The 115343-nt window shown below is 47.3% G+C and carries 116 protein-coding genes, 1 tRNA gene and 1 riboswitch (2 of these 118 cut by a window edge); of the genes, 44 read left to right on the plus strand and 73 right to left on the minus strand.

Annotated features, from left to right (window positions below; all coding sequences use genetic code 11):
* From ACFQS8_RS07755 to ACFQS8_RS07775, 5 genes are all read right to left on the minus strand, one after another.
* Positions 1-720, minus strand: partial view of a TAXI family TRAP transporter solute-binding subunit gene (locus ACFQS8_RS07755; protein WP_382166737.1) — the 5' portion only. 573 nt of this gene lie to the left of the window's left edge; 720 of the gene's 1293 nt are visible here — the first part of the coding sequence; it begins with the start codon at positions 718-720; the stop codon falls past the left edge of the window.
* An 815-nt stretch (positions 721-1535) separates the two neighbouring features.
* Positions 1536-2156: a peroxiredoxin family protein gene (locus tag ACFQS8_RS07760; RefSeq protein ID WP_382166738.1), complete on the minus strand. Its 621-nt coding sequence runs from the start codon at positions 2154-2156 to the stop codon at positions 1536-1538.
* A 174-nt stretch (positions 2157-2330) separates the two neighbouring features.
* Positions 2331-3434: an acyltransferase family protein gene (locus ACFQS8_RS07765; protein ID WP_382166739.1), complete on the minus strand. Its 1104-nt coding sequence runs from the start codon at positions 3432-3434 to the stop codon at positions 2331-2333.
* 156 nt (positions 3435-3590) lie between these two features.
* Entirely contained in the window at positions 3591-4553 is a 963-nt protein-coding gene (gene mdh / locus ACFQS8_RS07770; RefSeq protein ID WP_382166929.1) for a malate dehydrogenase, read from the minus strand.
* A 312-nt stretch (positions 4554-4865) separates the two neighbouring features.
* Entirely contained in the window at positions 4866-5486 is a 621-nt protein-coding gene (locus ACFQS8_RS07775) for a porin family protein (RefSeq protein WP_382166740.1), read from the minus strand.
* A gap of 409 nt (positions 5487-5895) precedes the next feature.
* Between ACFQS8_RS07775 and ACFQS8_RS07780 the strand changes: the two genes are divergently transcribed.
* Positions 5896-7548, plus strand: a complete 1653-nt coding sequence (locus ACFQS8_RS07780; RefSeq protein WP_382166741.1) for a midas domain-containing protein — start codon at positions 5896-5898, stop codon at positions 7546-7548.
* Between the two features lie 68 nt (positions 7549-7616).
* Here the strand turns inward: ACFQS8_RS07780 and zapE are convergent, their stop codons facing one another.
* The 3 genes from zapE to creD form a co-directional block, all read right to left on the minus strand.
* Complete coding sequence (zapE, locus tag ACFQS8_RS07785) at positions 7617-8744, minus strand: cell division protein ZapE (RefSeq protein ID WP_382166742.1); 1128 nt, start codon at positions 8742-8744, stop codon at positions 7617-7619.
* Between the two features lie 143 nt (positions 8745-8887).
* The gene (locus tag ACFQS8_RS07790) at positions 8888-9319 is read right to left on the minus strand and encodes a response regulator (protein WP_382166743.1); all 432 of its coding nucleotides are present in this window, start codon (positions 9317-9319) and stop codon (positions 8888-8890) included.
* 439 nt (positions 9320-9758) lie between these two features.
* A complete protein-coding gene (gene creD, locus ACFQS8_RS07795) occupies positions 9759-11186 on the minus strand; it encodes a cell envelope integrity protein CreD (protein ID WP_382166744.1) in 1428 nt (475 codons plus the stop codon).
* Between the two features lie 120 nt (positions 11187-11306).
* On the opposite strand from creD, the gene ACFQS8_RS07800 reads away from it, so the two are divergent.
* The 5 genes from ACFQS8_RS07800 (at position 11307) to ACFQS8_RS07820 (ending at position 14634) form a co-directional block, all read left to right on the plus strand.
* Positions 11307-11687, plus strand: coding sequence for an MmcQ/YjbR family DNA-binding protein (locus ACFQS8_RS07800; RefSeq protein ID WP_382166745.1), 381 nt, complete (start codon positions 11307-11309; stop codon positions 11685-11687).
* Positions 11688-11866: 179 nt separating this feature from the next.
* Positions 11867-13264: an HD-GYP domain-containing protein gene (locus ACFQS8_RS07805; protein WP_382166746.1), complete on the plus strand. Its 1398-nt coding sequence runs from the start codon at positions 11867-11869 to the stop codon at positions 13262-13264.
* Between the two features lie 119 nt (positions 13265-13383).
* Complete coding sequence (locus tag ACFQS8_RS07810) at positions 13384-13746, plus strand: ribonuclease E inhibitor RraB (RefSeq protein ID WP_382166747.1); 363 nt, start codon at positions 13384-13386, stop codon at positions 13744-13746.
* A gap of 3 nt (positions 13747-13749) precedes the next feature.
* Positions 13750-14313 (plus strand): hypothetical protein, encoded by a 564-nt coding sequence (locus tag ACFQS8_RS07815; protein WP_382166748.1) that lies wholly within the window; start codon positions 13750-13752, stop codon positions 14311-14313.
* A gap of 3 nt (positions 14314-14316) precedes the next feature.
* Positions 14317-14634: a DUF6881 domain-containing protein gene (locus ACFQS8_RS07820; protein WP_382166749.1), complete on the plus strand. Its 318-nt coding sequence runs from the start codon at positions 14317-14319 to the stop codon at positions 14632-14634.
* Between the two features lie 174 nt (positions 14635-14808).
* On the opposite strand, the gene ACFQS8_RS07825 is transcribed toward ACFQS8_RS07820, so the two are convergent.
* Entirely contained in the window at positions 14809-15036 is a 228-nt protein-coding gene (locus tag ACFQS8_RS07825; RefSeq protein WP_382166750.1) for a hypothetical protein, read from the minus strand.
* A 329-nt stretch (positions 15037-15365) separates the two neighbouring features.
* Positions 15366-15478, plus strand: a riboswitch (TPP riboswitch).
* Between the two features lie 67 nt (positions 15479-15545).
* On the opposite strand from ACFQS8_RS07825, the gene thiC reads away from it, so the two are divergent.
* From thiC to ACFQS8_RS07845, 4 genes are all read left to right on the plus strand, one after another.
* A complete protein-coding gene (gene thiC, locus ACFQS8_RS07830) occupies positions 15546-17438 on the plus strand; it encodes a phosphomethylpyrimidine synthase ThiC (protein WP_382166751.1) in 1893 nt (630 codons plus the stop codon).
* Positions 17439-17450: 12 nt separating this feature from the next.
* Positions 17451-18164 (plus strand): hypothetical protein, encoded by a 714-nt coding sequence (locus tag ACFQS8_RS07835; RefSeq protein WP_382166752.1) that lies wholly within the window; start codon positions 17451-17453, stop codon positions 18162-18164.
* 127 nt (positions 18165-18291) lie between these two features.
* Positions 18292-19047 (plus strand): hypothetical protein, encoded by a 756-nt coding sequence (locus ACFQS8_RS07840; RefSeq protein WP_382166753.1) that lies wholly within the window; start codon positions 18292-18294, stop codon positions 19045-19047.
* Between the two features lie 276 nt (positions 19048-19323).
* Positions 19324-20298, plus strand: a complete 975-nt coding sequence (locus tag ACFQS8_RS07845) for a glycosyltransferase (protein WP_382166754.1) — start codon at positions 19324-19326, stop codon at positions 20296-20298.
* 332 nt (positions 20299-20630) lie between these two features.
* Here the strand turns inward: ACFQS8_RS07845 and ACFQS8_RS07850 are convergent, their stop codons facing one another.
* On the minus strand, positions 20631-20837 hold the full coding sequence (locus tag ACFQS8_RS07850) for a hypothetical protein (protein ID WP_382166755.1): 207 nt from the start codon (positions 20835-20837) through the stop codon (positions 20631-20633).
* Positions 20838-21056: 219 nt separating this feature from the next.
* Between ACFQS8_RS07850 and ACFQS8_RS07855 the strand changes: the two genes are divergently transcribed.
* Positions 21057-21278: a SlyX family protein gene (locus ACFQS8_RS07855; protein WP_382166756.1), complete on the plus strand. Its 222-nt coding sequence runs from the start codon at positions 21057-21059 to the stop codon at positions 21276-21278.
* Positions 21279-21325: 47 nt separating this feature from the next.
* On the opposite strand, the gene ACFQS8_RS07860 is transcribed toward ACFQS8_RS07855, so the two are convergent.
* From ACFQS8_RS07860 to ACFQS8_RS07870, 3 genes are all read right to left on the minus strand, one after another.
* The gene (locus ACFQS8_RS07860) at positions 21326-21937 is read right to left on the minus strand and encodes a glutaredoxin domain-containing protein (protein ID WP_382166757.1); all 612 of its coding nucleotides are present in this window, start codon (positions 21935-21937) and stop codon (positions 21326-21328) included.
* Between the two features lie 147 nt (positions 21938-22084).
* Positions 22085-22795, minus strand: coding sequence for an arsenical resistance protein ArsH (gene arsH, locus ACFQS8_RS07865; RefSeq protein WP_382166930.1), 711 nt, complete (start codon positions 22793-22795; stop codon positions 22085-22087).
* A 50-nt stretch (positions 22796-22845) separates the two neighbouring features.
* On the minus strand, positions 22846-23442 hold the full coding sequence (locus ACFQS8_RS07870) for a LysE/ArgO family amino acid transporter (protein ID WP_382166758.1): 597 nt from the start codon (positions 23440-23442) through the stop codon (positions 22846-22848).
* Between the two features lie 87 nt (positions 23443-23529).
* Between ACFQS8_RS07870 and ACFQS8_RS07875 the strand changes: the two genes are divergently transcribed.
* A complete protein-coding gene (locus ACFQS8_RS07875) occupies positions 23530-24414 on the plus strand; it encodes an ArgP/LysG family DNA-binding transcriptional regulator (protein WP_382166759.1) in 885 nt (294 codons plus the stop codon).
* 100 nt (positions 24415-24514) lie between these two features.
* Entirely contained in the window at positions 24515-24841 is a 327-nt protein-coding gene (locus ACFQS8_RS07880) for a hypothetical protein (RefSeq protein WP_382166760.1), read from the plus strand.
* A gap of 215 nt (positions 24842-25056) precedes the next feature.
* Here ACFQS8_RS07880 and ACFQS8_RS07885 read toward each other — a convergent pair whose 3' ends face one another.
* The gene (locus ACFQS8_RS07885; protein WP_382166761.1) at positions 25057-25464 is read right to left on the minus strand and encodes a RidA family protein; all 408 of its coding nucleotides are present in this window, start codon (positions 25462-25464) and stop codon (positions 25057-25059) included.
* Between the two features lie 66 nt (positions 25465-25530).
* Between ACFQS8_RS07885 and ACFQS8_RS07890 the strand changes: the two genes are divergently transcribed.
* On the plus strand, positions 25531-26109 hold the full coding sequence (locus ACFQS8_RS07890; protein ID WP_382166762.1) for a TetR/AcrR family transcriptional regulator: 579 nt from the start codon (positions 25531-25533) through the stop codon (positions 26107-26109).
* 70 nt (positions 26110-26179) lie between these two features.
* On the plus strand, positions 26180-26884 hold the full coding sequence (locus ACFQS8_RS07895; RefSeq protein ID WP_382166763.1) for an AbiU2 domain-containing protein: 705 nt from the start codon (positions 26180-26182) through the stop codon (positions 26882-26884).
* On the opposite strand, the gene ACFQS8_RS07900 is transcribed toward ACFQS8_RS07895, so the two are convergent.
* On the minus strand, positions 26856-27659 hold the full coding sequence (locus ACFQS8_RS07900) for an SDR family NAD(P)-dependent oxidoreductase (RefSeq protein ID WP_382166764.1): 804 nt from the start codon (positions 27657-27659) through the stop codon (positions 26856-26858). The genes ACFQS8_RS07895 and ACFQS8_RS07900 overlap by 29 nt on opposite strands.
* Before the next feature lie 21 nt (positions 27660-27680).
* Positions 27681-28679, minus strand: a complete 999-nt coding sequence (locus ACFQS8_RS07905; protein WP_382166765.1) for an LLM class flavin-dependent oxidoreductase — start codon at positions 28677-28679, stop codon at positions 27681-27683.
* A 170-nt stretch (positions 28680-28849) separates the two neighbouring features.
* Here ACFQS8_RS07905 and ACFQS8_RS07910 point away from each other — a divergent pair, with 170 nt between their 5' ends.
* The 5 genes from ACFQS8_RS07910 (at position 28850) to ACFQS8_RS07930 (ending at position 32964) form a co-directional block, all read left to right on the plus strand.
* Positions 28850-29035, plus strand: a complete 186-nt coding sequence (locus ACFQS8_RS07910; RefSeq protein ID WP_382166766.1) for a DUF3008 family protein — start codon at positions 28850-28852, stop codon at positions 29033-29035.
* Positions 29036-29261: 226 nt separating this feature from the next.
* Complete coding sequence (locus tag ACFQS8_RS07915) at positions 29262-30824, plus strand: GNAT family N-acetyltransferase (protein WP_382166767.1); 1563 nt, start codon at positions 29262-29264, stop codon at positions 30822-30824.
* Between the two features lie 178 nt (positions 30825-31002).
* A complete protein-coding gene (locus tag ACFQS8_RS07920) occupies positions 31003-31242 on the plus strand; it encodes a DUF2293 domain-containing protein (RefSeq protein ID WP_382166768.1) in 240 nt (79 codons plus the stop codon).
* Between the two features lie 276 nt (positions 31243-31518).
* Positions 31519-32520: an SRPBCC family protein gene (locus ACFQS8_RS07925; RefSeq protein ID WP_382166769.1), complete on the plus strand. Its 1002-nt coding sequence runs from the start codon at positions 31519-31521 to the stop codon at positions 32518-32520.
* Positions 32521-32535: 15 nt separating this feature from the next.
* Positions 32536-32964: a thioredoxin family protein gene (locus ACFQS8_RS07930; RefSeq protein WP_382166770.1), complete on the plus strand. Its 429-nt coding sequence runs from the start codon at positions 32536-32538 to the stop codon at positions 32962-32964.
* Between the two features lie 5 nt (positions 32965-32969).
* Here ACFQS8_RS07930 and ACFQS8_RS07935 read toward each other — a convergent pair whose 3' ends face one another.
* Positions 32970-33659: a 2OG-Fe(II) oxygenase gene (locus ACFQS8_RS07935; protein WP_382166771.1), complete on the minus strand. Its 690-nt coding sequence runs from the start codon at positions 33657-33659 to the stop codon at positions 32970-32972.
* 171 nt (positions 33660-33830) lie between these two features.
* Here ACFQS8_RS07935 and ACFQS8_RS07940 point away from each other — a divergent pair, with 171 nt between their 5' ends.
* Positions 33831-34739, plus strand: coding sequence for an MBL fold metallo-hydrolase (locus ACFQS8_RS07940; RefSeq protein ID WP_382166773.1), 909 nt, complete (start codon positions 33831-33833; stop codon positions 34737-34739).
* A gap of 38 nt (positions 34740-34777) precedes the next feature.
* Here ACFQS8_RS07940 and ACFQS8_RS07945 read toward each other — a convergent pair whose 3' ends face one another.
* The 4 genes from ACFQS8_RS07945 to ACFQS8_RS07960 form a co-directional block, all read right to left on the minus strand.
* Positions 34778-34978: a putative antibiotic biosynthesis monooxygenase gene (locus tag ACFQS8_RS07945; RefSeq protein WP_382166774.1), complete on the minus strand. Its 201-nt coding sequence runs from the start codon at positions 34976-34978 to the stop codon at positions 34778-34780.
* Entirely contained in the window at positions 34968-35417 is a 450-nt protein-coding gene (locus tag ACFQS8_RS07950) for a MarR family winged helix-turn-helix transcriptional regulator (protein WP_382166775.1), read from the minus strand. Before ACFQS8_RS07950 ends, ACFQS8_RS07945 begins: the two co-directional genes overlap by 11 nt.
* Positions 35418-35421: 4 nt before the next feature.
* Entirely contained in the window at positions 35422-35724 is a 303-nt protein-coding gene (locus ACFQS8_RS07955) for a putative quinol monooxygenase (protein ID WP_382166776.1), read from the minus strand.
* A gap of 80 nt (positions 35725-35804) precedes the next feature.
* Positions 35805-36212, minus strand: a complete 408-nt coding sequence (locus tag ACFQS8_RS07960; protein ID WP_382166777.1) for a thiol-disulfide oxidoreductase DCC family protein — start codon at positions 36210-36212, stop codon at positions 35805-35807.
* A gap of 172 nt (positions 36213-36384) precedes the next feature.
* On the opposite strand from ACFQS8_RS07960, the gene ACFQS8_RS07965 reads away from it, so the two are divergent.
* Positions 36385-37533, plus strand: coding sequence for a zinc-binding dehydrogenase (locus tag ACFQS8_RS07965; protein ID WP_382166778.1), 1149 nt, complete (start codon positions 36385-36387; stop codon positions 37531-37533).
* Positions 37534-37558: 25 nt separating this feature from the next.
* On the opposite strand, the gene ACFQS8_RS07970 is transcribed toward ACFQS8_RS07965, so the two are convergent.
* Both ACFQS8_RS07970 and ACFQS8_RS07975 read right to left on the minus strand, forming a co-directional pair.
* Positions 37559-39586 (minus strand): putative bifunctional diguanylate cyclase/phosphodiesterase, encoded by a 2028-nt coding sequence (locus ACFQS8_RS07970; RefSeq protein WP_382166779.1) that lies wholly within the window; start codon positions 39584-39586, stop codon positions 37559-37561.
* A gap of 15 nt (positions 39587-39601) precedes the next feature.
* The gene (locus ACFQS8_RS07975; protein ID WP_382166780.1) at positions 39602-40834 is read right to left on the minus strand and encodes an FIST signal transduction protein; all 1233 of its coding nucleotides are present in this window, start codon (positions 40832-40834) and stop codon (positions 39602-39604) included.
* Positions 40835-41465: 631 nt separating this feature from the next.
* Here ACFQS8_RS07975 and ACFQS8_RS07980 point away from each other — a divergent pair.
* Complete coding sequence (locus tag ACFQS8_RS07980) at positions 41466-42056, plus strand: lipocalin family protein (protein WP_382166781.1); 591 nt, start codon at positions 41466-41468, stop codon at positions 42054-42056.
* Between the two features lie 75 nt (positions 42057-42131).
* Here the strand turns inward: ACFQS8_RS07980 and leuB are convergent, their stop codons facing one another.
* The 10 genes from leuB to ACFQS8_RS08030 all read right to left on the minus strand — a co-directional run bounded on the left by leuB (position 42132) and on the right by ACFQS8_RS08030 (position 56017).
* Positions 42132-43205, minus strand: coding sequence for a 3-isopropylmalate dehydrogenase (gene leuB, locus ACFQS8_RS07985; protein WP_382166782.1), 1074 nt, complete (start codon positions 43203-43205; stop codon positions 42132-42134).
* Between the two features lie 106 nt (positions 43206-43311).
* Complete coding sequence (locus tag ACFQS8_RS07990) at positions 43312-43620, minus strand: putative quinol monooxygenase (RefSeq protein WP_382166783.1); 309 nt, start codon at positions 43618-43620, stop codon at positions 43312-43314.
* A gap of 18 nt (positions 43621-43638) precedes the next feature.
* On the minus strand, positions 43639-43938 hold the full coding sequence (locus ACFQS8_RS07995) for a putative quinol monooxygenase (protein ID WP_382166784.1): 300 nt from the start codon (positions 43936-43938) through the stop codon (positions 43639-43641).
* A 3-nt stretch (positions 43939-43941) separates the two neighbouring features.
* Positions 43942-44568, minus strand: a complete 627-nt coding sequence (leuD, locus tag ACFQS8_RS08000; protein ID WP_382166785.1) for a 3-isopropylmalate dehydratase small subunit — start codon at positions 44566-44568, stop codon at positions 43942-43944.
* 42 nt (positions 44569-44610) lie between these two features.
* Positions 44611-45465, minus strand: coding sequence for a VOC family protein (locus ACFQS8_RS08005; protein WP_382166786.1), 855 nt, complete (start codon positions 45463-45465; stop codon positions 44611-44613).
* A 699-nt stretch (positions 45466-46164) separates the two neighbouring features.
* Positions 46165-47232, minus strand: a complete 1068-nt coding sequence (locus ACFQS8_RS08010) for a response regulator (protein ID WP_382166787.1) — start codon at positions 47230-47232, stop codon at positions 46165-46167.
* Between the two features lie 180 nt (positions 47233-47412).
* A complete protein-coding gene (gene pbpC, locus ACFQS8_RS08015; RefSeq protein ID WP_382166788.1) occupies positions 47413-49488 on the minus strand; it encodes a penicillin-binding protein 1C in 2076 nt (691 codons plus the stop codon).
* 30 nt (positions 49489-49518) lie between these two features.
* Positions 49519-54453 (minus strand): alpha-2-macroglobulin family protein, encoded by a 4935-nt coding sequence (locus tag ACFQS8_RS08020; RefSeq protein WP_382166789.1) that lies wholly within the window; start codon positions 54451-54453, stop codon positions 49519-49521.
* A gap of 185 nt (positions 54454-54638) precedes the next feature.
* Positions 54639-55121 carry an RNA methyltransferase gene (locus ACFQS8_RS08025; RefSeq protein ID WP_382166790.1) on the minus strand — a complete coding sequence of 161 codons (483 nt, stop codon included), beginning with the start codon at positions 55119-55121 and terminating at the stop codon, positions 54639-54641.
* Complete coding sequence (locus tag ACFQS8_RS08030; protein WP_382166791.1) at positions 55121-56017, minus strand: isoaspartyl peptidase/L-asparaginase family protein; 897 nt, start codon at positions 56015-56017, stop codon at positions 55121-55123. The genes ACFQS8_RS08025 and ACFQS8_RS08030 overlap by 1 nt, the downstream gene beginning before the upstream one ends.
* A gap of 368 nt (positions 56018-56385) precedes the next feature.
* Between ACFQS8_RS08030 and ACFQS8_RS08035 the strand changes: the two genes are divergently transcribed.
* Positions 56386-57015 carry a hypothetical protein gene (locus ACFQS8_RS08035; protein ID WP_382166792.1) on the plus strand — a complete coding sequence of 210 codons (630 nt, stop codon included), beginning with the start codon at positions 56386-56388 and terminating at the stop codon, positions 57013-57015.
* A gap of 78 nt (positions 57016-57093) precedes the next feature.
* Here ACFQS8_RS08035 and ACFQS8_RS08040 read toward each other — a convergent pair whose 3' ends face one another.
* From ACFQS8_RS08040 to ACFQS8_RS08070, 7 genes are all read right to left on the minus strand, one after another.
* On the minus strand, positions 57094-57366 hold the full coding sequence (locus ACFQS8_RS08040; protein WP_382166793.1) for a hypothetical protein: 273 nt from the start codon (positions 57364-57366) through the stop codon (positions 57094-57096).
* 153 nt (positions 57367-57519) lie between these two features.
* Positions 57520-57897, minus strand: a complete 378-nt coding sequence (locus tag ACFQS8_RS08045) for a YkvA family protein (protein ID WP_382166794.1) — start codon at positions 57895-57897, stop codon at positions 57520-57522.
* Between the two features lie 190 nt (positions 57898-58087).
* Positions 58088-58918 carry a flagellin gene (locus ACFQS8_RS08050; protein ID WP_382166795.1) on the minus strand — a complete coding sequence of 277 codons (831 nt, stop codon included), beginning with the start codon at positions 58916-58918 and terminating at the stop codon, positions 58088-58090.
* Between the two features lie 130 nt (positions 58919-59048).
* Entirely contained in the window at positions 59049-59387 is a 339-nt protein-coding gene (locus ACFQS8_RS08055; RefSeq protein ID WP_382166796.1) for a flagellar protein FlaG, read from the minus strand.
* A gap of 99 nt (positions 59388-59486) precedes the next feature.
* Positions 59487-60311, minus strand: a complete 825-nt coding sequence (locus tag ACFQS8_RS08060) for a flagellin (protein WP_382166797.1) — start codon at positions 60309-60311, stop codon at positions 59487-59489.
* Between the two features lie 611 nt (positions 60312-60922).
* Positions 60923-61747, minus strand: a complete 825-nt coding sequence (locus ACFQS8_RS08065; RefSeq protein ID WP_382166798.1) for a flagellin — start codon at positions 61745-61747, stop codon at positions 60923-60925.
* A gap of 437 nt (positions 61748-62184) precedes the next feature.
* The gene (locus tag ACFQS8_RS08070) at positions 62185-63018 is read right to left on the minus strand and encodes a flagellin (RefSeq protein WP_382166799.1); all 834 of its coding nucleotides are present in this window, start codon (positions 63016-63018) and stop codon (positions 62185-62187) included.
* Positions 63019-63366: 348 nt separating this feature from the next.
* On the opposite strand from ACFQS8_RS08070, the gene ACFQS8_RS08075 reads away from it, so the two are divergent.
* On the plus strand, positions 63367-64041 hold the full coding sequence (locus tag ACFQS8_RS08075; protein ID WP_382166800.1) for an HAD family hydrolase: 675 nt from the start codon (positions 63367-63369) through the stop codon (positions 64039-64041).
* A gap of 51 nt (positions 64042-64092) precedes the next feature.
* On the opposite strand, the gene ACFQS8_RS08080 is transcribed toward ACFQS8_RS08075, so the two are convergent.
* From ACFQS8_RS08080 to flbT, 3 genes are all read right to left on the minus strand, one after another.
* A complete protein-coding gene (locus ACFQS8_RS08080) occupies positions 64093-64767 on the minus strand; it encodes an outer membrane beta-barrel protein (protein WP_382166801.1) in 675 nt (224 codons plus the stop codon).
* A gap of 249 nt (positions 64768-65016) precedes the next feature.
* On the minus strand, positions 65017-65412 hold the full coding sequence (gene flaF, locus ACFQS8_RS08085; protein WP_382166802.1) for a flagellar biosynthesis regulator FlaF: 396 nt from the start codon (positions 65410-65412) through the stop codon (positions 65017-65019).
* Positions 65378-65800, minus strand: a complete 423-nt coding sequence (flbT, locus tag ACFQS8_RS08090; RefSeq protein WP_382166803.1) for a flagellar biosynthesis repressor FlbT — start codon at positions 65798-65800, stop codon at positions 65378-65380. The genes flaF and flbT overlap by 35 nt, the downstream gene beginning before the upstream one ends.
* Positions 65801-65998: 198 nt before the next feature.
* On the opposite strand from flbT, the gene ACFQS8_RS08095 reads away from it, so the two are divergent.
* Positions 65999-67750 (plus strand): tetratricopeptide repeat protein, encoded by a 1752-nt coding sequence (locus ACFQS8_RS08095; protein ID WP_382166804.1) that lies wholly within the window; start codon positions 65999-66001, stop codon positions 67748-67750.
* A 70-nt stretch (positions 67751-67820) separates the two neighbouring features.
* Here ACFQS8_RS08095 and ACFQS8_RS08100 read toward each other — a convergent pair whose 3' ends face one another.
* Positions 67821-68141: a 2Fe-2S iron-sulfur cluster-binding protein gene (locus ACFQS8_RS08100; protein WP_382166805.1), complete on the minus strand. Its 321-nt coding sequence runs from the start codon at positions 68139-68141 to the stop codon at positions 67821-67823.
* 284 nt (positions 68142-68425) lie between these two features.
* Here ACFQS8_RS08100 and tsaE point away from each other — a divergent pair, with 284 nt between their 5' ends.
* The 6 genes from tsaE to trxA all read left to right on the plus strand — a co-directional run bounded on the left by tsaE (position 68426) and on the right by trxA (position 77803).
* The gene (gene tsaE / locus ACFQS8_RS08105) at positions 68426-68896 is read left to right on the plus strand and encodes a tRNA (adenosine(37)-N6)-threonylcarbamoyltransferase complex ATPase subunit type 1 TsaE (RefSeq protein ID WP_382166806.1); all 471 of its coding nucleotides are present in this window, start codon (positions 68426-68428) and stop codon (positions 68894-68896) included.
* Positions 68880-69998: an aminoglycoside phosphotransferase family protein gene (locus ACFQS8_RS08110; RefSeq protein WP_382166807.1), complete on the plus strand. Its 1119-nt coding sequence runs from the start codon at positions 68880-68882 to the stop codon at positions 69996-69998. The genes tsaE and ACFQS8_RS08110 overlap by 17 nt, the downstream gene beginning before the upstream one ends.
* Before the next feature lie 3 nt (positions 69999-70001).
* Complete coding sequence (locus tag ACFQS8_RS08115; protein WP_382166809.1) at positions 70002-70718, plus strand: nucleotidyltransferase family protein; 717 nt, start codon at positions 70002-70004, stop codon at positions 70716-70718.
* A gap of 3 nt (positions 70719-70721) precedes the next feature.
* A complete protein-coding gene (addB, locus tag ACFQS8_RS08120) occupies positions 70722-73796 on the plus strand; it encodes a double-strand break repair protein AddB (RefSeq protein ID WP_382166810.1) in 3075 nt (1024 codons plus the stop codon).
* Positions 73793-77389, plus strand: coding sequence for a double-strand break repair helicase AddA (gene addA, locus ACFQS8_RS08125; RefSeq protein ID WP_382166811.1), 3597 nt, complete (start codon positions 73793-73795; stop codon positions 77387-77389). Before addB ends, addA begins: the two co-directional genes overlap by 4 nt.
* A gap of 93 nt (positions 77390-77482) precedes the next feature.
* Complete coding sequence (gene trxA / locus ACFQS8_RS08130; protein WP_382166812.1) at positions 77483-77803, plus strand: thioredoxin; 321 nt, start codon at positions 77483-77485, stop codon at positions 77801-77803.
* A 71-nt stretch (positions 77804-77874) separates the two neighbouring features.
* Here the strand turns inward: trxA and ACFQS8_RS08135 are convergent, their stop codons facing one another.
* The gene (locus tag ACFQS8_RS08135; RefSeq protein ID WP_382166813.1) at positions 77875-78426 is read right to left on the minus strand and encodes a TetR/AcrR family transcriptional regulator; all 552 of its coding nucleotides are present in this window, start codon (positions 78424-78426) and stop codon (positions 77875-77877) included.
* A gap of 111 nt (positions 78427-78537) precedes the next feature.
* On the opposite strand from ACFQS8_RS08135, the gene ACFQS8_RS08140 reads away from it, so the two are divergent.
* The gene (locus ACFQS8_RS08140) at positions 78538-79569 is read left to right on the plus strand and encodes an NAD-dependent epimerase/dehydratase family protein (RefSeq protein ID WP_382166814.1); all 1032 of its coding nucleotides are present in this window, start codon (positions 78538-78540) and stop codon (positions 79567-79569) included.
* Between the two features lie 11 nt (positions 79570-79580).
* On the opposite strand, the gene ACFQS8_RS08145 is transcribed toward ACFQS8_RS08140, so the two are convergent.
* The 10 genes from ACFQS8_RS08145 to rpsA all read right to left on the minus strand — a co-directional run bounded on the left by ACFQS8_RS08145 (position 79581) and on the right by rpsA (position 88893).
* The gene (locus ACFQS8_RS08145; protein ID WP_382166815.1) at positions 79581-80906 is read right to left on the minus strand and encodes a bifunctional folylpolyglutamate synthase/dihydrofolate synthase; all 1326 of its coding nucleotides are present in this window, start codon (positions 80904-80906) and stop codon (positions 79581-79583) included.
* A gap of 2 nt (positions 80907-80908) precedes the next feature.
* Positions 80909-81862, minus strand: coding sequence for an acetyl-CoA carboxylase, carboxyltransferase subunit beta (accD, locus tag ACFQS8_RS08150; protein ID WP_382166816.1), 954 nt, complete (start codon positions 81860-81862; stop codon positions 80909-80911).
* Positions 81863-81895: 33 nt separating this feature from the next.
* Complete coding sequence (gene trpA, locus ACFQS8_RS08155; protein WP_382166817.1) at positions 81896-82720, minus strand: tryptophan synthase subunit alpha; 825 nt, start codon at positions 82718-82720, stop codon at positions 81896-81898.
* 5 nt (positions 82721-82725) lie between these two features.
* The gene (gene cutA / locus ACFQS8_RS08160) at positions 82726-83046 is read right to left on the minus strand and encodes a divalent-cation tolerance protein CutA (RefSeq protein ID WP_382166818.1); all 321 of its coding nucleotides are present in this window, start codon (positions 83044-83046) and stop codon (positions 82726-82728) included.
* Entirely contained in the window at positions 83047-84261 is a 1215-nt protein-coding gene (gene trpB, locus ACFQS8_RS08165) for a tryptophan synthase subunit beta (RefSeq protein ID WP_382166819.1), read from the minus strand. It abuts the gene before it with no gap.
* A 127-nt stretch (positions 84262-84388) separates the two neighbouring features.
* Positions 84389-85030 (minus strand): phosphoribosylanthranilate isomerase, encoded by a 642-nt coding sequence (locus ACFQS8_RS08170; RefSeq protein WP_382166820.1) that lies wholly within the window; start codon positions 85028-85030, stop codon positions 84389-84391.
* A gap of 144 nt (positions 85031-85174) precedes the next feature.
* Positions 85175-85582 carry a large-conductance mechanosensitive channel protein MscL gene (mscL, locus tag ACFQS8_RS08175; protein WP_382166821.1) on the minus strand — a complete coding sequence of 136 codons (408 nt, stop codon included), beginning with the start codon at positions 85580-85582 and terminating at the stop codon, positions 85175-85177.
* A 132-nt stretch (positions 85583-85714) separates the two neighbouring features.
* Positions 85715-86719, minus strand: a complete 1005-nt coding sequence (locus ACFQS8_RS08180; protein WP_382166822.1) for an extracellular catalytic domain type 1 short-chain-length polyhydroxyalkanoate depolymerase — start codon at positions 86717-86719, stop codon at positions 85715-85717.
* Between the two features lie 68 nt (positions 86720-86787).
* On the minus strand, positions 86788-87087 hold the full coding sequence (ihfB, locus tag ACFQS8_RS08185; protein WP_382166824.1) for an integration host factor subunit beta: 300 nt from the start codon (positions 87085-87087) through the stop codon (positions 86788-86790).
* 105 nt (positions 87088-87192) lie between these two features.
* A complete protein-coding gene (rpsA, locus tag ACFQS8_RS08190; protein WP_382166825.1) occupies positions 87193-88893 on the minus strand; it encodes a 30S ribosomal protein S1 in 1701 nt (566 codons plus the stop codon).
* A 391-nt stretch (positions 88894-89284) separates the two neighbouring features.
* Between rpsA and ACFQS8_RS08195 the strand changes: the two genes are divergently transcribed.
* The gene (locus tag ACFQS8_RS08195) at positions 89285-89920 is read left to right on the plus strand and encodes a YajG family lipoprotein (RefSeq protein ID WP_382166826.1); all 636 of its coding nucleotides are present in this window, start codon (positions 89285-89287) and stop codon (positions 89918-89920) included.
* Positions 89921-90026: 106 nt separating this feature from the next.
* Here ACFQS8_RS08195 and cmk read toward each other — a convergent pair whose 3' ends face one another.
* Together cmk and aroA are read right to left on the minus strand one after the other, a co-directional pair.
* Positions 90027-90647, minus strand: a complete 621-nt coding sequence (gene cmk / locus ACFQS8_RS08200) for a (d)CMP kinase (protein ID WP_382166827.1) — start codon at positions 90645-90647, stop codon at positions 90027-90029.
* Between the two features lie 5 nt (positions 90648-90652).
* Positions 90653-91969: a 3-phosphoshikimate 1-carboxyvinyltransferase gene (gene aroA / locus ACFQS8_RS08205; RefSeq protein WP_382166829.1), complete on the minus strand. Its 1317-nt coding sequence runs from the start codon at positions 91967-91969 to the stop codon at positions 90653-90655.
* Positions 91970-92107: 138 nt separating this feature from the next.
* On the opposite strand from aroA, the gene ACFQS8_RS08210 reads away from it, so the two are divergent.
* Together ACFQS8_RS08210 and ACFQS8_RS08215 are read left to right on the plus strand one after the other, a co-directional pair.
* On the plus strand, positions 92108-92614 hold the full coding sequence (locus tag ACFQS8_RS08210) for an FYDLN acid domain-containing protein (RefSeq protein ID WP_382166830.1): 507 nt from the start codon (positions 92108-92110) through the stop codon (positions 92612-92614).
* Between the two features lie 190 nt (positions 92615-92804).
* Positions 92805-92880, plus strand: a tRNA-Ala gene (locus ACFQS8_RS08215).
* A 98-nt stretch (positions 92881-92978) separates the two neighbouring features.
* Here the strand turns inward: ACFQS8_RS08215 and ACFQS8_RS08220 are convergent.
* Positions 92979-93701, minus strand: a complete 723-nt coding sequence (locus tag ACFQS8_RS08220) for a ZIP family metal transporter (protein ID WP_382166831.1) — start codon at positions 93699-93701, stop codon at positions 92979-92981.
* Between the two features lie 177 nt (positions 93702-93878).
* Here ACFQS8_RS08220 and metX point away from each other — a divergent pair, with 177 nt between their 5' ends.
* Positions 93879-95048 (plus strand): homoserine O-acetyltransferase MetX, encoded by a 1170-nt coding sequence (metX, locus tag ACFQS8_RS08225; RefSeq protein ID WP_382166832.1) that lies wholly within the window; start codon positions 93879-93881, stop codon positions 95046-95048.
* Complete coding sequence (gene metW / locus ACFQS8_RS08230; RefSeq protein ID WP_382166833.1) at positions 95048-95659, plus strand: methionine biosynthesis protein MetW; 612 nt, start codon at positions 95048-95050, stop codon at positions 95657-95659. Before metX ends, metW begins: the two co-directional genes overlap by 1 nt.
* 84 nt (positions 95660-95743) lie before the next feature.
* Here metW and ACFQS8_RS08235 read toward each other — a convergent pair whose 3' ends face one another.
* Positions 95744-96088 (minus strand): P-II family nitrogen regulator, encoded by a 345-nt coding sequence (locus tag ACFQS8_RS08235; RefSeq protein WP_382166834.1) that lies wholly within the window; start codon positions 96086-96088, stop codon positions 95744-95746.
* 71 nt (positions 96089-96159) lie between these two features.
* Positions 96160-96939, minus strand: a complete 780-nt coding sequence (locus tag ACFQS8_RS08240) for a methyltransferase domain-containing protein (protein WP_382166835.1) — start codon at positions 96937-96939, stop codon at positions 96160-96162.
* Positions 96940-97016: 77 nt separating this feature from the next.
* On the opposite strand from ACFQS8_RS08240, the gene gloB reads away from it, so the two are divergent.
* Positions 97017-97802, plus strand: coding sequence for a hydroxyacylglutathione hydrolase (gene gloB, locus ACFQS8_RS08245; protein WP_382166836.1), 786 nt, complete (start codon positions 97017-97019; stop codon positions 97800-97802).
* 10 nt (positions 97803-97812) lie between these two features.
* Here the strand turns inward: gloB and ACFQS8_RS08250 are convergent, their stop codons facing one another.
* Positions 97813-98574 (minus strand): DUF4908 domain-containing protein, encoded by a 762-nt coding sequence (locus tag ACFQS8_RS08250; protein WP_382166838.1) that lies wholly within the window; start codon positions 98572-98574, stop codon positions 97813-97815.
* Between the two features lie 152 nt (positions 98575-98726).
* Positions 98727-99452, minus strand: coding sequence for an acetoacetyl-CoA reductase (gene phbB / locus ACFQS8_RS08255; protein ID WP_382166839.1), 726 nt, complete (start codon positions 99450-99452; stop codon positions 98727-98729).
* Positions 99453-99767: 315 nt separating this feature from the next.
* Here phbB and phaR point away from each other — a divergent pair, with 315 nt between their 5' ends.
* Together phaR and ACFQS8_RS08265 are read left to right on the plus strand one after the other, a co-directional pair.
* The gene (phaR, locus tag ACFQS8_RS08260) at positions 99768-100415 is read left to right on the plus strand and encodes a polyhydroxyalkanoate synthesis repressor PhaR (protein WP_382166840.1); all 648 of its coding nucleotides are present in this window, start codon (positions 99768-99770) and stop codon (positions 100413-100415) included.
* Positions 100416-100492: 77 nt separating this feature from the next.
* Positions 100493-100834 carry a hypothetical protein gene (locus ACFQS8_RS08265; RefSeq protein ID WP_382166841.1) on the plus strand — a complete coding sequence of 114 codons (342 nt, stop codon included), beginning with the start codon at positions 100493-100495 and terminating at the stop codon, positions 100832-100834.
* A gap of 43 nt (positions 100835-100877) precedes the next feature.
* On the opposite strand, the gene ACFQS8_RS08270 is transcribed toward ACFQS8_RS08265, so the two are convergent.
* The 3 genes from ACFQS8_RS08270 to ACFQS8_RS08280 all read right to left on the minus strand — a co-directional run bounded on the left by ACFQS8_RS08270 (position 100878) and on the right by ACFQS8_RS08280 (position 102683).
* Positions 100878-101261 (minus strand): hypothetical protein, encoded by a 384-nt coding sequence (locus ACFQS8_RS08270; RefSeq protein WP_382166842.1) that lies wholly within the window; start codon positions 101259-101261, stop codon positions 100878-100880.
* Between the two features lie 14 nt (positions 101262-101275).
* Positions 101276-101860 (minus strand): hypothetical protein, encoded by a 585-nt coding sequence (locus tag ACFQS8_RS08275; protein ID WP_382166844.1) that lies wholly within the window; start codon positions 101858-101860, stop codon positions 101276-101278.
* A gap of 61 nt (positions 101861-101921) precedes the next feature.
* On the minus strand, positions 101922-102683 hold the full coding sequence (locus ACFQS8_RS08280; RefSeq protein WP_382166845.1) for a glycosyltransferase family 2 protein: 762 nt from the start codon (positions 102681-102683) through the stop codon (positions 101922-101924).
* Positions 102684-102989: 306 nt separating this feature from the next.
* Here ACFQS8_RS08280 and ACFQS8_RS08285 point away from each other — a divergent pair, with 306 nt between their 5' ends.
* Positions 102990-104879: an ArnT family glycosyltransferase gene (locus tag ACFQS8_RS08285; protein ID WP_382166847.1), complete on the plus strand. Its 1890-nt coding sequence runs from the start codon at positions 102990-102992 to the stop codon at positions 104877-104879.
* Positions 104880-104924: 45 nt separating this feature from the next.
* On the opposite strand, the gene ACFQS8_RS08290 is transcribed toward ACFQS8_RS08285, so the two are convergent.
* The 5 genes from ACFQS8_RS08290 to yidD all read right to left on the minus strand — a co-directional run bounded on the left by ACFQS8_RS08290 (position 104925) and on the right by yidD (position 110235).
* Entirely contained in the window at positions 104925-105914 is a 990-nt protein-coding gene (locus tag ACFQS8_RS08290) for a glycosyltransferase family 2 protein (protein ID WP_382166848.1), read from the minus strand.
* Positions 105915-105941: 27 nt separating this feature from the next.
* On the minus strand, positions 105942-107156 hold the full coding sequence (locus ACFQS8_RS08295; protein WP_382166849.1) for an O-antigen ligase family protein: 1215 nt from the start codon (positions 107154-107156) through the stop codon (positions 105942-105944).
* Positions 107157-107258: 102 nt separating this feature from the next.
* A complete protein-coding gene (gene thrS, locus ACFQS8_RS08300; RefSeq protein ID WP_382166850.1) occupies positions 107259-109223 on the minus strand; it encodes a threonine--tRNA ligase in 1965 nt (654 codons plus the stop codon).
* A 132-nt stretch (positions 109224-109355) separates the two neighbouring features.
* Positions 109356-109724: an Mpo1-like protein gene (locus ACFQS8_RS08305; RefSeq protein WP_382166851.1), complete on the minus strand. Its 369-nt coding sequence runs from the start codon at positions 109722-109724 to the stop codon at positions 109356-109358.
* A gap of 166 nt (positions 109725-109890) precedes the next feature.
* On the minus strand, positions 109891-110235 hold the full coding sequence (gene yidD, locus ACFQS8_RS08310) for a membrane protein insertion efficiency factor YidD (protein WP_382166852.1): 345 nt from the start codon (positions 110233-110235) through the stop codon (positions 109891-109893).
* Between the two features lie 105 nt (positions 110236-110340).
* Between yidD and ACFQS8_RS08315 the strand changes: the two genes are divergently transcribed.
* Positions 110341-111129 (plus strand): alpha/beta fold hydrolase, encoded by a 789-nt coding sequence (locus ACFQS8_RS08315; protein WP_382166853.1) that lies wholly within the window; start codon positions 110341-110343, stop codon positions 111127-111129.
* 51 nt (positions 111130-111180) lie between these two features.
* The gene (locus ACFQS8_RS08320; protein ID WP_382166854.1) at positions 111181-112029 is read left to right on the plus strand and encodes a hypothetical protein; all 849 of its coding nucleotides are present in this window, start codon (positions 111181-111183) and stop codon (positions 112027-112029) included.
* A gap of 49 nt (positions 112030-112078) precedes the next feature.
* On the opposite strand, the gene ACFQS8_RS08325 is transcribed toward ACFQS8_RS08320, so the two are convergent.
* From ACFQS8_RS08325 to ACFQS8_RS08335, 3 genes are all read right to left on the minus strand, one after another.
* On the minus strand, positions 112079-113110 hold the full coding sequence (locus tag ACFQS8_RS08325; protein ID WP_382166855.1) for a hypothetical protein: 1032 nt from the start codon (positions 113108-113110) through the stop codon (positions 112079-112081).
* A 99-nt stretch (positions 113111-113209) separates the two neighbouring features.
* Positions 113210-114154 (minus strand): calcium/sodium antiporter, encoded by a 945-nt coding sequence (locus tag ACFQS8_RS08330; protein WP_382166856.1) that lies wholly within the window; start codon positions 114152-114154, stop codon positions 113210-113212.
* A 171-nt stretch (positions 114155-114325) separates the two neighbouring features.
* Positions 114326-115343, minus strand: partial view of a TIGR03862 family flavoprotein gene (locus ACFQS8_RS08335; protein ID WP_382166857.1) — the 3' portion only. The gene runs 215 nt beyond the window's last position; only the last 1018 of its 1233 coding nucleotides appear in the window; the start codon falls outside the window, past its right edge — the gene reads right to left on this strand; its stop codon occupies positions 114326-114328.

The raw sequence follows: 115343 nt of genomic DNA on the forward strand, positions 1-115343 counted from the left end.
ATCTTTTGCAGGAAGGTCGTCCTTCAAACTCAAAGCACCATCAGGCAGAACGACATCTTTTAAATAAGTATGGCGGCGCGCATACGCTAAAGAGCGCTCCACCGAAACCAATTCCACACCCGGCGTTCGCATGAGCGTTTTAATCCAGCTCGCTTCTGGACCAGCCACAAGAAATACGGCATCCACCCGCCCCTCAAGCAAAAGCTGAGCAGCATCTGACCCTCCAGCCTCAACGGCGGTATAGCTCCCCTCATCCAGACCATTATCATCCAGTATGACATCCACAAGCGCACGCGTACCGGACCCAGAGCTACCAACAGCCACCCGCATACCTGCAAGGCTTCTCAAATCAGTTATCGGAAACTCGGAACGCGCGAAAACCCACATAGGCTCAAAATAAATTGCGCCTAGCCCTAGCAAGAATTCTCTATGTTCTGGAGAGGTTACACCACTTTGAACAATCGCAATGTCAACTTCACCAGAGATCAATCGCTCTAAATTCTCAACCGACCCTAAGGATGGCATGACAACAAGCTCAACATCGACATTTGCCAATTGCTTTTTATACAATTCAGCAACAGTGGAATAAGCGCCTCCCGGCGCACCCGAGGCAATAGTCACACTCTTAGGCGGCGGCGGCTCTAGCAAGCTGAACAAGCCCCACACAAACACTACGCCAACAAGGATTGTCCACCAATAACGCTTCAGCATGGCCTGCATGGTCAATTATTTCCCGCTCTACTTACCCACTTCTAGGTCTTATCCCTTTTTCAAGCAGAAAAAGCCAGATGAAACATGATTAACATTTATCGCCTTGTTTATGCCACATCACGCACCACATGCTGAGATATGAATTTCAGACAACACCTTTAGCAGCCTAACTTATAACCAGATAAACGCTATTCATCACACGAATGGGACAAACCTAACCGAAGACATTAGGTATAAGCCCAAGATCAAAAATATAAATACTCAGGAACAGGAGTAGACCATGATTAAATTTATCGGACTGGCTTTCGCCGCATCCCTTGTTGCTGCCGGCTTTTACTTAAACCTATTGGCACCATCGTCACTATATCTTTAAGTTCTGATTAGACATTCAAACGCCAGCGTCATCTATTTCATTTTCTCTTAAAATTCAGACTTAACTGATAGATCACTAATTTGTTAGTGTACTAACAATTAACTACACCAAACCTCATGCACATACACATATTTCAATACTTTATTTATGCATTTCCGCATAACAGCACTTCTACATTATGCGAAGACAAGTAAACAAGCTTTTGCTAAACATGTTCCGTACTCAAACAAATTAAGTACAAAACAGATTAGGAAAATACCATGATTAAACTTGTTGGAATGCTTGTTGCTGCAGCTCTTATTACTGCTGGCTTCTACATGAACTTCACAGACCCATCTTCACTTTACATGTAATAGAGAAGATATACCGCATCTATACTTGATGTTATTCGATCAGACCGCATGTTTTAGAGAGCAATCTCCAAACCATGCAGCCTGACGAAAATAGACGACTATTCAGAGACTGCCTTAGACACCACGTCTACAGCCTGAAATACAACTTCCGAAGCAGGTCGATTTTTAAATCCCTCTTCCATAAGTTTCGCTTTTACAACGCCCTCATTATCAATGATATATACAGCAGGATGCGGCACACCATGCGCCTTGCTTCCCTCTTTGTACGCATCATTCAACAAGCCAAACGCCTTGATGTTTGCCGACCCAGTGTCGGAAGCAAGCGTGTAGGACAACTCGTTTTTCATCTTGAACTTCGCTAATTTTTCCGGCGCGTCGTAAGATACAGCCACGAGTGGGTATCCTTGCGTAGCTACACTTTCAGCAATGGCATCTAAATCTATCATTTGCTTCTTACAGTAGGGACACCAATCAGCCGAACGCACAAAAGCGACAACAAGCCCTTTATCTCCCTTCAAGGAGTCAAAGTCCGCTTTCTCGCCGTCGGACCCAATAACAGACAATAATCCGCCTTCGGCCATCGGTATCGTCTCACCAACTTTTACACCCACATCAAAAACAGCCGGTGCCTGCTCCGCATGATGCTCAGCAAACGCTGGCAAACTTAACGCCCCGCCTAACAATGACGTCACAGCCAATAGTGATGCTAACTTTTTCATGTGCTGGTTTCCCTTATAGAACTCAAATAACCTGCGGAGCATTGCAGAGACACCCCTCTCTTTCCAGCACAGAATACAGCCCCTCACGCAAGTGTGATTTTCCGTGTATACGCGCACAAAAAAACCGCCTCCATTCTATTGGAGACGGTTTCATTCTTTTTACAAAACTTCCAATTAAACTTTAATCGACAACTCCGCCCGCTTAGCCTTATCAATCAGCATTACACCCAATTGCATCCCAGGCAGCTCAATCCATTTATACGTGATGCGGGACAACCCATAAGTGAAAAGCAAGATCACAGGGAAAAACACGAAAAAGCGCACTTTTTCAGGAACGAAATTCGCCAAATCCACGATGTGAAACACGTCTTTAAACGTAAACATGACGAAAAAATGCACGAGATACATGCTGTAACTCAATCGCCCGATGTGAACGACAAAGGGCGCACTAAACAATGCTTTCCATTGATCACGAGCCAACAAAACCAAGCAACAAAAAGCAACACCAAACAATGTCGGTGCCATCATGTGAGACTTAGCCAATGGCCCAGCAACTGTTCCCGCTAAGAAGAAAATACCCAAACCAAGCAAAGCAACATAAAACACATGCTTAGGTGTAGGAGCGGAGGTCAATATCCAACCATCTCCCCATTTCATCATAGCCATAGCAATTAGAAAAACGGGTATCTGCGTGAACGGCCAAAAATATAGATAGGAGTTATTTTCAACATACCCCTCTAAGCCACCCGCAACAAACCAAGTCACACCCAATAATGCGACCCCAATCGCGCTCCATAGCCATGCCCACCACTTTTTAGTCGTCAATAGCATGAACAACATTGGAGCAATCAGGTAAAAGGCCATCTCCACACCGATAGACCACCCACCCGGAACAACATTATTATTCGCACTCGGCACAAATGCATGCACAAATGTTATATTGGCCAGAATTTGATACAGCTGAAATTGCTCGACATTAAATGCCGTTTTCAAACTGACGAAGACAATAATTCCCAGAAAGTATAGAGGTGCGATCCGAAATATCCGCTTCCCATACCAATCAGAAATTGGACTTGCATCCCGTCGCTGCTTTGCCAGCGTCATATATATCGCAATCGAAGAGATTACGAAAAACAGCTGAACCCCATAAACGCCATATCGCCCTGCATACTCCAACACCTCTGGTGGCTGAAAATTGAGACCGAATACAGCATGAACAAAGATTACGCCCAGAATTGCGTAAGCCCTCATACCGTCCAACCAACTCAGTCTCGCCATCACATTTATCCTATCAGAATTTTATCTCCCCCTACTCAGCAATTTAGCTGCCATTTCAACGCTTTGACTCAACTTCCACCCAAAATAAAAGCCGCCTCCGTTCAAACGGAGACGACTTTGTCATTTCAAGTTAGGCAAAAACCTAATTTGTTAGCTTTAAGCCAATGAAGGCTCCAAGTTTTTACATGCTTCGATAAGAACGTTCACAGCTGAGATAGATTTCTCCATCATTTCTTTTTCAGAAGCATCCATCGGGAATTCAACGACTTTTTCAACACCGTTAGCACCGATCACGACAGGCACACCCACATACATGTCATTCTGGCCGTATTCACCTGAAAGGTATGCTGCAGAAGGAAGTACGCGCTTTTGGTCTTTCAAATAAGACACTGCCATAGCAATCGCACTTTCAGCAGGCGCATAGTAAGCAGAACCGTTTCCAAGAAGCGCAACGATTTCACCGCCGCCTTTACGTGTACGCACAACCATTGCGTCCAAGTCTTCTTGTGACAACATGCCGTTTTCAACAAGAACGTTTAGTGGCAGACCACCAACTGTTGAATAGCGCACCATTGGCACCATGTCGTCGCCGTGACCACCCAATGTCCAAGCGCGGATGTCCTTAACTGACACACCTAGCTTTTCAGACAAGAAGTAAGCAAAACGTGCAGAGTCAAGCACACCTGCCATACCCACAACTTTGTTAGTTGGAAGACCTGAGAATTTTTGAAGCGCCCAAACCATCGCATCAAGCGGGTTCGTGATACAGATCACAAATGCGTTTGGTGCATATGTTTTAATACCTTCAGCAACTTGCTTCATCACACCCAAGTTTTTACCGATAAGGTCATCACGGCTCATGCCAGGTTTACGCGGGAAACCGGCAGTCACGATACATACATCAGCGCCTTCAATGTCTGCATATGCTTCAGTACCCGCAAGTTTAACATCGGAACCAAACACTGTTGTTGCTTCAGCCATGTCCAAAGCTTTACCTTGAGCCACACCGCCAAAGATATCAAACATTACAACGTCACCCAACTCTTCGCGCGCAGCGATGTGAGCGAGTGTTCCGCCGATCATGCCGGCGCCGATCATTGCTATTTTTTTGCGTGCCATTGGGGAATTCTCCTGTTGTGTATAAGCATCATGCATTGCTTTAGAGGCGATACCGCCAAATAGTTTACCAAGCATGATACAATCCCGATTTCTATAGATTATGACGCGACAGTTAGCGCAGCCACGCGCGAAGAGCAATCCATATTGAATCGCCGGATGGTCGCAGCACGGCCACATATCCAAAATTTCAAGCAAAATAACGCCTCAGCACACCTAATTGCGCGGCATTTTAGAAATCATACCCCCACACACAAGCGGCAGCCTCCTATTGGAAGCTGCCGCAGTGATAGTCATCATAGAGTTGATATCGATTTAGAACTTATAGCCAAGCACGACAGCACCTGCATGCGTGTCCGTGTCTTCAAGCGAGTAATAAGTATAGTCACCACGCAATTCCAAGCTCTCAGTGACGTCATATGTGATCCCAGCACCAACTGCAGGGCCAGATGCAGAATCCTCTACATTCACAGCAGCAACATCACCAATCAAAGGCACAGTCGCATCAAGATCAACATAAGCGACACCTGCACGCGCATGCACACCGAAACGATCAGTGACAGGCACCTGCATTGTACCATATGCCCCTAAAAGATAGTTCAATCCGATATCACTGGATTCAGCAATAATATCATCAAGATCTCCATCATTATTGCGGTCTATCTCAAAATTATCTTCGTCTACATTGTAGTCAAATTCGCCATCATCAATGCCTGTAGTGATGTCTGCTTCGATACCGAACATGGGTGTAATCTGCCAACCACCGCGCGCCGTGATCGCGCTCGTGCCTACACCATCGTCTATGCCATCTGGCTCCATTTCAAGATAAGAATACCCACCTTGAATATATGGTCCTGTGTCTTCAACTGCTTGTGCATTCGCAACTCCCGTCAATGTGAGTGCAGAAATAGCAGCGCCAGCGATAATCGTTTTCATGATACATTCCTTCGCAGTTAAAAGATCACCTGCGCGACCCACACAACACCGCAAGAGCATCATGTCGTCAGCAAGCTGGCTAACTACGCATGGGGAGTCTCAGAGTTCCCCCTTTTCTGGCTTTCGTGAACTATCATAATTTTTATTAATTCAGAGGCACGACACCTTGAAATTCAGTTCAAAGATATATGCGAACGCCTCCCAATAAGGGCCCAAACGCCAAAGAGCGCATTTCCCGTCACGGTTACCCAAATACATCAAACACAATCACACCATATAATTTTCACCTATAAAGGGACGAATTGAGAAGATTAACTTCCATACATGGTAAATATTGTGACTTTCCGTCACACCAATGTCGTTCCATACTGATAGTTCCGCATATGATTATAAAGCTGAGGGGCTGATCATGAATTTCGTAGGCAATTTTCTTAAAGCAGGCATCAAAGCCTTGCTGACTATAGGGTTTGTGCTGGGCATTTGGGCCCTGCTTTCTTACTACTTTCCAGAGATCCAAAATACATTATTCCAAATGTGCGATGATCTAATTCAAAAAGCGCTTCCACTCTTGGGGGAACGTCAAAATAGCATTAGCTCGCAATTGCTCACACCACTTTCTGTATTTGCAATTTTGCTCACTATTTTCAGTCGCTTTTTCTGCGTTGAATTACTGTGGGGAATTTTCGCAGGCATTGGCAGCCTCTTTAGCTCCAAAGAAGACACACGCTCCGCACGCGATCTAATGAAAGCTGGAGAAAAAGAAGCACGTATTCGCGAAAAGCAAGCCGCTAAAGAAGCAAAAATTGCGGAAGCTGAAGCCGCCAAGCAAGCCAAAATGAACGAGAAACTTGCCACCCTTCAAGCAAAAGAAGATGCGAAGGCAGCCGAAAAAGCAGCTAAAGAACAAGCCATCGCTGACAAGGCTCAAGCTAAAGCTGACGCAAAAGCGGCAAAACAGAATAAATCTAAGACACCCCAAGCCACGCACGCAGATGAAGATTTGAACATCGCCCCCATCGCTGCCGCCGCAACAGCAGCTACACTCGCTACAGCTAAAATAGCAGAGGCCATGGAAAGCGATAACGCGACAACCGATGCTGACGCGATAGATGAAGCAATTCCTGACCTTGATATAGAACCATTAGCAGACGCGCCTGACGAGAGCACATTCATTGATGCAACTCCTGAAAGAGAGCCAGAAACACATGCTTCAGATGATTTTTCACCTGAATTAGAGGTCCTAACGTCATTAGGAAATGATTTACCTGAAATTGCCGACATAGAGGAAGACGACCTTCCTCAAATAGATGACCTTGAACCAATTGAGCTATCTCAAGCAGATCATCTAGCTGATGCCCGCGATGAAGTAGCTGAGATCGTAGAAGAACCAGTATCAGATTTTGAACTGCCCGAGATAGACAATCTCATCGACGCGCAAGCTGAAGATACGCTAGAAGACACACCTATTATCGACACCTTACCAGAGGATGACCTTCCTGAATTTGAGGAGCCTCAGTCAGAGGTCGAAGACCTAACCCTACCTGATATTGAAGACCTCCCCCAAGAGGTCGACGTATTAGAACAATCCGACCTCGCACTCGACACACCTGCTGATTTTGCAGATGAAGCCGAAGATACGCTCTCACTGGATACAATTGCGGACGACTTCTCAGCTCCTCTTGAAGATGCTTCCTCACAAGCTGAAGACCTGCCAGATGTCGCTGATCTGGAAGATTTACTCGACATTGAAGACCTTCCAGCCCTAGCAGAAAACACAACAGAGCTTGAGCTTACGGATGCCGAAGCAATTGATCCTTTAGATGAGGAGCCGGAAGAAGATTCCATTTCCGAATTTGGAGATGAAGACACACTAGAAAACGCGCCTCTGACAGAAGATGAAGCGCTCGCTGATATCAAAGAACTTGAGGACCTCGACGAGATTGAGGACATAACAGCACTGCCAGACCTGCCAGATACGCCTGAAGTAGAAGATATGCTGGCCGATGATCTGTTGGAAGATCTACCAGACCTTGAAGACCTTGATCCATATAAATTGAACTAATCCTAAAAGCCCGTCATGCATGCGTATGACGGGCTTTTTAAATCATTTATTCCACGATCAATATTTAATTAGGCTGAAGCTTCAACTTCACTTCGTCCTGCCGCAAGATAATCCCTTGACCGCATCTCATGAAGACGGCTAGCCGTGCGCTCAAATTCAAACGCACCATCCCCTTCAGGGTACAAATCATCAGGCTGCGCTTCTGCACTCAGGACCAGTTTAGTGCGCGCCTCATACAAAGCATCAATGAGCGTCACAAACCGTTTTGCAGCATTGCGATTGGCAGGCGTCAGCGTCGGCACATGATCTAGCAATACAGTATGATAGCGGCGCGCAATGGATAAATAATCTCCCGCCCCCAAAGGACGGTCACATAATTCAGCAAAGCCAAACCGCGCACATCCAGCAGCATGACGCTTCACAGTTAGCTCGCGCCCCTGCACAGTCAACACCTCTGGCGCATCCCTCACGCCACGCGTTAGCCTCTGCCACGCTTTATCCATAGCAGCATCCGCTTCAGGATTTAACGGCGCATAATACACTGGTGCAGCAGTCAATCGCTCCAAGCGGTAATCTTGCACAGACTTCAACTCGATAATCTCGAGTTTTTCTTTCATCATGCCGATAAATGGCTTGAACAAGCCACGATTCACACCACCGACATATAGATCATCTGGATGCCGATTTGAGGTCGCTACAACAACCACATTCCGCATCCATAATTGCTCAAACAAACGCCCCAAAATCATCGCGTCGGCAATGTCGGTCACATGAAACTCATCAAAACAAAGTAGTTTTGCCTTATCCGCTATATGCTTAGCAGTTGGAGGAATGGGATCATCCCCAACACCGCGCACATACGCAGAATGACGTTTGCGAGACTTTTCATCCAATTTGCGCCATTGCGAAATAAAGTCGTGCGTCTCCAACATAAAGTCGTGAAAATGCGTCCGCATAGCGGGTTTAAGTGGAGAATGCGCATAGAATAAATCCATCAACATGGATTTTCCACGCCCAACCCCGCCCCAGACATAAAGCCCTTTAGGATAAACCGGCTTTGAAAACCATCCCGTTTTCACATCCGCAAGCGCACTCGCTAAAGCACCAAAGCGCCGCGCCATATCCGCTTGCGCTGGATCAGCCTTTAACTCACCCGCGTCAACTTTGTTTTTATAATCTTGATAAAGCTCAACCATGCTCAGGCCATAACGTCTTAGCGGCTATTGGTCGAGTAAGTTCCATCATAATTTCTGAACTAAAATGGCTGAACATCTCAATATCCAGCACATCAGAAATAACGATAGCGGAAGGAAAGACTCTAAACACTTTCGCGATTTAACTAAGCGACAGCGCCCTTTGCATCAGTCTCACCCATAACATCCAAAAGGAATGCATAGAATTTCTCTGGGTAACGACTAAACTCGTTCAATGCTAAATCTTCTTTTGCGATTGCTTTAGGAGAACAATTACGTCCTACCTTACACAAGAAGTCGACCATAGACTGACGCTTATCGCTCGCTGAGACCACACCAAGACGAAAATCGCCCATGCTCGCAACGCGCGTTACAGTCGTATCTTCATCAATAGAATCTGGAAGTCTCAAATCAAGCATAACAAGATCAAATCGCTCAAGACGCAATTTTCTCTCAGCTTCCATTAAAGAACCTGCCAATACGAGATCCACTGGCAATCTTTGCCGTGTTGCGGATGCTCCCGCTGCCAATAGCATCTCACATGCTTTAGGATGATCTTCTACCCATAGAACTTTCACGCTCAAGTCTCCCTTGCCCCTCGAAGCCGCTTTTATGCATTTTTGTTACAGTCTCGTAAATAGAGGCTCTGCTTAAATTTAACCATTGACACCATTACAAATAGTTAAACAAAGAAAAGGCTCAACACGAGATAGAAAGTGACATCGATTTCCAGAATCTTTTTTACATTCTGACAATTAGGGATACTATAGGGCCTCTTTTGTCAAAACAATTTATCATAAAATTTACGTGTATTTATACGCTATCAATGTCAGTTGGTTCCATTTTTTTAGTTAGAAACTCTATTATTTTTATCTAAATCCACTCCTCAACATGACGTTTACGTAAACGCATAAATAGAATAAAAAAGACCCCACAACTTTAGAGCTGTGAGGTCGTTTTATTAATCCCGCAAGTGATTCACTTGCTTAGTATCAAATTACACATTGAAATTAGTTTCTATTTGCTCTCTTCAGCAGACAGCCCATACCAATCTAAATCACGCGTTTTCCACATCGTGAATGCAATTGCTGCAAAACTCGCAATCGATCCAACAAGTAGCGCATAATCCTCCATACGCATCAGCACATAAATCAAAGCATACAAGGAGGTGAAGACGATAAAGGCATTTACACAAGCCTCACGCCCCCCAAATACGGCCCCTGCATAGAGAGACAAGGCAGCCACCGTCGCCGTCGCGGCAATGAAAAATCCAATCGTAAATCCAGCATGCTCTGACACACCCAGCAGCAATAGATAAAACACTGCCTGTGCAAGTCCCACCAATACATATTGCGCCGGATGCGCCCTCACCGCGCTTGTCGCTTCAAATAAGAAGTAAGCTAAGAACACAAGCCCCACAAACATAGGTGCATATTTCAATGCCCGCATCACAGATTGATAAGGCGATGTTTCATCAAGCAACAACATTCCCATATCTGAATTTGTAAGCGCATAGAGATTCAAATCTCCACCTGACGCCACCATGCCACGCGCAAGAAACGGCACGCTCCATTCAGCGCTAAACCCTGCATCCGTGAAGCTTCGATCCGTGGGTAAAAATCCCCCTTCAAAACTTGGTGCTGTCCAATCTCCATCAAGATTGATTTTGGTGTTCTGCGCAAAGGCTGCAAAGCCAATGCGTTGTGCACCCGTTAAATGCATATTCGCTGTCAGATCAAATTTAGAACTCTCATTCAGTAAAAGCCCCTTTAAAGGAGCCATCATATCCGCAACAGGATTGCTAATTGAGTTATCCCCTGGGCCAAGGCTCACTTTTTGACCATTGACCTCATATACAACTTCATCTTTCACGCCGCGCAAATCACTCATACCCATGTGAATGCGAGCATCTTCCCAATGAAAACGTGCACCACGAGGTTGGTTCAACATCGCTTCTTCAAGATCAAATGACGCTGTATAATCAACTTTCACATCAAAAACAGGCACACGATGCAGCCCACGTTGCAGCATTTCAGTTTTTAAGTCTGCGATAGCCGCCCCATTTTTAGCAAACACAACAAACTGTCCTTGCCGAGTGCGTTGTGTCTCCACCATCACCCCAGAATTATTTGGCGTTTTATCGGTGTATGTCTGGCTGTATGGAATAACCAATAAAGGCCCCAGCACAATTTGCTGTCCACCACGTGCTTGGCTGACTTCTGCTACAGCACGATCTGCATTCGTAGACCGCTCATGCACTAGCCCCCATACAAACATGGTTGGAATAGCCATTACCAACGCAAGCGCACATACCAGTAGCAATTTCAAACCAAATGACCGTTTGGGCATATACGCCCCCACATTCAGGCCATTCCGTCGATGTCCCCCCCCAATCCCCAAGGGCATCTGCCCCCCTAACTCGTCATCCGTTTCATTGTCCGACATAATTCCCACCTTCCGGTTTAATTAAAACGCCCTTATCCTTGTTCATGACTTTCTGTTCAGGCTAGATTGTGATGCGTAAAAGGCGATTTGGTCAAACTTTGTGGTCTAAAGGGGACATTCATGAAAAAAGCAGATTTCAATACCTTTTGCAGTTCGATCCCCAACACGACACACGTCGTACAGTGGGGCGGCGCTGATGTTTGGAAAATCGGTGGCAAAGTTTTCGCTGTGGGTGGCTGGGCAAAAGATATCGAAAATGACGACCCTGAGCATATTTGCGTCAGTATAAAAGTATCAGAAATGGCGTGGGAAGTTTTACGCGATGTTCCTGGGTGTCGCCCCGCTCCCTATCTCGCTTCACGCGGTATGAAATGGATTCAACACACCAGCGAAGAAACGCTTAGTGATGAGGAATTCAAAACCTATATAAAACAAAGTCACGACATCGTTGCCACTGGGCTGACTAAAAAATTGCAACGAGAATTAGGTCTTATCAAATAATTGCCAATTTGAAACAAGCCCTTTTCAAACAGTTAAAACCCTTTCTAACCCTACCAATTTTACTTGCCGCAAAGTTAACAAAAGTGCGCAATTCATAAACCTATTGCATACGATATCCTCAAACCTCTTTGATATACCAAGCCTCAACAAGAACTATTTCGACAGTTGAGGACCACACATTGCCGCACTTAGTTTCCCCCGCACCGCTGAGCTTACCACTCGCTGAATTACTTTCATCCTTCACTTACGCGCTGGATATGACGGATGGACAACCAGAAGGTCATTCTATTCGTTGCTGTTGGATAGGAACGCATATTGGTCAGCAGCTTGGCATGGAGGGAACAGAACTATGGGAACTATATTACACCCTGCTGTTGAAAGACCTCGGCTGCTCGTCAAACGCAGCGCGTATCTCCCAACTTTACAAAACGGACGATCACAGCTTCAAGCATGATTTTAAATTCCTAGATTCCAACATTGGTGAAGCACTTAAATTTCTCAACTCACACGCAGCTACAAATATGGATTTAGGCCAACGCCTAAAAACCATGGCGCATGTGATGAAGAACAAAACGTCCCTTTCTAAAGAACTTATCACAACACGCTGCACGCGCGGTGCTGACATTGCACGCCAAATGCACTTTTCCGATGCCGTCACAAACGGCATTCACAGCCTAGATGAGCATTGGGATGGCGGCGGCCTACCTGAGGGCTTAAAGGGCGATGAAATTCCAGTTTATTCTCAAATCGCGCTGCTCTCTCAGGTCATTGACGTATTTTTCCTCAGTAAAGGAAAACATGCGGCCCTAGATGAGATTCGCAACCGCGCTGACCGATGGTTCAACCCCAAACTTGTTGGTGCATTTGAAGCTGTCGCCCAAAATGAAAGCTTCTGGACCTCGCTTCAAAGCTATGACCTGCCTCATCGCATATTTGAGCTAGAACCCGCACAACAAAAGGTCATGGTAGACGATCAATGGATGGATGATATAGCGCTTGCATTTGGCCAAGTAGTTGACGCCAAAAGCCCCTTCACCGCAAGTCACTCCCAACGTGTTGGTGACATTTCTCACGCGCTAGGTAAACGCTTGGGTATATCAACACACCGCCTCCCTTGGTTGCGCCGCGCCGCCCTACTACATGATGTCGGCAAGCTAGGCGTATCCAACACAATTTTGGATAAACCCGGCCCGCTTGCTGATGATGAGTGGGAACGCATGCGCGATCACGCCTATAAGTCAGAGCAAATTCTGTCCCGCATAACAGTTTTTGGTGATCTGGCACGTGCTGCATCTGCACATCATGAGCGTCTAGATGGCACAGGCTATCCACGTGGCCTGAAAGGAGATGAAATCTCCCTTGAAACACGCATTATCACAATTGCCGATTTTTATGATGCTCTTACAGCTGATCGCCCCTATCGCGCTGCGCTTCCCGTAGATCAAGCTTTGAGTATCATGTATGATGAATTGCACACGACCATTGATCCTGATTGTTATGTCGCCCTCACAAACATCTTGCCAGAGCTTCCAGCTTTTGCCGAAAATCAAGATTTATCGTGCCTTATATCTGCCTGATACATTTTCTTCCAGATAATCTATCATTTGGATTGATCCCTTCACCTCAAGGCGATTGACCCTGCCTCAAAAGCCTCTAGTTTCGCCACCAAACCATTCTCTGCTTGGAAGGCGAAACCATGTTTAACTATCCCGATGATTTTGACGGCGAAATGCTAGGCATAGTGCGCGATGCGGGTTCAGAGATGGATCAGCCCATGGTTATCGACTTTGCCGTAGACGCACACCCAGAAGCCACAGCTATTAAAGTTGCGGAGGCGTGCAAAGCTGCACTCAATGCTAAAGGGTATCAAGTTGAAATCGTGCCACCAGATCCTGAAGACGACGAAGACGATCGCTGGAGCGTCTACTGTTCTATTCACATGATCCCGCAATATGATGAAATTGTACAAATTCAAAAAGACATTCAAGCCATTGTAGAGCCTGTTGGCGGCACTGCAGATGGTTGGGGCACCTATGGCAACGCACCAGAAGACGCCTAAATCATGACCATTCCAAAAATAGACCTACCACCCAATGAAACAATCATTTGGGATGCACCTATTGATAGCCAATTGATGAATGCCGCAAACAATAAAGGCCGCATGATGTATGGCGGCGCGGCCTTAGCCATGCTTCTGCTCGCGCTTTATCTCTTATTGCTATTTGCAAACGGTTTCTGGGGCGCAAATGAAAGCGTTGGCTCTGCCCGCCTCGTAGCAACTGTGATAACTGGTCCCGCAATATTAGTCGCTGTTGTGGCAATATGGGCTTTTGTTGAACGCTATCGCATGATTGGCGCGCACACCATGCCCGCACATTATGTCGTCACCAACCAACGCTCCATATCTCTAAAAACGGATGGAGACATATTTGATGATATCGCGCATGCTGACATTTCTCACACATCAATAGACGGCAGAAGCGATACGCAAGTCCTGCTTCTTGCCCGCGCCGCCCAAGAAGATGTGAAAGACGAGGACCGCAAGCCGCCTTTCCTTTTCGTCCATCTGGAAGATTTAAACGCCGTCAAAACACTCATTGATCGCCATATTCCAGAAGACGACTAACCAATGTCGGCTAAATATTTGCGCGTTATGTGGCACGACACCCTCCCCGACGAACCCATGGAGCTGTATTATGAAATACAGCCCACGCGCTGCGTCACGCGCATGATTGAGATTTTTGAAGATGGGTATCCAATCGCCGACAGCTTAAAAATCGCTGCCCGCCGCTATCCGCCACCCGCGAACCCAAACTGCCTTTGCAATGGCAGTTTCCCTGGCCCGCTGGAATACGACACTCTCTTCCAAACCTCTGAGTTTAGCTATAATGAGATCAGCAAAACTCAGTTTGATAAACTGTTTCTGCGGGCGAATATAAAAGAATAATCACCCCTTTTCATCATACGCGACGCGCGCTTTTTCCTTCGCAATGCCGAAAAAGAAAACCGGATGGACACTGCTCTTAACGCACTGAACGCAAACCATCGTTAGCACAAAATGTAATAAAAAAACGGGAACGACTTTGCCGCTCCCGTTTCAATTTACAGATTCATTCAGCCGCTAGCTTCCCGTTCCATCAGGCCCATCAGCAATATCTTTTGCCACAACACTCGCTTGATCAGCTGCTTCTGCAGCAACCACTTTCAGATCGCCTGCGGCATTGCCTGTCCAGCGATCAACGCGTGCACCTGCTTCTTCGAAAGATCCTGTTGTGAGACGCAAAAACAGCATAGTTACCGTAAACGCCACGAGCATCGCGTAAATTATACTGTTGAATAAAAGTTTCATTGTCCCATCCTTAGAAAATTCTGATTTGCAGCGGCGTTATGCGGGCGTCTCAGCATCGAATACAGAGCCAATGCCCCGCATAGGAGCGCTCTAACTGGCCAATTTTGTTTTGGCTTTTGATTTGGTGTGCTTCATCTGTCTTAGGGAAACTTTCGTAATCACCATCGCAACACTAATCGCCAACATTGCGTTGACAAAAATACCAAATAATAACGTCCTCATAACAAGTGTCCTTCGTAAACTTCTTGCCACATTAACGGCCAAGAAGAACAAGGGTTCCATGGATGAAAATTCTTCAATTGACCCAATCGGCAAATCAAGTATTCTCTTAACCATCCGAGGGGCGCGTACGGTTAAGCGCTGAGATGGGGACAACACCTCCCTAGCACCCTTTGAACCTGATCCGGTTTGTGCCGGCGTAGGAACGGATTTTGAGGCGTGCGATTATCTCCTCTCCCTTCCCCTACGTTGATGCAGACCGCTAACCATATTACTGGGTCCTGCACGTTATGAACAAACCAACATCCCAACACGAGTTTGAAACACCTAAAGTGACGACTGGCCCGCTGCCAAGCTCTCGCAAGGTCTACACACACCCTGTCGCGGACCCGAGCCTATCTGTGCCGCGCCGTGAGATTGACCTACACCCAAGCGCGAATGAGCCGCCCGTTCCAGTGTACGATACATCCGGCCCCTACTCAGACCCAGCCGTCACGATTGACGTTGAAAAAGGTCTGCCGCGTATCCGTGACGGTTGGGTACAAGCGCGCTCAAACGTAGAAGAATATGAAGGCCGCCCAATCAAGGTGGAAGACAATGGCGGCGCGACAGGTAAACACCTTGCCCGCGAATTTCCAACCAAGCACAAGCCTTTGCGCGGTGTGGGCGATGGCCCAATCACACAATATGAATTTGCAAAAGCTGGCATCATCACCAAAGAGATGATCTACATCGCCGAACGCGAAAACATGGGCCGCAAGGAAGCCGTCGCCAATGCTGCTGAAACAGTGGCACAAGGCGAAAGCTTTGGCGCAGAAATCCCAGAATTTATCACACCTGAATTTGTCCGCGATGAAGTTGCCCGTGGCCGCGCCGTTATCCCTGCCAACATCAACCACCCAGAGCTAGAGCCGCAAATCATTGGCCGCAACTTCCTCGTGAAGATCAACGCCAATATTGGTAACTCAGCCGTCACCTCTTCTGTGGAAGAAGAAGTTGAAAAAATGGTCTGGGCCACACGTTGGGGTGCTGACAATGTGATGGACCTTTCAACAGGTCGCAATATTCACAACACCCGCGAATGGATTTTGCGCAACTCTCCCGTGCCAATCGGAACAGTGCCAATCTACCAAGCTTTGGAAAAAGTAAACGGCATCGCCGAAGACCTCACATGGGAAGTTTACCGCGACACATTGATCGAGCAATGTGAGCAAGGTGTTGACTATTTCACCATCCACGCCGGTGTGCGCTTGGCTTACATCCACCTCACCGTAAACCGCGTATGTGGTATCGTGTCCCGTGGTGGTTCCATCATGGCCAAATGGATGCTGACCCACCACAAGGAAAGCTTCCTCTACACCCACTTTGAAGAAATCTGTGACATCATGCGCAAGTATGACGTGACATTCTCCTTGGGTGATGGCTTGCGTCCGGGTGCTGTGGCAGATGCCAATGACCGCGCTCAATTTGCCGAGCTTGAAACACTTGGCGAACTCACCAAAATCGCTTGGGATAAAGGCTGTCAGGTGATGATTGAAGGCCCAGGTCACGTGCCAATGCACAAGATCAAGGTCAACATGACCAAGCAGCTTAAAGAATGTGGCGAAGCGCCATTCTACACGCTTGGCCCCCTCACAACAGATATCGCGCCGGGTTATGACCACATCACGTCCGGCATCGGTGCCGCTATGATTGGATGGTACGGAACAGCCATGCTTTGTTACGTCACGCCAAAAGAACACCTTGGCTTGCCAAACCGTGATGATGTTAAAGTGGGTGTGATCACATACCGCTTGGCCGCCCATGCAGCAGACCTTGCAAAAGGCCACCCTGCTGCGCAAATCCGCGATGATGCTGTCTCCCGCGCGCGTTTTGACTTCCGCTGGGAAGATCAATTCAACCTCGCGCTAGACCCTGAAACAGCCCGTGATTTCCACGACCAGACATTGCCTAAAGACGCCCACAAAGTGGCGCACTTCTGCTCTATGTGTGGCCCGAAATTCTGTTCAATGAAAATCACGCAAGACGTGCGCGATTACGCCGACACACTCTCCGACAATGAGAAAAAAGCCCTCCAGCTCGAAGCTGAACAAGGCATGGCGCAAAAGTCTCAGGAATTCATCGAAAAAGGCGGCGAAATCTACCTCAGCGAAACAGGCGAAAAACGCGAACCGATTGATTAAAGCGAAGTCGACATGAGACCGGATAAACTTCAAAAAGCGATCTGGTCTGCAAGACTAAACGAATGGGCCGCCATGCTTAAAAAGGCATGGTGGCTTATTCTGTTATTGATCATGTTTTTGACTGTAAAAATTGTTTGGCACACCGTCCCCTTCACACTTGAAGGTCACCAACGAGGCACGATCTTATCTACGGCCGTAGACCAAACGGATTTCGGTGCAGGCGCAACTTTTGCTACGGTTAAACTGGAAAATGGCGATATAGTTTCCGCCAAACTATCGGCCCCAAACCCAACTTCACAAGATATAACCCTCTGCCAATTTAAGCGCACCTTAATCTGGGAAATGACCCATTACAAAGTTTGTGATCTAGAACAAAAAACAGACCTAATCCCCCTAAATAGAGCGAAGTCAGTTTCTGACCTCGCGTCCATAGAAGTTTGCAAAACCTACCGAACACACGATTGTGAAATAAAGGCACATCCAAAATTAGAGGACATCCCCTCTTTTTCTGCCTCACCTGACAAAGTTAGATGCATTCTAAAGTATCGCGTTCTCGAGAGCGGATACGTCAATCTACTTAACACTGAATGCAGCGATGACCGCTTCCTAAAAGGTGTGATAAAGAGCGCAGAACACCTCCGCTATGGCACAACGGACACCTGCGGCCGCACCTGCCCCGCCATTGGACAAGAATTAGAATACCCATTGGAAATCCAATTCGAATAAGCCGCACTGTGCGTGACATCTCATCTTGTCGGAATCCCAGATCAAGTCTGGGAATACGGATATTTTTGGTTGCAATCAAAACAAAAATTACGAAAGTGGTTCGAGCTTATACTGGGGGTGATAAATCATGAAAATGTGGAAATGGACGCTTATTGTTGCAACAATATTAGCCGTAGCTTTCGCCACTAAAATTATCCTCAAAGAAGCGAAACAAAAGCGCGAAGACGCAGTAACCACTAAAATTGTGCTCGCTATCAGTAGAGATTACTGTATTGCCTCCTTAATGGGATCAAACGGAATAATTCTGCCCTCAGAGCATCACGTGACTAAAGGGCGTTTTAAATCGTTTATACCTCCTAAAAACCAACCTGAAGATGAACAAGGAACCGCTTGGTCTTCAACCTCCGATACCCCCGTCCAGATAGAACATGCAGATGATGATTTTTGTAAACTTTTGATTTTTTCGCGCTATCCAGAAAAGCTAGAGCGTGACTTTCTAAAGCATTACAAAAATTTCGCTTGGGGGTTCTCTGAACAAGGTCGGTTCACACGCAATGGCAGACAAAACGCTTATGGCTGTATTTCTGTTTTCCCTGATAAGACGAAAAAAGATCGCCCCAAATCAATTGTACTCCATTGGGCCTACCCAAGAACAGAATTCTCAGAACAGATTCAATCGCTATTTAGCCGCCGCCCCTATGCCACAATGATATTATCGATTTCAAAAAGTGATATTACTTGCAAAGAGGACAAATCACTCATTGTAAAGCATATAAAGAAAGAAAAAGCCGACATGGAATTGATGGAAACTGATCCTGAATTGTACTTTGAGCAGGAACGAAAAAAACGAGAAGAATGGCTAGCAAATCAACCTAGCGAGTAACGCTTGAAGATTCCTACCTACCCCATTGCCCCTTACTACAACCAACGCTATCACCTCGGTATGACAGATATATCCCGCCTAGACGCGCTTGAAATGCGGATCGCTCATCAGGACGAGCCGATTGATTGATAAAGATCGAAAAACACTCTTGAACGCAGCGTCATACAACATCCTCGGTTTGCGGGAATGATGTATGGCGCATCGCATCTCCCCTTAAATGGCTCAATAATTGCTTACTAAACCCGCAAGAGCTGCACTATTAAGAGGGACGCATATATGGAACAGCATTATCCTAGTATTTCTGTCGTCATGGAATGGGAGAATGCAAAGCTTTCTGATGCTGATCGTTCTATCGAAATGCTCACGAAAGTCTCCACTCAATTAGCTGAGTTACAGCAATATTTCACCTCAACACCTGAGATACTTATCCTGTTTGACGCCGCCGAAATCGACAAAAATGCCTTGCAAGATTTTGTCGATGCAGCGTGGAATTCAGATGCTCATGTGAATATGCGCCTAGAAGCTGCCCCCGACCTAACCTATTACGATCAGAAGAATTTCGGGGCCAAATTAGCGACAAACCAATTGCTGATTTTCATAGACAGCGACGTCGTTCCCGAAGCAGACTGGCTCAAACAATTATTGACGGCAAAACGAAGTAGTAATGCTGCGATTGTTGGCGGACAAACATATATCGAACCTACACGCCTCTATGAAAAAGCATTTGCTCTAATATGGTTTTTCCCGCTGCGATCAAATGCAACTAAAACCTATGAATCTGAACGTTTTTTTGCAAACAATTTTGCGATTGATCGACAGACATTTTTAGATCACGCTTTTCCCGAGAATGATCTCATCCGTGGCCGCTGTTATGTCTTAGCCAAAAAAATGAACCAGCTTGGTTTAGGCGTCGAAATTTGTCCCGCCGCGCGCGTTTCTCATCCGCCTCCCAATGGCGGATTGCATTTCCTCCGCCGTGCTATTGTCGCGGGCCATGATTCAAAACTAATGGCAGATATTTTAAACGAAAACCAAGGACACGCATTGCTTCGCATGTCGGCAAGCCGCGCCAAGTGGAATTTAAGCCACGCATTTAAGAATATAAAATCTGAAAGTCACAATATCGGCTTGGGATTTGGCGGCCGACTTTTCGCATCCACCCTCGCCATAACCTATTATGGCATAGCCGCGATCGGCGAATTAATCTCATCCTTCGCCCCTAAATACCTCCGCAAAAACCTAAAAGTATAACCCCAAAAACAAAGCTCAATTGTTACATAAAAAACGTAGGGTGCATTAAGCGCTAGCGAATGCACCATTTCTAAGCACGCACATTATTGAAAATTCAGGAGCTAGATACCCTGATGTGCAAGCGCATCGGCATGACACTGTTTAGCTTCCACGTTTTATTCATTCATCTTCGCGCACGCTATTCCAGAATAACACTTGTATATAATTTCAGCACATCTTCTTTTTTTAAGACCAGACATTGTCCGCAAATTATATTCCCACAACCCAACGCATTGTATGTGCAGAGTTGTATCTAACGGTGGAGTTGCCCCTAAAATTTCATATAATTGCACCTAATCCTTTTGAAACTCTTCGGGAAAATCTCTCTCAAGAAGTGGAGGTAAATACTGTACCGCTGCGATAAGTCTTTCTGCCAAATTACCTTTGCCGCAGCATAACTGCTCCACAGCACCATTTAATCTCCAAAATGGATAGCTCATCATAAGCCTTTCAACGCGACATTCGCCTAAGGGTGCATTAAGCGCTAGCGAATGCACCATTTCACACCCCACGAGGCGGTGCATTCGCTGATGCTTAATGCACCCTACACGCGCCCCCTTAAAATTCACAATGTCAAACACCTTTACCGCCCCAGCAGGTCATCTCTCCTGCCTGTTGCGATGAAGAGCATCTTACGTTCGTTTGCCATGTGTAGGATAAATGTGTGCCAATCCCCCTTTTCCATTGCCCCGTGTCTCATCCAGCGCTAAACCCTCCCCATGACAGATATCTCAGACGCCCTTAGCCGCCTTGACGCGCTTGAAATGCGGATCGCCTATCAAGACGAGACGATTGAAGAGCTAAACACTACAGTGACTCAGCAATGGAAATTGATTGATCGGCTCAAGCGTCAGATTGAGCATTTGAATGAGCGCATAGAAGAAAGCGCAGCCTCAGGCGCAAACGCCCCTGCCGCGCACAAGCCTCCGCCGCACTACTAGCACACAACAGCTCGCCCAACGCGATAGCTGGGCCGCATTGCCTCAAATCAAGCGGCTTCGGCAGCAACCTTGTTTTGCTTTTGAGCAAGCTGGTCATACCCGCCAACATATTTGCCATCGAGCCAGATTTGCGGCGTTGTGATCGGCGTTTTGCCGCCCACATTTTGCTTAGCGCGGGTTATCATCTCATATAGCGCAGCAGGATTTTCCACCACATCATGATAAGTATACGCGATGCCCTGCTCATCTAGCAGCGCTTTAGCTTTTGTGCAGTATCCGCAGTTTTTCTTGCCAAATACGTGATTGCCCTCAATGGGAAAACGATCAACATGATCCACCATCACTGCCGCTGCCAGCGTGCCGCGATTAATCGCTTCACCTTGAGAAATCACCTTGCCATTGAGCAACACCGCAGGCGCATGACGTGCGCCCTTCAACATAGCTTCGGGCAGATATGTCAGCCAGTCTTTATACTCAACCTCAACATGCGTGCCGCTAAGTTCATCTTCCAGCGTCGTCTCGATAATGTCTTTGGTCAGCGTACATTCACCACACGGAATATTCACCTTAAACGGCCCAAACGCACCGCCCCAGCGATATACGAGCAGCTTTGAGGGCTGTTTGCTGTAGACTGCTGGCATTTTGGCAAACTTACTCATTTCAGTGCTCCATTTCGCATCGTTGGCGTATCGTGTAAATTCAATAGGCCATACATAATGCCCGCGCTCCAAAGCATCAAATCAAGCGCGATCACACCTTTGAGAGCTTGCCGTTAGGGCAATTCAACGCCCCAAATGCAAACGCTTTTACATGCCTTTTAACGTTGCCGCGTGCTGGGCTTGTTTTTCTGCTTCCGCTTTGCGTTCTGAATACCGACTGACCAGATAATCTTTATTGTCTCGTGTCAGCAGCGTGAATTTTACCAGCTCTTCCAGCACATCCACAATGCGCTCATAGAAGGAGGAATCCTTCATGCGGCCCTCTTCATCAAATTCAGTATAGGCCCGCGCCACAGACGATTGATTAGGGATAACAAGCATCCGCATCCACCGCCCCAGCACCCGCAATTGATTGACCGTATTGAAGGATTGCGATCCACCCTCCACCTGCATAACAGCCAGTGTTTTACCCTGCGTCGGGCGCACTGCCCCCATGGATAGCGGGATCCAGTCAATCTGCGTTTTCATCACGCCCGACATCGCCCCGTGGCGCTCTGGAGAGCACCACACTTGCCCCTCAGACCATTGAACAAGCTCAAGTAATTCTTGCACTTTAGGGTGGCTAGCATCCGCGCCATCATCATCGACAAGCGGCAGACCCTTGGGATTAAAAATCTTCGTTTCCGCGCCAAACCGCTCTAATAATTGCGCACTCTCTTCAATCACACGGCGACTGTAAGATTGCTCCCGCAATGCCCCGTATAGCAAAAGTATGCGCGGCTTATGCGTAGAAGGTTGCGCCACTTTCAGCTTTTCCAAGCTCGGCACATCGACAACATTTTCAACAAGATTTTTCATCACATTCCACGACTGCTTCAACATGTTAGAGGACACATAGTGCACACCCCTTAATGAAACCAGAGCTTAGCCGCAATCAACAACATTAAAACGCCCACACCAAAGTCCAAATAGCGCCATGACACGGGCTTCACAAACAAGGGTGTCAGCAATCTTGCGCCATAGCCAAATGAGAAAAAGAACACAAAGGACGACATCACAGCCCCCGTCGCAAACGCCACTTTATTGTCCGATTGCGCCGCCACAGCCCCCAGCAACATAACCGTTTCCAAATACACGTGCGGATTCAGCCATGTCAGCGCAATCGCCGTTAACACAGTTGGCAACAGCAAGGTCGGAGCTTTTTCCGCTATATCCATGCCGCCCGTACCTTTCCAGGCTGCGTGAAACTTCATTGCGCCGTATAAAACCAAAAACCCCACACCCACATAGCGCACCAAGTCTACAATCCATGGAATTTTGGCAACCAGAACACCAAAGCCAACCACACCCGCGATCAATAAAATTGCATCCGAAAACGCACACACAAGCACGACCGGCAACACATGTTCGCGGCGCATGCCTTGGCGCAGAATAAACGCATTTTGTGCACCAATCCCGATAATCAAACTCATACTCAATGAAAAACCTGTCAGCATTGCACTCATATCAAGCACCTCCTGCGAGTTTGACTAAGCCAATGCTTCTAATTAATAAAACTCATAAATATAAACTAAGATGAAAATTATTCATGCATGATCTCTCATAAAGCCGCCCGCGCAGTTGCCGCCGTTATTGAAACAGGCAGTTTTGAAATTGCTGCCGCGCAATTGGGCCTCACCCCCTCTGCTGTCTCCCACCGCGTTAAGCTATTGGAAGACCAGCTCGGCACAGTCCTTATCCGCCGCGCTTCCCCATGCACAGCCACGCATGCAGGCACAAAAGTCCACGCTTATCTTCAAACCATTGCCCTGTTAGAGCGCGACCTCACCAAAGAGCTTGGCCTCAACACCACCAATCGCGTCACCGTTCGCATTGCCGTCAACGCAGACAGTTTGGGCACATGGTTCATGACAGCGCTTGCGCAAAATAGTGATGAATTTCTCTTCGATATCATCATTGAAGACCAAGAAGTCTCCAGCGAGCTTCTCAAAACAGGTGAAGTTGTCGGCGCATTGGGCATTGCAAATCACACCGTCGCTGGCTGTGATGAAATCGCGCTTGGCAGCATGGACTATGTCGCCTGCACCAGCCCCGCATTCTTCAACCGCTATTTTGCCGATGGTCTCACCAAAGCAGCGCTTTCTTCTGCGCCAAGCCTTCGCTTTTCGCCGCATGATACATTCCAAGATAAATGGGCCGCGCAACATGTGGGCAAAGGCATTATATTGCCCATGCATAAACTTCCCAGCTTTAGCGTTTTCCTTGATGGCTGTCTTGAAGGGCTTGGTTGGGGCTTACTTCCTAAAGATGGTGTCGCCCCCTATCTCGCGGATGGCCGCCTTGTTGTTCTAAAAGAGAATGCGGAATTTTCATCTCATCTGGTCTGGCGTTGGGTACGTTCTGCTGGACATGCCCTCGCTCCGCTTAATCAGGCCATTCGCGCCTCAGCCCATAACGCATTGAATCCACCTGAATAATTTTAAAAATGCGTTTAATTTTATAAAATTATGATTTTCTGCGACGGATTCGCATCCCCGCCATCGTTAGACTTGTATCGACACCCCAAAGGAGGCTCTTATGTCTTTCAAGTCTATAAAATCTCTTGCGATAATTGGCGCACTCAGCATGGCTTTCACAGCCCCGGCCCTTGCAGATACTGCCATTAATATTGTGGTGAACACACCCGCAGTCGTAAAACTCACCCCAGCGAAAACCACACACCGTCACGTCGTATCCAAAGGGCATACACATGTTCAAAAAGTTGTCGTGGCACCGGTTAAAACTGTCGTGGTGACGAAAGCTGTTCCGCAAAAAGTGGTCAGAAAGCGCGTCGTCGTAAGAGATGCAACCCCCATCACCCACAGCCCTAAAGTACATGTGCAACACGTCGTTTACACACGATAGCACTCACAGAACTCTAGCGGATAAATGTCCCCCCACGGTCCGCTAGACGTCCCAGCGCTCGGATACTGGTCCCTCCCAACCTACCAGTATCCGAGTTGCATCCCTTTCCCAGCATTCTCAAATTGCCCCCGCGAGAATGACTGGCTTCGAGCAGCGACATGCACTTTTCCTCCCCCCCCGTGTAAGTGCATGTCGACTGTCTCTCTTCTTCATAGTCAGTCTGGTAAGCGAACGGTCATTTCCATTTCGATCTGTAGCCCCGCGCCCGCCAATGCCGACACACCCACACCCGTCAAGCTGGGCGCAGCCCCGTCAAACCATTCCACGACAATAGGGAACGCTGCATCCAAACGTTCTGGCGTTAAATCCGTCATATAGATGCGCACCATCGCCAAATCTTTTGTGCTTGCTCCAATAGCTTCCAACGCCATCATCGCATTTGCACACACCAGCCGTGTCTGCTCCTCAAGGCTATTCGGCGGCGTCTCTCCATCTGCGCGCCACGCCACTTGCCCCGATATAAACGCCAATCTTCCCGGCTCCACAGTTGTGATTTGGGAATACCCCATTTGCCCAGCATCGGGCATAGACGCAGGGTTCAAACGCTGAAGTGTTTGTGTCATCTTTTAAATTACCATATAGAGTTAAAAAGCATCGGCAGTAGTTTTCACTACAATTGTAGAGGTTTCATGTCAAGTTCAAAGCCAGATCGCCGCCTACTCATACTACAGGCAGCTGTTAAACTATTGTCAGATAAAGGAATTATAGGCCTCACCCATCGCGCAGTCGATGCACAGGCGCGCATCCCGCAAGGCTCTACCACCTATTATTACCCCAAGAAAAACGACCTCTTACGCGCCGCCGCAGAACACCTCGCACAAGAGCTTGAGAAGGACTGTGATGCTCTGCAAGTTAGCTTTGCCGATATCGTCGCCAAGCAAGGCATGACCGCCGCCATAGATCACGTCGCCAATATGCTCGTCACCACGATAGACGAGGCCCGCCACCTCTTTATTGCCCGCATAGAGCTAACCCTCGCCGCCGCCCGCGATACAGAACTGGCAGACATGGGACATCGTCTCTCAGACGCGGGCAAACGCCCTATCGCCTTTTTCGTCAATCTCATCACAAATAGCGAAAACCAGCCCGCAATTGAAACCTGCGTCAGCCTCCTAGACGGCATCGCCCTCACCTACGCCACAGGCCAAGCCAAACACCTCACCACCACCCAAATCACCAGCGTGATAAAGACGATCGTAACGGATTAGTCGGGGTGATTGGGGTACTTTCTGTCTGACCTTAATTGCCAAATTTTCTAAACTTGAATGGTCTTTAGCTATGCCCAAACACGAAGAAAAATCGTCAAAAACTTTAAATGAAGCAAAAAATTTGGTCATCGAACTTGAAAATGAACTGAAGCACGCCAGAGCAAGCTGGAGCGTGTATACTACAGGAAACGGGCTACATCGACAATCACTTCGCGAGCTAATAAATTTAAGCGATGAACGTCACACCTTCGATCACATAATACGATCATCAGCTACCATGACGGTGTTATCACTTTGTCGTTTGACCGACTTTGACAAACCAAACCGTCTAACTTTAAGCAAACTAAAATCATTAATTAATCCAGCACAATATATTGAAATATACGCCGAAAATGCCTCCTCTTGGCACTCTGAACATTTGGAATACGGAAAAATAGAACGAAAAGTAGTAATCGAACACATCCCTAAACTGCATTCCCAAGTTTCAAAATTTCTAAAGTCCACACAACTAAACAATATGCGTAAACTCAGAGATGAAGCATTAGCTCATAGACAAGACCTACAATCACTTCGTCCAACCTACGATGACATTGAACTAGTTTTCAAAGACGCCCATCATATAGTCAGCCTTTCGAGTCGACTAATCAATGGAAAAAGTTGGGACCCTAAAGACTATATTGAAATTGAAGAGGAAAAAGCCAACGATTTTTGGGACCGTTTCGAAGATGGCATGAAGCTTAAGTACGCTAGTGAGAATCCAAAATCCCCTCAATAGCCTCCACAATCGCGCGCATTTTTGTATCGTCTAGCCCGTCTGCTTGTGGAGGCGCAAAGCGGTGATTGTCATTGTCGTAATACTTGCCGGACATATTGCTAAATTCATCGCTTAAAGCCGCGCGCAACAATATATCAGCCCCAATGCTAAGGTCATTACCCGCGACGCCAAAGCCCTCTTTGACCATTTTACTCGCCAGCAACGACCCCGGATTTACCGCACTAAACACAACACCGCTTTCTCCATAACGGGTAGCAAACTCACGCGTCCACATCGTGATCGCCAGCTTGCTCTGCGCATAGGCCGCCATATCATCCAGCTGCCCCTTGCCTTGCAAAGCCGCAATGCTCACGGGGGCTTGCGCCGCAGATGATAAATTCACCACGCGCCCACCTTGAGGCATAACTGGCAAAAGCTTCTGCGTCAGCAAATAGGGTGCAATCGTGTTGACCATAAAACGCACATCAAACCCATCTGCTGTGCGCGTTTGAGCCGTTTTCAACACACCGGCATTGTTGATCAGCACATCCAATTGCGCAAAATCTGCTGTGATGTCTTTCGCCATCCGGCGCACATCTTCCAGCTTGGAAAGGTCCGCCACATAGCGCGAAATCTCACCGCCGCCATTCATAGTACGCAACGTCTTTTCAACTGCATCCAGCTTGTCAGAGCTACGCCCATGCAGCACCACATTATGGCCCTGCGCCACGAGCAATTTTGCCGTCTCTAAACCAATCCCGTCGGTCGCGCCCGTAATCAAAATAGTCTTGCTCATGTCGCGTCTCCTCTTGTGCGTTTATTGCCCAATTACCAGATCATTTTTCAGCTCGGCGACCAACTCCATAGACCGCAAGCGCGCGGCTGGATCATGAAAGCCCGAGGAGATGATAATCTCGTCAGGTGCCAGCTTATCGACAAAGAGCTGCAATTGCTCCGTCACCTCTTCCTTCGTACCCACAGCACTCGCCTGCAACATAGAGCTAACCTGCTGATGCACCATGTCCGGCAATTCCAAATCCTTCACAGGGCGCGGCAGCAATCCACGTTTTCCCGTCACCATTGCCGCAAATGCCTGCACAATAGATGAGAAATGATAATGCGCCTCTTCGCTGGTATCTGCTGCAAACACATTGCACGCAAACATGAAGTGCGGCTTGTCCAGATATTTGGATGGATAAAACGCCTTGCGATATAAATCCGCCGCCTGAAATAATTGCTGAGGTGCAAAGTGAGATGCAAACGCATACGGCAAGCCCAGCTCCGCCGCCAATTGCGCGCCATACAAGCTCGATCCCAATATCCACACTGGCACATGCGTTCCCACACCCGGAATAGCTGTCACATCCGATGAATCCTCTGGGTCTTTATCCCCCAGATATTTCAACAACTCAGCCACATCTTGCCCAAAGCGATCGCCTGCGCTCATATTGCGGCGCATAGCGCGCGCTGTCGCCATATCCCCGCCGGGTGCACGGCCAAGCCCCAGATCAATACGTCCAGGGTGTAAAGTCTCCAGCGTGCCAAATTGTTCTGCTATCGCAAGCGGTGAATGGTTTGGCAGCATCACACCGCCCGCACCCAATCGAATAGATTTTGTTTGTGCTGCGATATGCGCAATCAGCACCGATGTCGCCGAGCTCGCCACACCTGCAATATTGTGATGCTCAGCATACCATACGCGCTCAAACCCCAGCTTTTCAGCATGTTGCGCAAGCGCCACCGAATGTTGGAAAGATTGGGCCGCATCACTGCCATCTACAATATGCGCGAGGTCCAGTATCGAAATCGGTATCATCTTCGCGCTCCACACACATAATTAAAATATAGCATTCCACCTATGTCGTGCGCCTTTGCTCAAATCCAACCCTTTGCCCGCAAAAATTTCCCAATGCCGCGTACAATAGGGAACACAAAGCACCCGCTTTGCGTTGTCTATCCACACCCTAAATTCACAGGAGATTGCCCATGCCCGCCCAATCAAAAGCTCAACAACGTGCTGCGGGTGCAGCCCTCTCAGCAAAACGCGGCGAGACGAAAGTCAGTGATCTGGAAGGCGCTTCTAAAGACATGTATGACAGCATGAGCGAGGATGAGTTAGAAGACATCGCCAGCACTTCCCATGATGATCTCCCCGAAAAAGTAGACGAATAACCGCGCCTATTATCTCGCACTCCTTGGCGCACAGTTGGGTTAAATACACGCGAAATTTGGCCAGCGCGCACAGCCCAAACCGCCCTCACATCACATTGCTAAACATAACAATAGACAAGCGCTAAAAAATCACTCAATCTAAGCGTGGATCCCAACACCATCCAGCGCTTAAAAACCCAATGGTGATCAGTGATTTCTCCCTAACACCACCATAAAAGTTTAAGTCATGAGCACGAATAATATCCAAAAAGCAAACATCTCCCTGCGCAACTTTCAGCGCAAGGACCTAGACCAAGTTCACGCCCTCAGCATAGGCATTTACGGGTCTGATTACGGCTTCTCAAAACAAATGTTAGCCGCCCACATCAATAAATTCCCTGAAGGTCAGTTCCTTGTGCTCGATGGCGAAAAAGTTATTGGTCACTGTGCCACTTTCATCGTCAATGGCGACATCGCCTTCAAAGACCACACCTATGAAGAAATCACAGGCGGCGGCTTCGCCTCTCGTCACAATCCAGAAGGTGAGTACCTTTATGGAATGGAGGTCACAGTCGATCCCGAATATCGCGGCATGCGTATTGGTCAACGCCTCTATGATGCGCGTAAGCAGCTTTGCACGCAACTTGGCTTAAAAGGCATTGTCTTTGGTGGACGTATGCCAAACTTCGCCAAGCGCAAAAAACAAGTCGGCACGCCTGAAAAATATGTTGAAATGGCGCTGGATAAGCAGATCAAAGATCATGTGATTGGCTTTCAAATCCGCAATGGGTTCAACTTCATCAAAGTGCTTCGCAATTATTCACCTCTCGATCTGGAATCGGGCGGGAATGCATGTCTCATGGTGTGGGAAAACCCGCTCTATGATGAAACCCAGCCGCGCCACAGCCTGTCTCCAAGTTTGCTAAAATCAAATGTGCGTGTGTGTTCGGTTCAATTCCAAATGCGCAAGGTCAATTCATTCGAAGAATTCATCAATCAAGTCGCCTATTTCGTCGATGTTGCATCCGACTATAGGTCTGATTTTGTCTGCTTTCCTGAATTCCTTACAATGCCGCTTATTTCCCTTAGCGAAGATCAGTCTTCCAGCAGCGAAAATATCGAATACCTCACCACATTAACTGAGCAATTCATCGAAGCGATGAGCGAAATGGCTGTGTCCTACAATATCAATATTATTGGAGGCACCCACCCTACACGTGTTGAGAATAATGAAATTCACAATATGGCCTATGTGTTCTTGCGGGATGGTGCCGTTCACACCCAACCCAAAATCCACATCACGCCATCTGAGAAATACTGGCGCAATATTCACGGCGGCAACTCCCTCACGGCCATCGAAACAGATTGCGGCACAATCGGTGTGAATGTCTGTTACGATTCTGAATTTCCAGAGCTTGCACGTAATCTAACAGACCAAGGCATCAACATCCTATTCGTCCCATTCTGTACAGATGACCGACAAGGCTATAATCGCGTGCGCTATTGTTCCGCTGCGCGTGCAATTGAAAACCAGATATATGTCGTCATGGCGGGTACTGTGGGCAATCTGCCAAACATCACCAATATGGATATCAATTACGCTGAGTCGTGTATCCTCACGCCATGTGATTTCCCATTCGCACGTGATGGTATCGCCGCCACGTCCGCCCCAAACACAGAAATGGTTGTGATGTCGGATCTCAATATCGAAACTCTCGTCGCATCCCGCAAATCAGGGACAGTGCAAAACCTACGCGACCGCCGCCTCGACCTTTATCAGGTCAAATGGAAAAACAAATCCGCCGAATAAAACACACGCGCTAAGCGGAGCAATAAAGGCTCCGCTTACATGCCCCTAGCGCAATCGACTGCACACACTTGGCCCTGCGCTATTCCCTCACACGGGAAACCACTCTACAAGCTCCCACTTCCTTATCTCAACACAACGAAACTCAATGACCCACTCACCCAAAAATCTATTGCGGCATATGTCGAAGTTTTTTCCAAAATGTCCCGTTGAGTATCGCGACGCAATTGTAGAAATGGCCAGCAGCAAAGAATTTGACGGCATAGACATCAAAACAGCCACAGCCATGTGCGCACGCACATTTGTACGTCGCAATCTGACCGACTTTGAAGACCTCAAACAAATCGACGCCATGACGCGCACCGAAGCGCTCATCATCGTCAAATCAGAAGTCGCTGATATTATCCAAACGTGGAAATAAAATCTGCCGACTCATTTGCGCAGCCATTTTGTAAAATCTGCCCACTCATGACAGCCAAAGCATGCGCTTTCAGCTAGGTTGAACCAACATGTGCATGTCAGCCGCTAAGGTGTGACTGGACACCCCACCCGCAAATGGCAAGCACGAGGCAAGCAACCGCCTACCAGCCCCGCACATCCACACCTGCGCCCCTGCGGCAAGATAGGGGCTGGCACATAGCACATCATCATGTAGCATAGCAGGAAAGTCTATTTGTGGACTGTTGGAGGTTTAGCGATGAATGCACCCCATCCAGAAAACGATGATGTATCCCACACGCCTTGGAGCTGGGTTGCCATCCGACTTATCCTCATATTTATCCTCGCCCTCATCGCCAGCTTGGTGTTTTACCTAATAGCTGAAGCAACAAGCTCGGATGCAGGCGGCTCCATCATTGGGCTTAGCGTACTTCTAGTTCTTCCCTATAGCCTCGGCGCGATTATATATTTAGCGATGGATCCACGCGGCCAAAAACCCGAGCTGACCACCAGCATACCTATCATTCTTGTCTTTTTTGTCTTGGCGCTGGGCGCATTATTCATGAAAGAGGGTGTTATCTGTGTAGCAATGCTTGTGCCACTATGGTGGCTGTTTTCTTGGTTTGGCACCCTTACTGTAAAAGCACTCCATAATCGCTATCGCGCCCGCACAAAACTCCACTCTACAATATTGATTATATTACCCTTCTTAGTATTAGGAATAGATTCAAGTACACACGCCCCCACAACACATGAAAGCGTAGAACGCAGTATCATCATCAATGCCGCGCCCCAAGATATATGGCCACATCTCCTAAAAATGGATGATATTAGCGATCAGGAAGGCCAATGGAATATCACTCAAAGCCTCCTACAAGTGCACCGTCCACGCGCTGCAATTGTTGTCGGTGAAGGTCTAAATGCTAAGCGCTTAGCCGCGTGGGGTGATGACATCACTTTTGAAGAACACATTTCTCACTGGGATGAAAACAACGCTTTGCGCTGGAATTTCGTCTTCCCAAATGATTCCGTACACAAATATACAGACCGCCATATCTCACCCGATGGTGCCCACCTAAAAATCAAAGAAGGCGGCTATATTCTAAAGCCAATAAGTCCAACTCAAACACGTCTAACCCTCGATACCCAATATGCCATTTCCACCCCTGTAAATACCTATGGCGCTCTTTGGGGAGAGCTGATATTGGGCGATATTCAAACCAACATCCTCCACATCGTCAAAGATCGCTCAGAGCATTAAAACCCACCATTTATCATGACACAAAACCTTGAAAACATTATCATTAGCATGCCAAACGCGCCTTTTAACGAGACCGAAGATGGCGCTGCAAAATTGGAAACCGCCCGCCAAAATTCGCTAAGCCGAAATGTGCCATTGCTCATTCTTTTCGGCGCAAATTGGTGCCCAGATGCACGGTTAATGTCCGCCACGCTATCCCACACTGATATACACGCATTGCTGGGCTTAAATTTTGAAATCGTGCAAATTGATGTTGGCCGCTATGATCGTAATCAAAGCCTTCATGCCGCTCTAGGTTTTGATGTGTTGGAAGGTCTACCGACAATAATAGTCCTGTCGCCGGGCAATGAAATACTCAACAAAAACAATGTGTTTGCATGGCGCGATGCCCGCAATATCCCTACGATTGATTTTGTTCAATCAATGCTTTCTCTCGTGTCATAAAACACTCAAAGCCCATCCTCTACCACCTGCAATACAGGTGCTCCGAGTCGATCATTCACGCGGAACCATCCTGCAATAGAATATCGATCATTGCGCGCTTCGAGCACCTCATGGGGGACATCTTCAGATAGGAACAATACGAGCGACCCAGCCTCCGGCGGTATTGTCGCCAGCGGTTTAACATCATCCGTATCCGCATATATATTCAGCTCGCCACCATCTGCTTCTACCCAATCAGGGTTTAAGTAGAAAACTGTTGAAAGCACACGGTTTTTGGCACCCTTAAACGCATCGAAATGGCGGGCATAAAAACCACCCTTCTCATACACGGCATAATGCGCCTCATAGGCAAATAGCCCCATAAACAGCGCACGATTCACTTCTTGGCGCACGCCTTCCATTATGTTCAAATATTGGCTTTGCACGCTGTCTTGATGCCCCAACCAGCGGATTTTATCACGGCGCACGCTTGTATCCACAGTCAGATCACTTGCCCGACCAATGCCTGCACGCAGCAAAATATCTTCCTTGTGAAATCCCCGAACTTGCTCAAGAAGCGCACGGCTTAAATCCTTGGGCACAACATCATACGCCACCGCCCAATTTTCATCAGCAAGTTGCGCGATCCAGTTCCAAATAGGACCTTGAGTTATAAGCGTTTCTGTGGAGTTTGTGTCTAAAGTCGATTGCGTCACAACAGGGCATATCCAATCAATTGATCTTCGCTGCTATCACGTTTTCCAATTCCTAGCGATGGCTTATTTATCCAACATTTTTTTCGTAATGACATTATTGTCAGAACCTTACCTCTTGCCATTTATCAAGAGTTGAACACACTTTCTGCAAACATTTTTTGGGAGACATCCATGCGCCTATCAACACTCGCACTCGCCGCAACCTTGTTCGCGCCTTTCACAGCCCCAATCGCAATGGCTGAGGATGCGCCAACCGTTACCACAACGAATCTTGGAAATGGTATCTATGAGCTAAAAACGGATATGGCTGGAAATGTCGGTATCCTTATTGGCAATGAAGGCGTGTTTATGATCGACACCCAAATGGGGGATCTAACGCCATTGATTGACGATGCACAACGCGCTGTCTCGGGCGGGCAAGATGTTGAACTTATTCTCAACACACACCTTCATGGCGATCATGTTGGCGGCAATGCTTATTTTGCAAAGCAAGGTGCTGTTATTATGGCCCACCCCAATGTCCGCACAGCTATGATGGCACCGAAAAAATCTGCATTAACGGGCAACAAATCAAAGCCTTACCCGACACGCGCTTTGCCAACGGTCAACATTACCCCCGGCGACACCGTCACGATGAATGACCAAACAGCACACTTTTATCATGCCCCAGATGCGCACACTAATAGCGATATCTTCGTGCACTTTGAAGAAGCAAACATCATCCATGCAGGCGATCTTTTGTTTGCAAACCGCTTCCCTTTCATAGACCTTGATAATGGCGGCAGTGTGCAAGGCTATATTGACGGCATGAAAGCCATTTTAGAAGTCGCCAAGCCGGATACAAAAATCATTGCCGGCCACGGTCCCCTCTCTTCTGAAGCGACGCTGGAAGCTAGCATCAAAATGCTGACTGAAACTCACGCAATCATCAAAAACCTCGTCGACTCTGGTAAAACCCTAGAGCAAATCCAAAAGGCAAACCCACTCGCTGCCTACCATGATGATTGGAACTGGGGTTTCATCACCACGGAGCGCATGGTCTGGACCTTATACCGAGACATCACAGGCAAAACTGAATAAAGCCAACCCAAACGCTTCTTCGCAGTCTTGGGCCATTTTCAAGACTGCGGAGAAGAATGCCTTATCGCCCAAGGCACAATAATAAAGTAAATCGTCGGCACCATGATCGCAGTTAAAATCAAAGTCATGAGCGGCAATGGCAAACCAATATTAAGCCAACGAAACCCCATAAGCAAAAACGTTATCAGCGGATAAACACACATCCATATCAGTCCTAAACGCTTATATTTATAAGACATTTTCACCCTCCTGCATCATGTGATTTATCAATGCATGATAGCCAGGCAACACAGCATGCAATTTATCTTTGCCCATTTTCGTCAAGCACACATGCTTTAGCCTTTTGTCTTTTTCATCCCCCATAATCGTTATCAAACCTTGCGTTTCTAACCCTGAAAGCGTGCGCGTCATAACTGGTTTAGACACATCAATACGGGCAAGAATTTCCGTCATTGTAAGGCTGTCACGTGCAACTTCCCGATCAATCACGATCAAGATATGAAAACGCAATTGAGACAGTTCATAATCCGCAAAATACGCCTCGATTTCACGCTCTAAAAGACTAGCCCGCCGCATCAATACCAAACCCGCTTGAACAGCCTCGACATTCATCTGCTTATAGGTTTTCGCATAGGTCTCCAGCGTCGCTCTTGAGGGTAATTCCTTCAGGAAAAACATCCGCTCAACCTCCCACTTTTCTCATTTTGGAGATCACAGGCGCTTGAGCTAACCATTCTTGATAGGATGCAAAAACAGCCTTCGTGTAGTCTTGCTCGTAATGAAGAGCCAAAGCAGCTTCATCACACCACTCTTCGTACAAGAAAAAGCTCCCCGCCGCTTCTCCAATGCCTTCATGCATATGAAATTGAATACAGCCCTCTTCTTCATGGGTTGCTGGCAATATGCTTTCTAGCGCAGCCTTTGCTTGCGCATAAAACTCAGATTTTGGTGTAATTTTCGCGATTAAAAAAAGATGATCAGTCATATTAGCTCCAATTAGTTATCATGATAACTAATTGGATAACACATCAATATCAAGCCTTGACCTGCGCTGTATTTAAAAATCTATTCGATAATTTTCGCCTTCAACTCAGGAGACGGCATAGGACAAGCTTGGCGACCGAACCGATATCGATTTTGTGCGATCTGATCATATACCCAATTCATCACACCTCGCGGAAAGATATCGAGCACTTTTGCAATCTTCCAAGGCCAGCCCAATTGTGAGAAAGCAGCACTAAAAGCTTGCATTTTTATATGCGCTTTATCGCCTATAATGACGATGTTTGTTTCCATTAAATCAGGGTCTAAACCATGTTTGAGATATAGATCTCGCCCCATAGCAGAATGGGCTGTTACAAACTGGAAAACACCCGCTTTATCATGCTTTGTGATAAATTGAGCAAAGCCCGAACAAAAAACACATTTCCCATCAAATACAATAAGATATGTTTCTTCCCTATGCTCATGCATCGGCTTTTCCTAAGTCTTTGGGTCGTAAAGCAATCCCCGCATCCTATGTATAGAGAATGCTTCAAGAAGGTATCGCAAATTGATACCCCCCGCAACGAATAACTGGCAGGCGCGTTTATGCTGTGACACACATATCGCCCTTCCCCAATTAGACTAAATCGAGAGGTTCCCCATGAATACAGATACACACACTCTACCAGCGTCCTATCTGCAAATGCACTCGACAGTCACACAAGATGGCCAGCTACGTGTAGGCCTTGGCCAAATGCCAATCCCCACACCTAAAGACAACGAAGTTCTCATCCGCATCGAAGCTGCCCCTATCAACCCATCAGACCAAGCTGTTATGTTTGGCTGGGCCAGCATGCAAGAAGCAAAAACAACTGGCGAAGGTGCCAACACAGTCCTAACCGCCCCAGTATCACCCGAGGGCATGAAAGCGATGAAAGCCCGCATTGGCCAAGCTCTTCCCCTCGGCAATGAAGGCGCAGGAACAGTGGTCGCAGCGGGTTCAAGTGAATATGCGCAAAGCCTTATGGGTAAAACCGTCGCCGCACTCAGCGGCCAAATGTACGCCCAATATGTCGTCGTGGATGCTCATGCCTGTCTCCCTCTTCAAGACGGCCACACAGCAAAAGACGGTGCCTCAAGTTTTGTGAACCCACTAACCGCCCTTTCAATGGTCGAAACCATGCGCATGGAAGGTCACACAGCGCTCGTGCACACGGCTGCTGCATCCAACCTTGGTCAAATGCTCAATCGTATCTGCATTCAAGACGGCGTTGATCTGGTCAACATCGTGCGCAAGCAAGAGCAAGTTGATATTCTCAAAGACCTTGGCGCAAAATATATCGTCAATTCCAGCGATGATAATTTCATTGAAAACCTGACGGACGCCATACACGCGACAGGTGCAACAATCGCATTTGATGCCACAGGCGGCGGCACACTTGCCTCAAGCATTCTTACAGCGATGGAAGCCGCAGCAGCACGCACACCAGGCGCTTACAGCGTGTATGGCTCTATCAAACATAAGCAGGTTTATCTCTATGGCGGCTTGGACACATCCCCAACTATATTATCGCGCAGCTATGGCATGGCGTGGGGTGTGGGCGGATGGCTATTGCCCAACTTCCTTGCCAAAGCAGGTGAAGAGGTAAATACACGCCTGCGCACGCGCGTTGCAAAAGAATTGAAAACAACGTTTGCAAGCCGATACACTCAAGAGCTGACCTTGACCGAAGCGCTGCAAACATCCCATGTCAGCGATTATATAAGCAAAGCAACAGGTGAGAAATTCCTCCTCACCCCGCATAAATAAGCGATAACACGCGCGAGTTAGACCACTAGCTCGCGCGCTCTCCCCATTTAGGGTCTGATTGCTTTGATGGAGCGGATAATTGCCGGTGCCTCTTCCACGCTTTGGCACATCCCCCCATAGAAAACGCATCTGGGTGTGGTGCCAAACGATATTTCCCAGCACGACACCAGCTAGTTTGCGCAATTTCAATAAGCTCTTGAGCCAAGACTGGGCGTGAGAAATAAAACCCTTGCCCTGTTTGAATTGTTGATTGCTCTTGCAAATATCTAAGCTCGTCTGCCGTTTCAATGCCTTCAGCTACAAGCGGCAATTCCATCGCCTGCGCCATATGCTCAATAGCAGACAAAATTTTCTGATTTAGCGGCGTGTTATGAATGTCTGAAATGAAGGAGCGATCTACCTTCAATTCATCCACTTCAAGCTGTGTCATTGCAGCAATCGAAGAATACCCCGTACCAAAGTCATCAATTGAAACCTTGATCTTGCTCGCCTTTAGAAGTGGCTTCACGAGCTTCTTAAAGTGCGCAGTCGTCACCATCACATCTTCGGTAATCTCAAGCATTATCCGGCGATTACATCCAGCCGCCACAATGCGTGCAATGAAGGTCTTCATAAAGTCGATATCATTGGCTTGAGCGCCTGCGATATTTAAAGCAATCAGTGTTTTATCACCAAAAACAGGGTCGAGAATTTCAAAAGCCTCAATACATGCTTCCAACACGAAACGACTAATCTCATCTAGCAGACCTAGCTCCGTCGCCAGCTCGATAAAGCTGCCAGGCGCATGAATTTCACCATGTTCATCCTGCCACCGTACAAGCGCTTCAAAACTACAAATACGTCCAGTTTTCAAACACACCTTGGGCTGGAACATACACAAAAATTGCTTCTCACGTATCGCTTTGCGCAGACGTGTTTCCAATTCCATTTTGACGCTTTGCGCTTCTGCCATTTGATTGTTGAAATATACTGGACATGTTTTCGCCGCTTGCTTTGCGCGATACATCGCATTGTCGGCATTACGTCTCAAAGTCTCATAATCGGTGCCGTGTTCAGGGAAAAAGCTCACTCCCACTGACGCGCTTGTCTCAATATTGTGCCCGCCAATATGGTAAGTCTCGGCCACAATATGGGTGATGCGTTCAATCAATTGGCAAAAATCGTCACGATCCTTCAGGTCCTCGACCAGTAGAATAAACTCGTCTCCGCTCAAGCGCCCAACCGTATCACAATCACGCACGACTTCACCGATACGATTGGCAAATTCTTGCAGCAAAATATCGCCAATTTCATGCCCGTAATAATCATTGATGCGCTTAAACTTATTCACATCAAAAAAGGCAATTCCAAGCGGCTTATCCTTAGACCTATTCTTAAGCGCACTCTCTACCTTCTGCTGTATAAGCGCGCGGTTTGCTTTGCCGGTCAGTTCATCAAAGAACGCACGATATTCTAATTCTTGCGTCAATTCTTGTAGGCGCGTATTTTCTTCTTCGCGTAGATTGCGGTCACGAATGGAAATAGCGTGCGATGCAAGCAGCGCAAATTTCTGACCTAAATGCACATCATTACGATCAAACTCAGCCCCTTCGCGATCGCGCGTTAGCACAAGTGCGCCTTGCCCGTCTGACACTTTGATCGGGATGAACAAGGCGGGAAAAGCATCCACCTCATCTTCGGGAATATTTTTCGCGTCATCCGCAGATACGAGAACAGAATTGGACCGATAAATCTTCGTCGCAATCGTGCGTCGCTTAATATAACGTCTCCAAACACCTATATTCTGAGCATAATCAGATGGAACATGCCCGCCTTCATATGCCGTGCATATCAGCTTATCTTCCGACTGCAATAAAGCAAAAGCGTGCTTGTAATCATATACCTGACGTAGAGACTGAAACGTCACCTCAAACGGGTCCGTATTACGCCCCACAGTCAGCAATGTATCCAAGCCAGCAAGCAGCAATTTACCATGCGTTGCAGACACGCGAAGATTAGCATTCTCCGCCTGCAACTCTAATAATAAATCACGTAATTGCTCTTTACTTTGCATAGGTATGTTCCGCTCCTACGCTTCAAAGACGATCGCGGAAATCATTAGATTTCCATGACTATTTTTACCCATCATCGGGCCTTGCTCACCAAAGGTGAAACACGAAATCAACGGCGCATCGCCAATCCACTCTTGGACAACACCTGGTGCAGCAGATAAATGCTCCCCCACCGCCATGCGGCACCCACCACAAAACACCATTATAGCGCCTGCGGGTTCAGCTCCATAAAGTTGATCTTTCGCTAATTTCACAACACGGCCCGCGCGCTCAATAATCTGGTTTGGATCACCGCGCATACAATATAGCTCTGCATTCAAATCAATGCTGGCAAAAGTCGTCAAACCTCCGTCCTCGCGCACAGATTCAGGGTGGATGAGCAGATATTGATCTATTCCGTCAGAGCATCCAGCAAGCGTTGCTATAGGCGCAAGATTTGTTTCAGATAGAATAACCCCGCCCGCTTCTAGCTTGTCGCTGATCGCGCCATTCGTCCATTCATTATAAACTTCTGCGGCAGGTCGGTTATTGATTTCTAATATCGCCCGGCTGCGTGGTTCAGCACCAGCAACCCGCGTGACACGGCCCATTTGCCCTTTATTTTGCTCTTCAATACGCGTCACATAACCCACATGACCATTGGGCTCATATCCGCCCTGATAGGCAAAACCAATTGCAGTTGAAGGGAAAAACACAGCTACGACAACACCATTCTGCATTGTCATTTCATTATCAAATAGAGACCACTTGCCCGACACATCATTGTCAGCCGCGCTTCCGCCCACTATCGGACACCGCTCGCCTACAACTCGGTTTAACCCTTCCAGCACCTGATCTTCAAAGCCGGGTGCTTGATAAACCCAAACCAACTCTGGCAGTTGATCTAAACAATCTGCGCGTTCAAGCGCCTGCTTAAGTGCAGCTTCAGCCGCTGCGGCAGGATCATCTCCATACTCGGCAGCTCCAACGCCATAATCTCCAGTGTCATCCTCAATGAGATATACGCCCAAAGAGTTTGAACCTCTTACAGCCGCACTATCCATAACGCCATTGTGAGAACTTCCGCCTAAAATTGCCGCATCCCCTAACATCTCTCCCAAGGAAGAGCGGATAAGGTCTGCATCGTGCTCAAAACCATAAAACGCAAAAGCAAGTTGAGCATTTCGGCTTGATTGAGATAATTTTAGCCTGAGCTCATTCAATGCGTCTGCTGTGCTCGGGTTTTCTGAAAAAATATATTCATTTTTCATGGGGGCTATGATCCCAACCTAGTAATTTAACGTATCATATAATTGCTACCCATAGCTGTAACAAATAAAGGCTAACAATATGCCAAATCGAGTTAACCATTCGACATATTCGCTTAACTCTTTAGCAACCAAGAAATATTGTTTCGAAAAAGCCATTCACTTGTAGGATAAATATTCTTCCATCCTCTGCCCTCAAAAAACGTGCATACTCAACGTCATACAGTCTAAGGGGCGGCTCGCGACCATCACGCTAGGACTGTGTATAGAATATGATTGTACACGGAACATAATCTCATCGCGCTTGCCTTTGTGTCTATGGCAAAGCAAATCGCGTAAGGTTATCAACCAAAAATGGTCTTATTCTATGGGAGGCGCGCTTATTTGCGGCCTAGAATTTGACGACCCGCCAGTTTCGGCTGGCACTTTTTGCCAATAATAAGTGCGCTTCCTAGCCCCACTTATACCAGTAAAAATGATATTTTATCTCTAGCTCACACGCCCCTCATCTCATGTTGCGGCGCTAAAAGCACAGGCACAGCCCTATCATTGTCTCCATTAATTCGACTTTAGAATTAAAACTTTTCAGCCATTCATGCGTATATAATACAACACGAATATATGGGGTAACGATATGGCACGCCTTCCAACACTACTAACCATCAGCGCATTCATGGGTTTCGCTGCTTGTAGCAGTCAAGCAGCCTACCGCACCGACCCTGTAGACCCGCCCACAGTCGCTCAAGTTGATTTAGAACGCTATTCCGGCCTCTGGTATGAGATCGCCCGCTATCCCAATGGCTTCCAAAAGCAATGTGAAGGCGTCACCGCTGAATACTCCCTTAGAGAAGATGGTAAGGTGAATGTCACCAATACATGTCACCTTGGGGATGAACGCTCTGCCACGGCGATTGCGCGTGTTGTTCCCAATTCGGGCAACTCAAAGCTTGAAGTAAAATTTGCGCCTAAATGGGTACCCTTTGCATGGGGAGATTATTGGATACTCCACCTTGAAGACGATTACTCAGCCGCATTGGTAGGGAGTCCAGATGGCAAATATCTATGGATTCTCGCCCGTACCCCCGTCATCAATGATGCGCTCATGGACAAAATCAAACAGCGCGCAGAAGAGTTGGGCTATGCTATTGCCCCTCTAAAAATGACCACGCATATGGGAGCCAGCCCAGAAGGCCCTGCAAAATCTCTCCCGCCCTCAGAGCAATAAGTGCGCCTTATCCATGGATAAATAAAAACGCTGTCCCAAATTTGAGGCGGCGTTTTCTGTCTTAAAACAAAGTCTTTAAAGCGCGGCGATAATCGCATCACCCATTTGAGATGTACTCATGCTACCGCCAAGGTCAGCCGTGCGCGCGCCATCTTCCAGCGCCTTGCCCACAGCATTCCAAATACGATCAGCCGCATCCGCGCGATCAAGTGACCAACGCAGCGCCATTTCAGCAGACAAAATCGCTGCACAAGGGTTTGCCAATCCTTTACCCGCAATATCAGGCGCTGACCCGTGCACCGGCTCATACAATCCCGGCGTACCCGGCTCACCCAATGCGGCAGACGGCAACATACCAATTGACCCTGTTAATTGGCTGGCTTCATCGGAAAGAATGTCACCAAACAAATTATCCGCAAGAATGACGTTCACATCTTTAGGTTTCTTCACAAGCTGCATCGCCATTGCATCCGCAAGAATGTGATCCAATGGCTCATTCGCAAATTCTTCTTGGTGCAGCTTAATCACCTCTTCGCGCCACAACACACCCGATTCCATCACATTGGATTTGTCCGTAGACGTTACACCCGGATATAGCCCGCCCTTGCCTTTGCGGCCTTTGGCAATCTCAAAAGCCACACGCGCGACACGGCGCACTTCAGAGCTTGTATAGCACGCATTATCATAGCCCTTGCGTTCGCCATTGCCCAAATCATCAATGCCGCGTGGCTCACCAAAATACACACCTGAAGTCAGCTCACGCACGATCATAATGTCGAGCCCTTCGACAAACTCACGTTTCAAGCTAGAAGCATCTGCAAGTGCTGGAAAACAAAACGCCGGACGCAGATTGGCATATACATCCAGCTCTTTACGTAACTTCAAAAGTCCCATTTCTGGGCGTAAATGACGCGCAACACCTGCCCATTTAGGGCCTCCCACTGCACCCATCAAAATAGCATCTGATTGGCGCGCTTGGTTCAACACCTCATCTGTAAGCGGTAGGCCGTGCTCATCATAGGAAGCGCCCCCAAATAGCGCTTCTGAGAATTTCAAATCCGGTGCCACAACATCCAGAACACGACGTGCCTGCTCGGTAACTTCTGGTCCAATTCCATCACCAGGGAGAAGTAAAAATGTTTGTGTCATGGGGTCATGCTTTCGTTTTTTAAATCAGGGCTATTTTGTCAATTAAGGTCGCTTACTAGCCCGCGCTGCTTTGCGCAATATTTACAGGCTAAATCGCATTCAGATACTAAAAGCTCTCTTCTTCAGCTTCATACAGATTGGCGCTTCGCCCCACCACGCCCAATTTAGGCCAAGTGCTGCGCCATTCCTCCATATGCTTTATCTCAAAATGGGCCTGCAATGCCTCTCGGCTTTCCCATTTTTCTATAAAGTGGACAAGGCTTTCATCCAACAGATCGAATGCATAACTGTATAATATACAGCCCGCTTCTGCTCTGCTTTTCTCTACCATTGTCTGCATAGCGTTGCGGGCAGCTTCTCGATTTTCAATCGGCAAATTAAATGTGCCTGCGACGACGATTATCTTCTTAGTCATATTAGATCTCTGCACGCTCTATCTAGGTGTCGGCGTAATGTTTTCATAATAGCGCACATCTCGCGCTTCTACGCCCAAAGCATAAAGTTGCTTTTTAAATGCAATTGTATGCTCTGCCTGCTGGTGGGCTTGAAACGCTGCCTCATCCACAAAACGTTCTCGAATATTGAGCACGTCCCCATCGCAAATATCTTGAGAGAAGGAAAACTCAAGACACCCCGCCTCTTCATTGCACGCCTTCACGAAAGCTACGAACATTGGTCTGGAGGCTTCAAACTTTCCAGCCTTTAGGCGCAAACTTCCCTCAAGCAAAAGCATTCTCTAAGCTTTTTCCAACCAAGGCGTCACAAGTTTGCGTTTGTGCTCATAAGCTTCAATAGCGCTGTCATGGGTCATAGTTTCGCCAATCTCATCCAACCCTTTTACAAGGTTTGTTTTGCGGCCCTGATCAATATCAAAATCTATTTCTGTTCCGTCTGGCGCAGTAATTTTTTGGGTCGGCAAATCAATTGTGAAAATGTGATTGCCCCCACCAGCTTGTCCGGCAAGCTTGTCACATACATCCTGCGGCAACGCGATTGGAAGAATACCGTTTTTAAAACAGTTATTGAAAAAAATGTCCGCAAAAGACGGCGCAATCACACACCGAATCCCCTGATCCAAAATCGCCCAAGGCGCATGTTCACGTGAAGAACCACACCCAAAATTATCACCCGCTATCAAAACAGATGCATTTTCATAAGCGGGTTTATTCAAAACAAAATCAGGGTTTGGCGTACCATCTTCATTGGTTTTCATTTCGTGGAATAAACCCACTTTCAAACCTTCACGCGTCACCGTTTTCAGAAACTGTTTTGGGATAATCATATCCGTATCGACATTGGCCAATAACGCCCCGCCAGATTTTAGGGGAGCCGCTACACCGCGCAGAGTCGTAAATGGGGTCATAAATTGCCTCAACAGTTCAAAAACACTACCTTTCCAACAATCCTATTGCGTAGGCTGCTGGATAAACAAAGTAGGTGTATTGCACGTTCTATCCAGAACAGTGAAGACTAGAGACCCGTTTTTTCTGCCAGAGCGAATATCTGTCACACGGAAACCAGCTTTTTTAACGCGTTCATGCGCCGCTTTTATATCTTTTACAGACCAACTCACGCCCCAAAGAGTATCATCAGAATCATTATCAGCTTCAACACCGATGCGACTGACAACCTCAAGGGTTGCAGCCCCTACGCGAAAGAACTGGAAGTGGGAAGCAAGGTCAGGTCTCTCAAGGTCCAGACGCAGTTCAGCCCCTAAGCGGGCACCATACAGGGCAGCAGCACGATCAGCATTTGGGCTATTTATCACCACATGATCTAGCGAAGAGACACAATCATCTCCACACGCACGTGGCAAGATATCCCCGCCCTCACCATTTTCTATAATGAAATGACGCACCCCCTGCGTGCGCTGCGTATCCAGTCTTATACGTCGCCAGATTCGCTGTTTGCCGCTTTGAATATCCTCACTCTTCCCCTCAGAAATATCTGATGGAAAAAGCCCTAACCGCATATATTTGTTATGAATTTCTTCAATATCAGCGCACGAAAAAGCAATACTGGAAAGCCCTTCATTTCCCGCCTGCACCATAGCTTGAAGCTTCGCCCCGACTGGCCCCTCTCCATGCGGACCAAACAGCTCTACCGCCATATTATCCACACGAAATAAGACAGTCGCCGTACCTGCTGTATTATCTATGGCATGCCAATCAGGTTCACGCCCTAAAAGCGCGCTATAATCTGCTTTTGCTGCTTCTAAATTACCGCAAACAAACACAAGATGATCTATTCCATCAATCATACGCTACACATCATCACTTCCACTACATTCACCGACTTTGTGCAAGAAATTGCAAATAATGAAAAGGAGAAATTCGCTCAGCGCGACAATTAGCAAGGACTAGAAATGGCAACGCCGCTCCCTGGTAAACCAGAAAGCGGCGCGCCTAGCTCGAAAATTGCCAGCTGGGTTGGGGGGGACGCAGGCAAATCCGAACTAATCTGTAATCCTGACAATATCGCTCACAGGATAGGTAATCAGGATAATCTTAGAAATCTTATTTAAAGGTTACAATGCGATGCACATGAATCAAAATCATGTTAACTATCAAATCATTACCTTCGCGCCATGTCATCAGCATCGATGTACAAAAAAGCGAGACGATGAGTAAATACAGATTATTTTTTATAAATCAACTACAAAACGCATTTTTATTTACATTACGATAAATAAACATGCTGATTCCCGAAATTTTCAACTTAAACAAGTATCCAGATATTTTGACTTGCAAAGAAAATCACTTGGGAAAAGAGATATAATATCAACGTTGTACAATACAATATATCTAACGTAGAAAATATCGCCACCGCAAAAATTTTCCACACACGAACTTTGCATTAAAAATGCGTAATGAGGAAAAGTTTACCTAAGGTAAGAGTGTTTTTTAGATGCATAATCCTGCAAAAACCACAAACCTTAAAATAAAAAACCGTACCGTTTTTACAAATAAACACTCAATAATTGTTGGCGTTCTTCCGTACTCAATCGGACTTGTTTAGGCGACAACATCAACAATAAAGCTCCCAATTGCATGGAAGAAAGCGCATCAAGCCCTACACCTAGAGAAGGTTTAGCATCTGGGAACAATATATCAGAGGACGGCAATACACGACGGCTCATATGCACACGGATAACACTTGCCCCAGTCTCGTCTGCCTTCTCGCCCTGCATCCAAACCCCATCTTTGGCCACACAGCACCGCAATACGCCTTCAAGCAAATGCTGCACCCCTAGCTGCACAAGTGCATCTGAGCCAATATGGCGAAAGCCGGCTTCTTCCCAATCAACCCTTAAATTAATATCACGGGTTTGCGCAAGTCTTTGAATACGCAGCAAAGATTGCTGAATTAATGCATGAAGAGAACTGCCAGTTTGAGCCGTCAAATCATCTTGCGTGTACTGAGAAATCGCTTGTATTGTCTCGCGCATATGATCAACGAATTGGCTAGATCCAGCCTTCCCCGTCTCTCGCATCACCTCTCCCAGCGTACTCAGACCCGATTCAAGATAGGCTAGAGGCGCTCTTAGAGCTGCAAAATTTCGTTCCAGACTTACGCTTTCAATGGACTTTCCAGCCTGCCGATCAGCACTTCGCCTGTCCCCTTTGCGGCGATCCTTCCCCTTGTGGCTATACCCACCAGACTTACCCCGCGCTTTCGCATTCAGTGCAATTTGACGTATCAGCCCTTCTGAAAGGTCAGCTTTGTCTATGACCGCTTCCGCCCCCGCTTCAAACGCTTGATCCCGTAAACGAGCGGTATCTCCATTCGTCATAAATACTATTGGCGCTGAACAAAGCGCCTTAAGCTCTTTTACATCATCTTGAATGGATACAGAATCAGGCCGCCTCACATCCACCAGCAGAAGGTCTATGTGTTTATCCCCGATATCAGCTTTAAATTGGTCGACACTCGCACTCGCATTAATGGAGACATTCATCGCATTTTCAAACATGAGTTGTACGAACTCAGTATAGACCGCATCATCTTCTACCAGTTGGATAATCAACTACTATCCTCCCAACAACACGGCCATTTAAATGCTACTCCAAATGTTTGAATGATTTGGATAAAAAATTCAAAACTCAATATCCCTATTCATTCCAGTCATACGCCTTCATTTAAAGATAGGGATATTCGACAGTTACACATAGCTTTTTTCGGAGATGATTGGAATTTATGCACACTTTTATTGCGCGTGTTGTGTAATTCTAACAGTTGAAGAGCGACTTTCCCCGCGTTTATCTACCACTTCCAAAGTATAAAACCCTTCTTCTTTTGGTGTCCAAACAGTGTCCCCATAGGTATTTACAGGAATGGGGCTACCTTCCACATACCATCTTAATTGCCCTTCACCGCGCGCAGAAAGCGTAAATCCACGCCCCACTTCATCCTGCCAAATCTCGCTATTATCAGGCGGAAACAAAATTTCTGGCGGCTGGTGCTGATCTTCAAAATTAGCCAGTGTAAAAGGAGCACTCCCTGTCATTTCGGCATCACTTACCGGCATATGTTCTTGACGTCGGCGCAACGTCAAACTTGCGATATCGAATGCATCAAACAAAATTGGGAGAGCTGCTTCACGTCCCGTCGCCCCCGTGCGCGGTGCCCCATCAGCACGCCCCACCCAGACAACAATAGCTAAACCATTTGAAACACCAGCCGCCCATGCATCACGAAATCCGTAAGAAGTTCCTGTTTTAAAAGCAATTTGTGGCGCACCTTTTGTCAATGCTGATGGCATACGTCCTTGCGGTGTGGGTGCAGATTTCAAAATATTGATAACTTTTTCAGCCGCTTGCGAAGATAAAAACCGTGTTTGCGTCTCCCCTTCACGCACTTGCGTAGTCGTATCTGCTTCAATCCAGTTTAGCGGTTTAGCTACGCCGCCCCCACCAAGCGCTGCATATAATAGCGCCATATCGCGCACTGTTAGCCCCACACCACCAAGGGCGAGCGCCAAGCCAGCGTCACTATCAGCGCGTTGGGGCAATTGCGGAACAGCCCCAGCAAACCCCAAGCTAGCCGCAAAACGCGATGGCCCTATCGCCTCCAGAGTTTGCACAGCCGGCACATTCAATGAATGCTGCAGAGCCTCAGAAATAGTCACATCCCCGCGAAATGTGCGGTCAAAATTCTCTGGTTGATAGGACTTAAACCGCTTGGGAAGGTCCGAAATTTGAGTGGAAGGCGCAGCTAATCCTTCATCAAACGCCATTGCATATATAAAGGGTTTGAGCGTGGAACCGGGCGATCTATGCCTGTTTGTAAGATCTAACCACCCTCCAGCACGATTACGCTCAGCTGACCCTATAGATGCCAATACATTGCGTGTCTTAATATCAACAACGATAGCCGAAATCTGTGTTTTTTCACCAAGTTCAGAAACCGCTTCCCGCGCCATATCTTCAAGGCGTGTTTGTAAACGAATATCCAAAAACGTATGAATATCAGGCTGCAAGGCGGATGCACGACGTTGTGCCTCTTCCGAAGCCTGCCATGCAAAGCTGGGAAAATCACGTCGCTTTGGTGCCTGTGTTTGAGCAGCTTCCACTGCGCGTTCTGCGGTGATAATTCGTTTGGTGACGAGGCGCTTCAATACCCGCTCCCGCGCACGAATAGCTGCGTTGGGCCGTAAATCTGGTCGCCGCGCCTCTGGCGATTGGGGCAAAGCAATCAGCAAGGCAATCTCATCAGGCGTCAGCACATTGGGTTCACGCCCTAAATACGCCCAACTTGCCGACCGCACGCCTTCTATATTCCCCCCATAGGGAGCTAAGGTAAGATAGAGCTCTAATATCTCTCGTTTGCTCAACCGCATTTCCAATTGTAGCGCGCGGATAGCTTGTTGGATCTTGGCTGAAAAATTACGCTGCTTTGGTTCCAATAAACGTGCAGTTTGCATCGTGATAGTAGAACCACCAGACACAACGCGCCCTGCTTTCACCAAGCTCAAGCTCGCACGTGTAATGGCTTGGAAATCAACACCAATATGCCGATAGAAACGCTCATCTTCATACGCGAGCAGCGCATCTATGAACGCAGGATCTATCTTATCCAGATCAGCCTTCAGCCGCCAACGACCGTCCTTTAGCGGAAACGCCCGCAAAGGCTGCTCATTATGGTCCAACACAACTTGAGAAATCTGATACGCCTTCGCTAAAGGCGGTGGAAACGCTAAATCAGCCAAGCCAATAAGCGTGATACCTCCTAAGAGCGCACAAAACGCTCTTAGGAGGTTGGACTTTATGCGTTGCATCCACATGACTGGATTCAGCCTCAATAAGGCCCCCAATTAATTACCCGCAGATATCTGCACGCGCCCCGCATCAGAACGACCAAATATATCTGCGCGGTACATATCCTCCGCTACGACACCAGGAATTGCGAAATCCCCCGGCGTGACCGCACGCACCACATAAGCAAATAAAGCTCTCTCTCCTTCACGGACAGTCAATGATGCAAGGTAACGATCATCCCGTGCCTCAGCGACATCAGGATAACTTAAATCACCTACAAACCCGTAAGGACCAGCAGTTTCAGGCGTTAGTACCGCTTGGATTTCAAATCCGGCAGGAAGCAAGTCAGCAATAATCAATTGATGTGTATTCTTATCTTGAGGCGTCACACTCAATGCTACAATCAGTTGATCTCCTCTCTGCACATTTTCCAGAACCGCTCTGCGTCCATTCATTTTGTAAATAGATTTAGATACCGACAATCCCTGACGCGCCGCAGGTGGAGCTTTCACCGGCGAACCATGCGCAATACTCGTAACCCATAGCGGGCCATCGCCCTCATTGGTGAAGCTTGGTAAAACGCTTTCCTCATCAGGCTCTTCTGCAGCAATAAACGCATCCTCATGCGCAATATAGCTACGCTGTTTCGCCATCTCAACGACTTTCCCAAGCGCTGTTAATTTCACATTGCGAGCGCCATTGGATAAACCGTTTGCAGCCATCAGCAAGAATGCCTTTTCTTGCGTCGTGAGCCTGTCTGGGTCAGGTAATTGATCCACAACGCGATCGGTTAATTGGGCGACAAGATCGCGATCACCCGTTTCCGCAGCAAGCGCCAACACACCCGCACTATCACGACGTGATGTTTGATAATAATCGCCTTTGTTTTCATAGCCCAAGCCATCAACAGCAGCATCAAATGCCGAACTGGAACGCGCATTATCGCCAATAAAATGAAGCGCCGCACCGATTTGCGCACGCGCAAGCGGACTGTCGGTTTTCTTCAGCAATTCATCATGTAAATAGCGTAAGCGAGACGCTTCAATCTTCCCGCCACGCGCCAGAACATAAGCGGCATAGGCAGCTGAACGATTGCTTAGGCGCTCATCTGTGTCAGGATTCCAGCGCGATGTATAAACATCATAATCATAGCCAGAACTCCAACGGTTTTGTTGTGCAGCAACTTTCGCCAATGATGAATACGCTTTTTCTAACGCTGCATCTGGCACGAGATAACCCGCAGCCTTGGCGCGTGCAATGAAGTCAACAGCATAAGCGCCAACCCATGGCGTTGCGTGCCCATCGCCCATTCTCCACAACCCAATTGAGCCATCTGAACTTTGGCGATTTAAGATTGTCGAAACAGCTTCCTGAACTTTCGCTTTAATTTGCGTATCAGGTTCCAACCCAGCAATGCCAGCAAGATTACTTGCATATAACAAGGGCATAGCACGACTTACAGTCTGCTCAGTACAGCCATAAGGATATTCACTTAAGCTCTTATACAGCGCTGACGCGTCCATCGGAATGGCAGAGGCAGACACCATCAAACTGGATGAACCAGACACGAATCCATCTAGCGCACTTATGGGCGCTGTCCAGCTTTCTCCCGGTTGCAACACTACTTGCTCAATCCGGTTTACAGGCAGATACGGAGATCGCACTTGAATGCCATACTCCCGCTCAACCTGAAAATTATTAGGCCCTGTTAGCTGCATACCAATACGCGAAACACCTTCAACTGACGCTGAAATTGGAGCCGCAATATCAGCGCGTTGATTGCGATTAAGCATGGCTGTAACGTTGGCATCTTCAATTTCAATTCCTGCACCACTTGAGAGAGCAGCATCATAATTGCCCGGTGTCGCAGCGACATTGTCCATTGTGACAGTCGCAATGGCTTTGTCTCCTGGAGCTAGGAAACGCGGTAAGATAACTTCCGCAGGCACATCATCACGTACGGTGAGAGGAAGATCATGTGATCCCATCCCTGTTTCCGACCAAACCACTGCCATTAAGCGCAATTCGCCATTAAAGTCTGGCAATTGTAGATCTATCTCTGCCTTGCCGCTGCGCCCCATGCGCACAATGCCTGAATACAATGCGACGGACTTCGTCGGCACGACTGTTAAGCCTGCGCCTCCTATCTGGTCTCCCCCTGATCGCGGCTTAGCGGCTGCACCTTGGTTAGGATCAAGCAAACGCCCATAATCATCTTTTAACATCACGCCTAAACGACGTTTCGCAAAGAAGTGGTCACTTGGATCAGGCGAGTCAAATTTAGTGAGTTGCAAAATACCTTCATCAACAGCAGCAAGCGTTGCATACACAAGCTCTCCGCGTGGCCCGCCACTTGCCTCAAGTTCAACGGTGATTTTTTGACGAGGCTTCACGATTTCTGGTGTTTTAATCGCGACATCAAATGTGCGGTTATTTACATCAACTGGCGCATAGGCGACACCCACTGCTCGTCGAGGGCGTGGACGCGCGACAGGGTCACGCGGTGTAAACACGCTGACCATAATATATGCCCCCGCACCCCACTCCTCTGTGACGTTGAAATCAACCTTCAAACCCTTTTCAGGCAAGGTGATTGTGCGTGTTTCGATTATGTTGTCATTCGCGACAACAATTTCTGCTTCACCCGGATATGGCGGTAAAATGGTATAGCTTGCCTTTTTACCAATTTCGACTGGATCTAATGGTGCAGAAATGCGCACACGATCTGGCGCTTCAGCTCCTTCTTGAGGGCCACCACCCCAACCAGCCCAAAAACCATAACTGGCAGTTGCTGCTGAATTTTCCTCGGTTAGAACGAGTTCATAATCACCCCAATCTAATGGGCGTGTGACCAATTGCGCTGGTACATCCGCAGCAAGTTCTAAACTGCCTTCTTCGATCGGGACAACATTGCGTGTTCGACGCCATTTCCACGACCCCCCACCAGAACGATACCAGTCATATTCCCAATCTATACGAACAAGACGCCAATTCACATTGCCAGAAATTTGTTCGCCATTTGCTTTGACAGCGACAACTTTTAAGCGCGCAGCTTCATCCTGTGCTGCACTACCGTCAAATTCAGGTAATACACCCACATACACATCATTTGGACGATATGGCAGGCGCACATCATCTCGCACTGCGCGACCACCCGGCTCCATTGCACTTACAACAGTGCGCAACCGCAATGGTTTCGAGCTTTCAATAGTTTCACCTGCAAGATCAAGACGCAAAACGGCCTGTCCTGCACCATCAGCTGTGGCATCACTTAAATCAAACTCGCGTTGGCGAAATTGTTCGTCATGCTTTCCAAATGAGTATCCTGCAAATGCCTTAAAGGGTGACGGATCAACCTCGACGCGAGTCATGCCTTCAACAGTAAGACCAGCGCCCGGTGCGCCATAAAGAAAGCGCACATCTGTATTGATTGCGCGGACTTCATCCTTGCCGATTGGAGTATCGTTTTCTGCAGAGATTTTTAATTCAATACGTTGAGGGACAAAATCTTCAACCGAGATACGTGTTGAGCCGATGACGCCTTGGCCATCAAGCTCCATATCAATACGCCACATACCTCGTGCCGCGGCTTTTGGCAGCGCATAAGAACGGGTCATTCCCCCTGCTTCTAGCCCGCCCTCGAAACGCCAATTTGCAGCTTCAACACCATTGGGTGCATACAGACGCATAAACCCTTTACTACCGGAAACCGAGCGTGCTGTCAGATCGCGGATAAGCGCATTAATCCAGACAGTTTCACCCGGACGATATATACCGCGCTCTGTGTAAAGATAGGCATCATGACCATCTGGAGGCGAGCGTCCACTGACGGGATATTGAGATAGGTCCACTGAGGCACGATCAAGATCAAGGACAGCAAAATCACCATTTTGATCATATGCCATTACCATGCGTGGTTGCTGTGCATCTTTGCCTCGCAATAAAGCACCAGAAAATTTCACGCGGCCAAATAGGTCTGTCTTTTCTGATTTTAAGACTTCATTGCTGCGTGCCACCAGATCAAGGCGCACTTCACGTGCAATCCGCGCTGAATCAATTGAACGCGCTGTCACCTGCAAACCATCAGCACCGTGATACGCAGTCAATGCTAGGTCAGTTACGATCAACCATCGAGCTGCACGGGCTGGATTATCAACTTCCAAAGACCCTTTCGGGATTTCTTCCACTTTTATATAATAAGCGCCGGGCTCTAATTTTTTAACGGCGCTCGCCATAGAGAACACGGTTGTAGCGGCTGTATTCCCAGTACTTTCAACATCTAGCTCACCCGACCATAAATGCTCAGCCACATCATAGGGATCATCCTGACCACCCTGCCAGCTATATTCCCCGCGTCCAACATTGAAGCCTGACGTAATGCTTTTAAACACAAGAGCACGATCGGTTACGCGCGAAACATCAATTTTCAACGCGTCAACATTTACAGTTTCGATAGCCAGACCGTCCGCATCAATACGCGGCAAGATCACACCATCGCCTTTAAACCCCACATAGCTTGGACGATCACCAAAATCGATTGTGATTTTCTCATCGCGTTCTAACTGACGGTTTCGTCCCGAGCCTGGGAAACCTGCTTTCAACATAAGATCTGTTGCAGCGGCAAACCCTAAACCACCAATGCATAAACGCGAACCTTCGACGTCAAATGCGAGCGCAACATCTTTAGGCGGCTCAACATAAGCGGAATAATCTGTTTTCGAGCTTAGGGAATGAGAAAATTCAAGGCAGGCAATTGGTGCTTCGCCTTGCGTGTTTGCAGAATAGCGCACAAATTCAAATTCATTGGAACGCTCCTCTTCGGCGCGTCTGGATTTTTCACCACGAACCGCAATTTCCGGCCCATCCACTTTCGCCCGCACATCCCGAGGACTTGTTGAAGCGGGCGCATTTGTATCCCCACACGCAGCAACGACACTTATCAATGCCGTCATCAATCCGAACCGCAAACCGTTCCACACCCGATTACTCATGGTTTTCTCCATCGACCCACAATGCGTATCTTAGAGCGGGTCACGCAATATTGCCACTGCAACAAAAAGAAATTTGTTTCTAAGGCAATTGCTTAGTTGAGATAGTCACCTGAATAGCTATTCAGGCAATCAAAGCGATTTCATGGAGATGTTGGGCTTTATTCGCGGCCTTATTAAGATCACGCCTATTTCTTTGGGCCGCCCGGCATAATAGGACGCAGATCATATTTTCCCATACTGACCATGCGATCATACATAACCAATGCCCCCGCAAGAGATACATTTATACAAAACTTGGTGGGTATTTTCACAATATGATGGCATTTTTCCATCATTTGCGGGCTAAGATTTCCAAGCTCTGGCCCCAACACATAAGCAGCGGCTTTGGGATGCTTAAATTCTGGCAACTCAATCGCGTCGTCGGTCAATTCTATTCCAACAATTTGGCACCCGCGCGGCAAAGCCATATCATCAATAGAATCCCAATTATAATATGGCATATTTTCAATGGCTTTAGAGGTATCAGAACTATAGACAGAGCGTACCGGCAACGCTGCATCAATAGAATAAACGAAGCTCGCTCCAAATGCGTGCGCCGTACGCATTAGCGCACCCATATTCATCGGCTTGGAGATACGCTCCGCCCCTATTCCAAAATAGCCCTTCATTATAGTGTCGCGACCACCATTTCGCCATTGGAATGGATACTACCGCGCGCCATGGAACCAGAGATAAACGGCATAGCAATACGGCCTAAACGGTCGATGCTTATCAAACCACCCTTACCACCTAAAAAGAGTACATTTTCCAATACAGCGCGTGTCGCGACATCAAGACTGGTGCGCGCATAGCAAATGCGTGCGGACACATCAGCAGCTGCATTTGCACGCATAAAGTATTCACCCATGCCCGTACACGATACGGCAACACGTTCATCTGCCCATGTACCTGCGCCGATAATAGGACAATCTCCAACCCGACCGGGCACCTTATCAGGCGCACCGCCAGTAGATGTAGCCGCAGCGAGTAAGCCTTCCACATCCAAAGCGACAGCCCCCACTGTGCCTGTCATTTTGCGCTCGTCCTGATCAAATAAATCATAGTGGACGGGCGTATAATAATCTTCGGGATTGTCGATGCGTGCGCAATTATTCTCACCAGCAAACTGAGCAGCCCCCTGTCCAACAAGCATAATATGGGGTGTTTTAAGCATAACCTGCTCTGCAACCTCAACTGGATGCTCAAAACCTTTCAGCCCAGCTACCGAGCCAGCAAGCCGCGTCTCGCCATCCATAATGGCAGCATCAAGTTCAAATTCGCCATTTTTATTTGGTGCGGCTCCCTTTCCAGCCAGATACAAGCCTGAAGACTCAAGCGCACGCACCATTTCTTTTACTGTCTCCACAGAGCTAGCCCCTTGCTGCAGCATCTCTCCGCCGCGCTTGAGCAATTGGGCCATAAAAGCCTCAGTCTCTACATCATGCTTGGATGGACCAGTGCTTGCACCACCGTGTAGAGCCAAAGCCCAGACCGGTTTGCCATTCTGTTCGGACTCGCTACTCATACTCTCACCAAACCTTCTTCGGTTTTAAATCCCCAATCCCGAATAGATTTCTTACATTAATGTGACAAGAGCAGATTCGCACTATCCAACTTATCCACTGGAATTTTCTGCAGAAAATACGGTTTTTTCTACGATACGCTTGCCATTTATAGTTAAAAATGCGCCCAATTTCAAAGGTAAGGCGTGATTCACCAATTTTTCTTGGTGTCCTCGTTTTTAAATACCCTGCCCCACTGCATTAATTTTATGTCATGCCTAATTTCGCCACAACCATCAGCTTAAAAGGGGCTACCCAGTCTCAAAAACTAAATTGGTAGCATACTTATCGGCCCAGGTCGTTTTGCCCACTCATCTTGAAAGTCTGCAATATGAAATATCGCCTTCCCCTTCTTATCTCTACTGCGCTATTGGCTTCAGCTTGTGCGTCGACAACAACGCCCCCTCCTGCGACTCCCGCGAGTGCACCTCAAGTCACAGAGACGAAAGGTCCAGTTGCGCTCACCACATCCACTGCCGCAGCAAGAGATATTTCAGCAACCTCAAGCTGGCATGCTGTCGAGTTGCTTTGGCCAGAATCGCCTTATATGACGCTGCACGATGCAAGCGCGCCTGATAGCGATGTTTCGCCACTCTCCTTCAACTGTAATACAGATACAGGTGCCCTTTCAGGTACGCTAAATGCTCAACCTAAAGAAAACTCTGGTAAAGCCGCATCCTTCTCACTGCGCACATCAGATGGTGAAGCTTTCACCCTGCTAGGCATGTATACGCGCAGCAAATCAGAACCGACATCTAACTTTGTCTTCAAAACAGACTGGCGTGCGATGAAAGCCATTAGCAACTCAGAGCGCGTTGATATAATTAGCCCCGACGGGCAGTCACAAATTGCGCTTGTAAAAGATGTTGCACCTCATCGCGGAGATACACAGCTTCTTGCATCGACGAAAAATTTCGCTGAATCACAAGAAAAACTCTATTACTATTGTAACCCGAAATAACATTTTGGATTTTCAACCAAAGAAAAAGGCTGAGAAAATATCTCAGCCTTTTTTGTTTTCTATCAATAACTTACAAATTTAATTGGGAAGCGCAGGCACTTCATTCACCTTCAAAGCCAAATTATCCAATTGGCTAAAATACTCTTCACTGTTTTGCGTATCATCTACCAAGACATAAGCATCCGGTGTTTTGCGCAGAATAAAACGACGCCAGTTCACGCGACTGCGAAATATCCAAACTTCATCAGGATTTTCCGGCAGTGTCGCAAAGCCAGTCCACGGGTGATCTGTTGATAATCCGCGCCACATTTTTTCGATATTGTTGATTTCTGTTTCCGAAAAAAGTGTCATTGTCTCGCCTATTATAGTGTTTGCCCGTTACCGAACAACGTGTTGAGGTTCACAATATCACAAGTTTTCAGTTATTGTAACAATTCGTAACAAATTTATCGGGGCATTACCGCACAAGCAGCTAATGGATTGTTTTAAAGTCAATTTTTAAAACTAACTTTTCTTCTCTTTGTACGTGCCTAATAACAGCTGCGCCTCTCGACGGTGCTCTGACTTTATGTGACCGCTTACAATCCCCATCGCCATAGCGATGACTGTTGCGTCATCTGAGAAGCCCAATGCCAAAATGAAATCGGGGATTACATCTGTAGGCACAACAAAATATGCCAGCGCAGCAAGTAACACTCCGCGTACACGACCAGGCGTCTCTTTATCAAACGCACAATAATAGGATGCAGCTACATCCTCGGCAAAAGGTATATGACGCACAAATTTCAGTAATTTTGGCAATGCCTTACGCGCTTTTTCAGCGTTAAGCTTACGTTCTGCAATCTCGTCTTCAGTTTCCGGATCGAGGATTTCAATCTGCATTAAAGATCACTCCTTTTAGTACTTATTCTCTATAATACAGATAATAATGGCAAGCCTATGATCTTCCCTTCATAGCGCAAAACGGGGCAGAAAAAAGCCCGAGCCTAATAATAGACTCGGGCTTAAGTAGCACGATTAGGGAAGACCAGACCTCTAACCGTGGAACTGGTTGAGCATATTCAAACTCAAATTAGTTTTGAAATAGTGAAAGAACCGTCTCAGGAGATTGGTTGGCAATAGACATAGCCTGCACGCCCAACTGCTGTTTCACCTGTAGCGATGTCAGCAAGGCACTTTCCTTACCCAAATCAGCATCAACAAGAGAACCAACACCAGAGGTAATCACGTCCTGAAGGCGTGTTACGAAATTGGCGTGATTATCAATTTTCTGAGATGCACCTCCAAGGCGTGCCAAAGCACCATTCACATTTGTGATGCTGTTCTGGATTGCTGTCATCGTTGCTTGTGCATCAGCTGGCGTGCTTAAATCATGCGTCGCTGGATCGAGCGTAATATTCGCGCCACCAAATGTGAAATCTTCAGACGCAATTGTAAGCTTATTTGTACCAGATGCATCTGCCACGAAATCAAGTCCGCTCGGCAATGAATTATCAAGCAGATTTACGCCATCAAATGTAGCTGCGCTAACGATTTTCTCAAGCTGCGTGACAAGGCCATTAAAGTCTTCTTGGTATGCCGCACGTGATGTTGCGTCGATATCCTGCGTCGCTGCCAAAGCTTTCTCGCGAATCTGAATCAAAATATCAGAAACAGTCTCTCCAGCAGCCATCGCAATATCACCAATAGATTTGGATCTGTTTAGGCTTACCTGAATAATATCATAGGCCGAGTTTTCACCGCGCAATCCCTGCGCGACTGAATATATAGCAGCATTGTCCTTAGCGTTCGCGACCTTGAGGCCTGAGCTTACGCGGTCGGTCGTTGTTTCAAGGCTTTTATTCGTCGCATTCAGATTTTGCAACGCTATAAGCGACTGAGCGTTTGATACGCCGTTTACCATAATCTGTCTCCAAACGTGGTCGTTCGGGTGGTCCCGAGTTTTTTCGTTGGCTACAGAATTGAACGCTTTTCGTTAATACTTCCTTCGCATTCGCGAGAAAACACAAATATTTCTTCAAATTTTAAATAAATTAAATCGTTTTATCGAGCCACAGACCCGAAGAGCTTCCAGTCTGCTTCGCAATTTTCAGCCAATCAACATCTGGCCACTGACGAATAATATCGCCGCTTTCAGTGTCTATTAGTGTGTGAACAAAGCGCCCTGTTTCGCTATCTTTTTCGATAACTAATTTGCCGTGCTCAACACCATGTTGACGCGCAATTTCTTCTACAAATTGTTTGCGACGCGCTTCTACGGCTTGATCTGCTATTTTCTTGTCATCCTTATAAGCGTCATTGTAAATACGCTCTGGACGGCTAACATCTAATTTAGGTGATGTTGTAGTAAGTGGTGATAATTCCGTTCCCATTTCCTTTTCTCCCGCCGGTCCTGCCTTTTGCAGCCGACTATCCTATATCGCGATAGTCCTCCCCGACCCTTTCGGGTCGGGAAGAAATATCGAATTGTCCTATCGGAAGAAGGACAGAGCCAAACCAGAAGATTGGTTCGCAATAGACAGAGCCTGCACACCAAGTTGTTGCTTAGTTTGGAGGGACTGTAGTTTTGCGGATTCTTTGGCAAGGTCTGCATCAACAAGGTTACCGATACCGGCTTCCATTGCGTCAGATAGCTTTGTCACAAATGTAGAGTGAGTAGTTACAGCTTTTGAACCTGTACCCAAACGTGCCAAGGCAGCGTTCACATTGTCGATAGATGCTTCAAGTGCAGTGATAGCATCACCGGCTTTTGTCACAGTTGAGATATCTGAACCAGCTGTCAATGTGATTGTTGTTCCTGTCAAAGACAAGTCTTCAGCAGCAACAGTTAGTGTGCTAGTACCGTCAGCGTTTGCCAAAGCCGTAATGTCGTCAGCACCGTTTTTCAACAGGTTTGCACCGTTGAATTCAGCGTTATCAACAATAGTCGTGATCTGATCACGAAGCGCTTTAAAGTCTTCGTCATAAGCTGAACGTTGAGCAGTTGTCAGTGTACCATCTTTCGCACCAAGTGCTTTTTCTTTCATCTCAACCAAGAGATCAGAAACAGCTTCACCAGCTGCGATAGCAGTATCAACAGTTGAACCAGTACGGTCTAAAGACTGTTTTACAACACCATAAGAAGCAACATCAGCACGCATGCCTTGAGCAATAGCGAAGATAGCACCGTTATCTTTCGCGCTTGATACAGCCAAACCCGTGTTGATGCGGGATTGAGTTGTCTCAAGTTGACGTGTTGTGCTGTTTAGTTGTTGTAGTGCAATCATTGCACCGTGGTTTGTGTTTACGCTTGTCATTTTGACATACCTTTTTCGTACCTGATCTCAGGCGTTAATGAAAACCAGATCATTTTAATCTGGAGGCGTTTTGCCTACTGGGTATATCGCAAGTCCTGTGCCGGATTTAGGGTTAACAACTCCTCAAAGAAACTTGATTTTAAAGCGTTTTTGTAGGCGTTCGTAAACAATGTATGAATGGGCTATATGGATGTATTTTGCACTTTTTGCCTAGCGGAAAATATTGCCGGGAAAGATATGGGGCAATATGTGCCTACCTCAAAGGTGCGTTTATTAACAAGATGCAGAACAGCCACCCAAAACGTGGTTAATTATTCGTGTATACAATTGAATTAAATACGATTTTTATGATGGGGTGACTAAAAATCAGACCACACATAATGTTCAATCCGCTGCCCTGCTGCATGCCCCCTGATTACACGCTGAGGACCCCATGCCTGCCCCGCGCCATGCGTCTGCTATCACTCTGGATTGACAGTGCTGTCGTGGCGCGCGTGTTGAGGTCTTCCCGCTTCTTTCATTGAGCTAAATGTCGCGCAATTTTAGACATAAAAAAACTCCGGCGATTGCGCGCCGGAGTTTTCTTATTATTCGATTTAGTCGCCTTCGTCCTATCGGAAGAAAGACAGAGCCAAACCAGAAGACTGGTTCGCAATAGATAGAGCCTGCACACCAAGCTGTTGCTTCGTTTGTAGAGACTGTAGTTTTGCGGATTCTTTAGCAAGGTCAGCATCAACAAGGTTACCGATACCAGCTTCCATTGCGTCAGAAAGCTTCGTTACGAATGTTGAGTGCGTTGTCAAAGCTTTTGAACCTGTACCCAAACGTGCCAAGGCAGCGTTTACGTTATCGATTGAAGTTTCAAGTGCAGTGATCACGTTACCAGCTTTTGTGACAGTGTTAATGTCTGACGCTGGTGTCAAAGTGATAGTTGTACCTGTCAAAGACAAGTCTTCGTTTTGAACAGTGATCGTGCTTGAACCATCAGTGTTAGCCAAAGCTGTGATGTCTGCTGCACCGTTTTCCAACAAGTTTGCACCGTTGAATTCAGCGTTGTCTACGATTGTAGAGATCTGATCACGAAGCGCTTTAAAGTCTTCGTCATAAGCTGAACGTTGAGCAGTTGTAAGTGTACCATCTTTTGCACCAAGTGCTTTTTCTTTCATCTCAACCAAGAGATCAGAAACAGCTTCACCAGCTGCGATAGCAGTATCAACAGTTGAACCAACGCGATCCAAGGATTGCTTTACAACACCATAAGATGCCACATCTGCGCGCATGCCTTGAGCAATAGCGAAGATCGCACCGTTGTCTTTCGCGCTTGATACAGCCAAACCAGTATTAATACGTGTTTGAGTTGTCTCAAGTTGTGCGTTTGTTTTGTTTAGTTGTTGTAGGGCAATCATTGCACCTGGGTTTGTGTTTACGCTCGTCATTTTGACGTATCCTTTCAGGAATATGTACGAAGCTTTTTGCTTCCAGAAGCTTTTTGCTTCCGCCATTCTCCACGCAAAGATGATGCCAGTTGGTGATCGTTAATAAAAATCACGACGCGCCGCACTTTTGGGCCTTCAATTCTTAATTCAATTGGTAAAATTCATAGTTTACAGGAATTTAGCATAAAATTTGCCGAGTATTCTCTAGGCAATACTTTCCCATCGGCAAAACCTATACGGTTTGACCCCGCCTCATTTCTCGAGGCACAAAAAAACCGCCCTGAACCTTTTCTGGTTCATATCTGGCGGGTTCGTCATAAGACGCGCTTTTTGCGCACATGAAACAAACGGAGCAATGCCTCAAACCTAAGATCTATTGATCCTAGAAGGGAGGCGGCCCGGGCGAAGTTGATGCTTCGCCCAAGACCGAACGCCTTCTAACCTTGGAAGAGCGAATTAATGATGGCTGGAGCCTGGTTCGCAATCGACAATGCCTGCACACCCAATTGTTGCTTTGTCTGCAACGATTGAAGAGCCGCACTTTCTCTTGCCAAGTCAGCGTCAACCAAATTACCAATCCCAGTCGTCAATTGATCAGACATCTTGCCAACGAATACATTGTGTATTTCGACGGCTTTAGCTGCTGTACCCAAACGTGCCAAAGCACCATTTAGGTTTTGAATAGATGCAGAAACCGCAGCAACTGCAGTACTTGCCTGCGTTACAGTCGTAAATGACTGTGTTGCCGTGACCGTCACAATAGTACCACTAAGCGACAAGTCTTCTGCTGGCACTGTCAATGAAGATGTTCCATCCGCATTGGCAATGGCTGCAATATCCGTCACAGAACCATCGATAAGGTTTGCACCGTTAAACTCGGCATTCCCTACGATCTTTCCGATCTGGTTACGAAGCGCTGTAAAGTCTTCGTTATATGCAGCACGCTGCTCTGTAGACAGAGTTGTATCTGTTGCAGAAAGCGCCTTCTCTTTCATATCAATCAACAAATCAGAAATGGCTTCACCAGCTGAAAGGGCCACATCAGTTGTAGACTGAACGCGATCCAAACTCTGTTGGGCAACACCCAAACCTGAAACTTCCGAGCGCATACCTTGGGCAATGGCGAAAATCGCACCATTATCCTTAGCGCCGGCAACTTTCAAACCGGTATTAATCCGTGACTGAGTTTCAGCTAATGACATATTCGTCTTGTTAAGTTGTTGTAGAGCGATCATCGCTCCGTTGTTCGTGTTTACCGATAAAGAAGCCATCGGGGTAAATCCCTTTCATTCTGTAAGGAGGAAGCTATAAGCCACCGAACATTTTGTTCACACGAGTAGAAGCAATTTCCGGGCCAATAGATCAAATTTTACGCAAATTTATAACAATTTGATTTTATTGAATATTTTCAAACATTCTTTGCGTGTTGCATCTTAAATTACGGCAATATTTGCGGTAGTTGTTACCCACTAGGAAAATTCGACCCAGCAAGGTGAAAATACTGCCCAATGCGCAGAGTAAAAACGCAGCTTACCCTCACGCTTTGACAGGCTTTATGAGGTGTGATCTGCACACTTAAATTAAGAGAGATTCTTCACCCGCTCCGCAAGTGAAAGCAAATGATAGATACAATTTTATTTGATTGTGATGGCGTACTCATCGACACAGAAATGCTTGCCCTCGATATTGAGGTCAACTTTTTGGCACAAAACAACTTTTTCTACGAACGCATGGATTTCGCACGCGCATTTATTGGCATGGATGGCGTGGGCATGCGCGCTCAAATGGGGCGTGATTATCTTGCCCAGCATAACAGACCAATGCCTGAAAACCTTTTTGATGACATGTGGGCAGCACGCGATGCACATTTTGCGACCCACCTCACGCCTGTGCCGAATGCAGACTTAAGTTTGCGTGCTTGGAAAGGAAAGAAAGCGGTCGCCTCCTCTTCTAAAATCCATCACTTAAAAACAAACCTCACTCAAACTGGTTTGGCTGATCTGGTCTATCCTAATGTGTTTTCAGCCGATCAAGTCGCACGTGGCAAACCTCACCCTGATGTCTTTTTATATGCAGCCACGCAAATTGGCGCGAAACCAGAAAATTGCCTTGTTATCGAAGACAGTATTAATGGTGTAAAAGCAGCAATGGCCGCCAATATGGATGTATGGGGATTTATGGGCGGCGGCCATGTTTGGCCTGAATTAGCGACGCAACTTACCGCCATTGGTGCGAAGAGAATTATCTACTCTCATGAGGAATTAGCGCAGGCTCTCACACAGTTGCAGTCATAAAAAAACGGCAGACGTTAAGCCTGCCGTTTCTCCAAATTCGTCTATTCAAATCTAGAATTTAAACTTCAATCCTGTGCGGATAGTTGTGAAATCTAGATTGTTCTGGCTGATAATTCCGCCTTTATCGACTGGCGTATCAAACTCAACATCATTGGAGATACGCACCTCGCCAAATGTTGAGATATGCTTGCTCAAACCAAGCTCAACACCTGCACCATATACAAACGCTGTCTCTTCCAATTCCACGGATGTCACCGGAGGCGCAAAAGTATAAGATTGATTTGCATCGCCTTCATATTGCGTCACACCCACCAAACCATACACGCTGAATGTGTCAGTGACTTTTTGTCCAAGGTGAAGGTCAAGACCATAGCTATTTTTCAATTCAACTTCGCTAACCAAAACATTGTTGAGGTTTTGCGTTTCTGCATTTTCGTCAGCGTAAAATGCTTCAAACTCCAAATATGAGTTTTCCAATACATCAAGACGATATCCAGCACTTACATACACACTCGCACCTGTATCTTGGTCCGTAGTTGTCGCGCTCGGCCCATCTGCCGGCCCTGTATTTGGAAGGTTTGAACCAGTATTGCGACTTACATCTTGCGTCAAAGTCGTAGAATTAAGACCACCAGAAACATAAAAGCCGCTATCTGCGTGCGCTAAGCCAGTAAATACAGCACTAGATGCGAGAAGACAGGCAATAGTACGAATTGAATGTGTCATAGAAAACCCTCTTTTGATATACACACCGCCTCTAAGGACGTGGCGGCATAAAAGGGTATTTAGCGATCACTAGGAACTGAACTTAATGATAGAAATCGTTCACAAAAACTCGCATTTTTTTGATTAGAAATAACAATTTAGTGTGTGATTTTAAATGTGTGTATCGGAGACAATCTCAACAATACAACAAACCTCAATACCCAAAGCGCCCCAACCCGTCTCACGCTTCAAATATTGGATTGATACAGTTTAAGCAGCAGCTATAGAGCTGTCGGCAGCCGATTGCGGCAACCCTTTTGCAGCGGCCAGCCCCTGCATGATATTGCGATTAATATCTATCAAAGTTTCAATTTCATCGCGATTTCGAGACGCTTCGGACGTGTGCCGTCCCACAAAAAGCGACAAGGAAATGATGCCCGCACGCAATTCTTCAGGCAATCCATTGCCTTCTTGCGCACAATCCATCGCCATCGCATTCCAAACGCGACGATTTTTATCAAGCGCAGCAACCACTTGACCGAATGCAAATTTATCAGCTTTTTGCGCTTCCATGAGGTCACGCGTTACCTCAGCAAATAGCCGAAACTCCACATCACGTGGGTCTGCGGTTCTATTGGCTGTCTTTTGGTAGGCTTGAATTGACATTACCCAGAACTTCCTCTTCGTACGCGATCAATTTACGGCAACGCCCTAGCGCGCGGTAATAATCGCCACCCATCACATCGCGCGAAAGAGAAACGCATTCTTTCAATACATCTGCATTGGAAATGGCAGACATAAATTCAGTAATACGCAGGACAAATTCCTCATAATGCTGACCACCGGGCGCACCACCATCCAAATACATCAACATCACTGGGAAATAGATGTGTTTTGCAGGTGTATTCACGTCCTCTGGCTGCATGATATCTTTTTCACGCAGGACCGAAGCCTTATTTTGTAAGAGCATGACGCAACGACGATCACCGTTTTGGAGCACTGCGCCATTTACGACGAATTTCTCTTGCGGCTTCAACGAAAGCTTTAGTGGCATGTTCTCTGGCCTCGAATTTATGGCGTTTCTCGCCTTAGACCTCAAACACTAACCTGCGTTTATTAACGACTGATTTAGCGATTCGTAAAACTATGGTTTCCAGTTTGTTAAAACCAATCTGACAAAACCTATCTATTGCTACGCGCATAAATGCGACAGGCGCAAATTTAGTTTTAGACGCTTTAGAGGCTGATACATATGAACGAGATTGCACAGAATATCACAGCCCCCGAAGGTTCTGTGGGCGACACGATGTCATCGAAGGCGATTTCTGATGCCACCAATCTCAGCATCAACGCAGCCTCCCCCAAAATCAAAAAGCTTCGCAAGCATTGCCGCAAGTCCGCTCAACTTCTTGAACAAGAGCAATATGCGGAAGCTGCGAAAGAAGCCCTTGCGGCACTTGATATCAATGAAAAAGACTCTCTCGCCAATCACGTAGCAGCCATCGCCATGGACCGCCTTGACCGGTTCGACGTGGCGCTTCAGCTTTATAATCGCGCAATTCAAGCAGAGCCTCAAAATGCTGAAATCTACCGCAATGTCGGCCTTATGGCATGGCGCATGGGTAAATTGGATGTTGCCGAGCAATTCTTTCGTTTGGAAGGTCAAATCGCGCCTGATTCATGGCAACCTAAAAACAATTTAGGGAATGTCTTGCGTGACAAAAGCCAGCTAGATGATTCCATCGAATTATTGCGCGCTGCGCTATATCAACACCCAGAAGTTCCCGAATTATGGACAGCCATTGGCTCGACCGCAATTTATCAATTACAAACAGATGAAGCTATACAGTTTCACTCCGAAGCGGTTCGTCTTGATCCCAACAATGCTAAAGCACATCACAATTTAGGCTTCACACACCTCACCGACAAAGACCCTGCCCAAGCAATCATCCATTTTGAAGACGCGCTCAAACTGCATAAACCCAACACTTTTGATGCCGTCGCCAGCTTAAACGCACGCTCAAACGCGCTCTTATCTGTCGGACGACTTGAGGAAGGTTGGAAAGAATACGAAATCCGTCACAATCATTTCGCACCTGATTTCACGCAATTCCTAATGCCTATGCCCCTTTGGGAGAGCCAAGACATTAAGGGCAAAAAACTCATACTGGTTGGTGAACAAGGACTGGGCGATGAGGTTTTATTCTCTTCTGTCCTCAATGATATGTTGAAAATGATAGGCCCCGAAGGACAATTAGGTGTGGCTGTGGAGCGTCGCCTTGTCCCGCTCTTTAAACGTTCATTCCCACAAATAGAAGTCTTCTCCCACAGAACAGGAAAATCAGACGGTATTCAAAGGCGTGTTGTCGTTGAAAACGAAGAGATAAAAAAATACGACCTTTGGGCTCCATTAGGCGCACCACTCAAGCATTTACGCAATGATATTTCAGACTTCAAACAGCCAAATGATGGCTTCCTAGTTCCAGATCCAGACCGTGTTGCACATTGGAAAGGTGAATTGGAAAAACTTCCCGCCGGACGCAAATCAGGCATTTTGTGGAAATCTGGCGTGATGGACGTCAAACGTGGTCGTAGCTTCGCAGCATTTGAAGCATGGAAACCTATCCTCACAACGCCAGACATTACATGGATCAACCTACAATATGGCGATGCAGACGCTGATATAAAACTTGCAAAAGACAAATTCAGGATCGATATCCACACCCTGTCAGGCATAGACCTCAAACAAGACTTAGATGATATTACAGCGCTCAGCAAAGCACTTGATCTTGTTGTTGGCCCCATGAATGCTACAACCAACCTTGCGGGTGCAGTTGGCACGCCCTTCTGGCTGTTATGGCCCAAAACTGTTTGGACACAATTGGGCACAGGACAAATGCCCTGGTATCCCAACACCCGCACTTATTCACCGGATCAACTAAAGAATTGGGCCCCTGCTATCGCGCGCCTTGCATCCGATTTGGCGCAAGAAGCCAACTCCTAAATCAACGCAAATGCTACAAAAAAAGCAGCCCTGAAGGCTGCTTTTTTCAAACCAATATTCGCCGCTTAAATTAAGCTTGGCTTTCCGGCATACGCACGATGAGACCATCAAGGTCATCTTTCACAGTAATCTGGCATGATAAGCGTGAATTGCTTTCAACATTCTCAGCGAAATCAAGCATGGATTGCTCCATGTCATTTGGCTGTCCAACTTTGTCCATGAAGTTCGCATCTACATACACGTGACACGTCGCACAGGCACATGCACCACCACAATCTGCATCAATGCCCGGAATACTGTCGCGAATTGCAGCTTCCATGACAGACGCGCCGTTTTTCGCCTCAACTGAATGTTCTGTTCCGTCAAATTCTACAAATGTAATTTTAGCCATTGATGCTCATTCTCTCAATTTTCAGATGCCTAATCTATACCACTTCTCAAATGATATACCATTAAGCAGTATCGCTTTTCCTAATCTGTTTGCTAGGAAGTTGCCACTTAGGCAAGATGTAAGCAGTAGATTTCCAAATGCCAACATTTCTTTTTAAAAGCATTTTACTGCTTTCCACTGCGATTGTACCGCTCAAATAGCTTGTATCGGTGCGCGTCCTTTGTCATCAAGGTTAACTATGATTACCTGATTATTTTCTAGATATAACTTAAAGTCGCTTCTCAATGCCTGATGACGCCAACAGCAAAAAATTCTCCCTCAAAAGCGAAGCAGATACTTTTGCCCTCGCGCAATCACTTGCCCCCATCCTCCGCGTTAGCGATGTCATCGCCCTTTATGGAGATTTGGGTGCGGGAAAAACAACTTTTGCGCGCGCACTCATCCGCACCCTTTTAAGCGAAGCGCAAATGGATGTGCCCAGTCCCACTTTCACAATCGTCCAAACCTATGATGCCCCGCAATTTCCTATCTGGCATTTTGATATGTATCGCATTGAAGATGAAAGTGAGCTGGATGAACTTGGCCTAGATGAAACAATTGATGGTCTCACCCTCATTGAATGGCCATCCCGCATGGGCGAACAATTGCCCACCTACCGCCTTGATATCACCTTAGACTTAGACGCCACTGGCCGAAGCGCCACCCTGACAGGGCATGGCGAAGATTGGATAAAACGTCTTGCAAACTTCTCCTGATACAGCCCGCGAACAGCAACGCCTCGCCTTTCTTTCTGCCAATGGATTGGGAGATGCCATACGCACGCCTCTTGCCGCAGATGCATCAACGCGTCGGTATGAACGTCTTACACCGCGTGACGGCTCTGCCAATATCATGTTTATGGATGCCCCTATTTTGGCAGAAGGCGCGCCTTGCCCTGTAGATGCTGATGAAGATACACGCAATGCAATGGGGTGGAACGCACAGTCTCGCCTAGCTGCAAGCCGCGTTGAAGCCTTTGTCGCTGTCGCAGCACACCTTCAAGCAATTGGACTATCAGCGCCGCAAGTTTTAGCTTTTGATTTGCAATATGGCTTTGCCCTGCTTGAAGATATGGGCGATGCCATTTTTGCACGCGTCATTGAGCAAGGCGAAAGCGAACCTCGCCTTTATGCAGCAGCTGCAAAAGCGCTAGCAATTGTGCACCAAATTCCAGTTGCCCCTTCATTACCCGCTGGCGACACACAATGGCCAATCCTTGATTTTGACCGTCTGGCTTTAGCTGTAAACGCAGACCTATTTGTCGATTGGATGCCTCAGTACGACCCGCACACACGCGTTTCTGCATCTGACCGAAGCGCTTGGAATGATGCGCGTGATGATTTGATTGCCCAAGCACTCACCTTTCCCCGATCCCTGATCCTTCGTGACTATCATGCAGAGAATTTAATCTGGCTACCAGAACGCACCGGCGCAAAACAAGTTGGATTGTTAGACTTTCAAGACGCTGTCATGGGATGGGGTGAATGGGATTTTGCGATGCTGCTGCAAGACGCCCGACGCAATGTCACCAAAACAGCAAGCGAAGCCGCCATTATTGCTTATCTTGATGAAACAGGCGGTTCCCGTGACGTTTTCGATAAGCGGCTGGCTGTCCTTGGTGCTCTCAATGCTCTGCGCGTTGCTGGCGTATTTGCGCGCCTCGTCAAGCGAGATAACAAACCCAAATATAATGATTTCCAACCGCGTCAGCTAAAATTGCTCTCGCAAAATCTACAACATCCTGCATTATCAAAAATGCACGCTGTGTTTAAAACAATAGCGCCACACATATTGGAACTCAGTTCTGGGGGGAATTAGGCCATGACGATCAAGACTGCCATGCTGATGGCTGCCGGCAAAGGTACACGCATGCGCCCCCTCACCGATACTTGCCCCAAACCGCTCATCAAAGTGGCAGGCAAAAGTTTGATTGATCACACGCTTGATAATCTCATAGCCGCAGGCATAGAGCGTGCCGTCATTAATGTGCACTACCTCGCAGACCAAGTAGAGACGCATTTTAAAAACCGCACCGATATTGAAATTCTCATTTCAGATGAACGCAACGAACTTCTAGAAACAGGCGGCGGTGTCGTGAAGGCACGCCCCCTGCTTGGCGATGACCCTGTGCTCATTTGTAATACAGATGCTTTCTGGCTCAATGATAATGGCGCGACAATTCACAGCCTGATCAACGCCTATAATCCCGCTCAAATGGATAGCTTATTGCTGTTAGCTAAACGCGATCATTCAATGGGATATCACGGCAAGGGTGACTTTGACCTTGCTGACACGGGCGAACTGATCCGACGAGGCGATGCACCTTCTGCGCCCTATGTCTTTGCTGGCATGTATGCATTTAACCCCAAAACAATTTCCCACATGGAAACCTCCTGCTTCTCTGCCAATGTGTATTGGAATGAAAGCGCTGCGAAAAATCGCCTTTTTGGGCATGTCTTAGCCCCATTCTGGATGCATGTGGGTGATCCAGATGCTCGAGATGAAGCAGAAAAATTAATTCAAGAAGGCAAGGTATAGCACATGAATACGGGTCTAGTTGCTGCAAAAGATATCTTCACGCTTCCCACGCCGCGTATCTTCACGATTCCCCCCGCAACAAGCTTTCTTGATTCACTCGCCAGAACTCTCAGTGAAACACTGAACCTGCAAGATGATCCTGCTGCATTGGCCGATGCGGTAATATTTTGTCCAAACAAACGTTCCTCTCGCGCCATTGCGCAAGCTTTCCATGTTCTCGCAACGGAAAAATACGGGCACAAAGCCCTTATTGCACCTGAAATCCGCGTATTGGGGGATTTGGAAGATGACCACACCATCGCACCTATTGGGGTTTCTGAGTTAGAATTAGGACCGCCGCTCTCCCCGTCCAAACGACGCGGCGCACTTGCGAATCTAGTACAAAAATTCAGAGCCGAGGACCCTCTCCCACCAAGCTCAGCACTAACTGTTGCAGATCAGTTGGGTAGCTTGCTTGATCAAGCTGCAATGGGAGAAGGCGTAGACTGGAGCAAATTAGAGACCCTCGTTGACGATGCCGATCTAGCTAAACATTGGCAATTATCAGCCAAATTTCTAGAAATCGTTGGAGAATATTGGCCCGCTCACCTCGACGAAGAAGGTGCAACCGACCCCATGGCCCGCAGGGTAGCTGCAGCGCAAGCGCTGGCTAACAACTGGCACAATAAACCACCTAAACACCCCATCATCATAGCGGGGTCCACAGGGGCAACCCCCGCCACGCGCTTGCTCATGCAAGCTGCAATGAATTTGCCTCAAGGCGCGGTTGTTCTACCCGGATTAGACCCTGATGTCTCAGAAGATGCATGGTCAGCCATCGCATCCAGCCCCAGCCATCCACAACACACATTGCAACGCGCTCTTGGCAAACTTGGCGTGGATAAATCCCATGTTATCAAATGGCCCGGCGCGGTTGAAACACCCAATAATGAAGCCCGCCGCAAGCTAATAAACGAAGCCCTTGCCCCCGCCTCAACTACTAAAGACTGGACCGACCGCCTCAAAGTATTATCAGGCGCAGAAAGCCCAAAACACCTTGTGGAATCAGGACTTAAAGGCCTCACACTCATCGAAGCAGAAGATGAATCAGAAGAAGCATTAGCAGCTGCATTACTGCTTCGCGAAGCATTGGAAACAAAGGGAAAAACCGCTGCACTCGTATCACCTGATGGATCACTTGTACGCCGCGTTTCTGCCTTACTAACCCGCTGGGGCGTTGAAATAGACCCTTCCAGTGGAACGCCGTTTTTGCAAACGCCACACGGGGCATTATTCGCACTCATGTTTCAATGGCTTCGCGATGAAGGCGATCCAGTGCAAATGCTCTCCTTGCTAAAACATCCCCTTGTGCGCATTGGGTGGGATGAAGAAAATTACCAATCTGCCCTCATCGAACTAGAAGCCCACGCCGATGAATTTGGTAAAGACAGCATCATGCGCGGGCCTCGCCGCCACGATTCACTTGAAGAATTAGCCGACAAGCTTGGCATGAATAAACGCGCACAATCAGCCCAACTGATCCGCGATCTAGTCAGCGCGACCCGCCAGTGTGAAATCCGCCCCTCCACAATGCAAAAGCCAATTGATGGGAATAGTTTTGCACGTTCTATTGCGCGCCTTGCAGAACGATTAGTTACAACACCCGCAGAAACAGGCTCAACCCGCCTCTGGCGCGGAAGCGTTGGCGCAGAGGCAGCGCGTTATCTGGAAGCATTGGCCGAAATCTCTCAAGAGTTAGGCGAGGTCGCCCCCGACCTTTGGGGTGAATTTGCCGAAGCCATTGCCTCCGAACGCGCCATACCACCACGCGGCGGTGAACACCCAAGGCTTGCTATTTGGGGACCACTGGAAGCGCGCCAACAAATGCGCGACGTGATAGTCCTCGCCAGTCTGAATGAAGGCGCATGGCCTGCTGCTGCGGCTGCAGATAGTTTCCTTCCGCGCCGTTTGCGTAAAAAATTGGGTCTACCTGATCCAGAAGAGCGCTTGGGACTATCTGCGCACGACTTTGCACAACTTGCTTGTGCGCCAGATGTAAAGCTTTTGCGCTCCAAACGTGTAGACGATAAACCCGCCGTCGCATCGCGCTGGTTATGGCGCCTACGCACACTTTCAGCCGGTGGTCTTGGCTCGCCCGAAGCTGTTGATGAAGCTCTCCATCCCACACCTCAAAATGATCCGCTCGTTTGGGCCAGAGCAATGCGTAAAGCACGTACTTATGCGCCTGCTCAACCGCCCGCCCCCAAACCGCCCATTGATGCGCGCCCGACTGTTTTCTCCGTTTCGCGTGTAGCAACACTTATCCGAGACCCCTACGCTGTTTACGCATCTGACGTGCTTAAACTTAAGCCTCTCGCGCCTGTGGGTGCTGACTCTGGCCCTGCTGGACGCGGTACCGCAATTCACGCAGCCGTCGAACGCTATGAAATTGAAGGCGGTGATATCATGCGCCTAATCAATGAAGAGCTAAAGGCAGCAGGTGAAACAACCACAGCAATAGAATTGAACCGCCCGCTATGGTCTCGGGCAGCAGACGCCTATCTTGTTTGGCGAAATGAACGTGAACCCCGCGTGCGTGAGAAAAAACTGGAAATCAAAGGAAGTATCACCTTTGAAGTTTCCGGTCGCAAATACATACTTCACGCCAAGGCCGACCGTATTGACCTTTTGAAAGACAACACCTTCGCCATTATCGATTTTAAAACCGGAACACCCAAAACCAAGAAGCAATTGGAAACAGGGCTTGAACCACAATTGCCTCTGGAAGCTTTAATTGCACATGGTGGCGGTTTTGAAAAATTGCCCGCAGCAGACACATCTGAACTCATCTACGTATCCCTCGCACCAGGGGCAGCCAGCACAAAAGCAGATAATGGCAAACCCGTTAAATTGGATGAGGGACCAATGGCAGAAGCGCAAAAAGCGCGGGACGGATTTCTAAGACTCATCCATTCCTACTCTACACTTTCACAGGCGTATTACTCCAAACCCCGCGCCGAATTTACATGGGCCGTCTCAGATTATGACCGCCTTGCCCGCCGCGACGAATGGACATTGGATGCAGGAGCTGACGCATGAGCAATTCAACTTCATGGCCAGATTACGAACGCACGATTCAAGGTCAATTTGATGCTGCAACTCCAACCCATTCCGCATGGGTGTCAGCAAATGCTGGATCAGGGAAAACCAAAGTCCTGATTGACCGCGTTGCGCGGCTTTTGCTCAATGGTGTACAGCCTGATGCCATCATGTGTGTGACCTACACCAAAGCCGCTGCATCAGAGATGCAAGCCCGCCTTTTTAAGCGCCTGGGCGGTTGGTGTGTGGCCACAGATAAGGAATTGGCTAAAGAGCTAGCAGATCTTCAAAAACGCGATGTAAGAGAATACAATTCTGAAGATCTCGGTAAAGCCCGTGAACTTTTTGCCTTAGCGCTTGAGACACCCGGCGGTTTGCGCATTGAAACTATTCACGCGTTTTGTGGTCGCCTATTGCGCCGCTTTCCACTGGAAGCAAATATCGCCCCCGGATTTCAAGAATTAGACGACACCGACGCCACACGTTTGTGGGATATTGCAATGGCAAAATTAGCTGCCGATGCTGCCTACGAGAACCCAGAAAATAGTGACGAAATTAAAGCTGCCCTACAAACTGCAGCACTTGCAGCGGGTGGAAATGGCCTTGCGGGACCGCTGCGTTCATTGCTTTTCAAGCAAGCTGAAATTACCGGCTTCATCAAGCAACACGGCGGCATGGATAACGCCCTTGCAGCCTTAAAACAAGCTGTCGGCGCTGGTGATGAAAGCGTGGATAGCCTCATCACATATGCGATGGGGCCTGCTTTTCCAAAAGAAAAAATCCGCCCCTTCATCGCACCATTGTATGATGGCGCTAAAACGGACCAGACAAGCGCAGAAATTCTCGAAAAAACCGTCCTCGCCAAAACACCTCACGAGGCATTTACACACTATAAGGGCTTGTTCCTGACATCTTCAGACGTCTTCAGGAAATCCAATCCCTACACCGTAAAAATCGCAAAATCTTCACCTGAGATCGAAGATTTGTTTCAGATCAAATCCATCCCCGAGGGCGAAGAAGTTTACCGGATGCGCAATTTGCTGGAGCAAATAAACGCCCGTGAAACCTATGAGCGATCTGCCGCTTTACTTACCTTGTCCAACATCGTGTTTTCCGACTATGCCCGCCAAAAACGCCGCCGCGCCGCCATGGATTTTGACGACCTTATCGAAAGCGCCGCAGGCCTACTCACCACACGCTCAATGGCGCAATGGGTGTTGTGGAAGCTGGAGGGCGGCTTGTCTCATATATTGCTAGATGAAGCCCAAGACACCAGCCCTGATCAATGGCGATTACTACAAGCACTCACCTCAGAGTTTTTCTCTGGTGAAGGTATAGAGCACGAAACACCCCGCACCATGTTCGTCGTGGGCGATGAGAAACAATCCATCTACTCCTTCCAAGGTGCCGACCCCGAAAAATTTCTCTCAAAACGCCAAGAATTTATCACGGATAGCGCCAAAGCAAAGCAAGATAACAAAACGCCCGACATTCTGATGTCATTCCGTTCAGCGCCACAAGTGCTTGCATTCGTGGATGAAGTTTTCGACATGGGCGCATTTGATGGCGATGCACCTTTCTCGCTCAAACCGCCAGAAGATGGCAATGTGATGCGCCACCTCCCTTTCCGCAAAAATCACACTGGATGCGTTGAGTTATGGCCGTTGCAGCGCCCCAAAATTAGCGAGGAAACGACACCTTGGGATGCGCCATTGGGCCAAGACCTTGAGTCAAACCCTAAAGGCGAACTCGCAGACCGCATCGCAGAATGGGTTAAAAATATCATCGATACAAAGCAAGCAATTTTTGATGAAGGAAAAATGCGTCCCGCTCGCCCAGGCGATGTGCTTATTCTTGTGCGCGGCCGTAAAGGCGGTTTGTTTGACGCGATAATCAAATCTCTTAAAACCCACAACATCCCTGTTGCGGGTGCAGACAGGATCGAACTACTCGACTCGCTTCCTGTACAAGATTTGCTCAACCTGATCCGTTTTGTCCTTTGTCCCCAAGATGATCTCACGCTGGCTGAAATCCTAACCGGACCATTTGGCGGCCTCAATGAAGATGAACACCTTTTCCCGCTCGCTCATAACCGAAAACAAGCAAGCCTTTGGTCGCGCGTATTAGAGAGCGAGATGCCCGCCATTGAGCCTGTCCGTCAGTTTTTGGTGGAATGCTTAGAGCGCAAACATTTACAGCCCTATGAGTTCCTCACTGCCATCTTGGAAACAACCCGCGCCGATGGGCTAGATGGCTGGACTCGCATACAAACACGTCTAGGTGCTCCTGCCCGCGAACCCATGACAGCGCTTATGGACCGCGCTGCTGGATTTGATGCCAAAGGCCCATCTTCTATGCAGCTTTTCCTTGCCACGATTGAAAAATCAGGCGGCGAGGTTAAACGTGAACTCTCTGGTCCCCAAGATGAAGTGCGCGTGATGACAGTTCACGGTTCTAAGGGACTGGAAGCACCTATCGTCATCGTCCCCGACACATGCTCCGCATCGAAATCAGGTGTCGATAATAATTTACTCCTCACCAGTGAAGATGACGGCACCGAATGCCGCGCTGGCATGCCCATCTGGAGCGGTTCAGCGAAAAATGATACGCCTGTCGCCGCAAAATTGCGCCAACTCGCAGAGGCACGCGCAACACGCGAACATCGGCGCTTGCTCTATGTGGCACTGACACGCGCGCAAGACCGCCTCCTCATATGCGGTCCATGGTCTGGCGGCGCAAAGAGCAAAACAGGACACCCAGACACTTCATGGTATGCAATATGCGATAAGGCCATGCGGCGCCTTGTCGATAAAGATCTCGCGCAAATTATAGAAGCGCCCGACACAGATGAGGATGAGGATGACGGCGAAGAAAAACCATTTTTCTATCAATATGGTGCGCCTCAGAACCCAGAGATAGCACCTGTAAAGGCTGAAGACGCGCTCGATTTCATGCCCGACTGGGTCCATAAAATGGTGCCTCATGAATCCACTGGTGTTCGCTATGCAGCGCCGTCATCGCTTTTGGGAGATGACCCTCCTGTATTACCCCCCTTCGTAAAATCCAATGATGAACGCCTAAAACGTGGACGCCTCATCCACACGCTTCTGCAAACCCTGCCTGACATTCCTCAAGAAGATTGGCATAGACATGCCATGCATTTCTTGCGGCGCGATTCAGAGCTGACAGAAGATCAACGACAAGAAATGTTTGATCGGGCAACCAGCGTCCTCAATGATCCATTGTTTGATCCAATATTTGGAGCCAATGGACGAGCTGAGGCACCTATAGTAGGCGGCAATTCCAAGAAATTACCTAAAGGTCTCATGATAAACGGACGAGTTGACCGTCTCGTCATCACGCAGGACGCCGTCTTAATCGTTGATTTCAAAACCGACCGTCCAGCGCCCGCACGCGAGAAAGATGTAGGAGATGCCTATACCGCGCAGATGGCCGCATATCGCGCCGTCCTCGAATCAGCCTACCCAGATAAAAAGGTCCGGTGTGCCCTTGTATGGACGGACGGCCCTAAATTGATGGAGCTAGATCAGCAGCGCATGGATGATGCTTTAAAGGCACTCACGGTGTTGTGAGCAAACTTCAACGCGGTTTACAGAAAAGCTAGGTGTAATTTCTTTCAAAACACACTATCTCATTAGCAATGAGTTTCGAACGGAGACATGAATATGAGCGTGATTAACACGACAGACGACAAATTTGACGAAGACGTAATCCAATCAGAAGGCACAATCATTGTCGACTTCTGGGCGGAATGGTGTGGACCTTGTAAACAAGTGAGCCCTCACCTTGAGGCTTTAGCAAAAGAAAAAGAAGGCGAAATCAAGATTGTAAAAGTCAATGTTGATGAAAACCCAATGACTTCTGGCCGCTTTGGTGTGCGCGGAATGCCAACATTGATGATCTTCAAAGAAGGTAAAGTTGCAGCAACTCACCTTGGCGCAATGTCTAAAAGCCGTATTGAAGAGTGGATCGCTGAATCTGCTTAAAGCTAAATGCTTTATGCCTTTAATCAATCAAAAGCCTCGCTGGATAATCTAGCGAGGCTTTTTTATGCAGGCTAGTGTAACAATTTATGGATAATCAATTGTGCACCCCGCGCAAAAGTAGGCGGATCAAACTCTTCCAAATGAACGCCCATAATGCTTGCAAGCATGATTTTCGTTATAAACTCCGGTTCTTCATATCCCGCGTCTTCAAGAATATCTTCCACTTGTTTATGCAACCATTTTTTGAATGAATGGATATCATCGGCAGAAAGACGCCCTTCTTCACTTAGCAATTCTGCTTTGTGCGGAGAACCATGAAACACTTTATGCATAACCAGAAATTTGCAGGCCAACGCATGAAAAATACGCTCTGAAGGCGTTCCTTCACTGGGCAGGTTTTCTAGGAAAGCTGCTTTCATTTCTTCTACAATGGTGCTCACAACCGATTTAAAAACAGCATCCTTATCTGGAAAATATCCATACAGGGTTGGCTTCGCGATTCCAGCCGCTTTCGCAATCGCCTCCATAGTGGTGGCGCGATGGCCGCGCTCTAGAAAAACCTTCCGCGCTGCAATGACGATCCGATTTCGCCTTTGCACTAATATTTCTGACTCTTTTGACATTTTCATACTTTAAATCAAAACATATTGAACTATATTAGTACAATTCGTTCAGAATTAATAGTTTCCTTCCACTTCTAATCTACAAATTCAAAAAACAGGACCCTACCGCAAATGACTGAGATAGTTTTCGTCACTGGAGTATCTGGCTTCTTGGGAGGGCAAATCACTATGGATTTGCTAGATGCGGGCTATCATGTTCGGGGTAGTATTAGGAATCCCCAAAAAGAAAATTCTATACGAGAAAATTTCAAATCTCTAGGAAAAGACATATCGAGGCTAGAATTTGTTACGCTAGATCTACTCAAAGATGCTGGTTGGGACGACGCCCTCAAAAATTGCCACCATCTCATTCACGTTGCATCTCCCTTCGTAACCCAAATCCCTAAAGATAAAAATGAACTCATAGAACCGGCAGTAAACGGTACGGTGCGGGCAATAAGTGCTGCCCTGAAAGCAGATATCAAACGTATCGTGCTAACCTCCTCCACTGTAGCAATCACACAGGGACACCCTAAAACAGCCCAAGCACATTTTAGCGGCAAGGACTGGACGAATTTACAATCAGCTGACGTGATGCCCTATCCAGAGTCCAAAACACGCGCAGAAATGGCTGCATGGGACCTCATGAAAAACGCCGGCCGCAGTGAGGATCTAGTCGTTATCAATCCCGGTTTCATAACTGGGCCTCTGCACAATACCGACCCCGGCACGTCTGGCACAATTTTATTGCGTTTTCTGAAAGGCGACATGCCCGCCATTCCAAATATGTCACTTATTACCACTGATGTGCGTGACGTATCCAAAGCCCACATTGCAGCCCTCACCACGACACAATTTGCAGGCAAACGCATTCCAATCTCTTCAGGAAGCCTCACATTTAAAGAACTAGCCGATATTTTGCGAGATGCATTCCCAGCTTACGCAAAATCAATTCCCACCCGATCTGCACCAGATTTTCTTGTGCGAATACTCGCACTCTTTGATCGGGATATTAGGGGTAATTTATGTGAGCTTGGAGTCTACAAAACCATAGACAATAGCGATGCGATTTCCCTTATGGGCAGCGCACCAACACCTGTTCCAGACGCTATAACCGCAATGACTCAAAGTTTGATAGATTACGGCTTAGCACCCAAGCCCTAATAGTGGGAGTATTAGAGAACGCTCTCTTCATTCAATGCTAAAATTGCGCCCGCAAGATATAGTGAACCACACACATACACCATTTCAGGGGCCAGTTCCTTGAGGCGCTCCACCGCATCTTCAAGTGAAGAGACTGCATCAGCCTTTGCTTTGTTATTGCGCGCAATCTCAGCTAATCGTTGAGGCTCGGCACCCGATCCACCTTCTTGCCCAGCATCCGCTGGCAGAGGCATCATTACAAACCTCGACACATAAGGTGCAATCGCGGCAATAATTTTTTCTGCATCCTTGTTATTTTGCATTGCCATCAAAATAACAGGCAAAACATCATCATCGTGGTGGCGTTTAGCAATCGCATCCGCAAAAGCTTTCGCACCAGCAGGATTGTGCGCCCCATCAATTACAATTTGCGCGCCAATTGATTGCTGGAATGGACCACGCTTTAAGGACTGCATACGCGCTGGCCATACAGCCTCCCGCAACCCTGCCCCCATTGAGGTTGCATCCACGCCGCGCAAACCAAGCACACGCATAGCAGCGCAAGCGCAGGCAGCATTCAGACGTTGATGTGGGCCAGCTAAACCAAGCCACGGAGCTTTTATCTGACCCGCACTATCTTCAAAAACAAAAGCTTCACCTTCAAGCCAATCTTTCCAATCTCGCCCCGCCAGAATCACATTCGCTGCTTTATCACGTGCTGCTTCAAGTAAAGACTGAGTTGCGTCTTCCTCAGCTTGCTCACCAATAATGACTGGTGTGTCAGATCGCATAATACCAGCTTTGGTGCGGGCAATTGAGGATATGTCAGACACCCCAAACATTTTCTCATGATCCCGTCCAATACTCGTGATAATACAAGCATCTGGTCGCACCATAACGTTTGTCGAATCAAGCTCTCCACCAGCACCAGTCTCTATAATGCAAAAATCAGCCTGGATTTGGCTGAATAATAAAAATGCAGCCGCAGTAAGTGCCTCAAAATAGGTTAAATCAACGCCTGTATCTTCCACGCGTTCAAGAGCAGCTACCAATTCATCATCCGTCACAAGCCGCCCATTCAAACGAATACGCTCATTGACGCGAATGAGATGAGGTGACGTAAAGACATGCACCCCTAAATCAGATGCTTCTCCCATAGCTCGCAAAAATGCAGCTACAGACCCTTTACCATTTGTGCCAGCAATATGGATTGTCGGCGGTAATTTATTTTGTGGATCACCCAATATCGCGAGCGCCTGTTTGATCCTGTCTAGGCCAAACCGGATATCCACACGGCCGCGCGGATCTGTAAAGGCTGCCAAAGCAGCTTTTACCGTATGATCGTCGCCGCCGCTCAAGGTTATTCTGCTTCCGGCTTCGCTTTGGTTTTAGCCTTGGCTTTCGGTGCTGAAGCTTTTGGAGCTTTCTCTTTTTCTGGTGTAATTTCCGCCTCTACAGGCTTCACATCCTCTTTGCCATTCATCAGCATAGATAGAATTTTACCAAGTGTTTCAGGTAGTTCACGGCGATCAACCACCATATCTACCATGCCACGCTCACGCAAAAACTCTGAACGTTGGAAACCTTCAGGAAGTTTTTCACGGATAGTTTGCTCAATCACACGCGCACCGGCAAAAGCGATCATAGCTTCTGGCTCACCAATGTGAATATCGCCAAGCATCGCATATGACGCAGCCACACCACCTGTTGTTGGGTCGGTCAACACCACAATATACGGCAAACCCGCATCTTTAAGCTCTGAAATGGCGATCGTTGTGCGTGGCATTTGCATAAGGGATAATGCTCCCTCCTGCATGCGTGCACCACCAGATGCCGTGAATACGATCAAAGCTGAACGCGTTTTCAGTGCCTCTTCAGCAGCGGTCAGGAAAGCTTCCCCTGCTGCCATACCAAGTGATCCACCCATAAATGCAAAGTCTTGCACAAGGATAACGGCGTTCTTGCCACCTACTTTACCAGCAGCAGCAGACATACAATCTTCACGGCCTGTTTTCGCACGTGATGATTTCAAACGATCGACATACTTGCGGTCATCTTTGAACTTTAGTGGGTCTTTAACCACTTCTGGCAATTCAAGCTCTGTGTAGGAACCTTCGTCAAACATGCTTTTAAAACGCATATCTGGACCGATACGCAAATGCGCACCAGCTGGCGTTACATACAACGAATTTTCTAGGTCATCCTTGTAAACAAGGTCACCAGATTTAGGACATTTAATCCAAAGATTTTCCGGCGTATCTTTTTTACCGAAAACGTTTTTCAGGCCCGGTGGCAGATTGGTCAGCCAGCTCATCTGGACACTCCCTGTACTCTATAAATACTCATATTAAGATCGTCCCTCAGCAATAGCTTCAGCAAGGGTTTTCACAAGTGCGCCCATACGTTTAGGAGCATCTGAAGGTACGCCCGCCTCAATCGCCGCGCGTACTTCTTCCACAATAGCCGATCCAACGACAACCCCATCTGCTAGACGGGAAAATTCAGCAGCCTGCTCGGGCGTCTTCACACCAAAACCAACAGCTACAGGCAGTCCAGATGCCCCTTTGGCACGGTCAACACCTGCTTTAATATCGGTTTGAACACCCGTTCCCGCGCCCGTGATTCCGGCAACAGAAACATAATAGACGAATCCAGACGATCCATCCGCAACCACTTTCATGCGGTCTTGCGTCGTTGTCGGTGTCGCAAGACGAATCACAGCAAGCTGTAAATCACCCAATGCGGTGCGGAGTTCAGCGTCTTCCTCAGGCGGCAAATCCACAGTAATCACACCATCAACGCCAACATCTGCGGCCGCTTCCGCGAAAGCTTGATAGCCCATTTTATGAATTGGGTTTGCATACCCCATAATAATAATCGGCGTGTCTTGGTTCGTTTCACGAAAACGCTTCGCAACGCTTAGAACGTCCGCCAGCTTTGTTCCCGCTTTAAGCGAACGTTGCGCTGCTTTTTGAATTGCAGGTCCATCTGCCATTGGGTCCGTAAAAGGTGCTCCCAGCTCAATTATATCCGCACCATTTGCAGCCAGCGCCTTTACAGCTTCAAAGGATGTTTCAAGATCAGGATCACCACACATCATATACGCCACAAACGCTGCGCGGTTTTGTGTTTTTGCTTTTTCAAAAGCTGCAGAAATACGTGAAATAGGCATAAATTCTATGACTTCGTGTTTGTGGTTAGCCAATCTGCATAGCGCGCATTTGATTCAATGCAAGGCAATGCAAGTATTGCGGGAATTTCGTGCGGATGCATATCGATCACTTCTGCTTCGATTTTGCTATAATTATCTTGTGGTGCTTTTGCCCAAACGACCCATTCGTCTTCTCGAACAAGCTCATCCTCCCACATATAGACCGCCTCAACAGGTCCATCGATATTTACGCAACCAGCCAATTTCTTGACAATCAGCGTTTCACCAATAGCGGCAGCGCATCGGTCATCTGGGCAATTAATACGAATGAGAAGAATGTTTGCCATCTAATCAATATCAATCCCAAGGTGACCCGCGACGGAAAATACATCTTTATCACCGCGACCACATAGGTTCATGATGATAAGACCATCTTTTCCAAGCTCTTTGGCAACATCCCCCACCCGCGCAATCGCATGCGCTGGCTCAAGAGCTGGGATAATACCTTCTAGACGTGTACAGAGCTGGAAAGCATCAAGCGCTTCCTTGTCAGTACAAGTCAGGTACTCGGCACGACCGGTATCTTTAAGGAATGAATGCTCGGGTCCAATGCCCGGATAGTCCAACCCAGCAGAGATTGAGTGCGCATCTATAATCTGACCGTCATCATCTTGCAGAAGATATGTACGATTTCCGTGTAAAATACCCGGCTCACCACCATTCAATGCAGCGGCATGTTCACCTGTCTCAATTCCATGGCCCGATGCTTCCACACCTATCATACGCACGCTCTCATCCTCTAGGAATGGATGGAACAAGCCAATAGCATTTGACCCCCCACCAATACACGCCATTACAACATCTGGAAGACGCCCTTCGCGTTCTAGAATTTGTGCTTTGGCTTCACGCCCAATAACAGATTGAAAATCACGTACCATTTCTGGGTAAGGATGTGGACCAGCCGCCGTTCCAATAACATAGAATGTATCATGGACATTGGTTACCCAATCACGCAGCGCTTCATTCATTGCGTCTTTCAACGTCCCCGTTCCCGATGACACAGGAACAATCTCAGCACCCAACAATTTCATCCGGAAAACATTGGGTTTTTGGCGCTCAACGTCTGTTGCACCCATAAACACAGTACAGGGTAGCCCAAAACGCGCACAGATCGTCGCTGTGGCCACGCCGTGCTGTCCCGCACCCGTCTCAGCAATAATGCGTGTCTTCCCCATACGCAGAGCTAACAGCACCTGCCCAAGGCAATTGTTTACCTTGTGCGAACCCGTGTGGTTTAGCTCATCTCTCTTGAAGTAAATTTTCGCGCCATCAAAATGCTCGGTCAAACGTTCAGCATAATACATTGCTGACGGACGGCCCACATAATCCTGCATCAAACCACGATAGAGTTTCTCAAACTCAGGATCAGCTTTAGCGGCATTATATTCTTTTTCGAGGTCCAGAATAAGCGGCATAAGTGTTTCGGCAACATAACGTCCACCAAACTCACCAAAGCGCCCGCTTTCGTCTGGCCATTTATCCCAAGTATTGCGCGTGTCCATGACGAAACTTCCTTCTAAACCAATAATCTGTTGTCAGTTAGCGTGATCACAGCCAATGCGCTACGCTTAAAGCAAAATTCTTGTAAAAAACATCTGCCACTAGGTACAGCCACACATTGTGCGGCATTTATTCAAATCTAGCAGCTTTGATGAATGCTTCGACTTTCTTCTCATCTTTTACGCCGGGTTGAGCCTCAACGCCAGACGAGACGTCTACCATTTTTGCACCAGATTGAGAAATTGCAATTTGCACATTTTCAGCATCCAATCCACCCGCCAAAAACCAAGGCACAGGCGCGCGAAAGCCCTGCATTATTTCCCAGTTGAAGCGCGTTCCATTCCCGCCGGGCAATTTATCATCTGCCTTTGGTTTTGCATCAAACAACACATAATCATAGCAGCGCATTTCTTCTTGCGTAGGAAGATCACCTGTGAGCGATACGGAGTAAGCACGCATGATTTTTAGATCATGCCTCACAGCTCGGACCTGAGCCAGCATATCTGCATCCAAAGCGCCATGTACTTGAATGCCCGCAACGCTAGGCAGATCTTGCGCTATCTTTAGAAGTAATTCCACGCTTGGCTTTGCTAACACGACCCAAGAAAAAGCCTTCTTCCCGACAAAATGGGCCAGCTCCTCTATACGGGCTAACTCCAAATGGCGCGGACTTTTAGGAAAATGTACAAAGCCAACATGATCGGCACCCGCATCGATAGCGGTTTCAATCATCGCTTCTTGCTTTAGGCCACAAATTTTCACTGTATTCATAGACTTACATCACCGACAGAAAATTTTGACCAAATATATATACAGTACACAAAGAATACTACGCGTATAAAACAGAAAAGGCGACCATTCAGGCCGCCCTTTCGTAATCTACTCATGACTCTACATGAGTTAATCTATAAACGACTATTTCGCGCGAAGCAAGTCTCTGATTTCAGTAAGAAGAACCTCTTGAGCAGGCGGTGCTTCCGGCTCAGCTGGTGCTTCTTCCTCTTTTTTCTTGAGGTTGTTCATACCCTTGATCACAAAGAACACTGCCAAAGCTACGATCAAGAATGAAATAGTGTTGTTAATGAACACACCATAGCTCATTGCAACGGCTTCTGTTCCTGCTTCCGCATCGGCTGGCTTCAATATGTATTTCAAGTTAGCAAAATCAACGCCGCCCAATAGCAAACCAATTGGCGGCATGATGATGTCAGTCACAAATGACTTCACCACAGTTGCGAATGCGCCACCCATGATGAAACCAACAGCCATATCGACAAGGTTGCCCTTCATCGCAAATTCTTTAAATTCGGAAATCATGCCCATAATTTTACCCCTAAAACTATGACTCTAACGCCATTGTTCGAATCATTTGTAACCTCAAACTACACATTTGAAATTCCACCGCAACACTCCTATGCAGAGGCTTCTGAGGAAGGCGAAGCCTCTACACTTTCATTATTCCATTCTATATTGCTTGAAGAACGACCATAATTCTTCGGTCGCCTTAAAATCCTGAGATGTATTTCCCAATCGCGGCGCAGGTTTATTTCCCGGCCAAGTATGCCCACCATTTTCGATAAAATAATATTCAACGCTCGCCCCGTTGCGACAACCCGAATACTTATAGTGCGTTGTACGTGTTTGATCAGCCTTATCAACATCCGCAAGCTGGCGAACCTCAGGCTGCACTGAACACGCATACGCATTTATAAACATATCAAGCGTTTCCTGCACAGGACGGGAATTATTAGTTCGCCCCTGCTCAGGTGGGAGTTCATCTTTCTCACCGTGAATGAAAGCAATTGGCGTGACGTCTGAAGGAACACAGTCTGTGTGAGCAGTAGAGCCGACACCTGCAACAGATGCCATCGCAGTGAAAACATCCCCCGCCTCACAAACCAAACGAGACACCATCATACCACCATTCGAGAAGCCCGCTACATAAACACGTTTTGGATCAGTACCGTAATCTGCATGAACCCTATCAACAACATGCTTTAGAAAGCCGACATCATCCACACCGGTCTCCATATTCAAAGCGTTCCAATGGGTTACCGCTTTCCCCCTCCATTCAACGCTGGCCCCTTGAGGATAAACGACAACAAAATTTTCTCGATCACCTACCTCCTCCCAACGCTGGCTCTTCATCAGTGAATGATTGGTGCCGGGGCGCCCATGAAGAGACATTACGAGTGCTGATTTTTCGTTAGGAGTATAATTTGGCGGAATATGAACAATATAACTTCGCTCTAAGCCATCATAGGAAAGCTCATATTCTATATTCCCATTCTCATCATGCCCCAGGACAGCCACCCCCAATACTGCCGAATTGGCGTCATCAGAGGATACACTCCGGGATTTATGTTCATCGTTACCGGAATTGCCTGCTGCGCATCCCGCGAAGAGAAGGCCAAAAACACAAATTGAATTTCTGAATATATTTTTCGAACGATAAAGCACAATGAACCTCCAACTTTGCAGAGGCTCATTTAGGCACCTAATTGCTAATAAAGCAACATCAGGTATCGTTATCTGTCTTCTGGGTCTTCACCATTATTTAAGCGTGCACGCAATTCTTTACCCGCCTTAAAAAAGGGTACGAATTTTTGTTCCACGCTAACGGATTGACCTGTTCGTGGATTGCGTCCGGCGCGCGCATCACGCTTGCGAACCGAAAAAGCACCAAAGCCACGAAGTTCCACGCGGTCTCCTGCTTCCAGGGCCGCCGCGATGTCATCAAGAATAACATCCACAATACGTTCCACTTCACGTGGGCGTACTTCGGGACGTTCTTCGGATAGACGTAATATGAGTTCTGAACGGAGCATGACGTTATGTTGAAATGAAAAAGGCCCAAAAAGCAAGTACTTCTCGGGCCTTATCGTTAATTTTTTATCGGAATCGCGATTCCGACCACCTTTTTAGCGGGTGAACTATTCTTTTTCTTCGCTTGTGTTGAAAGCCGCGCTCAAAATATCACCAAGAGACGCACCTGATTCGGCTGAACCATATTGCTCTACAGCTTCTTTCTCTTCGCGAATCTCAAGCGCTTTCACTGACAGACCAACGCGGCGTGATGCTTTGTCGAACTGAGTGATAAGAGCGTCCATCTTGTCACCAACTTTGAAACGCTCTGGGCGTTGCTCAGCACGGTCACGAGATAGGTCAGACTTACGGATGAATGCAGTCATTTCCTGACCTTCATCACCGAAGGAAACTTCGATACCGCCAGTTGTCACTTCAGTCACAGTTACAGTCACTGTTTTGTTCTTACGAACGTCTGAAGATTCAATCGGGTCACCAGAAAGCTGCTTGATACCTAGAGAGATACGCTCTTTCTCAACATCAACATCAAGAACACGTGCTTTAACAGTGTCGCCTTTGTTGAAGTCTTGAATTGCTTCTTCACCAGAACGGTTCCAGTCGATATCGTTGATGTGAACCATACCGTCAAGCTCAGGGCCAAGACCGATAAACATACCGAACTCAGTGATACCGCGAACTTCACCCTCAACATCAGTACCAGTTGGGTGCTCTGCAATGAAAGCTTCCCATGGGTTGTTTTGAGTTTGTTTCAGACCAAGAGAGATACGACGCTTGTCGCTGTCTACATCAAGAACCATAACTTCTACTTCTTGAGAAGAAGAGATGATTTTGCCTGGGTGTAGGTTTTTCTTCGTCCAGCTCATTTCAGAAACGTGGATAAGACCTTCAACACCATCTTCAAGCTCAACGAACGCACCGTAGTCAGTGATGTTTGTCACTTTACCGTTCAATTTAGAGCCCAATGGGTATTTCGCTGCAACGCCATCCCATGGGTCTGACATCAATTGCTTCATACCAAGAGAGATACGTTGTGTGTCTGGGTTGATCTTGATGATCTGAACTTCAACTTCTTGACCAACTTCCACAACTTGGCTTGGGTGCGATACGCGCTTCCAAGACATGTCTGTGACGTGGAGAAGACCATCAATTCCGCCAAGGTCAACGAATGCACCGTAATCAGTGATGTTTTTGATCACACCACGACGCTGCTCGCCCTCACCCATGTTACCCACGATCTCAGCACGTTGCTCAGCACGTGATTCTTCGAGAACCGCACGACGAGATACAACAATGTTTCCGCGTGGGCGGTCCATTTTAAGAATAGCAAATGGCTGCTCTTGGTTCATCAAAGGACCAACATCGCGGATTGGACGGATATCAACTTGAGAACCAGGTAGGAATGCGTTTACGCCGCCAAGGTCAACGGTGAAACCACCTTTAACACGGCCAACAATTGCACCCTTGATAGTTTCTTTAGCAGCGTACTGCCCTTCAAGACGGTTCCATGCTTCTTCACGGCGTGCTTTATCACGTGAAAGAACAGCATCTCCGAGCGCGTTTTCGATGCGCTCAAGGAAAACTTCAACCAACGCACCAACTTCAGGGCGTTTTTCATCTTGGGAAAATTCACGAGCCGGAATACGGCCTTCAGTTTTCAATCCGACATCAACAACAACAAAGTCGCTATCTACAGCTGTGACAGTAGCTGGGATAACCCGGCCTTCCATCATCTGGCTGCCGGAAAAACTGTCTTCGAACATCGCGGCGAAATCGTCGGTGCTCGGGTTCATCGAGTCTAAGTCAGACATCAACACTCCAAAATATATCGTCGTTACAGGCCAGCCGGTTGCCCCGGCGGTCTCGCTACACCATGTAGCTTCAGCATTCATTCTCCAATGGAGAAGCGGGCGGTATCCCGCTCTATCGCCCGTGAGTCAAGGCTTAGCGCTAGAATTGAAGGCCAATAAAGCATTTTAATGCGAAAGCCAACTTCTTTGCATCACAACAAAATTAGTAAGTTTTGCCCAATTTCACGTCGATATTCGCAAAATTATCTTCTCTCAAGATACACACATACACCTCAAGCAACAACTATTGAAGTACACAGCCACGTTTCCATCACGTATATTCATGTTTTAAGTTGCATTTCGCAGCAACAAATGCTCAACAAAACCCTCAACACAACTCTAGGGGGACTTCATGAAGTTGAACATTATCGTAGCAGCTTTTGCACTGTTACTTGGAGGCTGCGTTACAGGAACGCGCTCCGTCGATCTTGCTATGGACAGCTACACCAATGACAAGACGGCAAGTGGAGAAATCTATATTGCCAGCATTTCAGATGAACGCACTTTCGAGCAAAAACCAAAAGAACCCTCAACGCCTTCAGTAAAGGGAACACTTGAGGACATGTCGAAAGATGACTTGTCGAAACTCATTGGTCGACAACGCAATTCTTACGGCAAAGGTATGGGAATGGTCGCACTCCCCGAGGGCGGCACAATTCAAAACGAAATGCGCAAACTATTGGTAGAAGGACTCGAAAGCCGTGGCTACACCGTCACTGATAACCCTTCTGCGCCAATACAGCTAGCAGTCAATATATCCGACTTCTGGGCATGGTTTACGCCCGGTGCTTTCGTCGTCAAATTTGAAGCTATAGTTGGAAGTGAACTGAACTTCTCCGGCAGCGTAGATCAAACCATCTCCCCCTCTGCAAGAAGCATGAACAAGGCGCAAATTGCAAGTGATGCAAATTGGAGATTGGCTTACAAACGAGCCTTCGGGATCTTCCTTGAAGACTTAGATAAGCAATTGGACGAAGCTGGCCTGTAAACACTCATATCTAAACAGATGAAGGGCAGTTGAAACGTTCCGATTTCAACTGCCCTTTTTTATTGCTTATCCCGCATACTCAAACTCGACAAACACAAAGCAAATTCTACAGCTTCTGCGCAATATGCTTTAACGCGGCCTGCATAACCAGATCAGGCGTCATGTGCGTTGTGTCTATATGCAGCGCATCCTCCGCTGCTTTCATGGGGGCCACTTCCCGCGTTTTATCTCTGATATCGCGCTCTTTCAGCTCAATCGTCATCTGTTCAATTGAAATTGGCTTACCAGCCTTTTCCAATTCAAGACATCTGCGACGCGCTCTTTCTTCAACAGTCGCATCTACCCAAAATTTAACATTCGCTTCAGGACAAACAACCGTGCCGATATCCCGACCATCAAGCACAGCCCCGCCTTTTTGGTTCGCAAAGTCACGTTGCAAATTGAACAATGCCGTGCGTACAGTCGGCAATGCCGCGACTTTTGAAGCAGCCTGTCCTGCCTGCGCTGTCCGAAGGTCTGCATCAGCATAAGCGCTTAGATCCAATTTTGCTGCAATCTCAGCACACGCAGTTTCATCATCCAATGCAACGCCAGCCAAACTTGCCGCTAGGCCAGTCGCACGATAAAGCGCGCCCGTATCCATATGCGGCAAATCGAAATGCGCCGCGAGACGTTTCGCTAATGTGCCTTTACCAGACGCAAGCGTCCCATCAATCGCAATTATCATTTGCTTTAACCCTGCTCAATATCCGCGCCCAACGCCTGCATGTGCGCAAAAAAGTCAGGATAGCTTGTCGCAACTGCAGAAATATCATCCACACTCACAGGTGCCTTCGCCGCACATCCCATCACTAAAGCAGACATTGCTATACGGTGGTCGTGACAAGCATTCACAACGCCGCCCCCCGGTACACCGCCGCGTCCACACCCTTTAACAAGGAAACCATCAGGACGTTCTTCAGCATGCACACCATTAGCTTTGAGCATGTTTACAGTCGCTGTAATCCGGTCAGATTCTTTTACACGCAACTCTTCCGCACCTGTCACTAATGTATCGCCATCTGCAAAAGCTGCCAGCACACCAAATAAGGGAAATTCATCAATCATCGCTGGCACGATCGCCATATCCGGTGATTTTGCGCTCAAGCTGGAAGGGTTAGATGTGATTCTTGTAATCACTTCCCCACCGGACTCGCCCGTCTTAGTCACTTCTAGGTCAGCACCCATCGCCTTAGCAGCATGAACGAGTCCATCACGTGTTGGATTTTCCATCACATTCAGAACTGACACACTCCCCTCCTGCACAAGCAGACCAGCAGCCCATAGGAATGTCGCAGAAGAAGGATCGCCCGGAATATCGACATTCGTCGCTACAAGCTTCTGCCCGCCTTCAAGTGAAACACGCGTACCGCCATCTTTCTCTTCTACGTCCACTGTCACGCCAAAAGCACGTAACATACGCTCAGTGTGATCACGGGTTTTGCGTGGCTCATTCACGATTGTCGTACCAGTCGCGCCAAGTCCTGCCAGCATGACACAGGATTTCACCTGTGCAGAAGCGTGTGGAGGTGTGTATTCAATAGCTGTTAAAGGCGCACCTTCTAGCGTCAAAGGTAATTTACCACCATTTGATTCGTTTTTAGCCCCCATTTCAGATAATGGGTCCAATACGCGACCCATTGGACGTGACCGCAAACTCACATCACCATCAAAAGTTGCTTTTAATTTTTGCCCCGCAACAAGTCCCATCATAAGGCGTGCGCCTGTTCCAGAATTTCCCATATCCAGAACACCTTCTGGATTTTTCAATCCTGCTGCGCCCACACCCGTAACTTTCCAGCGGCGCAGGGATAAACGCTCTACATGCGCCCCACAAGCCGCCATAGCTTTGGCAGTATCCTTAACATCTTCTCCTTCAAGAAGCCCCTCAATCACACTTGTACCTTCCGCCAATCCAGCGAACATAAGCGCTCTGTGTGAACAAGATTTGTCCCCAGGAGCACGCAAAGCGCCATCAAGGCGGGCAATTGGTTTAGAAGTAGCGCGCATAAAAGAATGCTCCTGTTGGTATTGTATTAATCACTGTCATATCAGAAAAGAATCTACTTAGATTGTCATCTAGCGCTTTACACCAGCGCATTAACATGGCAACCGCCCGCAAACAAAGATTTTTAGAGGGTTTCCAACGTGTCAAAAGCAGATCTCGGTGAAAAGCAAACCTGTCCGGAATGCGAAGCCAAATTTTATGACCTAAAAAAAAGTCCAGCCATTTGTCCAAAGTGCGGTCATACCTATGACCCGATTATAGCCGCTACTACTAGCAAACGCCGTAAGGGGAAAGAGGCAGAGGACGCAGATGATTCAGATGACGATCTAGATGACGACCTAGACGACAACAAGAAGAAAAAAGCGCGCTCACCGGATGATGATGACGACGATGATGATGATGATGACACATCAGACGTGCCAGAAATCGACGCTGAAGCTGACGACATCAACCTCACGGATGATGAAGAAGATGACACACCAGGCGGTAAGCCGCGCAAAGCTGAACCAACAGTCGAAGACGAAATCGACGATGATGATGAAGCTGGTATGTCTATCGTAGATGATGACGATGATGATATTCCAGATCTAGATGATGATGTTGATCTAGACCTTGATGACGATGTTGACGATTCAAAACTCAACTAGAATATTCATTAAATAAATTCACATTGAAGCCCGTATCTTTTAATAAGATGCGGGCTTCTTTGTAAGTGATATTTCAAATGAAAGTCATTCTTGATCCCCTTCGGGATAAAAAACACTTGATCCAGCCTGAAACGCAGTATAACAAACGCGCTTCCTACTACGAAAGTTTACTATGCTTTGCGTAGAATATGGGGCCATAGCTCAGTTGGGAGAGCGCTTGCATGGCATGCAAGAGGTCGTCGGTTCGATTCCGTCTGGCTCCACCATTTTCTTACTATCACCAGATAAATTCCCTATCTCTTGAAAAGCAAAGAGATGTTGTCAGCTTAGGAACTTTCATTCTGACATTCAGCCCCCTTAGCAATCACACAAAGCTATGCCCGATTAGCCCAACCGCAAATCCAAGCACAGCTCCGTAAGCTGGATAGTGACTATTCTCCAGTTTTAACTCTGGTGCGATATCTTGAAAAACCAAATAGAGAATACCGCCAGAGCAGAACAACATCACCACGCCCAATAGGCTACTGCTGTCCTCTATCACACGCACACCTACCCATGCGGAGACGATCCCCAGAGCTATAACAGCCGCAAAGGTAAGGTATATGTGCTTGGCCAATACACCCGATTTATTCCCCTTCAATTCGCGGTAAGCATTGAACCCTTCAGGCACATTCTGCACCATCATAATCACAGAAATGAAAACAGCCTTGCTATAGTTTTCAGTAATAATCGCACCCAAAACAATGGTTTCGGGGATATAATCCAACAACAATGCAATAAGCTGCGCGATAGGTGTCCCTTTGCGTGCCAGATAGAGATCAAGCTGCATAAAAGCAAAAGCACCCAGCAAGAAACTCAACACCGCCGCCCAAGCCGGCAACAACTCCATCCCGTCCGGCACCAACACCAACGCAACCGCCGCTACCAACGCACCTCCGCCCACAGCTAGGATTCCATGTCGAAGCTCGCTATTTATCCAGTCTCTCTTTATAAAACTGACTTGTCCCAATGCGCCGCCAAGCATGCTCGCAGCACCTGCCATCACAGCCATAAAAATGGCATCGAACAAAACATTGGGGAAAATCATTTAGACCTCCAGTATCGCAAATTCAGCAACAACTTCACACGAGTATAGGCATTGCACATCAAAGATCAGGGGTAGATCGAACAGAAAATATAGGTTTTATAGCTAAACGACTCTTTTTTTAGCCCAGCCCCATCCCTTCCTCTCGCTTTTATCAAAAATCCCACTACTTGAGTGCCTATGCAACAGTTAAAAAATATAGACGGAGCCTCTACGCTTCGCCGACGCAGGATTACTCACCCCGATAAGCCACTACAACTTGATAGTGGTGAAACACTTGCGCCCGTGGACATAGCCTTTGAAACATGGGGCACGCTATCGCCCAATAAAGATAATGTAATTGTTGTATGTCACGCACTAACGGGCGATCAGTTCCCTGCTGGCTCCAATCCAATTACAGAACGTCCCGCATGGTGGCCCCGAATGATTGGCCCCGGCCTACCCGTCGATACAAATCGGTTTTACGTTATAGCAACGAACGTGCTGGGGGGATGCATGGGCTCCACAGGCCCCGCCTCCCTTGCTCCCGATGGAGAACCATATGGATTGCGCTTCCCAACCATTACCATAGCAGACATGGTGCGCGCCCAAATCGCATTGCTAGATAATCTTGGCATCGACAAGATATTCTGCGTCATGGGTGGCTCTATGGGTGGCATGCAAGTACTCGAATGGGCCCGTCAAGCTGGAGATCGCGTACAAACAGCTATTCCAATCGCCACATCCGCGCGTCAGTCAGCGCAGAATATCGGCTTTTACGAAGTTGGACGCCAAGCAATTATGGCGGACCCTAATTGGTGTGACGGTGCCTACCTTGCCAAAGGAACCCGCCCAGATCGAGGTCTTGGCGTGGCTCGCATGGCTGCACACATCACCTATGTGTCTGAAGAAGCGTTGAAACAGAAATTCGATCGTCGCTTACAAAACAGAGACAAATTCACTTTTGGATTTGACGCCGATTTCCAAATTGAGAGCTATCTACGCTATCAAGGTGCAACATTTGTTGATCGCTTTGATGCAAATTCATACCTCTATATCACCCGCGCAATGGACTATTTTGATCTATTGGATACCGAAAACGCCCTCTCCAATATCAAAGCCCGTATATGTGTTTTCTCATTCTCTTCAGATTGGCATTACACCCCCGACGAATCCAAAGCTTTGGTGCGCGCCCTGAACGCTGCAGACATAGAAACATCTTATGTCTCACTGGAAACAACGAAGGGGCATGACGCTTTCTTGCTTGAAGAACCAGAATTTGAAGCGGCTTTAGCTGGGTTTATTTCCTCAGCAGCCGATACACACAATATTGCCAAACCTTCAAATTCTGAAAATGGTGGAGCCAATTAATGGGGATTAACACAGGGGCACCTCGATACCGGCGTGATGACCACCAAGCCATTGCCAAATACATTAATACAGGTGACCGCGTCTTGGATGTTGGTTGTGGCGATGGCCAATTGCTACAACTGCTCAGAGCAGAAAAATCTGCACGATGCCAAGGCCTTGAGTACTCTCAATCTGGGGTAAACCTTTGTGTTTCAAAGGGGTTATCAGTTGTTCAAGGTGATGCGAATGTCGATCTTGCTGTCTACCCTGATAAAGCCTTTGATTGCGCAATTTTATCAAAAACAGTTCAGGAACTTGGGAATCCAGATTTAGTTATCAAAGAACTATCTCGGATCTCAAAACGGATTGTCATTTCATTCCGCAATTATGGATATTGGAGAACGCGCCTCACCCTGCTTACAACGGGGCGCATGCCCACCCCTGGCCGGGTTTCAAGTTGGTATGAAGAAGGCGCACGGCGTCCATGTACACTCTTGGACATGACTGATCTTACTCAATCACTGGGCCTCACCATAACGGATGCTTGCAGCCTGCCTAATAATGGTTCGGAATTGGGCAACCTGAAATGGCTAAACTTATTTGCCAAAGAAGCCATATTGGTGCTCGAATAATATTACTTACTTACGTAAGCAACAGCCCCCAAAGCGCCAAGTGCAATCCGCATTTGGCGCTTCAGAGAGAGATATCAGTCTAGCTTAACCTACGAGTGCTGCCGCATCGCGCTCACCAGTACGGATACGCAGAACGCTATCAAGGTCTGATACAAAAATCTTACCATCACCGATCTTGTTCGTGTTCGCAGCGCCAGAAATAGCTTCCACAACCTTCTCAACAAGATCAGTTGATGTAGCAATTTCGATTTTCACTTTTGGCAATAAGCGAACTTCATATTCCGCACCACGGTATACTTCTGTTTTACCATGCTGACGACCATATCCACGTACTTCAGAAACAGTCACACCAGATGCACCCACCTCTGTGACCGCATCAAGAACGGCATCCAAACGACTTGGTTTAAAAACTGCAGTAATGAGTTTCATAGCGTCTCTCCTTCTTAAAAAAATAGAACTTTGGAGTATTTGCTCTCCTCAGTCCGTCTAAATTACTCAACTCAAGCAACATGCGTCTCATTTTCCTCATCGGCGTTACATTTTGAACGTAACGCCTCTGATTGAACAACACTTACAGTTGAATGTTTCCTTACATGAGAATGCTGGGCATTTGGCTGTTTGGGATCGATATACAGCTGCTTGATAGCTTCAACCATCAACACGCCGCCAAAACCCGACCAAGCAATCTCGCCAGTCTTTTCCCACGCCTCCGCTGCAGACGTCACAAATTTCCAACTTAGCGGCGGTGCGTATAGTGCACGTGTCCACGCTGTAGGTTGAAACATTGCATTCTGCAGCAAACCATCTAACTGCTTCTTCGTGTACGGACGCCCATGTCCAAATGGCGTCGCTTCAGCTTGAGACCATAATCCAGATCGGTTTGCAGCTACCATTAAGATGCGTGCCTCAGGTGCTGCAACCCGCCATAATTCACGCATTAACCGATCGGGATTGTCTGCGTCCTCCAACCCATGAATCACCAAAATGCGGTCAAACACAGCATCCGCAAAGGGTAAACGGTCCTCTTCCACGAGAGTTGTGGAGCTTTGCTCGGCAGATGGCCAACAGACCGCCCCTTGTGCAGCAGGGGCGGCACTGATAGCGCGGCGGGTGTCTTGAGAATATGTATTGAGGAAATCTTGACCATAGCCAAAGCTAAGAACGTCAAGATCATCTGCGTGCGGCCATATAGCCTCAATGCGGCGCAGAATCATATTATGCGCTGCTTTTCCAAGCGGCGTTCCATAAAATGCCTTCAAACGCCCAACTTCAACGCGCAAACGCTTTTCCCTCCAAGAATAATTGCATACTATCTAACCTTATCTCACTCTCATAACTGAATATAGGTACTCAAAAAATGATAGATTCACCGTCAACTGCTCCAATTGTGTGCATGTTTGAGTGCTTAAGCGACAATTATGGGTACTTAATTCATCACCCTGCCTCAAAACAGACGATTTGTATTGATTCTCCTGATGCAGACTTAATCCTCGCAAAAGCAAAGTCCCTCAACTGGAAAATTACTCAAATTTGGAACACGCATTGGCATCCCGATCATGCGGGTGGAAACGCAAAAATTCAATCAGAAACTGGATGCGACATATGGGGCCCCCAAGAAGTAAAATCCCGCCTCACAGCTCCATTAGACACTGTTTTAAGTGGAGGTGAAACACTTAAACTAGGTGAACTGGATGTATTTGTTCTGGCTACGCCCGGGCATACTCTTCAACACATCAGCTACTATATTCCTGCAATTTCCTCGGCTTTCGTAGGCGATACATTATTCGCGCTCGGATGTGGACGCATGTTTGAGGGAAATCCAACAATGTTCTGGGATAGCTTACAAAAGCTTCGCGCCCTCCCCGACAATACCAAAATATATTGCGCGCACGAATACACACTCAGCAATCTTAAATTTGCTGAATCAGTTGAACCAAATAACGAAGATTTAAAAGCATACGCGCGCACCGCACGCGCCTTACGTCAGCAAGATAAGCCAACAATTCCCACTCTTATGTCCGCAGAAAAAGCATGCAATCCGTTTTTACGTTCAGACGACAGCCTCTTACAAACCCAACTTGGCACCAAATCGGATAGTGTAGAAACATTCGCTTTACTACGAAAAATGAAAGACGACTTTTAAATTCTTGCCTTTATCGCGCGGACGCCAAAGCACGAACTATTGCCTCAGATGAAGGACGCCCAGCAAAACCATCAGCAGGTGCAACAGCTATAAGAAGCTGCTCCCCTTCTATGGAAAGCCCTGCTTTTTCACCTAAACGTAGCGATATTGCATTTACGCGAATGTCTTTACGAGCCTTCGCGCGCGCCAACCCTTTAGATGCTGTTTGCACAGCTTCAAGCGTCCAATCGGCATAATTAGTAAGGTCCGCATTCACTGTAATGGTGGGCGCTACCCCCAACACATCCGTCATCTGCTCAGACAGCAATTCCAGCTCAGCGATGAAATCAGCGGGGTGTGGCGGTGGTATGATCGCACCAGATCCTGCATCAAGCGATGTAGGAGCACCTTGTCGATCCCCCATAGGGAATACGATGACATTGCCCAACTCAGTTACACGCAAAAACAACCGTCCCGTATCCGTACGATAAAACTGATCTCCACGCGGCCCATTACTTGTATTCAAAGCATACACTTCGCCATCATCTTCATACTGAAGCAATGCATGCGGTCCGGTCCTATCGAACAAAAACCGCTTTCCCGACGACGAATCCAGATAATAAGCCGGCCGCGTATTGGGAGCCAGTTGCGCATTCAACATGGAGACAAGATCAGCACTAGATGCACGTGGCGGATTATAAGCAATAGCAGGCGCATTTAAACATGTCGTCAAAGCTGCACCGACCACAATAATCCGAGAGATGTTTCGACTTGGGTGTTTCATGAGTCTCATAAGGCCCTTCGACTGGGGCAGATTTTAGGCAGAATTGCTATCAATTTAGAAAGAAGCAGACATGTTTGCCAATACCGCTTCTTTCTTTCTCAATAGTGAGCCTAAGTTATTAACCCTAAATTTATATCGAAAATCGGGCCTTATGATTGTTTCTATGATGGAATATATTGCCCACCATTCGCCGCCAAAGTCGCCCCTGTGACGAATGCAGCACCATCTGATGCTAAAAAAGACACACAAGACGCAATTTCAGAAGCCTTCCCGAGTCGCCCAACAGGGATTGATGAAACAATGCCTTCCAACACCTTTTCAGGCACCGCGCTTACCATTTCAGTGTCCGTATATCCTGGGCATATCGTGTTCACCGTGATCCCTTTACGCGCACTTTCCAAAGCCAGAGCTTTAGAAAAACCTATCAATCCAGCTTTTGCAGCTGAATAATTTGTTTGCCCCATTTGCCCTTTTTGCCCGTTGATCGACGATATATTGACAATGCGCCCCCACCCTTTTTCACGCATACCATTTATAACAGCCTGCGACAGGTTGAAGGCAGATGTTAAATCCACACGGATCACATCATCCCATTGGGATCTGCTCATTTTGTGCAGCATTGCATCGCGGGTGATGCCTGCATTATTTACCAACACATCAATCGGCCCCAGCGTATCTTCTATTGCTTTCACGCCAGCCTGACACGCATCATAATCGCCCACATCAAATTTAAACACGTGAATTCCCAACGCCTCAGCACACGCATTTGCAGCTGCGTCATTGCCGCAATAATTTGCAGCAACCGTAAATCCATCTTTCAATAAATGTTCAGAAATTGCACGCCCTATCCCGCGCGTACCTCCTGTCACCAATGCTATTTTGCTCATTATGCCTCTCCCGTAACTGACATTCTTTGTCATCCCCAGCCTCGGTCGCGATCGGCATTATCTTTTGCAATGCTCATTATTTATCGCGCCAATTAGCAGCAGGTCAGTCTCCATAGGAAATACCATGTTGCACCGCAGCACAAGTCATATTATGATAGTAATTGAAGATATCTACTTATAGGCTATGAATGGTAGGTCCATTTGCGATTTGTGCAGAGCAATAGTAAGCCTGTCATCAAGAAAGACGATTCGAGATAAAACGCACGAACGATCCGGGCAAGCCTGTATGCCCCTATAGTTTTGGAAGAAACCGATATGACGACGTCCACTGGGAACGCCGATAAGATCATTATCAAAAAATACGCCAATCGTCGTCTCTATGATACGAATGCAAGCGCCTATGTAACACTAGAACACTTAGCCCGACTCGTCAGAGAAAAGCGGGATTTTATTGTTCAAGATGCAAAAACGGGAGAAGATTTAACCCGCAGCGTACTTACTCAAATTATATTCGAACAAGAAAACAGAGAAGAAGGCGTCTTGCCCATCAGTTTCTTGCGCCAAGTTATCCAACTTTACGGCGAAAGTATGCAATCAATTTTGCCGTCCTATCTTGAGCTCTCAATGAATACCTTCATAAGCCAACAAGAAAAATGGCGTGAGCAGATGGAGAAAACAGCCCCCAGTTCAAGTGGGTCTTCTGTGTTCGAAACCCAGATTAGGCACAATATTTCGCTCTTTGAAGAGACGATGCGTATGTTTACCGCACCTCTCAAAGCTCAAAATTCGAGTGCCGAATCCACACCTTCACAAGAAAAAACTCACCCAGAAAGTGCGCCCAACGTCGGTAAAAACAAGGCGCACACTGAGAAAAGTGAAGAAACATCTGCTGCTTTGAGTGCGCTGCAACAACAAATGGCAGATATGCAGCGCCAGATCGAACAATTGGCGAAGAACAACTAACACTTATTCGCGACAACAATCATCTGGCTACCCAATCCACCCTCAACAGGTGGCAAGCTTTTTGCTAGATATTGGTTATGCGAATCTCTTCTCTCTCTCCGGTGAACTCCACCACACGCCGTTATACGGAACACACACAAGATCGTCGTGTGAGAGCACAAGAGCGTCGTCAATATGATCGCCGCAAGCAAGCACGCACAAATTCCCAACAACGTGCTCAGCACACAAGCGGTCATGCGGATGCAACAAATACAAGCACACCCACAACGCTACCAAGTGCAATCTTCGTTGCCCACATTATCGGGCAACAAGAAAATCAGCTTAATAAAAATTTTAAAAGCAATGATATCGCTGCAGAGAAGGCTTATGACAAAATCGTCAACCCATATCTGCGTCCGCTGCACTCACATAGCGCATAGCGTTCATTGTTACGTTTGAGATAAAGTCTAAATAAAACTCTTCCTAGCGGCCGTTTTTGTCGAGCTTGGTCAACACCATCTCCAACAAGCCTTCTATGCGATCTATACGCTCGTGCAGTCCCATAATCATTTCACGGCTTACACCACCACCATTTTCATCTGGTTGATTGAAGCTGTCAGCTTTATCTTGTCGCTTGGTTTCCTGCGCAAGATCGCCCACGCCGCAATATTTCGCGACGATTTCTGGATTTACAGACAATGTGTCAGCAAATGAATAAATTTCAGAAACACTAATTGCACGACGATCATCAAAAATCATATCGACTTCATCAATCGACATGCCTGAATTGCGTGCAAGACTATCACGTCCAAGTCCAAGCGACTTCAACCGATCGTCAAACCAGTCATAGTCAAAAAAGAGCGCCATTGAGGACACCTACTCTACCTTCCAAACCCTTCACCGACCGCAAAGTCACGACGGGCTGATACAATTGTTACAACAACACCGGCCAATACATCCAAGAGACACATGATCGATAGGATGAAGAATACAGAGGTTGCGAAATTTTTGAACAGCAAAAACTCAACGAGCGCCACAATAAACAGTAACATCGACACGGCGTGGTTCATGATTGTTGCTGCGCCTGTGCTTGTGGATTTCAAAACTTCCATAAACAAGAATGCAAGTCCAAGAATAAGCAATATGTCACCAGATGAAATGGCCCATTCTGTATTGTCGGCAACCATCGGAATATTCCACACAGGCGCATTCAATAGCTTCAACATGTGAGGCGTTTTATCTAATGCCACTGCCGCACCATCAACAACCTGAACCGCTGGATCATCCGCACTGCGTGAAAAAGCAAGCAGGTTATAAATAATGATTGGAATAGAAAGCAGCGGAAAAATTCCAAAAAGTGCGCGCATGCCTTGTCCCCTGTCAGATGGTTTTGTCTTTTGCTTAGACGATTTTGAGGATTTGTCATCCAAACGTCCAGCAGCACCCGTAACCAAAAAATCAAACATTTGAAAGTCCCAAGCTCACCTATACGCCGCTATGATGCAAGGTGACGCAAAGGAAATTCTATTAAAGTTCGTCCATCCCCCCTGGGTGACGACGACGTTTTCTCAACCATAACACACCGCGCAAATCGGAAAAGGCCACAGCTAACCGACCAAGATTCGTATATTTAGAAATACCAAACTCGCGTTGTTTATGGCTCACAGGCACAGCTTCCACCTCATAGCCCTCCGCCTTCATCAAAGCAGGCATATAGCGGTGCATGTGATCAAAATAAGGGAGCATCATAAAGGCGTCGCGTTTAAATGCCTTCGCACCACACCCTGAATCACTATGCTCATCTTTAAGAAGCTTCTGACGTACTTGGTTTGCAAGACGTGAACCGAATTTTTTCCATGAAGAATCTTGGCGCTTGGCACGTACACCTTGAACAAGTGCGAGATTGCTTGGACCATCAGAGCGCGTGAGTTTTGCTACCAATGCAGGGATATCTACTGGAGGATTTTGTCCATCTCCATCAAGTGTCGCTATCACGGGGGCTTTTGCAACTAATACACCTGTTCGAATAGCACGGCTTTGACCTGCATTCGAGCGGTGTCCAACAACACGCAATGCTGGGAATTTATCTTTCATAGCCACTAATTTTGCGCGGGTATCATCAGTAGATGCATCATCTACCAAAATCATCTCATAGGCGCGCCCATCAAGTGCTTCTGCAATTTCAGCAACAAGAATTTCCACATTCCCCGATTCATTGTGAACAGGAATAACAACAGAAATTTCAAGAGCGCCCTGTGCGACTTCTTTTGATTGGCTTAATTCAGACAATTTCTACGCCTTTTCCCGATACACTAACACTATATTTGACCCATCCAGACATTCCCACGCAGGGATTACAAGGGGCTTAAATCGTGTTTATAGGCATTTGCCTAGACAACGAAATAAAAAACATGCGAAAATTACATACCACGCCCTTAGGCCTCCTCACAAATAATGTGACGTCTGCATGAGTGCTAATTGCAATTTTTTATGGCGTCAAAAGCCATAGCATGTTCAAAGACACCAAATACTGATTTGCCAAACACACCTTTCGTCTGCACACTTGTCCCAGACAGAAAGTTTCAGGATACGCCGATGCAAATTTTCGACACGCTCGCCAAAGGGGTTCGCCCCTATATCGTGATCCCTCTCTTACTCGCTGTGTTGTCACTCCCCGGTGTTTTCTCAATGCCCGTGATGGATCGCGATGAGGCCCGTTTCACGCAAGCATCTTCGCAAATGCTGGAAACAGATGATTATGTTGTGATCCGATTTCACGATGGCTTACGCAATAAAAAACCTGTCGGGATCCATTGGCTCCAGGCCGCGAGTGTCGCAAGTCTTTCTGATGTGGATGATCGTCAAATTTGGGCTTTTCGTGTCCCCTCATTTTTAGGTGCAATCCTAGCTGCTCTTTCAACTTTCTGGGCAGCCTCTTGTATGTTTTCACGACGTGGTGCGCTCATATCATCCATATTGCTTGGCGCGACGCTTCTTTTGTCGTCAGAAGCACACATCGCTAAGACAGACGCTGCGATGGTGGGTTTCATAGCCCTAGCAATGGCATGTCTGGCGCAGTTCAGAGTAAGAGCAAACACACAGCAGGCCACAAGCAAGGGGGGGAGCAAGCCCTATGCTGTTGGCAATAAAGTGCTTGCAATCGTGTTTTGGTTTGCCCTTGCTTGGGGGGTACTCATCAAAGGTCCCGTCGCCCCTATGGTCGTAGGGCTTGCTATAGCAGGGCTGGCACTTTGGGAACGCAGATACAACTGGCTGAAACCATTGATATTTTGGCCCGGCCCAATCTTATTTATATGGATAGCTTTGCCTTGGTTCATCGCGGTCCACTTTGCGACAGATGGGGCATTCTTGCATGAATCTGTAGAAGTAGACCTTGGCCCCAAACTCGTCTCCGGTGCAGAAGGTCACAGCGCCCCTCCAGGCACGCATTTGCTTGGCCTTCCCCTCATGATGTGGCCCTCCATACTCTTCCTTATACCCGGGCTAGCTTTAACATTTAAACAAGCATTTCAACCAGTTAAGACAACCAAGAACAAGCCAATTCCACTATCTGCTTGGAAATTTTTGCTTGCTTGGGCAATCCCAACTTGGATCGTTTTTGAGGCCATGCCAACGAAACTCGCCCATTATCCAATGCCCACATACCCAGCATTGGCAATGATGGCAGGTATAGCCTTAGATTACTTCCTCTCAAACAATAAAAATGCCCCTCCAGCTTGGAGCCGCTGGCTATCTCTCGCGCTGTTTGGGATCGGATCACTTGTCCTTCTGGCCATTCTATCTCCATGGGGGCTGGCCGCATTGCGCAATGACGCTGCCAGTGATTTTGGCGGTGAAGCCCTTCGAGTGATGAGCGTTTGGAATGCTGATTGGCAGGCAGTTGGCGCTCCTATATGGCCTTTCGCATTGGCGATAATTGTGACTGTATCCACAGCTTATTTCTTTATAAAACAACAGTTTGATGCGGCATTGATCAGCCTTGTCGTATGTGCACTCGTCGTTGGCGTTAGCCTGCGCACAGTCATTTTGCCAAATCAAACATGGGTGATTGCAACAGACGCAGCGATGAAAGCGCTAGAAGGTGTCTGCGGCTTCCCTAAAGACAGCGCAGCCCACAAACGCACCCTTATAGAATGCGCCTACGCAACGCCCCCCAGCAAAGTACGCGCGATAACTTATGCAGAGCCGAGTTTCGTTTTTTCGTTGAATGGGAAAATATTGCTTCCGCCCAAAGCGAACTCTACTCTGCCGCCAATTGCTGAAGATGCGCGCCCTGTTTGGCTAATCAACATTAATAAACCTGTTGGTTTACAAGCATTTAGAGAAATTATTTCTCAAGCTGCATCTGCCGACCGTTGCGTACAGATATCTCGTGAGTTTGTGAAAAATTACTCAAACAATGATGCGTCCGAACTTGTCGCAATCGCTGTAAATCCAACAAATTGCGCAGATTCATCGAGTTAATTTAGCTGCACCCGCTTCGCTGTCGCCAATAAAATGAAAGCAGCCTCAAGCGCGTGCAGGTTTAAACAGTTTCCAGCGCCCGCTACGCAATCCTCGCTTGGCACCGCCTATTGTGGAGCGACCAAGGCTGCGTCCAATCAACAAGATTGCAAACAACGGAATCAGCATACAGGCCAAAATGCGTTCTGGGTGTGCCTTTGCAAACTTACGGAAATACAGCCCCAGTCCCCACGCTTTCTGCCACTCAATCTTATAATTGGGCGCATCACTTGTTCCTCCATGATGCAGCGCCCCCGCTAAGGGCGTGTAGTACACCCCGCCATTGGCCGTTTCTTGAGCCCGTCGACAAATATCGATGTCTTCTACATGTAAGAAATAGTCTTCATCAAAGCCATCCAGTAATTCAAAGCCATTTCGTGACATATACATCAAAGCACCAGAAACGACGGGCATTTCCACTGGGCCAACAGGTGGCGCATCACGCAAACGGTTCACATCGGCGAAAATCGGATGAAGACGTTCAAACAGACTTAGCCCGGTATAGGTCACCATTGCTGATGTAAGGCGCAACATACGACGACGTCCGCCCCGCTGCTCTCGACCTTTTGAATCAAAGATACGTCCCCCTACGATCCAAGGTTCAGCACGATTTTCAGCAGCCTCTTCCAAAGCAGCAACCGACCCTCTTCTCAATATAGCATCTGGGTTTAAAAATAGCATGCGATCACCTGTCGCTTGCCGCGCTCCCAGATTAGAACCTCTGGCGAAGCCAACATTTCCATGACCACTAATGAGCTGAACTCGACTTCTGTATCTATCGGCAAACCTGTTCAAAAAACCTAAATCGCGCGGTGGATTACCGTTATTAACGATCACAATTTCATCGATTTGAGGGTCAGTTATCAAAGCGTCAAGGCAATCACGCAGCGCTGGTCCGGTGTGATAAGAAACAATGATTGCAGAGACTGACGGAAGATTTTCAATAGACTGATTTACCAACGCCCATATGGAACGTGTTTTTGCTTGGTTAATCATGTATTCCGCCCTTTTACTAATACTATACTATTCATCGACCCACGCATTTCGCAACAAAATCACGAACCCCACCGCCACAACGACTAACGCCCACCACCAGTCATTCCACAGACTGAAAGAAAAAGTGCATATGGCTAAACACCCTGCCCACAGACCACATGCGGCTGATGCAGCATTCGGCCCTATTTCTGATGGTGCTGGCAGCCTGCGTCCCAACAAAAACACTGCCAGTGCAACTAAACAAACTCCGACATACCCTGTTTCGACCCAAATGTGTAAAAACATATTATGGGCATGCCACGGAATTATCCGCTCACCTTTCCATACACCTTCTTGGAAAACTGCATCAAATGTCCTCAGCGCATCCAGACCTCTGCCCCAAATAGGAGCATCTGAGGTCTGACGAATAACATCACTCCAGATTTCAACGCGCCAAAGGAAAGACAATTCCAACGCTTCTTTTCTATCTCCTAATACTGCTATTAAAACGCTAAAAATTACTGGTGAGAGAATGACAAAAACACCAGTTCCATATCCTATTACGCGAAATGTATATTTTCCACACACCTGAGGCAAGAACATAAATAACCACGCAATCACGATTGCAACTGCCGCCGCCGTAGCACTTAAAGAATTCAAGTAATAAGCCGTTGAAAAACAAAACACGGCAGAAACCAAGCCCCTGAATGCTCCAAGATATTGCTTAGAATTATGAATTAAACTCATAAGGATAATCGCACCGATCCCGAAAGTGGTGGCATTCCTACTGAGATTTAAGATTGCGGATGCTTCATCTGTGATTAAGGGCTCAAACAGATCATAAACGGCCTCTCGGTTATGCATAATGATAACCAAACTAAGCCCCTGCAATACCAAACTCACAATGAGCGTATTTATCGCCCATTGCGATGGTTTTGATGCAATCTTCTGTACCCCCGCCAAAGCAATTCCCCCAAAAATAGCAATCAATGCTATTCGCAGAACGGCAGAGCGAACATTAAAATCACCTTTCGCGAAATTAATATCCACCAGCGGAGTTGTATATGGGGACCAAAGAGAAGTGATCGCAGCATAGATAATTGCAACGATCAGCACACCTATATAGGGATAGAATTGCAGTTCTTTTTTACAAAACAGCGCTGAAATTCCAATAATTCCAACAAGTGGCACAAATCCCAATGCCCCAGCGAATGAGACTGGCAACCACACAATAGCAGCAAATAACCAAGGAATGGCCGACATCTACTTCACTTTACTAACCGATGCACAACAAGAATGTTGTACTCCCCCTCCAATACTTAACACGCAAACCCTGCCAATTAGCAAGGTTTGCGAATTCATACGTTAGCGTAAATCTGGCGCTGTGGCTTCAGTGGAAAGCAGTTGGCAAGCCTCTTCCAATGAAATAACTTCTGGACGGCCATTGCCCGCACCAAACCGTCTGAGTGCAAGCTTTTCTTCTTCTGCTTCCTGCATACCTACAACTGCAATCACCGGAATTTTTTGGTGAGAATGTTCACGCACTTTGTAATTAATTTTTTCATTGCGAAGATCTAGTTCAACGCGAATGCCTTTGGCGCGCAATTTTTCTGCGGCTTTCGTCGCATATTCATCAGCTTTGCCTGTAATTGTAGCAATCACAACCTGAGTAGGCGCAAGCCACATTGGGAATGCACCTGCATAGTTTTCGATGAGAATCCCCATAAAGCGCTCAAAAGTTCCAAATACGGCGCGGTGCAGCATAACAGGACGATGCTTCTCTCCATCATCTCCTACATAAGTGGCATCCAAGCGTTCAGGAAGCACATAATCGAGCTGCAAAGTACCGCACTGCCAAGTACGGCCAATCGCATCCGTTAAGTGGAATTCAAGTTTAGGGCCATAAAAGGCACCCTCACCCTCAGCATATTCAAAATCGAGCCCGGCTTCATTCAAAGCAGTGGCAAGCGCACCCTCAGCTTGATCCCATGTCTCATCATTTCCAGCACGTTGCTCAGGGCGTGTTGCAAGCTTATAGCTGATCTGTGTAAGACCAAAATCACCATATACACGCTTGAAAAGGTTCAAGAAACGTAGGGTTTCAGAAGCCACTTGATCTTCACGACAGAAAATGTGCGCATCATCTTGCGTCATCTGACGCACACGCATGATACCATGCAATGCTCCATGCGGTTCATTCCGATGACAACACCCAAACTCAGCCATACGCATAGGCAGGTCGCGGTATGAGCGTGTCCCTTGCTTGAATATCTGCACGTGAGCAGGACAGTTCATCGGTTTCAGGGCCATCAACTCCCCTTCTCCAGAAAGAACTGGACCGTCATCTTCCACAGACGGAATTTCGTCTGGGACGACAAACATATTTTCACGGAATTTAGACCAGTGACCTGATTGTTCCCAGAAAACCGAATTCAATAGTTGCGGTGTTTTCACCTCAACATATCCATCATCATCCTGACGGCGGCGAATATAAGCTTCAAGCTGACGCCAGATCATAAAGCCATTTGGATGCCAGAAAACGGAGCCTTGAGCTTCAGGTTGCAAGTGGAATAAATCCAATTGATTCCCTAACTTGCGGTGATCACGCTTCTCTGCTTCTTCCAAACGGACAAGATAGGCATTGAGGTCTTTTTCGGATGCCCATGCTGTTCCATACATGCGCTGAAGCATTGCGTTATTGCTATCACCACGCCAATAAGCACCCGCTAATTTCATCAGTTTGAAAGCTTTAGGTAGCTTGCCTGTCGATGGTAAGTGCGGACCACGACATAAATCAAACCAATCCCCCTGTCGGTAGATTGTGATTGTTTCATTGGATGGCAAATCTTCAATCAATTCAGCTTTGTAAAGCTCACCAATATCTTTGAACATCTTGATTGCTTCATCTCTGTCCCACACTTCGCGGACGATGGGGTAGTCAGCATCAATGATGTTGTTCATTTCTTTTTCGATGGCAGCGAAGTCATCTGATGAAAACGCGTCTTTACGCGCGAAATCATAGTAGAAGCCGTCATCAATCACAGGACCAATCGTGACCTGTGTACCAGGGAAAAGTTTCTGTACAGCTTGGGCTAGAATATGCGCCGCATCATGTCGGATAAGTTCTAGACCTTCAGGGTCATCTTTTGAGTGCAAAGCAAGTTTGCTGTCCCCCTCAAGCGGGCGCGCCATATCCCATAATTCACCATTCACCGTTGCCACGATAGAACGCTTGGAGAGAGATTTAGAGATACTCTCGGCAACATCGCGCGGAGAAGAACCGTCTGCAATGTCACGTGTCGAGCCGTCTGGCAAAGTAATCTGGATCATAGGTATTTCTTCAAGTGGTAAACATCGAACGTTTGAGGTTAATTCCCAAACGCAAGCATTCCTAGAGCATATTTTAGTAGAATGAACCCCTGAATAGCGAAATTATGTAGACTTTTCTTATTTGTGCCAGACTTAAGCTGCCTTTGAGGGAATACCCGCCGCCTCAAGTTCCTTCTCCAACGTGCCCGTCAGCCATTGAAACAACATACGATAATCGCTCACCAAAGACCAAAATGGATATGTGAAAGTTGCTGGCTTGTTGTGCTCCACGAAAAAATGGGCTGACCATGCAAACCCATAACACACGACGGGCCACGCTAAAAACCAGATAGGGTCACTTACAATTCCCAATATAATCGGGATAAAGCCCAACAATGTGCCAACATAATGGATAAGTCTGGTTTTTGGGGCCGCATGTTGGCGCAAATAAAATGGCCAAAATTGCGCATAAGTCTGAATACGAGCGTCGGATTCTTGCTCGGTCTCTGATGAATTCGGCATGCCTCTCCTCCCTAATTTATTTAGGTGAAGCTTAGCCCTCAAAATGAGAATTTGGCAATTCTACCGCAAGGGAAGGCCCTTTATGCTATGCGCCCGTTTCCCACTTGCTAACCCTCAGCTTACTGACTGCTACCACCGTGGCGGCGTTGCGCACATCTCCTGATAGCTAGTTGTCGTCTATCTGCTGACCATCTGACCGCTGCCTGCCCCATTGCCCATAGCGCCATGGCAAAAAAAAGCGCGCATTCAACGGTATTTCATCCAACACAGGATCAAATCCTTTTGTGCCGCCCGGGCGACATCGACAAAAACGCGCCAACCCCATCCAACTTCCCGGCCATACTCCAAATCGAGTGACAGCTTGAGCACAATATTCAGAACAAGTTGGGTGATGACGACACTGGATACCAACCGCTTGAAAAACGACTGACAAAGTCAGTTTATACGTTTTCAGCAATAGCCCCATAATCGGACCATATTCAGGAGAAGTATATTTGGGCGGATGGTTCATTGCTCAACTATACCCAGTCTTAGCCAGAATACATATCCTAATTTATGCAACGACCTTCTCACAGCGACACAAAAGATATACCTTTATTCAAAAAAGGGGTGCCATATGTTTGATCGTCGAGTCTTTTTAAGTGGCGTTAGCGCGCTATCTTTCACCATGATATCTGGGTGCCAAACCATGCCGAACGCTCCACGAAGAACATATATTCTCGTGCATGGCGCATGGCATGGGGGATGGTGTTGGAAAGATGTAAAAAGCAATTTAGAGCGTGACGGGCATCGCGTTTATACCCCCACACTAAGCGGACTTGGCGAAAATTTCACGCCTCGCCCCACACACATTAATTTGACGACACACGTGCAAGATATCGTCTCGCTAATTGAAACGGAAAACCTCAGTAATGTAACCCTCGTGGGACATTCATATGCAGGCGTGGTTGTCAGCCTTGTAGCCGACAAAATAAAATCCAAAATTGATCATCTTATCTATGTGGACGCCGTTATTCCCGAAGACGGCAAAGCCTTTTTCCCTCAACCCCAGCAAGATGAATTTCTCAAACTTTATCAAGATGATTACGTTCTACCAATTGGCAGTCTTGAATTTCTAGGCATTCCAGAAGACCACCCCAAGGTAGATTGGGTGTTGGAAAACTTAACGCCTCACCCTCTAGGCTGTTTTCTGGAGAAAGTTCACTACACCCAGAATGGTCCAGATGGTCTCCCCAAAACCTATATACGCTGCACCGGCAATCCACGCTTCAAAGACGACCCCATAAAGACATTGGCTGAAAATAATGCAGAATGGCGCTATAGAATCATAGATACTGGCCATGATGCGATGGTGACAGCGCCTGATGAATTAAGTCAGATGTTGGAATTGGAGCACACACGCTAGTCTCACTTTAGCCTTTAAGGCACGAAAACTCCCCCGATAAGGAGAATACACATGCGCACTCATTTGCTTCGTTCAGCCTCTGTCATTATTGCTCTTTCTTTGCTGGGTCTATCTGCGTGTTCACCGCCCGACACCGCCCCCAAAAACCAAGAGCCTCAATCAGAGGATATTTCTGAGGAAGAGGCTATCGACGCAATTGAAGAGATTGCAAGCACCACACCGCCTGCCAATGATGTGCCCTCAATAGCTGACCATTACGGTGATGACTGGGCTGTGACTGGCGGCTGGCCGGGTGAATATCCAGCAGGCTTCTCTATCCTAAAGGACAATATCGTTCTTAAGGCGCACCCGCACATGAACCCGCTGACAGAAGCCAATATTGATTGTCCCGTTCCCAAATTTGCAACCTACCAGCAATGGAACCATACGCGTGCGGAAGCGGATGATTTAGATTTTGTTGTCGCAACGAAGATTTTTACAATCACCATGCAAGACGACTTAAATATAAAAGTACCTGATCCCAAAGATTTGCAGGGGTTTAAAGACATCGACCTTAGGCTCAAATCAGGCGACACCCTCTCTTATCTTCGCTACCTTGGTGAAGGGTTTGCTATTATCAAATACCAAGGCACGGAATATCAAATAGACGAGCAAGAATTGCATAGTGTTTCTGATATAAATGATGCAGGTCAAACATCCCAAGTAGACCTATGGCTGGAACTCCCCTGCGCAGATGCTGACAAAACCCGCGCATGGGTTTTGTATGATGAAGTCATCCGCCAAGACGGCGTAGGCCCCGCCCCCATATTTGGTTATGGCGTCTCCCAAGATATTACCCAGAAAGACATAGCCGGCATAAAAGAACTAATGGCTGTGAATGCGGAGCTTAGAGAACAATAACATTTCCTAAGGAGCCGAGCCTTGTTGGCCGGCAAAAGGCTCTCGGTCCTTAGTTATTCTTATAGTGAAGATGGAAACTCTTCCCATTAAATTTCGGTGTTCGCATATATAATTCTTCTGGCACCCCATCTTCCTTTACTTGAGATGACACACCCCAATTGTCCCCTTTGTTTTCAACTGTTATTTCGTTACCTAAAAACGTAAAACTGAAAGTGTCATTTCCTTGAGAGAAGATATCTTTCTCAAATTTACTGAAAATTTTCCTTTGAGCGTAGGGAATTTTTGTCTGAACATTCAGAACCGGACTTGGATTGCTTAGCAGCATCAAAGAGAGGTTATCTTTGATGCGCCTCACAGAAATCCATTGTTGAAAATACATTCTGTCTTCATCCTCAACCATTCTCAACGTGAAAGGAACAAACTGAGCTTTCGTCTCGAAAGGGCCATACGCGGGAACAATAACCAAATCAGGGTTTTGGGTTACTAATATTTCCTTCAGTTCTTCTTTGTACTGATCTGAGCTTTTGTCCAATGTGAGTATTTTCTCATTATCAGTATTTATAATACGGGCCGTATGGCCGGACTTAAAATACTGATCAATAATACCGTCAAAGTCGCTATCTCGAAAGCATCCTGATACTGTTCGACGAGGACTAGAATCTTCATCAACCCTCACGTGATCTCTATCCATCGCACCGCAATAATAGCTCACAGGCTCTCCACCATTTAATTTAGAGCCAAATGACAACATTTCCTCTTTTGCAACGAATGCTGCCAACTTTCGTCCTTTAGGAAATTTTAAATGAGGTTCGCCTTCTTCATTTCGGATAAATATATCCTCTTCAGCGACATAAGTAGAAACAAAAGCTTTTGAATATAAGATATTTGCACCCGCTCGGCTCGAGTCAATAAGACTTGTGGTTCGAATAGCGTTCACATTATCTAACCTAGCAACTGTTATTATATGACGATGGTCTGTTTGAGGTTGCCCAACTAAACTTGGCAACACTTCTCCTGTGCTGGCACAACCTTGCAAGAACAAAATGGCCGCCACCATCGTTTGAATAATGTTGTTTTTCACTGAAATAATCCCCCACCCGCTTTTATAGTGCCAACATTCAATAACATGGAGATACTTTATAAATCCACCTATTTTTCGAATGTGAACTAATGCTTGCCCCTAAACCGCAAAGCCCACAAGCATCGCGATATAGGCCACATATCCTGCCAGCATAATACCACCTTCTAAGCGTGTGACTTTCCAATGCGTGATCGCAGCAATGATAAGAAGCAAAGTTGCGCCCAATAGCACCCACACATCAAAGCTAGCGATTTGCGGCGGGATTGGGATAGGTTTCACTATGGCTGTCACGCCCAATATACCCAAGATATTATAGATATTGCTGCCCACAATGTTTCCAAAGGCGAGATCACCCTGCTTGCGCAAAGCTGCCATAAGCGACGTGACTAACTCTGGAAGTGACGTTCCAACAGCAACAATTGTAAGTCCAATAATGGTTTCAGAGACACCAAAGGATGTCGCAATATCGGTGGCCGACATAACAAGAAAGCGCGCACCGAAAATTGTCATCACCAAACCAGCTACGACGAAAACAGCATTCAGCAAAAGAGAATTTGGCTTGCTGCTTTCATCTGGAAGTTCGGCGGCATTTGCCGTTGCTGGGCTGCGCTCTTTGAGAAATGCATAAGCAATATATGCAATGAGGCCCGCGACGAGAACCACCCCCATCCAGCGTGTGAGTGCGCCTAAAAATATAACACCCACACACAATAGCGTAGCGGCTGAAAGCACCAATCCATCCCTGCGGAAACTGCTAGACGCAACAGCGACAGGAAAGATCAGCGCCGACAGGCCGAGAATGAAAAGAATATTGGCAATATTACTGCCCACCACATTCCCCACAGCGATTCCAGGGGCACCAGCAAAAGCAGCTTGAAGGCTGGTGACAAGCTCAGGCGTGGATGTACCAAACCCGACGAGAGTCAGCCCAATAACAAGCGGAGAGACTTTAAAAGTCTGTGCGATAGAGACCGCTCCACGCACCAAGACTTCACCGCCCGCAACGAGCAATATTAGACCAGAAAGCAAGAACACATAAATCATTGATACGTCCTAAACAGGTCATGACACACATGCGGCATGTACGTGAAGTATCAATTGAATGCGCAAAAAAGTCTATTGAAATTGCAGGCTTATCAGCGCAGGAAAACGGTGTTTATTTTTTCCAACAGGCATTTAAATTACATAAAGGCATCCCATTTATATCGCCTCTTTTTACGCCTCTATTTGAGAGGTCGCTTTTAGCCAATTTGCGACGCCCAAGCCTGCGGCACGCCCAGTCGCCATACATGCTGTGATGAGATAGCCACCCGTTGGCGCATCCCAATCAATCATCTCACCCGCACAAAAAACACCCGGCTTTTCTTTTACCATCAACCCGTCATCCAGCGCCGACCATTGCACACCGCCAATTGTGGATATGGCCTCATCAAGCGGAGCTGCGCTAGTAACTTTTAGCGGCAGGGCTTTTAAACGGCGCACAAGATAGTCGTTATCGTTAAGTGCTGCCTTGTCTGCGCCCTCATACACTAGCGCCATTTTTACGCCCTTTAAGCCTGTCACTTTGCGAAGATAATTTGAGAGCGATAATTTCCCGCGTGGTTTCTGCAATTTTTCACCCAAAACACCCTCAGAAATATCTGGAAGAAGGTCCAATAATAGCGTCGCTGTGCCATAAGCATTGAGTTGTTCACGCAATGACGCAGACACGGTGTAAATAGCACCGCTCTCAACGCCTTTACGCGTGATGACAAACTCACCCCGCGTTGCTTGCTGCCCTACACTCACCTGAACAGACTTTATCGGGTGCCCTGCAAACTCATCACGGATGCGGTCCGACCAGTCTACGATAAACCCGTTATTTGAAGGCGCGAAAGGAGCAGATGAAACGCCCTGTTCCATAAATTTATCCAGCCACGCACCGTCAGACCCCAAGCGTTTCCAGCTTCCGCCGCCAAGCGCAAACACACTTGCCGCTGGCTTCAAATTCACAACACCTGTTGGCGTTTTAAAGACAAGCTCCCCCGCATTATTCCAGCCCTGCCATTGATGACGCGCATGCAATTGAGCCCCCTTTTCCTGCAAACGCACCAACCATGCCCGCAATAAAGGTGATGATTTCATCATGCTGGGGAAAACACGCCCCGTCGGACCAGTATGCGGCTCAATGCCCAACTCCTGCATCCATGCAATGATGTCTTGTGCTCCAAAGTTAGCAACCATATCTTGCAGG

The organism is Hirschia litorea, assembly GCF_042665075.1.
Taxonomy (GTDB): Bacteria; Pseudomonadota; Alphaproteobacteria; order Caulobacterales; family Hyphomonadaceae; genus Hirschia; species Hirschia litorea.

Bases quoted from the DNA above. Each gene is read 5' to 3' on its own strand.
- ACFQS8_RS07760 (WP_382166738.1), bottom strand. From the start codon at position 2,156: ATGAAAAAGTTAGCATCACTATTGGCTGTGACGTCATTGTTAGGCGGG.
- ACFQS8_RS07765 (WP_382166739.1), bottom strand. From the start codon at position 3,434: ATGGCGAGACTGAGTTGGTTGGACGGTATGAGGGCTTACGCAATTCTG.
- mdh (WP_382166929.1), bottom strand. From the start codon at position 4,553: ATGGCACGCAAAAAAATAGCAATGATCGGCGCCGGCATGATCGGCGGA.
- ACFQS8_RS07775 (WP_382166740.1), bottom strand. From the start codon at position 5,486: ATGAAAACGATTATCGCTGGCGCTGCTATTTCTGCACTCACATTGACG.
- ACFQS8_RS07780 (WP_382166741.1), top strand. From the start codon at position 5,896: ATGAATTTCGTAGGCAATTTTCTTAAAGCAGGCATCAAAGCCTTGCTG.
- zapE (WP_382166742.1), bottom strand. From the start codon at position 8,744: ATGGTTGAGCTTTATCAAGATTATAAAAACAAAGTTGACGCGGGTGAG.
- creD (WP_382166744.1), bottom strand. From the start codon at position 11,186: ATGTCGGACAATGAAACGGATGACGAGTTAGGGGGGCAGATGCCCTTG.
- ACFQS8_RS07800 (WP_382166745.1), top strand. From the start codon at position 11,307: ATGAAAAAAGCAGATTTCAATACCTTTTGCAGTTCGATCCCCAACACG.
- ACFQS8_RS07810 (WP_382166747.1), top strand. From the start codon at position 13,384: ATGTTTAACTATCCCGATGATTTTGACGGCGAAATGCTAGGCATAGTG.
- ACFQS8_RS07815 (WP_382166748.1), top strand. From the start codon at position 13,750: ATGACCATTCCAAAAATAGACCTACCACCCAATGAAACAATCATTTGG.
- ACFQS8_RS07820 (WP_382166749.1), top strand. From the start codon at position 14,317: ATGTCGGCTAAATATTTGCGCGTTATGTGGCACGACACCCTCCCCGAC.
- ACFQS8_RS07825 (WP_382166750.1), bottom strand. From the start codon at position 15,036: ATGAAACTTTTATTCAACAGTATAATTTACGCGATGCTCGTGGCGTTT.
- thiC (WP_382166751.1), top strand. From the start codon at position 15,546: ATGAACAAACCAACATCCCAACACGAGTTTGAAACACCTAAAGTGACG.
- ACFQS8_RS07835 (WP_382166752.1), top strand. From the start codon at position 17,451: ATGAGACCGGATAAACTTCAAAAAGCGATCTGGTCTGCAAGACTAAAC.
- ACFQS8_RS07840 (WP_382166753.1), top strand. From the start codon at position 18,292: ATGAAAATGTGGAAATGGACGCTTATTGTTGCAACAATATTAGCCGTA.
- ACFQS8_RS07845 (WP_382166754.1), top strand. From the start codon at position 19,324: ATGGAACAGCATTATCCTAGTATTTCTGTCGTCATGGAATGGGAGAAT.
- ACFQS8_RS07850 (WP_382166755.1), bottom strand. From the start codon at position 20,837: ATGGTGCATTCGCTAGCGCTTAATGCACCCTTAGGCGAATGTCGCGTT.
- ACFQS8_RS07855 (WP_382166756.1), top strand. From the start codon at position 21,057: ATGACAGATATCTCAGACGCCCTTAGCCGCCTTGACGCGCTTGAAATG.
- ACFQS8_RS07860 (WP_382166757.1), bottom strand. From the start codon at position 21,937: ATGAGTAAGTTTGCCAAAATGCCAGCAGTCTACAGCAAACAGCCCTCA.
- arsH (WP_382166930.1), bottom strand. From the start codon at position 22,795: ATGAAAAATCTTGTTGAAAATGTTGTCGATGTGCCGAGCTTGGAAAAG.
- ACFQS8_RS07870 (WP_382166758.1), bottom strand. From the start codon at position 23,442: ATGAGTGCAATGCTGACAGGTTTTTCATTGAGTATGAGTTTGATTATC.
- ACFQS8_RS07875 (WP_382166759.1), top strand. From the start codon at position 23,530: ATGATCTCTCATAAAGCCGCCCGCGCAGTTGCCGCCGTTATTGAAACA.
- ACFQS8_RS07880 (WP_382166760.1), top strand. From the start codon at position 24,515: ATGTCTTTCAAGTCTATAAAATCTCTTGCGATAATTGGCGCACTCAGC.
- ACFQS8_RS07885 (WP_382166761.1), bottom strand. From the start codon at position 25,464: ATGACACAAACACTTCAGCGTTTGAACCCTGCGTCTATGCCCGATGCT.
- ACFQS8_RS07890 (WP_382166762.1), top strand. From the start codon at position 25,531: ATGTCAAGTTCAAAGCCAGATCGCCGCCTACTCATACTACAGGCAGCT.
- ACFQS8_RS07895 (WP_382166763.1), top strand. From the start codon at position 26,180: ATGCCCAAACACGAAGAAAAATCGTCAAAAACTTTAAATGAAGCAAAA.
- ACFQS8_RS07900 (WP_382166764.1), bottom strand. From the start codon at position 27,659: ATGAGCAAGACTATTTTGATTACGGGCGCGACCGACGGGATTGGTTTA.
- ACFQS8_RS07905 (WP_382166765.1), bottom strand. From the start codon at position 28,679: ATGATACCGATTTCGATACTGGACCTCGCGCATATTGTAGATGGCAGT.
- ACFQS8_RS07910 (WP_382166766.1), top strand. From the start codon at position 28,850: ATGCCCGCCCAATCAAAAGCTCAACAACGTGCTGCGGGTGCAGCCCTC.
- ACFQS8_RS07915 (WP_382166767.1), top strand. From the start codon at position 29,262: ATGAGCACGAATAATATCCAAAAAGCAAACATCTCCCTGCGCAACTTT.
- ACFQS8_RS07920 (WP_382166768.1), top strand. From the start codon at position 31,003: ATGTCGAAGTTTTTTCCAAAATGTCCCGTTGAGTATCGCGACGCAATT.
- ACFQS8_RS07925 (WP_382166769.1), top strand. From the start codon at position 31,519: ATGAATGCACCCCATCCAGAAAACGATGATGTATCCCACACGCCTTGG.
- ACFQS8_RS07930 (WP_382166770.1), top strand. From the start codon at position 32,536: ATGACACAAAACCTTGAAAACATTATCATTAGCATGCCAAACGCGCCT.
- ACFQS8_RS07940 (WP_382166773.1), top strand. From the start codon at position 33,831: ATGCGCCTATCAACACTCGCACTCGCCGCAACCTTGTTCGCGCCTTTC.
- ACFQS8_RS07945 (WP_382166774.1), bottom strand. From the start codon at position 34,978: ATGTCTTATAAATATAAGCGTTTAGGACTGATATGGATGTGTGTTTAT.
- ACFQS8_RS07950 (WP_382166775.1), bottom strand. From the start codon at position 35,417: ATGTTTTTCCTGAAGGAATTACCCTCAAGAGCGACGCTGGAGACCTAT.
- ACFQS8_RS07955 (WP_382166776.1), bottom strand. From the start codon at position 35,724: ATGACTGATCATCTTTTTTTAATCGCGAAAATTACACCAAAATCTGAG.
- ACFQS8_RS07960 (WP_382166777.1), bottom strand. From the start codon at position 36,212: ATGCATGAGCATAGGGAAGAAACATATCTTATTGTATTTGATGGGAAA.
- ACFQS8_RS07965 (WP_382166778.1), top strand. From the start codon at position 36,385: ATGAATACAGATACACACACTCTACCAGCGTCCTATCTGCAAATGCAC.
- ACFQS8_RS07970 (WP_382166779.1), bottom strand. From the start codon at position 39,586: ATGCAAAGTAAAGAGCAATTACGTGATTTATTATTAGAGTTGCAGGCG.
- ACFQS8_RS07975 (WP_382166780.1), bottom strand. From the start codon at position 40,834: ATGAAAAATGAATATATTTTTTCAGAAAACCCGAGCACAGCAGACGCA.
- ACFQS8_RS07980 (WP_382166781.1), top strand. From the start codon at position 41,466: ATGGCACGCCTTCCAACACTACTAACCATCAGCGCATTCATGGGTTTC.
- leuB (WP_382166782.1), bottom strand. From the start codon at position 43,205: ATGACACAAACATTTTTACTTCTCCCTGGTGATGGAATTGGACCAGAA.
- ACFQS8_RS07990 (WP_382166783.1), bottom strand. From the start codon at position 43,620: ATGACTAAGAAGATAATCGTCGTCGCAGGCACATTTAATTTGCCGATT.
- ACFQS8_RS07995 (WP_382166784.1), bottom strand. From the start codon at position 43,938: ATGCTTTTGCTTGAGGGAAGTTTGCGCCTAAAGGCTGGAAAGTTTGAA.
- leuD (WP_382166785.1), bottom strand. From the start codon at position 44,568: ATGACCCCATTTACGACTCTGCGCGGTGTAGCGGCTCCCCTAAAATCT.
- ACFQS8_RS08005 (WP_382166786.1), bottom strand. From the start codon at position 45,465: ATGATTGATGGAATAGATCATCTTGTGTTTGTTTGCGGTAATTTAGAA.
- pbpC (WP_382166788.1), bottom strand. From the start codon at position 49,488: ATGTGGATGCAACGCATAAAGTCCAACCTCCTAAGAGCGTTTTGTGCG.
- ACFQS8_RS08020 (WP_382166789.1), bottom strand. From the start codon at position 54,453: ATGAGTAATCGGGTGTGGAACGGTTTGCGGTTCGGATTGATGACGGCA.
- ACFQS8_RS08025 (WP_382166790.1), bottom strand. From the start codon at position 55,121: ATGAAGGGCTATTTTGGAATAGGGGCGGAGCGTATCTCCAAGCCGATG.
- ACFQS8_RS08030 (WP_382166791.1), bottom strand. From the start codon at position 56,017: ATGAGTAGCGAGTCCGAACAGAATGGCAAACCGGTCTGGGCTTTGGCT.
- ACFQS8_RS08035 (WP_382166792.1), top strand. From the start codon at position 56,386: ATGAAATATCGCCTTCCCCTTCTTATCTCTACTGCGCTATTGGCTTCA.
- ACFQS8_RS08040 (WP_382166793.1), bottom strand. From the start codon at position 57,366: ATGACACTTTTTTCGGAAACAGAAATCAACAATATCGAAAAAATGTGG.
- ACFQS8_RS08045 (WP_382166794.1), bottom strand. From the start codon at position 57,897: ATGCAGATTGAAATCCTCGATCCGGAAACTGAAGACGAGATTGCAGAA.
- ACFQS8_RS08050 (WP_382166795.1), bottom strand. From the start codon at position 58,918: ATGGTAAACGGCGTATCAAACGCTCAGTCGCTTATAGCGTTGCAAAAT.
- ACFQS8_RS08055 (WP_382166796.1), bottom strand. From the start codon at position 59,387: ATGGGAACGGAATTATCACCACTTACTACAACATCACCTAAATTAGAT.
- ACFQS8_RS08060 (WP_382166797.1), bottom strand. From the start codon at position 60,311: ATGACAAGCGTAAACACAAACCACGGTGCAATGATTGCACTACAACAA.
- ACFQS8_RS08065 (WP_382166798.1), bottom strand. From the start codon at position 61,747: ATGACGAGCGTAAACACAAACCCAGGTGCAATGATTGCCCTACAACAA.
- ACFQS8_RS08070 (WP_382166799.1), bottom strand. From the start codon at position 63,018: ATGGCTTCTTTATCGGTAAACACGAACAACGGAGCGATGATCGCTCTA.
- ACFQS8_RS08075 (WP_382166800.1), top strand. From the start codon at position 63,367: ATGATAGATACAATTTTATTTGATTGTGATGGCGTACTCATCGACACA.
- ACFQS8_RS08080 (WP_382166801.1), bottom strand. From the start codon at position 64,767: ATGACACATTCAATTCGTACTATTGCCTGTCTTCTCGCATCTAGTGCT.
- flaF (WP_382166802.1), bottom strand. From the start codon at position 65,412: ATGTCAATTCAAGCCTACCAAAAGACAGCCAATAGAACCGCAGACCCA.
- flbT (WP_382166803.1), bottom strand. From the start codon at position 65,800: ATGCCACTAAAGCTTTCGTTGAAGCCGCAAGAGAAATTCGTCGTAAAT.
- ACFQS8_RS08095 (WP_382166804.1), top strand. From the start codon at position 65,999: ATGAACGAGATTGCACAGAATATCACAGCCCCCGAAGGTTCTGTGGGC.
- ACFQS8_RS08100 (WP_382166805.1), bottom strand. From the start codon at position 68,141: ATGGCTAAAATTACATTTGTAGAATTTGACGGAACAGAACATTCAGTT.
- tsaE (WP_382166806.1), top strand. From the start codon at position 68,426: ATGCCTGATGACGCCAACAGCAAAAAATTCTCCCTCAAAAGCGAAGCA.
- ACFQS8_RS08115 (WP_382166809.1), top strand. From the start codon at position 70,002: ATGACGATCAAGACTGCCATGCTGATGGCTGCCGGCAAAGGTACACGC.
- addB (WP_382166810.1), top strand. From the start codon at position 70,722: ATGAATACGGGTCTAGTTGCTGCAAAAGATATCTTCACGCTTCCCACG.
- addA (WP_382166811.1), top strand. From the start codon at position 73,793: ATGAGCAATTCAACTTCATGGCCAGATTACGAACGCACGATTCAAGGT.
- trxA (WP_382166812.1), top strand. From the start codon at position 77,483: ATGAGCGTGATTAACACGACAGACGACAAATTTGACGAAGACGTAATC.
- ACFQS8_RS08135 (WP_382166813.1), bottom strand. From the start codon at position 78,426: ATGTCAAAAGAGTCAGAAATATTAGTGCAAAGGCGAAATCGGATCGTC.
- ACFQS8_RS08140 (WP_382166814.1), top strand. From the start codon at position 78,538: ATGACTGAGATAGTTTTCGTCACTGGAGTATCTGGCTTCTTGGGAGGG.
- accD (WP_382166816.1), bottom strand. From the start codon at position 81,862: ATGAGCTGGCTGACCAATCTGCCACCGGGCCTGAAAAACGTTTTCGGT.
- trpA (WP_382166817.1), bottom strand. From the start codon at position 82,720: ATGCCTATTTCACGTATTTCTGCAGCTTTTGAAAAAGCAAAAACACAA.
- cutA (WP_382166818.1), bottom strand. From the start codon at position 83,046: ATGGCAAACATTCTTCTCATTCGTATTAATTGCCCAGATGACCGATGC.
- trpB (WP_382166819.1), bottom strand. From the start codon at position 84,261: ATGGACACGCGCAATACTTGGGATAAATGGCCAGACGAAAGCGGGCGC.
- ACFQS8_RS08170 (WP_382166820.1), bottom strand. From the start codon at position 85,030: ATGAATACAGTGAAAATTTGTGGCCTAAAGCAAGAAGCGATGATTGAA.
- mscL (WP_382166821.1), bottom strand. From the start codon at position 85,582: ATGGGCATGATTTCCGAATTTAAAGAATTTGCGATGAAGGGCAACCTT.
- ihfB (WP_382166824.1), bottom strand. From the start codon at position 87,087: ATGCTCCGTTCAGAACTCATATTACGTCTATCCGAAGAACGTCCCGAA.
- rpsA (WP_382166825.1), bottom strand. From the start codon at position 88,893: ATGTCTGACTTAGACTCGATGAACCCGAGCACCGACGATTTCGCCGCG.
- ACFQS8_RS08195 (WP_382166826.1), top strand. From the start codon at position 89,285: ATGAAGTTGAACATTATCGTAGCAGCTTTTGCACTGTTACTTGGAGGC.
- cmk (WP_382166827.1), bottom strand. From the start codon at position 90,647: ATGATAATTGCGATTGATGGGACGCTTGCGTCTGGTAAAGGCACATTA.
- aroA (WP_382166829.1), bottom strand. From the start codon at position 91,969: ATGCGCGCTACTTCTAAACCAATTGCCCGCCTTGATGGCGCTTTGCGT.
- ACFQS8_RS08220 (WP_382166831.1), bottom strand. From the start codon at position 93,701: ATGATTTTCCCCAATGTTTTGTTCGATGCCATTTTTATGGCTGTGATG.
- metX (WP_382166832.1), top strand. From the start codon at position 93,879: ATGCAACAGTTAAAAAATATAGACGGAGCCTCTACGCTTCGCCGACGC.
- metW (WP_382166833.1), top strand. From the start codon at position 95,048: ATGGGGATTAACACAGGGGCACCTCGATACCGGCGTGATGACCACCAA.
- ACFQS8_RS08235 (WP_382166834.1), bottom strand. From the start codon at position 96,088: ATGAAACTCATTACTGCAGTTTTTAAACCAAGTCGTTTGGATGCCGTT.
- gloB (WP_382166836.1), top strand. From the start codon at position 97,017: ATGATAGATTCACCGTCAACTGCTCCAATTGTGTGCATGTTTGAGTGC.
- ACFQS8_RS08250 (WP_382166838.1), bottom strand. From the start codon at position 98,574: ATGAGACTCATGAAACACCCAAGTCGAAACATCTCTCGGATTATTGTG.
- phbB (WP_382166839.1), bottom strand. From the start codon at position 99,452: ATGAGCAAAATAGCATTGGTGACAGGAGGTACGCGCGGGATAGGGCGT.
- phaR (WP_382166840.1), top strand. From the start codon at position 99,768: ATGACGACGTCCACTGGGAACGCCGATAAGATCATTATCAAAAAATAC.
- ACFQS8_RS08265 (WP_382166841.1), top strand. From the start codon at position 100,493: ATGCGAATCTCTTCTCTCTCTCCGGTGAACTCCACCACACGCCGTTAT.
- ACFQS8_RS08270 (WP_382166842.1), bottom strand. From the start codon at position 101,261: ATGGCGCTCTTTTTTGACTATGACTGGTTTGACGATCGGTTGAAGTCG.
- ACFQS8_RS08275 (WP_382166844.1), bottom strand. From the start codon at position 101,860: ATGTTTGATTTTTTGGTTACGGGTGCTGCTGGACGTTTGGATGACAAA.
- ACFQS8_RS08285 (WP_382166847.1), top strand. From the start codon at position 102,990: ATGCAAATTTTCGACACGCTCGCCAAAGGGGTTCGCCCCTATATCGTG.
- ACFQS8_RS08290 (WP_382166848.1), bottom strand. From the start codon at position 105,914: ATGATTAACCAAGCAAAAACACGTTCCATATGGGCGTTGGTAAATCAG.
- ACFQS8_RS08295 (WP_382166849.1), bottom strand. From the start codon at position 107,156: ATGTCGGCCATTCCTTGGTTATTTGCTGCTATTGTGTGGTTGCCAGTC.
- thrS (WP_382166850.1), bottom strand. From the start codon at position 109,223: ATGATCCAGATTACTTTGCCAGACGGCTCGACACGTGACATTGCAGAC.
- ACFQS8_RS08305 (WP_382166851.1), bottom strand. From the start codon at position 109,724: ATGCCGAATTCATCAGAGACCGAGCAAGAATCCGACGCTCGTATTCAG.
- yidD (WP_382166852.1), bottom strand. From the start codon at position 110,235: ATGAACCATCCGCCCAAATATACTTCTCCTGAATATGGTCCGATTATG.
- ACFQS8_RS08315 (WP_382166853.1), top strand. From the start codon at position 110,341: ATGTTTGATCGTCGAGTCTTTTTAAGTGGCGTTAGCGCGCTATCTTTC.
- ACFQS8_RS08320 (WP_382166854.1), top strand. From the start codon at position 111,181: ATGCGCACTCATTTGCTTCGTTCAGCCTCTGTCATTATTGCTCTTTCT.
- ACFQS8_RS08330 (WP_382166856.1), bottom strand. From the start codon at position 114,154: ATGATTTATGTGTTCTTGCTTTCTGGTCTAATATTGCTCGTTGCGGGC.